General features: G+C 53.8%; 117 protein-coding genes, 1 tRNA gene and 2 pseudogenes (2 of these 120 cut by a window edge). 49 read left to right on the top strand and 71 right to left on the bottom strand.

What is annotated here, in order from left to right; translation table 11 throughout:
• Positions 1–618, bottom strand: partial view of an MFS transporter gene (locus tag QOX26_RS04470; RefSeq protein ID WP_283673691.1) — the 5' portion only. It extends 555 nt beyond the left edge of the window; 618 of the gene's 1173 nt are visible here — the first part of the coding sequence; it begins with the start codon at positions 616–618; its stop codon lies beyond the left edge, outside the window.
• 94 nt (positions 619–712) lie between these two features.
• Positions 713–1780, bottom strand: a complete 1068-nt coding sequence (locus QOX26_RS04465) for a Gfo/Idh/MocA family protein (protein WP_283673690.1) — start codon at positions 1778–1780, stop codon at positions 713–715.
• Between the two features lie 257 nt (positions 1781–2037).
• Between QOX26_RS04465 and QOX26_RS04460 the strand changes: the two genes are divergently transcribed.
• Positions 2038–2763, top strand: a complete 726-nt coding sequence (locus tag QOX26_RS04460) for a glucosamine-6-phosphate deaminase (RefSeq protein WP_283673689.1) — start codon at positions 2038–2040, stop codon at positions 2761–2763.
• A 13-nt stretch (positions 2764–2776) separates the two neighbouring features.
• Positions 2777–3835: a carbohydrate kinase family protein gene (locus tag QOX26_RS04455; RefSeq protein WP_283673688.1), complete on the top strand. Its 1059-nt coding sequence runs from the start codon at positions 2777–2779 to the stop codon at positions 3833–3835.
• 51 nt (positions 3836–3886) lie between these two features.
• Here the strand turns inward: QOX26_RS04455 and QOX26_RS04450 are convergent, their stop codons facing one another.
• The 6 genes from QOX26_RS04450 to QOX26_RS04425 all read right to left on the bottom strand — a co-directional run bounded on the left by QOX26_RS04450 (position 3887) and on the right by QOX26_RS04425 (position 9409).
• Positions 3887–5443, bottom strand: a complete 1557-nt coding sequence (locus QOX26_RS04450) for a sensor histidine kinase (RefSeq protein WP_283673687.1) — start codon at positions 5441–5443, stop codon at positions 3887–3889.
• 5 nt (positions 5444–5448) lie between these two features.
• On the bottom strand, positions 5449–6129 hold the full coding sequence (locus QOX26_RS04445) for a response regulator transcription factor (RefSeq protein WP_283673686.1): 681 nt from the start codon (positions 6127–6129) through the stop codon (positions 5449–5451).
• A gap of 83 nt (positions 6130–6212) precedes the next feature.
• Positions 6213–7070, bottom strand: a complete 858-nt coding sequence (rsmI, locus tag QOX26_RS04440; RefSeq protein ID WP_283673685.1) for a 16S rRNA (cytidine(1402)-2'-O)-methyltransferase — start codon at positions 7068–7070, stop codon at positions 6213–6215.
• A 20-nt stretch (positions 7071–7090) separates the two neighbouring features.
• A complete protein-coding gene (locus QOX26_RS04435) occupies positions 7091–7777 on the bottom strand; it encodes a tRNA1(Val) (adenine(37)-N6)-methyltransferase (RefSeq protein ID WP_283673684.1) in 687 nt (228 codons plus the stop codon).
• Between the two features lie 10 nt (positions 7778–7787).
• Entirely contained in the window at positions 7788–9029 is a 1242-nt protein-coding gene (locus QOX26_RS04430; RefSeq protein ID WP_283673683.1) for an MFS transporter, read from the bottom strand.
• Entirely contained in the window at positions 9026–9409 is a 384-nt protein-coding gene (locus tag QOX26_RS04425) for a metal-dependent transcriptional regulator (RefSeq protein ID WP_283673682.1), read from the bottom strand. Before QOX26_RS04425 ends, QOX26_RS04430 begins: the two co-directional genes overlap by 4 nt.
• A gap of 134 nt (positions 9410–9543) precedes the next feature.
• Here QOX26_RS04425 and QOX26_RS04420 point away from each other — a divergent pair, with 134 nt between their 5' ends.
• Positions 9544–10278 carry a YaaA family protein gene (locus QOX26_RS04420; protein ID WP_283673680.1) on the top strand — a complete coding sequence of 245 codons (735 nt, stop codon included), beginning with the start codon at positions 9544–9546 and terminating at the stop codon, positions 10276–10278.
• A 50-nt stretch (positions 10279–10328) separates the two neighbouring features.
• On the opposite strand, the gene QOX26_RS04415 is transcribed toward QOX26_RS04420, so the two are convergent.
• Entirely contained in the window at positions 10329–10841 is a 513-nt protein-coding gene (locus QOX26_RS04415; protein ID WP_283673679.1) for a hypothetical protein, read from the bottom strand.
• Between the two features lie 120 nt (positions 10842–10961).
• Here QOX26_RS04415 and aguA point away from each other — a divergent pair, with 120 nt between their 5' ends.
• From aguA to QOX26_RS04390, 5 genes are all read left to right on the top strand, one after another.
• Complete coding sequence (gene aguA, locus QOX26_RS04410) at positions 10962–12056, top strand: agmatine deiminase (protein ID WP_283673678.1); 1095 nt, start codon at positions 10962–10964, stop codon at positions 12054–12056.
• Between the two features lie 18 nt (positions 12057–12074).
• Positions 12075–12938, top strand: coding sequence for an N-carbamoylputrescine amidase (gene aguB / locus QOX26_RS04405; protein ID WP_283673677.1), 864 nt, complete (start codon positions 12075–12077; stop codon positions 12936–12938).
• Positions 12939–13355: 417 nt separating this feature from the next.
• Complete coding sequence (locus QOX26_RS04400; RefSeq protein WP_283673676.1) at positions 13356–14726, top strand: TrpB-like pyridoxal phosphate-dependent enzyme; 1371 nt, start codon at positions 13356–13358, stop codon at positions 14724–14726.
• A gap of 33 nt (positions 14727–14759) precedes the next feature.
• Positions 14760–15098, top strand: a complete 339-nt coding sequence (locus QOX26_RS04395; RefSeq protein WP_283673675.1) for a DUF1622 domain-containing protein — start codon at positions 14760–14762, stop codon at positions 15096–15098.
• A 57-nt stretch (positions 15099–15155) separates the two neighbouring features.
• Positions 15156–16049, top strand: a complete 894-nt coding sequence (locus QOX26_RS04390; protein WP_283673673.1) for a D-2-hydroxyacid dehydrogenase — start codon at positions 15156–15158, stop codon at positions 16047–16049.
• A 38-nt stretch (positions 16050–16087) separates the two neighbouring features.
• On the opposite strand, the gene QOX26_RS04385 is transcribed toward QOX26_RS04390, so the two are convergent.
• From QOX26_RS04385 to iolG, 3 genes are all read right to left on the bottom strand, one after another.
• Entirely contained in the window at positions 16088–17038 is a 951-nt protein-coding gene (locus tag QOX26_RS04385; RefSeq protein ID WP_283673672.1) for a TIGR03943 family putative permease subunit, read from the bottom strand.
• Between the two features lie 11 nt (positions 17039–17049).
• Positions 17050–18240 (bottom strand): CobW family GTP-binding protein, encoded by a 1191-nt coding sequence (locus tag QOX26_RS04380; protein ID WP_283673671.1) that lies wholly within the window; start codon positions 18238–18240, stop codon positions 17050–17052.
• Positions 18241–18505: 265 nt separating this feature from the next.
• Positions 18506–19525 carry an inositol 2-dehydrogenase gene (gene iolG, locus QOX26_RS04375; protein ID WP_442870207.1) on the bottom strand — a complete coding sequence of 340 codons (1020 nt, stop codon included), beginning with the start codon at positions 19523–19525 and terminating at the stop codon, positions 18506–18508.
• Positions 19526–19841: 316 nt separating this feature from the next.
• Between iolG and QOX26_RS04370 the strand changes: the two genes are divergently transcribed.
• The 5 genes from QOX26_RS04370 (at position 19842) to QOX26_RS04350 (ending at position 27390) form a co-directional block, all read left to right on the top strand.
• Positions 19842–20867 (top strand): LacI family DNA-binding transcriptional regulator, encoded by a 1026-nt coding sequence (locus QOX26_RS04370; protein ID WP_283673667.1) that lies wholly within the window; start codon positions 19842–19844, stop codon positions 20865–20867.
• A 35-nt stretch (positions 20868–20902) separates the two neighbouring features.
• A complete protein-coding gene (locus tag QOX26_RS04365) occupies positions 20903–22348 on the top strand; it encodes a TolC family protein (RefSeq protein WP_283673666.1) in 1446 nt (481 codons plus the stop codon).
• A gap of 20 nt (positions 22349–22368) precedes the next feature.
• On the top strand, positions 22369–23493 hold the full coding sequence (locus tag QOX26_RS04360) for an efflux RND transporter periplasmic adaptor subunit (protein ID WP_283673665.1): 1125 nt from the start codon (positions 22369–22371) through the stop codon (positions 23491–23493).
• Positions 23494–23496: 3 nt separating this feature from the next.
• A complete protein-coding gene (locus QOX26_RS04355; protein WP_283673664.1) occupies positions 23497–26607 on the top strand; it encodes an efflux RND transporter permease subunit in 3111 nt (1036 codons plus the stop codon).
• Positions 26608–26703: 96 nt separating this feature from the next.
• Positions 26704–27390 (top strand): hypothetical protein, encoded by a 687-nt coding sequence (locus tag QOX26_RS04350; protein WP_283673663.1) that lies wholly within the window; start codon positions 26704–26706, stop codon positions 27388–27390.
• A gap of 39 nt (positions 27391–27429) precedes the next feature.
• Here the strand turns inward: QOX26_RS04350 and QOX26_RS04345 are convergent, their stop codons facing one another.
• Both QOX26_RS04345 and spoIID read right to left on the bottom strand, forming a co-directional pair.
• A complete protein-coding gene (locus tag QOX26_RS04345) occupies positions 27430–28152 on the bottom strand; it encodes a M23 family metallopeptidase (protein ID WP_283673661.1) in 723 nt (240 codons plus the stop codon).
• 45 nt (positions 28153–28197) lie between these two features.
• The gene (gene spoIID / locus QOX26_RS04340) at positions 28198–29220 is read right to left on the bottom strand and encodes a stage II sporulation protein D (protein ID WP_283673660.1); all 1023 of its coding nucleotides are present in this window, start codon (positions 29218–29220) and stop codon (positions 28198–28200) included.
• A gap of 731 nt (positions 29221–29951) precedes the next feature.
• Between spoIID and rpsO the strand changes: the two genes are divergently transcribed.
• Both rpsO and QOX26_RS04330 read left to right on the top strand, forming a co-directional pair.
• Positions 29952–30218, top strand: coding sequence for a 30S ribosomal protein S15 (rpsO, locus tag QOX26_RS04335; RefSeq protein ID WP_283673659.1), 267 nt, complete (start codon positions 29952–29954; stop codon positions 30216–30218).
• A 170-nt stretch (positions 30219–30388) separates the two neighbouring features.
• A complete protein-coding gene (locus tag QOX26_RS04330) occupies positions 30389–32512 on the top strand; it encodes a polyribonucleotide nucleotidyltransferase (protein ID WP_283673658.1) in 2124 nt (707 codons plus the stop codon).
• 40 nt (positions 32513–32552) lie between these two features.
• On the opposite strand, the gene QOX26_RS04325 is transcribed toward QOX26_RS04330, so the two are convergent.
• Entirely contained in the window at positions 32553–33914 is a 1362-nt protein-coding gene (locus QOX26_RS04325) for an MATE family efflux transporter (RefSeq protein ID WP_283673657.1), read from the bottom strand.
• Complete coding sequence (locus QOX26_RS04320) at positions 33907–34491, bottom strand: TetR/AcrR family transcriptional regulator (protein ID WP_283673656.1); 585 nt, start codon at positions 34489–34491, stop codon at positions 33907–33909. Before QOX26_RS04320 ends, QOX26_RS04325 begins: the two co-directional genes overlap by 8 nt.
• Before the next feature lie 171 nt (positions 34492–34662).
• Between QOX26_RS04320 and QOX26_RS04315 the strand changes: the two genes are divergently transcribed.
• Complete coding sequence (locus tag QOX26_RS04315; protein WP_283673654.1) at positions 34663–35157, top strand: RNA polymerase sigma factor; 495 nt, start codon at positions 34663–34665, stop codon at positions 35155–35157.
• Entirely contained in the window at positions 35141–36172 is a 1032-nt protein-coding gene (locus QOX26_RS04310) for a DUF4179 domain-containing protein (protein WP_283673653.1), read from the top strand. Before QOX26_RS04315 ends, QOX26_RS04310 begins: the two co-directional genes overlap by 17 nt.
• Positions 36173–36240: 68 nt before the next feature.
• On the opposite strand, the gene thiE is transcribed toward QOX26_RS04310, so the two are convergent.
• Genes thiE through QOX26_RS04290 form a run of 4 tightly spaced genes read right to left on the bottom strand, consistent with a single transcriptional unit; the run spans position 36241 to position 38636 of the window.
• Complete coding sequence (gene thiE, locus QOX26_RS04305; protein WP_283673652.1) at positions 36241–36879, bottom strand: thiamine phosphate synthase; 639 nt, start codon at positions 36877–36879, stop codon at positions 36241–36243.
• A gap of 20 nt (positions 36880–36899) precedes the next feature.
• Positions 36900–37622 carry a nitrilase-related carbon-nitrogen hydrolase gene (locus tag QOX26_RS04300; RefSeq protein WP_283673714.1) on the bottom strand — a complete coding sequence of 241 codons (723 nt, stop codon included), beginning with the start codon at positions 37620–37622 and terminating at the stop codon, positions 36900–36902.
• Positions 37619–38089 (bottom strand): YbaK/EbsC family protein, encoded by a 471-nt coding sequence (locus tag QOX26_RS04295; protein WP_283673651.1) that lies wholly within the window; start codon positions 38087–38089, stop codon positions 37619–37621. Before QOX26_RS04295 ends, QOX26_RS04300 begins: the two co-directional genes overlap by 4 nt.
• Before the next feature lie 25 nt (positions 38090–38114).
• Positions 38115–38636 (bottom strand): DUF1836 domain-containing protein, encoded by a 522-nt coding sequence (locus QOX26_RS04290; protein WP_283673650.1) that lies wholly within the window; start codon positions 38634–38636, stop codon positions 38115–38117.
• Between the two features lie 123 nt (positions 38637–38759).
• Between QOX26_RS04290 and QOX26_RS04285 the strand changes: the two genes are divergently transcribed.
• The 6 genes from QOX26_RS04285 to QOX26_RS04260 all read left to right on the top strand — a co-directional run bounded on the left by QOX26_RS04285 (position 38760) and on the right by QOX26_RS04260 (position 44217).
• Positions 38760–39992 carry a polysaccharide deacetylase family protein gene (locus tag QOX26_RS04285; protein ID WP_283673649.1) on the top strand — a complete coding sequence of 411 codons (1233 nt, stop codon included), beginning with the start codon at positions 38760–38762 and terminating at the stop codon, positions 39990–39992.
• A 169-nt stretch (positions 39993–40161) separates the two neighbouring features.
• Positions 40162–40815: a PAQR family membrane homeostasis protein TrhA gene (gene trhA, locus QOX26_RS04280; RefSeq protein WP_283673648.1), complete on the top strand. Its 654-nt coding sequence runs from the start codon at positions 40162–40164 to the stop codon at positions 40813–40815.
• 346 nt (positions 40816–41161) lie between these two features.
• Positions 41162–41755 carry a hypothetical protein gene (locus tag QOX26_RS04275; RefSeq protein WP_283673647.1) on the top strand — a complete coding sequence of 198 codons (594 nt, stop codon included), beginning with the start codon at positions 41162–41164 and terminating at the stop codon, positions 41753–41755.
• 143 nt (positions 41756–41898) lie between these two features.
• Entirely contained in the window at positions 41899–42294 is a 396-nt protein-coding gene (locus QOX26_RS04270) for a Fur family transcriptional regulator (protein WP_283673646.1), read from the top strand.
• Positions 42295–42352: 58 nt separating this feature from the next.
• A complete protein-coding gene (gene rbr / locus QOX26_RS04265; RefSeq protein ID WP_283673645.1) occupies positions 42353–42892 on the top strand; it encodes a rubrerythrin in 540 nt (179 codons plus the stop codon).
• Between the two features lie 131 nt (positions 42893–43023).
• Complete coding sequence (locus tag QOX26_RS04260; protein ID WP_283673644.1) at positions 43024–44217, top strand: pyridoxal phosphate-dependent aminotransferase; 1194 nt, start codon at positions 43024–43026, stop codon at positions 44215–44217.
• Between the two features lie 439 nt (positions 44218–44656).
• Here the strand turns inward: QOX26_RS04260 and QOX26_RS04255 are convergent, their stop codons facing one another.
• A complete protein-coding gene (locus tag QOX26_RS04255) occupies positions 44657–44830 on the bottom strand; it encodes a hypothetical protein (RefSeq protein ID WP_283673643.1) in 174 nt (57 codons plus the stop codon).
• 272 nt (positions 44831–45102) lie between these two features.
• Between QOX26_RS04255 and QOX26_RS04250 the strand changes: the two genes are divergently transcribed.
• From QOX26_RS04250 to QOX26_RS04235, 4 genes are all read left to right on the top strand, one after another.
• Positions 45103–46404 carry an MBOAT family O-acyltransferase gene (locus QOX26_RS04250; protein ID WP_331488467.1) on the top strand — a complete coding sequence of 434 codons (1302 nt, stop codon included), beginning with the start codon at positions 45103–45105 and terminating at the stop codon, positions 46402–46404.
• Positions 46405–46414: 10 nt separating this feature from the next.
• The gene (locus QOX26_RS04245; protein ID WP_283673641.1) at positions 46415–47470 is read left to right on the top strand and encodes an alginate O-acetyltransferase AlgX-related protein; all 1056 of its coding nucleotides are present in this window, start codon (positions 46415–46417) and stop codon (positions 47468–47470) included.
• Between the two features lie 45 nt (positions 47471–47515).
• The gene (locus QOX26_RS04240) at positions 47516–48088 is read left to right on the top strand and encodes a hypothetical protein (RefSeq protein ID WP_283673640.1); all 573 of its coding nucleotides are present in this window, start codon (positions 47516–47518) and stop codon (positions 48086–48088) included.
• Between the two features lie 114 nt (positions 48089–48202).
• Entirely contained in the window at positions 48203–48700 is a 498-nt protein-coding gene (locus QOX26_RS04235) for a DUF6530 family protein (RefSeq protein WP_283673639.1), read from the top strand.
• 426 nt (positions 48701–49126) lie between these two features.
• On the opposite strand, the gene QOX26_RS04230 is transcribed toward QOX26_RS04235, so the two are convergent.
• Together QOX26_RS04230 and QOX26_RS04225 are read right to left on the bottom strand one after the other, a co-directional pair.
• Complete coding sequence (locus tag QOX26_RS04230; RefSeq protein ID WP_283673638.1) at positions 49127–49705, bottom strand: sugar O-acetyltransferase; 579 nt, start codon at positions 49703–49705, stop codon at positions 49127–49129.
• 21 nt (positions 49706–49726) lie between these two features.
• Positions 49727–49903, bottom strand: a complete 177-nt coding sequence (locus tag QOX26_RS04225) for a DUF6472 family protein (RefSeq protein WP_283673637.1) — start codon at positions 49901–49903, stop codon at positions 49727–49729.
• An 80-nt stretch (positions 49904–49983) separates the two neighbouring features.
• On the opposite strand from QOX26_RS04225, the gene QOX26_RS04220 reads away from it, so the two are divergent.
• A complete protein-coding gene (locus QOX26_RS04220) occupies positions 49984–50199 on the top strand; it encodes a hypothetical protein (RefSeq protein ID WP_283673636.1) in 216 nt (71 codons plus the stop codon).
• Here QOX26_RS04220 and QOX26_RS04215 read toward each other — a convergent pair.
• Both QOX26_RS04215 and QOX26_RS04210 read right to left on the bottom strand, forming a co-directional pair.
• Positions 50162–50839 carry a DNA-3-methyladenine glycosylase family protein gene (locus tag QOX26_RS04215; protein WP_283673634.1) on the bottom strand — a complete coding sequence of 226 codons (678 nt, stop codon included), beginning with the start codon at positions 50837–50839 and terminating at the stop codon, positions 50162–50164. The two genes, QOX26_RS04220 and QOX26_RS04215, sit on opposite strands and share 38 nt — an antisense overlap.
• A gap of 89 nt (positions 50840–50928) precedes the next feature.
• A complete protein-coding gene (locus QOX26_RS04210) occupies positions 50929–51447 on the bottom strand; it encodes a CarD family transcriptional regulator (RefSeq protein WP_283673633.1) in 519 nt (172 codons plus the stop codon).
• Between the two features lie 274 nt (positions 51448–51721).
• Between QOX26_RS04210 and QOX26_RS04205 the strand changes: the two genes are divergently transcribed.
• Both QOX26_RS04205 and QOX26_RS04200 read left to right on the top strand, forming a co-directional pair.
• Complete coding sequence (locus QOX26_RS04205) at positions 51722–52135, top strand: peptide deformylase (RefSeq protein WP_283673632.1); 414 nt, start codon at positions 51722–51724, stop codon at positions 52133–52135.
• Positions 52132–52824 (top strand): DUF6933 domain-containing protein, encoded by a 693-nt coding sequence (locus QOX26_RS04200; protein WP_283673631.1) that lies wholly within the window; start codon positions 52132–52134, stop codon positions 52822–52824. The genes QOX26_RS04205 and QOX26_RS04200 overlap by 4 nt, the downstream gene beginning before the upstream one ends.
• Here the strand turns inward: QOX26_RS04200 and QOX26_RS04195 are convergent.
• On the bottom strand, positions 52770–53156 hold the full coding sequence (locus QOX26_RS04195; RefSeq protein WP_283673630.1) for a MerR family transcriptional regulator: 387 nt from the start codon (positions 53154–53156) through the stop codon (positions 52770–52772). The two genes, QOX26_RS04200 and QOX26_RS04195, sit on opposite strands and share 55 nt — an antisense overlap.
• A gap of 357 nt (positions 53157–53513) precedes the next feature.
• Here QOX26_RS04195 and QOX26_RS04190 point away from each other — a divergent pair.
• The 7 genes and pseudogenes from QOX26_RS04190 to QOX26_RS04165 form a co-directional block, all read left to right on the top strand.
• Positions 53514–54449, top strand: a pseudogene (locus QOX26_RS04190) (dihydrolipoyl dehydrogenase family protein); the annotation flags it as partial.
• On the top strand, positions 54426–54884 hold the full coding sequence (locus QOX26_RS14370; protein WP_442870206.1) for a hypothetical protein: 459 nt from the start codon (positions 54426–54428) through the stop codon (positions 54882–54884). The pseudogene QOX26_RS04190 and the gene QOX26_RS14370, both read left to right, overlap by 24 nt.
• Before the next feature lie 94 nt (positions 54885–54978).
• Entirely contained in the window at positions 54979–56496 is a 1518-nt protein-coding gene (locus tag QOX26_RS04185; protein WP_283673629.1) for a catalase, read from the top strand.
• 17 nt (positions 56497–56513) lie between these two features.
• Positions 56514–56894, top strand: coding sequence for a desulfoferrodoxin family protein (locus QOX26_RS04180; protein ID WP_283673628.1), 381 nt, complete (start codon positions 56514–56516; stop codon positions 56892–56894).
• A gap of 87 nt (positions 56895–56981) precedes the next feature.
• Positions 56982–57302: a thioredoxin family protein gene (locus QOX26_RS04175; RefSeq protein WP_283673627.1), complete on the top strand. Its 321-nt coding sequence runs from the start codon at positions 56982–56984 to the stop codon at positions 57300–57302.
• A 92-nt stretch (positions 57303–57394) separates the two neighbouring features.
• Positions 57395–58318: a thioredoxin-disulfide reductase gene (gene trxB / locus QOX26_RS04170; RefSeq protein WP_283673626.1), complete on the top strand. Its 924-nt coding sequence runs from the start codon at positions 57395–57397 to the stop codon at positions 58316–58318.
• Positions 58319–58526: 208 nt separating this feature from the next.
• Positions 58527–58602, top strand: a tRNA-Pro gene (locus QOX26_RS04165).
• A gap of 282 nt (positions 58603–58884) precedes the next feature.
• On the opposite strand, the gene QOX26_RS04160 is transcribed toward QOX26_RS04165, so the two are convergent.
• From QOX26_RS04160 to QOX26_RS03950, 44 genes and pseudogenes are all read right to left on the bottom strand, one after another.
• Complete coding sequence (locus QOX26_RS04160; RefSeq protein ID WP_283673625.1) at positions 58885–60468, bottom strand: recombinase family protein; 1584 nt, start codon at positions 60466–60468, stop codon at positions 58885–58887.
• Positions 60453–61757 (bottom strand): recombinase family protein, encoded by a 1305-nt coding sequence (locus QOX26_RS04155; protein ID WP_283673624.1) that lies wholly within the window; start codon positions 61755–61757, stop codon positions 60453–60455. Before QOX26_RS04155 ends, QOX26_RS04160 begins: the two co-directional genes overlap by 16 nt.
• Positions 61742–61966 (bottom strand): SHOCT domain-containing protein, encoded by a 225-nt coding sequence (locus QOX26_RS14325; RefSeq protein WP_331488466.1) that lies wholly within the window; start codon positions 61964–61966, stop codon positions 61742–61744. Before QOX26_RS14325 ends, QOX26_RS04155 begins: the two co-directional genes overlap by 16 nt.
• A gap of 558 nt (positions 61967–62524) precedes the next feature.
• Positions 62525–63250 carry an N-acetylmuramoyl-L-alanine amidase gene (locus tag QOX26_RS04150; RefSeq protein ID WP_283673623.1) on the bottom strand — a complete coding sequence of 242 codons (726 nt, stop codon included), beginning with the start codon at positions 63248–63250 and terminating at the stop codon, positions 62525–62527.
• 1 nt (position 63251) lies between these two features.
• Complete coding sequence (locus QOX26_RS04145; RefSeq protein WP_283673622.1) at positions 63252–63665, bottom strand: phage holin family protein; 414 nt, start codon at positions 63663–63665, stop codon at positions 63252–63254.
• A gap of 77 nt (positions 63666–63742) precedes the next feature.
• Entirely contained in the window at positions 63743–65446 is a 1704-nt protein-coding gene (locus tag QOX26_RS04140; RefSeq protein ID WP_283673621.1) for a hypothetical protein, read from the bottom strand.
• 16 nt (positions 65447–65462) lie between these two features.
• Positions 65463–65966 carry a hypothetical protein gene (locus QOX26_RS04135; protein WP_283673620.1) on the bottom strand — a complete coding sequence of 168 codons (504 nt, stop codon included), beginning with the start codon at positions 65964–65966 and terminating at the stop codon, positions 65463–65465.
• A 4-nt stretch (positions 65967–65970) separates the two neighbouring features.
• Positions 65971–67011 (bottom strand): siphovirus ReqiPepy6 Gp37-like family protein, encoded by a 1041-nt coding sequence (locus QOX26_RS04130; protein ID WP_283673619.1) that lies wholly within the window; start codon positions 67009–67011, stop codon positions 65971–65973.
• 117 nt (positions 67012–67128) lie between these two features.
• Complete coding sequence (locus QOX26_RS04125; protein ID WP_283673618.1) at positions 67129–67980, bottom strand: phage tail family protein; 852 nt, start codon at positions 67978–67980, stop codon at positions 67129–67131.
• Between the two features lie 12 nt (positions 67981–67992).
• Positions 67993–70419, bottom strand: coding sequence for a phage tail protein (locus tag QOX26_RS04120; protein WP_283673616.1), 2427 nt, complete (start codon positions 70417–70419; stop codon positions 67993–67995).
• Positions 70420–70595: 176 nt separating this feature from the next.
• Positions 70596–71297, bottom strand: coding sequence for an SAM-dependent methyltransferase (locus QOX26_RS04115; protein ID WP_283673615.1), 702 nt, complete (start codon positions 71295–71297; stop codon positions 70596–70598).
• A 378-nt stretch (positions 71298–71675) separates the two neighbouring features.
• On the bottom strand, positions 71676–71885 hold the full coding sequence (locus QOX26_RS04110) for a hypothetical protein (protein WP_283673715.1): 210 nt from the start codon (positions 71883–71885) through the stop codon (positions 71676–71678).
• Positions 71882–72271: a hypothetical protein gene (locus QOX26_RS04105; protein WP_283673614.1), complete on the bottom strand. Its 390-nt coding sequence runs from the start codon at positions 72269–72271 to the stop codon at positions 71882–71884. The genes QOX26_RS04110 and QOX26_RS04105 overlap by 4 nt, the downstream gene beginning before the upstream one ends.
• Positions 72272–72284: 13 nt before the next feature.
• A complete protein-coding gene (locus tag QOX26_RS04100) occupies positions 72285–72884 on the bottom strand; it encodes a major tail protein (protein WP_283673613.1) in 600 nt (199 codons plus the stop codon).
• 3 nt (positions 72885–72887) lie between these two features.
• A complete protein-coding gene (locus QOX26_RS04095) occupies positions 72888–73226 on the bottom strand; it encodes a hypothetical protein (protein WP_283673612.1) in 339 nt (112 codons plus the stop codon).
• On the bottom strand, positions 73223–73657 hold the full coding sequence (locus QOX26_RS04090) for an HK97 gp10 family phage protein (protein ID WP_283673611.1): 435 nt from the start codon (positions 73655–73657) through the stop codon (positions 73223–73225). The genes QOX26_RS04095 and QOX26_RS04090 overlap by 4 nt, the downstream gene beginning before the upstream one ends.
• 107 nt (positions 73658–73764) lie before the next feature.
• Positions 73765–74097, bottom strand: coding sequence for a head-tail adaptor protein (locus tag QOX26_RS04085; RefSeq protein ID WP_283673610.1), 333 nt, complete (start codon positions 74095–74097; stop codon positions 73765–73767).
• A gap of 26 nt (positions 74098–74123) precedes the next feature.
• On the bottom strand, positions 74124–74435 hold the full coding sequence (locus tag QOX26_RS04080; protein WP_283673609.1) for a head-tail connector protein: 312 nt from the start codon (positions 74433–74435) through the stop codon (positions 74124–74126).
• Positions 74436–74462: 27 nt separating this feature from the next.
• The gene (locus tag QOX26_RS04075) at positions 74463–75644 is read right to left on the bottom strand and encodes a phage major capsid protein (RefSeq protein ID WP_283673608.1); all 1182 of its coding nucleotides are present in this window, start codon (positions 75642–75644) and stop codon (positions 74463–74465) included.
• A 15-nt stretch (positions 75645–75659) separates the two neighbouring features.
• Positions 75660–76421 carry a head maturation protease, ClpP-related gene (locus QOX26_RS04070; protein ID WP_283673607.1) on the bottom strand — a complete coding sequence of 254 codons (762 nt, stop codon included), beginning with the start codon at positions 76419–76421 and terminating at the stop codon, positions 75660–75662.
• Positions 76381–77706, bottom strand: coding sequence for a phage portal protein (locus QOX26_RS04065; RefSeq protein ID WP_283673606.1), 1326 nt, complete (start codon positions 77704–77706; stop codon positions 76381–76383). The genes QOX26_RS04070 and QOX26_RS04065 overlap by 41 nt, the downstream gene beginning before the upstream one ends.
• Positions 77707–77721: 15 nt before the next feature.
• Positions 77722–79323, bottom strand: coding sequence for a terminase large subunit (locus tag QOX26_RS04060; RefSeq protein WP_283673605.1), 1602 nt, complete (start codon positions 79321–79323; stop codon positions 77722–77724).
• A 116-nt stretch (positions 79324–79439) separates the two neighbouring features.
• Positions 79440–79619, bottom strand: a complete 180-nt coding sequence (locus QOX26_RS04055; RefSeq protein ID WP_283673604.1) for a hypothetical protein — start codon at positions 79617–79619, stop codon at positions 79440–79442.
• Between the two features lie 144 nt (positions 79620–79763).
• On the bottom strand, positions 79764–79940 hold the full coding sequence (locus QOX26_RS04050) for a DUF5049 domain-containing protein (protein WP_283673603.1): 177 nt from the start codon (positions 79938–79940) through the stop codon (positions 79764–79766).
• Entirely contained in the window at positions 79933–80169 is a 237-nt protein-coding gene (locus QOX26_RS04045; protein WP_283673602.1) for a DUF4314 domain-containing protein, read from the bottom strand. Before QOX26_RS04045 ends, QOX26_RS04050 begins: the two co-directional genes overlap by 8 nt.
• Positions 80159–80920: a virulence protein gene (locus QOX26_RS04040; RefSeq protein ID WP_283673601.1), complete on the bottom strand. Its 762-nt coding sequence runs from the start codon at positions 80918–80920 to the stop codon at positions 80159–80161. The genes QOX26_RS04045 and QOX26_RS04040 overlap by 11 nt, the downstream gene beginning before the upstream one ends.
• Entirely contained in the window at positions 80911–81195 is a 285-nt protein-coding gene (locus QOX26_RS04035; protein ID WP_283673600.1) for a hypothetical protein, read from the bottom strand. The genes QOX26_RS04040 and QOX26_RS04035 overlap by 10 nt, the downstream gene beginning before the upstream one ends.
• A gap of 253 nt (positions 81196–81448) precedes the next feature.
• Positions 81449–82692, bottom strand: a pseudogene (locus tag QOX26_RS04030) (site-specific DNA-methyltransferase).
• Between the two features lie 2 nt (positions 82693–82694).
• Entirely contained in the window at positions 82695–84020 is a 1326-nt protein-coding gene (locus QOX26_RS04025; RefSeq protein WP_283673599.1) for a site-specific DNA-methyltransferase, read from the bottom strand.
• 1 nt (position 84021) lies between these two features.
• The gene (locus tag QOX26_RS04020) at positions 84022–84573 is read right to left on the bottom strand and encodes a P27 family phage terminase small subunit (protein WP_283673598.1); all 552 of its coding nucleotides are present in this window, start codon (positions 84571–84573) and stop codon (positions 84022–84024) included.
• 120 nt (positions 84574–84693) lie between these two features.
• A complete protein-coding gene (locus QOX26_RS04015; RefSeq protein ID WP_283673597.1) occupies positions 84694–85056 on the bottom strand; it encodes an HNH endonuclease in 363 nt (120 codons plus the stop codon).
• 109 nt (positions 85057–85165) lie between these two features.
• Entirely contained in the window at positions 85166–85600 is a 435-nt protein-coding gene (locus tag QOX26_RS04010; RefSeq protein ID WP_283673596.1) for a hypothetical protein, read from the bottom strand.
• On the bottom strand, positions 85590–85787 hold the full coding sequence (locus QOX26_RS04005) for a hypothetical protein (protein ID WP_283673595.1): 198 nt from the start codon (positions 85785–85787) through the stop codon (positions 85590–85592). Before QOX26_RS04005 ends, QOX26_RS04010 begins: the two co-directional genes overlap by 11 nt.
• A 58-nt stretch (positions 85788–85845) precedes the next feature.
• Complete coding sequence (locus QOX26_RS04000) at positions 85846–87210, bottom strand: DEAD/DEAH box helicase (RefSeq protein ID WP_283673594.1); 1365 nt, start codon at positions 87208–87210, stop codon at positions 85846–85848.
• The gene (locus tag QOX26_RS03995; protein ID WP_283673593.1) at positions 87191–87472 is read right to left on the bottom strand and encodes a VRR-NUC domain-containing protein; all 282 of its coding nucleotides are present in this window, start codon (positions 87470–87472) and stop codon (positions 87191–87193) included. The genes QOX26_RS04000 and QOX26_RS03995 overlap by 20 nt, the downstream gene beginning before the upstream one ends.
• Before the next feature lie 219 nt (positions 87473–87691).
• The gene (locus QOX26_RS03990; protein ID WP_283673592.1) at positions 87692–90025 is read right to left on the bottom strand and encodes a virulence-associated E family protein; all 2334 of its coding nucleotides are present in this window, start codon (positions 90023–90025) and stop codon (positions 87692–87694) included.
• On the bottom strand, positions 90018–90449 hold the full coding sequence (locus QOX26_RS03985) for a DUF7768 domain-containing protein (protein ID WP_283673591.1): 432 nt from the start codon (positions 90447–90449) through the stop codon (positions 90018–90020). Before QOX26_RS03985 ends, QOX26_RS03990 begins: the two co-directional genes overlap by 8 nt.
• 4 nt (positions 90450–90453) lie before the next feature.
• Complete coding sequence (locus QOX26_RS03980; RefSeq protein WP_283673590.1) at positions 90454–91110, bottom strand: Rha family transcriptional regulator; 657 nt, start codon at positions 91108–91110, stop codon at positions 90454–90456.
• Positions 91107–91319, bottom strand: coding sequence for a hypothetical protein (locus QOX26_RS03975; RefSeq protein ID WP_283673589.1), 213 nt, complete (start codon positions 91317–91319; stop codon positions 91107–91109). The genes QOX26_RS03980 and QOX26_RS03975 overlap by 4 nt, the downstream gene beginning before the upstream one ends.
• 142 nt (positions 91320–91461) lie before the next feature.
• Positions 91462–93402, bottom strand: a complete 1941-nt coding sequence (locus QOX26_RS03970) for a DNA polymerase (RefSeq protein ID WP_283673588.1) — start codon at positions 93400–93402, stop codon at positions 91462–91464.
• A 62-nt stretch (positions 93403–93464) separates the two neighbouring features.
• Positions 93465–93647, bottom strand: coding sequence for a hypothetical protein (locus QOX26_RS03965; protein WP_283673587.1), 183 nt, complete (start codon positions 93645–93647; stop codon positions 93465–93467).
• Between the two features lie 20 nt (positions 93648–93667).
• A complete protein-coding gene (locus QOX26_RS03960) occupies positions 93668–94243 on the bottom strand; it encodes a DUF2815 family protein (RefSeq protein WP_283673586.1) in 576 nt (191 codons plus the stop codon).
• Positions 94236–95375 carry a DUF2800 domain-containing protein gene (locus QOX26_RS03955; RefSeq protein ID WP_283673585.1) on the bottom strand — a complete coding sequence of 380 codons (1140 nt, stop codon included), beginning with the start codon at positions 95373–95375 and terminating at the stop codon, positions 94236–94238. Before QOX26_RS03955 ends, QOX26_RS03960 begins: the two co-directional genes overlap by 8 nt.
• The gene (locus tag QOX26_RS03950; RefSeq protein ID WP_283673584.1) at positions 95365–95676 is read right to left on the bottom strand and encodes a DNA ligase; all 312 of its coding nucleotides are present in this window, start codon (positions 95674–95676) and stop codon (positions 95365–95367) included. Before QOX26_RS03950 ends, QOX26_RS03955 begins: the two co-directional genes overlap by 11 nt.
• A gap of 433 nt (positions 95677–96109) precedes the next feature.
• Between QOX26_RS03950 and QOX26_RS03945 the strand changes: the two genes are divergently transcribed.
• The 4 genes from QOX26_RS03945 to QOX26_RS03930 all read left to right on the top strand — a co-directional run bounded on the left by QOX26_RS03945 (position 96110) and on the right by QOX26_RS03930 (position 106487).
• The gene (locus tag QOX26_RS03945; RefSeq protein ID WP_331488465.1) at positions 96110–96322 is read left to right on the top strand and encodes a helix-turn-helix domain-containing protein; all 213 of its coding nucleotides are present in this window, start codon (positions 96110–96112) and stop codon (positions 96320–96322) included.
• An 84-nt stretch (positions 96323–96406) separates the two neighbouring features.
• Positions 96407–98503, top strand: a complete 2097-nt coding sequence (locus QOX26_RS03940; protein ID WP_283673583.1) for a site-specific DNA-methyltransferase — start codon at positions 96407–96409, stop codon at positions 98501–98503.
• A 5-nt stretch (positions 98504–98508) separates the two neighbouring features.
• Entirely contained in the window at positions 98509–101298 is a 2790-nt protein-coding gene (locus tag QOX26_RS03935) for a DEAD/DEAH box helicase (protein WP_283673582.1), read from the top strand.
• A gap of 53 nt (positions 101299–101351) precedes the next feature.
• Positions 101352–106487, top strand: coding sequence for a DEAD/DEAH box helicase (locus QOX26_RS03930; RefSeq protein WP_283673581.1), 5136 nt, complete (start codon positions 101352–101354; stop codon positions 106485–106487).
• A gap of 55 nt (positions 106488–106542) precedes the next feature.
• Here QOX26_RS03930 and QOX26_RS03925 read toward each other — a convergent pair whose 3' ends face one another.
• A complete protein-coding gene (locus tag QOX26_RS03925; protein WP_283673580.1) occupies positions 106543–107046 on the bottom strand; it encodes an RNA polymerase sigma factor in 504 nt (167 codons plus the stop codon).
• A gap of 155 nt (positions 107047–107201) precedes the next feature.
• Between QOX26_RS03925 and QOX26_RS03920 the strand changes: the two genes are divergently transcribed.
• The 8 genes from QOX26_RS03920 to QOX26_RS03885 all read left to right on the top strand — a co-directional run.
• Positions 107202–108062 carry a hypothetical protein gene (locus tag QOX26_RS03920; protein ID WP_283673579.1) on the top strand — a complete coding sequence of 287 codons (861 nt, stop codon included), beginning with the start codon at positions 107202–107204 and terminating at the stop codon, positions 108060–108062.
• Between the two features lie 10 nt (positions 108063–108072).
• The gene (locus QOX26_RS03915) at positions 108073–108663 is read left to right on the top strand and encodes a hypothetical protein (protein WP_283673578.1); all 591 of its coding nucleotides are present in this window, start codon (positions 108073–108075) and stop codon (positions 108661–108663) included.
• Positions 108664–108667: 4 nt separating this feature from the next.
• The gene (locus tag QOX26_RS03910) at positions 108668–109345 is read left to right on the top strand and encodes a hypothetical protein (RefSeq protein WP_283673577.1); all 678 of its coding nucleotides are present in this window, start codon (positions 108668–108670) and stop codon (positions 109343–109345) included.
• Positions 109346–109370: 25 nt separating this feature from the next.
• Positions 109371–111644, top strand: a complete 2274-nt coding sequence (locus QOX26_RS03905; RefSeq protein ID WP_283673576.1) for an AAA family ATPase — start codon at positions 109371–109373, stop codon at positions 111642–111644.
• Between the two features lie 38 nt (positions 111645–111682).
• Entirely contained in the window at positions 111683–112798 is a 1116-nt protein-coding gene (locus tag QOX26_RS03900) for a phospholipase D-like domain-containing protein (protein WP_283673575.1), read from the top strand.
• A gap of 84 nt (positions 112799–112882) precedes the next feature.
• On the top strand, positions 112883–113413 hold the full coding sequence (locus QOX26_RS03895; protein WP_283673574.1) for an ATP-binding protein: 531 nt from the start codon (positions 112883–112885) through the stop codon (positions 113411–113413).
• Between the two features lie 12 nt (positions 113414–113425).
• A complete protein-coding gene (locus QOX26_RS03890; protein ID WP_283673573.1) occupies positions 113426–114940 on the top strand; it encodes a hypothetical protein in 1515 nt (504 codons plus the stop codon).
• A 4-nt stretch (positions 114941–114944) separates the two neighbouring features.
• A protein-coding gene (locus tag QOX26_RS03885) for a hypothetical protein (protein ID WP_283673572.1) crosses the window boundary here: on the top strand, positions 114945–115343 show its 5' portion. It continues 12 nt past the right edge of the window; only the first 399 of its 411 coding nucleotides appear in the window; it begins with the start codon at positions 114945–114947; its stop codon lies beyond the right edge, outside the window.

Raw genomic sequence — 115343 nt, 5'->3', positions numbered from 1 at the left:
GGGGCGATTGGTCAGCAGCGTGCGTGCACCTGCGCCAAGCGACACCTGCGCCGCGCCGCAGACGTGTGGATTCGGGATGCCCATGACGGTCAGCACCAAAAGCAGCAGCATTCCGATGAGCAGAGGAATGCCCGCGCGGCTGCCGAAGCGTTCTATCAGCACACCGAATACGGCGGCCGTCACCGCATAGGAAAACGAGCCACCCGCGCGCGTCAGACCGTAATTGAGCGGGTACACCTCGCTCATCAGGCGCAGCGCCCAGGAGTCAACAAAGTTCATCATGCACAGGATGGTCAAATCCAGCCCCATCACCGCAACGGCGACAGGCAGCATACTGCCGCCTGACCGAATTAGCAGCAGGTAGCAAAGGCAGCCGGCCGCCGCACCGCACAGCACGACCTGACGCGCGTAGGGAAAGCGGTCGCCCACAAACCCCCAGATAGGTTTGGCAACGAAGGCGGCGCAAGCGGCAAGCGTCATGGTCATACCGATGCGGAGGGAATCATAGCCGAAGCCTTGTAAAATGGGCACGATGAACGCCACACCTACGCAGCTCATCGCAGTGATCAGCGCTTGCAGGGCGAGAAAACGGCGGTTGATGCCTTGAAACTGCGTCACGTGATGGCCTCCTTTATAAAAAGCCGCCCTCCGGTTGGGAGGGCAGCTTATCAATCGATTGGTGTATTTGCCTTGCGAAGCGTTGTCTTTCGCCTTATTCCTCGATTTTGTCGCAGATTTGCTTAAACAGGGTAAAATCGTCCATCGCGTCCGCGAAGTCGGTCTTGGGCTGCACGCCGCTGACAATGCAGTCGTGGTAATACTTGACTTCGTTTTCAAAGGAATCGCGGTAGTCGGGACCGTAAAGGGTGGTTTTGGTGTCTGTCTTGGTCGACTCAACCACCTCGAAGGTGTGCGGCTGATAACGCAGGTACGGTGTTTCGTGCTTGATGTGCATGCGGCGGTCGTGCTGATAAATCTCAATAGAAGCGTCAAACTGCACGACATCCTGATCGTTCACAATTTCATAGAGGGCAAGGAAGTCGTCATAACGCAGCACAGCGATGACATGCTCGCCGTCCACCGCGACCGATTCCACCTTCTTGGGCATGCCGACCAGCTCGCGTACAGCCGCAAGTGTGTGGCAGCCGAGACCGGTCAGCATCTGATAGGTGGTGCGCTGCTGCTCGGTGCAGTCCTCGCCCAGTGCACGGCCGATCTGCTCGCGGCGGCGCTTGCCGCTCTCTTCAATCAGGTCGCGGCTGACGTCGCTCGGCAGGAAGGGCAGCTTGGTCTGGCCGATATAGAAGTCACCCTCAAGGATGATATCGCGGAAACGCATGTATTCAATCTTGCGGTCGTCCGCCTCAAGCAGCTCCTTGCACTTGAGGAAGCCCTGTGCGTAACGGCGCATGTAGCCGACCATGCAAATCTGCTCCGGATGTACCTTTTCCAGCGCAATCAGCTCTTCCAGCTCCTGCGGGCACAGCGTGACCGGCTTTTCGACGAACACGTGCTTGCCGGCTTCGAGCGCCGCCTTCGCGTACTCGAAATGATACTGGTCAGGCGAGAGGACGAACACGGCCTCCACCTCGGGGTCGCGCACCAAATCAAAGGGGGAAGGATAGGGGGTGGCGTTGTACTTGTCCGCAATATAGGCAAGCTGAGACGGCGATACGTCGGATACCGCGGCGATGCGATAATGCTCCTTCAGATCGCTCAGAATGGGCAGGTGCATGAGCTGCGCAACCGTGCCGACACCGATCAGACCAACCTTAACCATGTTAAATTCTCCTTTCACTGTGCCCGGCCTGCCGGGCAGCCGCTTGAAGGCGCGGAAACCTGTTGTTCATGCTTTTATTCAACCATAGGCCGGGGCGCAGGTCAATGCAGATTTTCGCGCACTTTATGGGAAGATTTTGACTGCCTTAGAAAGTAGGCAAAATAGTACAAAGTTATTCAACGCTCTCCCATTGCGGTGATTTGATGCGGTATGCTATAGTGAAAGCATAAAATGACATAGAAATGAGGAAATAGACGATGCAAACCATTATCTGCAAGGATTATGAGGAAATGAGCCTCCGAACCGCCGCAATGGTGGCGGATATTATTCGCCGCACGCTGGATGCGCTGATTTCCTTTCCGGGCGGCGACACACCGCTGGGTATGGTGCGGGAATTCGTTCGCATGGTAAATGAGGGCGAACTGGATATCTCCCGCGCAAAATTTGTAATGCTCGACGAGTGGGTCGGCCTGAATGTGGCGGACGAGGGCAGCTGCGCCTATTTCCTCAAGACCAATCTGTTCGGTGCGCTGCAGCATCCGTTTGCCGATGTATTCCAGTTTGACGGCAAGACTGGTGATGTGGGTGCAATGCTGCGTGCACATGATGCATTCATCACCCGTAACGGCGGCCTGACCGTCAGTGTGCTCGGCATCGGCATGAATGGCCATCTCGGCTTTAATGAGGACGGGGTTGACTTCTCGATGCGCTCCCACATGACGCTGCTGTCGGACACCACCAAGCGCGTGATGGGCAAGTATTTCGGCGGACGTGATTTGCCGCTGACCCACGGCGTGACGCAGGGTGTGGCGCAGATTATGGAAGCGAAGCATGTGTTCGTCATTGCAAACGGCGAAAAGAAGGCAGATATTGTTGCGCGTGCAATCAATGGGCCGGTGGATAACGCTGTGCCGGCATCGGTTATTCAGAATCATCCGAACGGCTGCTTTGTGCTCGATGAGGGCGCGGCTGCCAAGCTCTGAGGGAGGAAGGATTATGCATCAGCTGGCCGCGCTGCTGCGCGATGCACCCGCTCATCTTGCAGACAAGCGTGTGACCGCAGGGTTTGACGGATTCGTTGACCGCATTCTGCGTCCGGTATACAAAATCACGGGAGAATCGCGCGAATATTTTGAAACGATAGCGGATTTCGGCGCCTTTTTACAGCGCAAGACGGGGAAAAGCTGCTCGGTCGAGCTGGATGTGCAGACGCATAAGGTCGGCGGAAATTGCCCGATTTTCTCTTCGGCGCTGGGCGCGTGTGGTGTTGCAGTCGACTGTATCGGCATGTTCGGCGGGGCATCGTTTGACGCAATGCCGCCGTCCTGCCGTCGGCACAGCTACGCCGAGGCGGGCACGGCCGACTGTTTGGAATTTGGGGACGGAAAGGTGCTGCTGGCCGCACGATGCGCAATGGAGGGCGATCCGTTTTCCGAAGTTTCTGCCGCCGTACCGGCGCTCGCTGAGTTGTACGCGTCTGCCGACCTGGCCGCGCTGCTCAACTGGAGTGAGCTCGAGTACGCGACCGCACTTTGGACCGGCGTGTATGAGCGGATTTTTGCAAACACAGCGCCCGACCATGATAAAACCCTGTTCTTTGACCTGTGCGACATCGCCCGCAAGAGCGCGGAGGAAATCGAACGCGTGCTCTGCCTAATTGGGCGCTTCGGCGGTGTGCGGCACACCGTGCTCAGTCTGAACGAGAATGAATGCCAGCTGCTTGGTGGCCATATCGGAGTGTCCGGCGGACTGGAGACGGTGGCGCGTGCGCTTGCCGCGCGGTATGGCGTGCATGAAGTCGTTGTGCATACGCTGCATCGCAGCTGTGTGCTTGCGTCAGACGAATGGCACGAGCGGCCGACCATCTTCTGTGAGAAGCCGGTACTCTCTACCGGCGCGGGAGATAACTTTAACGCAGGCTACTGCCTTGGCATCCTGCTGGAGCAGCCGGCGCAGGAGAGGCTGGCAGTTGCCAATCTCACCGCCAGCCGGTACATTACGCTCGGGCACAATGTGAGTCTCGCCGCGCTTGCGGACTACGCAGACTCTTTATAACGAAAAAGACCGGAAGGCAATCCAGCATAGGATTGCCTTCCGGCTTTTGTGTTACTCTTCTGCGTTCGGGATTTCAAACCAGAATATGATACCGCCCTCGGTGTTTTCTGCGCCGCAAGCGCCGTGCAGCGTTTCCGCAATGGCGCGCACGAGTGACAGGCCAATGCCGGTGCCGCCGTTTTCGCGCGAACGTGCGCGGTCGGTGCGGTAGAACTTCTCCCAGACCTTGGGCAGTTCCTCCTCGGGCAGGCCGTCGCCTTCGTTGAACACGCAGAGACGGATGCCGGTTGCGGTGTTTACGGCAGAAAGCTCGATGTGTCCGCCGTCCGCCGTGTAGCGGATTGCGTTAGAAAGATAATTCATCAGCACCTGCTCGAGCATATCACCGTCCGTGTGCACGGTAGCGTCGGTATGCGCATACCCCACAGTGAGACCGCGGCTGTTGCACAGAACTGCGGTTTTACGCACCGCGTCAGCGCACAGCGAATGCAAATCGACATCGTCAACATAGGTCTGCTCCGCGCCAAGCTCCAGTTTGGACAGGTTCAGCAGCTGCATGACCAGCTTGTTCATGTGGTCGGCTTCGTCGGTGATGGTGTCGCAGTAGAATTTGCGATCCTCGGGATCGTCGGCCACACCGAGCTGAAGCCCCTCGGCATATCCCTGAATGACGGCAATCGGCGTTTTCAGCTCGTGCGATACATTGACGATGAACTCGCGCCGCATGTCGTCAATGCGCTGCTTCTCCTCAATCTCCTGCGCAAGCTGCTCGTTCGACTGCTGCAGCTCGCCGATGGACTGCTCCAGATAGGCGGAAAGGCGGTTGAGTGATTGCCCCAGCTGGCCGATTTCATCGGTTTCGTTGCCCTCATACTTTTCGGTAAAATCGAGCCGCGACATATTGTTCGCAATCGCGCCCATGGTGATGAGCGGGCGCGTGAACTGCCGCGAGATGAAATATCCGCAAATGATGCAGATGACCAACGCGCAGCCGCCTGCGATGAGCAGAAACAGCAGAGTAAAGGTTGAGTTTTGCTCAATGAAGGCATAGGGCATGTAGGCAACCAACAAATCCGCATCCTTTTCGCCAATCACGCCGGTCAGACAGAGATACTGTTCGTTGTCGGTCAGCGCGATGGTGGAAAACTGGTATCGGCTCTCATCGAGCTGCGAGAAATCGACCGTGCGAATGGCGGAGAACAGCACGTCGAATATGCGGTATGGCTGCTCTTTTCCTGAAAAACGGTCAAGATACGGCGCTTGTGGAGTTGGATATGCTGCATCCGAACCGGAGGCGTTGCTGTGTGGGGAAATTGGTGCGGAATCCAAAGAGCCGGACGGCGTGTAGATGATGCCGCTTTTTGTAACAATCGCCAGACGCACCGCGTTGCGATTTTCAAGTGCGTCGAGCGTTTCGGTGATGTCGGTGATGTCCCCGGTGTAAACGCGCTGGATGCTTTCATAGGTCTTGCGCAGCTCGGCACGGCGGGTCATCAGATAGTAATCATCGTAGAGGAACAGGTTGAGCAGCAGCAGAACGCCGATAAACACGACCGCGACCGCGCTGATCGCGGCGAAGAATTTGAAGCGGATCGAATGGCGTTTCATTGGCATTATCCCTCAAAGCGGTAGCCGTAGCCGCGGACGGTCTCAATCATCGAGCCGGCCTCTCCCAGCTTGGCACGCAGCTTTTTCACATGGGTGTCTACCGTGCGCAGGTCGCCGAAGTAGTCATAACCCCATACAGCGTTAAGAATGCTCTCACGTGACAGAGCGATTGCACGGTTGTTTTTAAAATAGATAAGCAGCTCGTATTCCTTGGGGGTCAGGTCGGTTGATTTACCGCTGACAAGCACCTCGCGGCGCAGCTCGTTGATGGAAAGCATGCCCATCTGCGCAATCGGTGCGCTGACACGGCCTTCTCGCTTGAGCAGCGTGCGTACGCGAGCGGCAAGCACAACAGGGGAGAAGGGCTTGGTCACATAATCATCTGCGCCGTCCTCCAGACCGCGAACCTGATCGGTTTCCTCCGCGCGGGCGGTCAGCATCATAACAGGCAGATGTGCGCCGTCGCCCTCCTGTGCGCGCAGTTCACGCAGCACTTCAAAGCCGTCCAGCTTGGGCATCATCACGTCGAGAATGGCAAGATCGAGCCCTTCGCGACGGTTTTCGAGCGCTTGCAGCGCCTGTGCGCCATCGGCGGCTTCGATAATGTTGTGACCGTCTCTTTTCAGAAAGTCGCTGACAAGTCGTCGGATGCGCGCCTCATCATCGGCAATTAAAATCGTAGACATTGTAATCCCACCTTTATTTGGATATCTCAAGTATACGACATAAATTTGTCCTTTGTGTGAACAAATGACGGGAATTCGATGATTTACTCTTCGATTTGCTCCAAAACAAAGGCATAAAGCGCGTTCTTTTTGACGCCTGTCGCGGCGGAAACGGCCTTGACAGCGTCCTTTTGTGTTTGGCCGTCTGCCATGCGCTCGCGCACGGCGGCCGCAGCCGCTTCAAGGCGCTGCTGTTCGTCCTGCTCGGTCGGCACTTCAACGGCGGTGCCCTCGACGGTCAGCACGAATTCACCGCGCGGCGCGGTTTCGGCAAAGTAGGTGATGGCTTCGTCAAGCGTCATGCGCAGCGTTTGCTCGTGCAGCTTGGTCAGCTCGCGCGAGAGCGAGATGCGTCGGTCTCCGCCGAAGGCAGCGGCCAGATCGTCCAGCGTTTGGCGCAGCTTGTGGGGCGCTTCATAGAAAATCATCGTGCGGGTTTCGCCCGAAAGCGCGTCCAGATGCTCGCGCCGCGCCTTTTTGTTGACCGAGAGAAAGCCCTCGAAGCACCAGCGTCCGGTCGGCAGCCCGGAGGCCGCAAGCGCACACACGGCGGCGCAGCATCCCGGCACGGGGATGACCTCGACGTTGTGCTCGGCACACAGGGCGACCAGATCCTCGCCCGGATCGGATACGGCGGGCGTGCCCGCGTCGGTCACGAGCGCACAGCTTTCGCCCGCGAGCAGCTTTTCCAGCACCTGCTCGCCGCGCGCACGGCGGTTGTGCTCATAGTAGGAAATCATCGGCTTTTTGGGCAGACCGCACGCGGTCAGCAGCTTTTGCGTCACGCGCGTGTCCTCAGCGGCGAGAAAATCGACCTCGGTCAGGATGTCCCGCGCACGCGGCGACAAATCGCCCAGATTGCCAATCGGTGTGGCCACCAAATATAAAATTCCATTACTCATTGTAATAATCCCTCGAAAAATTATTTTCCGTATATCATTCGGTATTCATCTGACTCGACGAGCAGCGGCGGCTCAACGGTCAGACCCTCCGCGCTGCCGCCCTTGCGGCACTCGACCAGTACAGCGGAGGGAACGGCCGACGCGTTTTGATGCACAAAGCGCAGCCGTTTGGGCATCAGCCGCACGCGGGAAAGCGCTTCTAGCAGTGCCCACAGCCGCTCCGGACGGAACACCATTGCGCATTTGCCGCCCGTGTGCAGCACATAGGAGGCTGCGACCGCGAGGTCTTCGACGGTACAGTTATCGTCCTGCCGCGCGGTGGAACGCGCCGCGCCAGCGGCGGCCTTGCCCGAACCCGCCGCAAAATAGGGTGGGTTGCAGATGACATAATCCATGCTCCCATGCGGCAGAATTGCGCGCATCTGGCGTAAATCACCCTGTAAGGCGTTGATTTCAACGTCGTTTTCAGCAATGGAGCGTCGGAATAGCTCGAGCGGGCCATCCTGCAATTCCAGTCCTGTGATTTTCAGGTCGGGGCGGTAAAGCAGCAGCGAGAGCGCACCCGTGCCGCAGCCGAGGTCGAGCACTTTGGCATACCGGCGCGGTTTGGAAAAGGCTGAGAGCAGTACACTGTCCTGTCCCAGTTTAAAAAACGCATCGTCCTGCCAAAGCACCAGACCGTTGGGCAGGGTTTCTTTTGTCTGCATGAAAAACTCCTCAAATATCCTGCCGATAGCGTCCCCAGCGGCGTGCACCCATAGTCGTACCGGCGAGCGCAATCACGCAGAAGCCGAGCCAGACCAGAATTGCAGCATTCCATCCCAGATGCTCGGCCACCGCGCCGATTCCGTAGCTTGACACGGCCGAGCCGACATAGGCCAGGCAATTGAGCACACCCGTCACACTGGACGCGCGGCCGATTGTGCCGAAATGAATGGGCAGCAGGTTGATAATCATAATATTTGCGCCGACCATAGCAGTAGAGGCCGCAGTTAGCAGTAACAGCGAGAGCAGTGCACTTTTATCGGACACAAAGAACAAAATGCCGAGCGCGGCGATTGCGAAGATAAAAAAGCCGCCCGCGCCGGTCAGCTCGTTTCGGAGATAGCGTTTGCGCAGCCAGCGGGTGAAAAACACGCCCAGAATGTTCAGGCACGGCAGGATGATTGCCATTGCGACCGAGGCGGATGCACCGAAGTGGAAGCACTCGGTCATGAAGGTGGGCACCCAGGACTGGATGCCGTCCCGCAGCAGACCCTGCGCGACCGCGGCGGCAAGCGCGAAAATCGCGCCCGAAACGAGGAACAGCTTGAAGAGCGAGCCGCCTTGCGCCTCGGTCGGCGGGAGCAGCTCTTCGGTTTCGCCGTGCATGGCGGTCTCGTGCTCATAAAAGCTCATCCGCATCCAGAAAAAGGCGGCGGCAATCAGCATCAGCACTGCGGAGAGAACAAACAACGCCCGCGCATTGGTGCGGTGCAGCAGCAGTGAGGCGGTCAGGTAGACGAGCACCGTTGCAATCGGGTAAGTGGCGGCAGCGTTTGCGCAGGCGCGCACCCGATTGCTCGGCGGCAGCATTTCGGCAAATACGCGTGCGCAGGGCGACCAGATCAGCGCCTGAAACACGCCGTTTACCGCCCAGCAGGCAAGCATCATCGGATAGCTGCCGGCGGCGGCCATGCCGAGGTTCAGAATCGCCGAACCCACCACGCCGACGGTTATCATCTTTTTGGGCGCGATGTGGTCGCCGAGCAGGCCGCTGAGCAACTGGCACACGCCGTAAACAATGAACAGCGCGGTGCCGATGAGACCGGCCTGACTTTTGGTCAGCCCCTCGGTCAAAATAAGCTCGGCCATGACCGAGGTATAGCTCAGCCGGCCGAACAGCGCGACGATGTAGATACCCGCGCACAAAAAGAAAAGCCGGTCGGCAAGCCAGACCGGACAGACTTTTCTTGTCATTTGCCGGCCTTTTCGGCGTAGGCTTGTGCGTGAAGTTTGAGCTTGTCAAAGCTTTCCTCACTGATGACGTGTTCGATGCGGCAGGCGTCCTCCGCGGCGGTTTCGGGGTTGACTCCGAGCGCAATCAGAAACTGCGTGACGACCATATGACGCTCCAGCACCGAGGCCGCGATTTTGTGGCCTTCCTCGGTCAGCGACAGCAGACCGTTCTGGTCGATTGCAACATAGCCGTTATCGCGCAGCAGACCGACCGCGCGGCTGATGCTGGGCTTGGAGAAACCGGTGTAATGCGCCACGTCGATTGAGCGCACCGAGCCTTTTTCTTTTTGAAGCACCAAAATGGCTTCAAGATAGTTTTCAGCGCTCTCCTGAATTTTCATAAAAGGTGCGCCTCCTTTGGGATAATAATACCTTATTCTATCATGCCTTGCCGGATTTGGCAATATACGTGCGCTTGCAACGCGGAGCGCAAAGGGATACAATAGGAAAAGAGCAAAGAACGGAGGAAACACCCATGCTTGCGATTTTATCCCCCGCGAAAAATATGGAAACCGCACCGCGTGCCGATTTGCCGCTCAGTCGGCCGCGCTATCTGGAGCAAACGCGATTGCTCCATGAGAGACTGCGCGTGCTGGCGCCGTATGAATTGGAATCGCTCATGAAAACCAGCGCCGCGCTTGCCCTGCGTGCGGCGGGCGATTTTGCAGAGTGGACAGATGAGGGCGGGGACGCGGCGATTCTCGCGTTCGACGGACTGGCATACAAGCACTTGGATGCGAACTCGTTTTCCGCATCGGAGTTTTTGCGTGCCCAGCAGACACTGCGCACGCTGTCGGCGTTTTACGGCGTGCTGCGCCCGTTGGATGCGATTCGTCCCTATCGCCTTGAATTGGCGCACAAACCGGATGGAGAATCGCTCTACCGATTTTGGGGTGACCGATGGTATCGTGATTTGTATGCGGAAACGGATACCGTGATTAACCTTGCGTCGAGCGAGTACAGCCGCGCGGTGCGGCCCTTTCTGCAGGAGGGCGACCGCTTTGTGACCTGCGAATTTCTGGTGTACAGCAAAGGAAAGCTGCGCTGTCTGCCGGCAATTGCAAAAATGGCACGCGGACGTATGGCACGGTACATCGTGCAGGAGCAGGTGCAGTCACCCGAGCAGCTTGCAGCGTTCGATTGGAATGATTTCTCCTATGAGCAGAGCTTGTCGGACAACCATACGATGACCTTTATCAGCAGGGCGTAAAAAAACGCTGCGGCCAAGCCGCAGCGTTTGCTTTGTTCGGTTTGTGCAGCTTACTGCTGCGGAGGAATCGTGTTTTGCGTCGGCTGAGCAGGCGTCTGCGGCGCGGCGGGCTGCTGGGGCGCGGCGTAGTACGGCTGCGCAGCGGGCGGCTCGGGCGGTGTGGGCAGCGGCCCCATTTTTTCGTTGATTTCACGCATATGTCGGCACAGGCGGAACAGCAAAAGCGTCAGCTCAAAGCAGATGCGTGCGGCGATGTTGCCGCCGACAAAAATCAGAAGCGCCACAAAGAAGTTGGTAAACAGCATGACCACGCTCGTTACGGTCAGCGCGCATATCGTGATGCAGTACAGTAGCTTGATCAGCGGCTCCCCATAGAGCGTGCGGAAAGAGAGCACATCGTGCAGCTTGGCGGCTGTACCCTGATAGTGGTTGGGACGGCGCACAAACAGGCAGTACAACGCGATGCCGCCTGCGATGATGACAAGTGCAGCCAGAACAGGCAGCACCCATGAAAACGGAGAATAATAGACAAAGCCATTGTTGTAATAATAAGAATTAGACATGGGAGCCTCCTGACGCGGTCAAATTATTTGTAATTTTAGTGTAACATATGTGGCCAACCGTTGCAAGTGGAACGAAAATATAGTAACCTTATGACAGAAGCAAGAAACGGAGAACACAATATGAAAATCTTACACACAACACCCGCGCAGGACGGGTTTTATATGCCCGCGGAATTTGCACCGCACGAGGGTTGTCTGATGATTTGGCCGGAGCGTTCGGATTCGTGGCAGTATGGCGCATATGCCGCGCGAAAGGCCTTTCTGACGGTAATCCGTGCGATTGCGAAGAGCGAAAAAATGACCGTGCTGTGCTCGGAAACGCAGTACGACAATGCCCGCGCCCAGCTGCCGGACGAGGTGCGCCTGGTTGTCATGGAAACGGACGACGCATGGGCGCGCGACGTCGGGCCGACGTTCGTTGTCAGCAGAACAGGCGAGCGCCGCGGCATCGACTGGGGCTTTAACGCCTGGGGCGGAGAGGTGGACGGTCTGTATCCGAGCTGGGAGCGTGACAACTGCGTCGCCCGCAAATTCTGCGATCTGCTCGAAAACGACTGCTATGACAAGCGGGATTTCATCTGCGAGGGCGGTTCGATTCACGTGGACGGAGAGGGGACGGCGCTCGTGACCGAGGCCTGTCTGCTGTCCGCAGGACGCAATCCCGACCTGAGCCGCGCGGAAATTGAACAGGTGCTGTGCGATTATCTGGGCGTTTCCAAGGTGATTTGGATTCCCTCCGGCATTTATAACGACGAGACTAACGAGCATGTGGATAACATCTGCTGCTTTACCGCACCGGGCGAGGTCGTATTGGCATGGACGGACGATGAATCTGACCCGCAGTATGCACTTTCGCGCGCAAGCCTTGCCGCACTGGAGGCAGCGGTGGACGCGAAGGGCAGAGCTCTTACCGTGCACAGGCTGCCGCTACCCGCGCCTGTCACCATCACCGCCGAGGAGTGCGAGGGGCTTGATCTGTGTGACGGCGAGCCGACCCGTACGCCGGGCGAGCGTTTGGCTGCGAGCTATGTCAATTTCTACATTGCAAACGGCGCGATTGTCATGCCCGCATTCGGCGACCCGAATGACAAGCCGGCGCAGGATATGCTGCAAATGCTGTTCCCGACGCGCGAAATCATTGCCGTTCCCGCGCGTGATATTTTGATTGGCGGCGGCAACATTCACTGCATCACCCAGCAGATTCCCAAAAGATAAAAAGGAGAGTTTACAGATATGAGCAAGGTTACCGTTGCGGCCGTTCAGATGACCTACGGCCTGAAGCAGGCCATCGAGAAGGTGGAGGAGGCCGCCGCGCAGGGCGCACAGATCATCCTGCTGCCCGAGCTGTTTGAGAACTGGTATTTCTGCCAGGAGCGCAATTACGACAGCTATCATCTGGCCACTACGATGGAGGAAAATCCGGCGATTGCGCGTCTGCGTGAGCTGGCACGGGATTTTCGGGTCGTGCTGCCGGTCAGCTATTATGAGCGCGTCGGCAATACCACATTCAACACGGTTGCCGTAATTGACGCGGACGGCACGGTGCTCGGCCAGTACCGCAAGACCCATATTCCGGACGATCATTTTTATCAGGAAAAGTTCTATTTCACGCCCGGCGACACCGGTTTCCGCGTGTGGGACACGGCGTATGCGAAAATCGGCGTGGGCATCTGCTGGGATCAGTGGTTCCCGGAGGCCGCACGCTGCATGGCGCTGGAGGGGGCGGAGCTGCTGTTCTATCCGACAGCCATCGGCTCTGAGCCGATTCTCGACTGCGACTCTATGCCGCACTGGCGGCGCTGCATGCAGGGGCACGCGGCGGCAAATCTCATGCCGGTCATCGCGGCCAACCGCATCGGCACGGAAACCGTCGTGCCGTCGGAGGCAAACCAAAATCAGTCGTCGTCACTGACATTCTACGGCTCGTCCTTCATCGCGGACGAGACCGGCGCATTGGTCGAGCAGGCCGATCGGGAGAGCGCGGGTGTGCTGACGCATACGTTCGATTTGGACGCGGTACGCGAACTCCGTCAGAGCTGGGGCGTGTTCCGAGATCGCCGTCCCTCTATGTACGGCGCAATTACGCGGCACGGCTAAAATTCTCACGATGAGAAAATGAGAATAAATTATCACCCGAAATTTATCAGATTGAGGTTGACAAAGCGATATTTTGCGCATATACTAGCACCATACTGATAAACCGATGACGAAGACGAGTAGCTGGGGAGCCGAGCCTCCAAGAGAGCCGCGGGTGGTGAGATCGCGGCAGGCAAGACCCGAGTGAATGGACTTTATGCAGGGCAACGCGAAAGGATTTTTCCGAGTAGCCGCGACGGGGACTCCGCCCGTTACAAGGGGAGCGCGCATTGTTTGGATGCGTGACCAAAGCGGGCGCATTTGCGTCAACTTGGGTGGTACCGCAAGAGTGAACACACTCCTGTCCCATGGTTTGGGACAGGAGTTTTTTTATTTGTTTTCAAAAGAGTAATTGACATAAAAAGGAGAGATACTACCATGGCGAAGATTCCGCACAGATTGTATTTGACTGAAGAGCAGATGCCGACGCAGTGGTATAACCTGCGTGCCGATATGAAGGAGCAGCACGATCCGCTGCTCAATCCCGGCACAGGCAAGCCGATGACGGAAGAGGAGCTTTATCCGATTTTCTGCAAGAAGCTGGCACATCAGGAGCTTGATTCGATTGACCGCTATGTCGACATTCCCGAGCCGGTGCAGGATATGTATAAATTATACCGTCCGTCGCCGCTCTGCCGCGCATACAATCTGGAAAAGGCGCTCGGCACGCCCGCGAAGATTTACTATAAGTTCGAGGGCAACAACACTTCGGGCAGCCACAAGCTCAATTCGGCCATCGCTCAGGCGTATTATGCCAAGGAGCAGGGGCTCCGCGGTCTGACGACCGAAACCGGTGCAGGCCAGTGGGGCACGGCTTTGTCCGAAGCCTGCTCGTACTACGGCCTTGATCTGCGGGTGTTCATGGTAAAGGTCTCTTATGAACAGAAGCCCTATCGCAAGGCTGTGATGCAGACCTTCGGCGCGAACGTCACTCCATCACCCTCGCTGACGACCGAAGCCGGCCGCCGCATTCTGGAAGCAAACCCCGGAACCTCCGGCTCGCTCGGCTGCGCGATTTCTGAGGCGGTCGAAATGGCGACTAAGACGGAAGGCTATCGCTATGTGCTCGGCTCGGTGCTCAATCAGGTGCTGCTGCATCAGTCCATCATTGGCTTGGAAAGCAAAAAGGCGATGGAAATGCTCGACGAGTATCCGGATATCGTCATCGGCTGCGCGGGCGGCGGCTCTAATCTGGGCGGCCTGATTTCGCCCTTCATGCAGGATAAGATTCTCGGCAAGGCAGATCCGCGCATCATCGCGGTTGAGCCTGCGTCCTGCCCGTCCTTCACGCGCGGCAAGTATGCTTATGACTTCTGTGATACCGGCCATGTGACGCCGCTTGCGCGCATGTACACGCTTGGCAACGGCTTTATTCCGGCCTCCAACCATGCCGGCGGTCTGCGCTACCACGGCATGAGCCCGATTCTCTCCAAACTGTACCATGATGGCTACATGGAAGCGACATCGGTCAAGCAGACCGATGTGTTCGACGCAGCAGTACAGTTTGCCAAGGTAGAGACCATCCTGCCTGCGCCTGAATCGTCCCATGCCATCCGCTGTGCGATTGACGAAGCACTGAAGTGCAAGGAGTCGGGCGAAGCCAAGACCATCCTGTTCGGCCTGACCGGCACGGGTTACTTTGATATGGCGGCGTACGAAGCATATCTGAACCACAGCATGCAGAATCATGTGCCGACCGACGAAGAGCTGCAGCGTGGATTTGACACACTGCCTGTGCAGCCTGTATAATAGAAGTTACAAAGTGGAAAGGGGAGTGTCCCCATGAGTATGGCAGGAAGTTTTCTGGACACGATTGTTGCGCTCGCAATTCTGCTGTTTGAGTATATGGGCGTTGGTGTCATCATCTTCGCCGGCGTGCAGGGCATTATCAATTATGTCCGCCGCGACCCGCTGACCCGCCTCAAGCTGGCTAAGGGCATGGCGATGGGACTGGAGTTTAAGCTCGGCAGCGAGATTTTGCGCACAGTTGTCGTGCGGGAGTTTTCCGAAATACTCATCGTCGGTGCAATTATTCTGCTGCGCGCAGCGTTGACCTTCCTTATCCACTGGGAAATCAAAACAGAAGAAGCGGCCACTGGTGAACAAATCAGAGAGCCGTAACTGGAAAAAGTCCGAACCGAAAGGCTCGGACTTTTTTGAGGGCAGAGAGGGAATTATATGCCAAAACTTGTGGTATTCGCGCCGTTTGCGGCACGGCATCGGCAACTTATCGAGCAGTCGGCAGCGGGCTTGGAAACGGTGTTTCTGTCCGCCGGATTGTCGGCTGAAACGCAGAAGGCAGCACTTTCGGACGCGGAAATCGTTATCGGGGAGCCGGAATGGGAGGCGGTCGCGGCATCGGATACACTGCGCCTGCTGCAAATGACATGGGCGGGCACGGATAAATATACGCGAACGGGAAAAACCTTTCCCGACGGCATTGCGCTGTGCAACGCATCGGGTGCTTTTGGGCCGATGATGGCAGAGTATGCAGTGCGTCAACTGCGCGCGTTCTATCCGAATTCGTTCAATGGGCAAACCGCGCTGATTCTGGGTGCGGGCGATGTCGGCACGAGGACGGCGGAGCAACTGCATGAGCAGGGCGCAACCTGCATCGGCGTACGGCGTAATACCACGGAAAAAGAACCGTGCTTTGACCGCCTGTGCACGCTGCACGAGGCAGAGGATTGGCTGTGCCGCGTGGATTCCATCGTCTGCTGTCTGCCCAATACACCGGAGACGGTGGGGTGGCTGAACGCGTATCGCATCGGACTGATGCGGCAGGACGCGGTGCTGCTTAACATGGGACGGGGCAACTTCATCGACACAAACGCGCTGACCGAGGCGCTGCAAACCGGTCGGCTGCGCGGCGCGGTGCTTGATGTGACCGAGCCTGAACCGCTGCCGGAAGACCATCCGCTGCGGCAGCTGAGCAACGTGCGGCTTACCCCGCATATCGCGGGCGCAAGCTTCGGCGTATCGGACGATACCGAGGATCGCATCGCCGCGATTTGCTGTGAAAATGTGCGGCGCTATCTGCAAAAAGAACCGCTTCGCAACCGAGTTTTATAAAAACAAAACGTCTCCCATCGTTGGGAGACGTTTTGTTTTTAGCTGAAATAGACCAGCTCTTCGGCAGGCGCTTCGCCGGGCAGCACTTCGATCGCGTGCAGCACCGGACCTTCGCCGCGGTACTCGGGCAGCGCTTCGACGGTAATGGATGCGGTCACGCGCACCCAATCACGGGTCTGTAAATCGTTTGCGCTGTCAAATCGGCATAGAAAACCAAGAAAGCTCACGTCGTCCGCGCAGCAGACCATACCAAAGCGCCCGGGTACGAACGAGCCCTTCGGCACGTTTTCGCCGCGGAACACCATGCCGGTGAAACGCACGGTTTTGCCGGCATACTTGCCGGGGTTGCCCATCGCGTCCACATACCAAAGACCGTAGTCCTTGTCGGCAATGTCAATCACATCCGCTTCAATATCGAAGGGGAGAGGGAGGTTTTTGTTGTAATCCTCCGTATTGCCGTCCACATCATCCAGAAAGATGGTGGCGCGAGGGTTCATCGCATGAATGTTCTTTTCATAGAGAAAATCCTTCAGCTGTTCCGTGCAGCGGTTGAATACGACCAGATCCGCCGTTGTGATATGCTCGAACATCATCGGGCCCATGTTGGCGGAGTACAGCTGAAAGGTCGATGCGTCGACCGTTGTGACAATTTGATACAATTCCCATCGGCCGGGGAAGGCGGAAATTAGGTCGTCCAGACTCCACATGCCGTTGTATTCAACCAGTACGCGGTCGGGGTTGAAGCGCTTTTCGAGCAGCTTGAGCGTGGTGGGGGTCAGGCTCGCCGCATCCTCGACAGGCACGGCAACCGTGTTGCAGTTCAGCAGCTCGTCCTCGCTCAGCTCTTCGATGCCCTCTTCGCACAGGAGGAGCAGTGTGCGCTCGCCCTCGGTGAAGTCGGAATCAGACAGAATTTCGCGGATGAAACGGGTCTTGCCGCTTTCCAGAAACCCTGTGAAAACATATACCGGAATGTTATCCTGCGCCATTTTGATACTCCTTACAGCCCAAACAGGGTCTTGATGTGGTCTTCGTCCAGTTCGGCACCGATGACGCACAGGCGGCCTGTGTAGTCCGCCGCGCCGCGGCGAATTTCGGGTGCGCCGGGCACATAGTCAAAGTGCAGCCACTCGCCGCCGTCCGAACTCTTGACAATGCCCTTGGCGCGCAGCACCATGCCAAGCGAGGGGTCGCCCAGTGCAATCAGTGCACGGTTTAAGTCGGCCTCATCATATGCGTGCGTCGTTTCTGCGCCCCAGGAGGTAAAAACCTCGTCGGCATGATGGTCGTGACCGTGGTCATGGCCGCAGCAGCAGTGTTCGCCATGCTCGTGAGCATGCTCACTGTGGTCGTGTCCGCAGGAACAGTGTTCGCCGTGCTCGTGATGATGTTCATGAGCATGCTCGCCGTGGTCATGACCGCAGGCGCACTGCTCACCGTGTTCGTGATGATGCTCATGGTGATGTTCGTGCTCGTGTCCGCCGCAAGCGCAGTCATCATCGTGCTCGTGCTCACCATGATGATGGCCGCAAGCACACTGCTCGCCGTGCTCGTGGTGATGCGCGTGCGCAATCTCATGCAGCACTTCTTCCACCAGCGACTGGCTGCCTTCCATGACTTCAAGCAACTGCTGACCGCTCAAATCCTTCCACGGCGTGGTCACGATGCGGGCCGATGCATTCAGCGTGCGCAGCAGCTCCAGTGTTTCGTTCAGACGCTTTTCCGGACACTCAGCCGTTCGGCTGAGCAGAATCGCGCCGGCATGCGCAACCTGGTTTTCAAAGAACTCGCCAAAGTTTTTCAGGTACATCTTAGCCTTGAGCGCATCGACGACCGTTACAAAAGAATTGAGCTCCACGTCCAGCTTCGCATTCTGCACCGCAGAAATCACGTCGGACAATTTGCCCACGCCCGAAGGCTCAATCAGGATGCGGTCGGGGTGATAGGTATCGACTACGTCGTGCAGTGCCTGACCGAAATCACCGACCAGTGAGCAGCAGATGCAGCCTGCGTTCATTTCGTTGACAACGATGCCGGCATCCTTCAAAAAGCCGCCGTCGATGCCGATTTCGCCGAACTCGTTTTCAATCAGCACAACCTTTTCGTCCTTCAGTGCGCCGTCCAGCAGGCGCTTAATCAGCGTCGTCTTGCCCGCGCCCAGAAAGCCGGAGATAATATCAATTTTCGTCATATTTTTTCGCCTCGTTTTTATATTTGGTTCTATTATGCCACAACGGCAGGCATCCTTTCGGGTGAAACACAAAATTCGTGCCGCTGCCGGTATAATCCTCTTGCAAAGCGGCAGAAAAACCGCTCTGCAGTTAGTATACCACGATTTGGAGAAAATGAAAAGAAAATTAGTTAGCAAATGCTAATTCGATTTTGTAAAGCGACAGACGAAAGAAAAAGAGCCGCCCGATGGGCGGCTCTTTTTATAAGCGTGGATGTGCGGAGACTTACTCGGCAACCTTGACGTAAACGCCACCGTTGCGGCAGGACTCGGTCGCAGCAGCAGCCATCAGAACCGGACGCAGGCCGTCGATTGCACCAACGGCAACCGGCTTGTCGTTCTGGATTGCGTCAACGAAGGAGATAACCTGCTCGATGAACGCCTGATTGTAGCGCTCGAGGAAGAACCAAACCGGCTTCTCGCTCTTAGCACCGTCAACGGTAACAACGGTGGTGGTGTTCTTCAGGTCGTTGCCGTCAGAAGCCATGCCCTTGGAGCCGAAGGCTTCAACGCGCTGGTCGTAGCCGTAAACAGCCTGACGGGAGTTGTTGATAACCGCGATGCAGCCGTTCGCCATCTTCATGGTAACAACAGCGGTGTCAACGTCCGGAATACCGGACTCAGCCTGCAGGTTGGGGTTAACCAGGCAGGAACCGACAGCGGAAATCTCAACAGCCTCGGAACCGGTTACATAGCGAACCATGTCGAAGTCGTGGATCATCATGTCGTAGAAGATACCGCCGGAAACAGCAACATAGGATGCCGGGGGCGGCTCGGGGTCACGGGAAGAAACGATAACGATGTGGGGATCGCCGATCGTGCCGTCCTTAACGGAGTCAGCCACAGCCTTGTGGTTGTGGTCAAAGCGGCGGTTGAAGCCAACCTGGAACTTAACGCCCTTCTCTTCAACCATTGCCAGCAGTGCCTTGATCTTGTCGATATCATAATCGATCGGCTTCTCGCAGAAGACGTGCTTGCCTGCCTTAACAGCAGCCATAGAAACGTCGCAGTGCGTGTCGGTCGAGGAGCAGACAAATACAACGTCTACTTCCGGATTGTTGACAACGTCCATAAAGTCGGTGGAAACGTTGGTGATCTTGCGCTCAGCCAGCCACTCGCGTGCGCCGGACTTGTCCAGCATCGGATCAGCAGCGGCAACTACCTGCACGCCCGGAACCGAGTTGATCAGATTGTTGATGTGCAGCTTGCCGATACGGCCACAGCCCACAACGCCAATTTTCAAAATACCCATTTTCATTCTCTCCTTTTGAATAAGGTATGTTTATTATAATCCCCGCGCAAAACCGTTGCAAGAGTGGAATCGGGTTTTCGTCGTACCGCCCAATTAATTGCAAAACGATTGGTTAATATGCAAAGAATATGCGGGCGCGAGCACGCGAAAATAGCCGTGCATTGTGCAAATGCAGAAAATGCACAGAGTGTATTGCGAGACACATTCCGTGCATGTGTCTAAAAAGCACGCGAACGCTTGTTTTGGTGGATGGCCTGTGATAGGATTAAAATATGAAAGAATGCTTAAAACGAGAGGATGGGACAGGAAAATGAAGGTAACTGCGCAGTGGATCGCCGATCAATGCGGCGTTTCCCGCGGCACGGTCGACCGCGTGGTCAACGGGCGGGGCAATGTTGCGCCCGAGGTGCGCGAACGCATCCAAAAGGTCATCAGTGAGTGCAGCTACCGCACGCCGGCGCAGAAACAGGCCGAGCGCGCCGGTCGCGGCGCTTACCGCATCGGCTTTATTATGCCGAGCTGGGATGCGTTTTTTATTCGGCGTATGCGTGAGGGTATCCGCACCGCCGTGCAGCATCGTGGTGTAAACGACGCGGTTGTATTGATTGAAGAACTGAAAAACCGATCTAGCCGCGCGTATTTTGAAGCGATTTCCCGGCTGGAAGCGCGGGAGATTGACGGACTGGCAATTGCAGGACCGGACACGATGCAGATGGCGGAGGAGCTCGATCGCCTGATTGCTTCGGGAATCGCAGTCGTCACCTGCAACTCGGATGTGCCGAACAGCCAGCGTCTGTATCATGTGGGACAGGATTTGATTCGTTCGGGTCGGATTGCGGCCGGTCTGCTTGCACCCTATGTCGGAGACGGCGGCGAGGTATTGGTCGTTACGGGCAACCGCGAATTTACCGCACACAGCATGCGCGTGCGCGGCTTTCTCGACCGGCTGCACGAGATGTTCGGCGTGCGCGTGCCGTCAAACGTCATTGAGTGCATTGAGCAGTACGATCTGACCTACGACGGCGTGCTCGAGCAGCTGCGCCGCAACAGCCACATCCGTGGAATTTACATGGCGACGGAGAGCGTCCGCGGCTGCATGGACGCACTGGAACGTGCAAAGCCGGCGAAACACATCCATGTGGTCTGCCATGATGCAACGCCTCATGCGCGGCAGTATCTGGCGGCGGGCCGATTGGATTTTGTAATCGATCAGGACTTTGCCGCACAGGCAACGCGCGCGGTGGAAGTGCTTGCGCACGCCTTGCGGACGGGGGAAACACCCAAGCAGACGATTGAATATATTCATACGAGCATTATCACACGTGAGCTGCTTTAAGCGGCTTTGCGGAGGGAACAGGAAGGACGCATGTTATGAAGAAACGAATGCTGGCGCTGCTTCTGATGGCGGCGATGACCACCGGACTGTGCGCGATGGCAATCGACCCTGCCTATACAGCGGGCGACCCGGAGAAGCAGGACGCGGTGCATGCAGCTGTTTCGGAAGAGGCGCAGGCCGATTCCGGGCAGAGCGGCGGGCTGGAAAGTGCCGCGGCGAAGGCAGAAGAACAGACCGCTGCGGTGCCGCAGACGGCAGCGGGACAGACCGGCGGCATCGTGCGCGTGCAGACGGACAGCGCCGCCCCAGACACGGCTCCGGTCACAACGCCGCAGGGCATTACCTTTTATGGGATTGACAAAACGGTGCGCGCGGGCAGCCTGACCATTCAGGCTAACCAAAAAACGCTTGCCGGACTCAAGGCGACCGACCCGGAGGAGGCCCTGATGTTCCTGCCTAACGTCAGCGATTTGGAGGCTGCGCTGGCGAGCACGCAAAAGCTGCTTGCCGCGGTCGGACAGACCGAGTTCATCGGCGGGGACGATGCGGATGCGGCGGCAAAAAATGAGCTGTTGGTCAGCAGCTTGAAGGTCGGTTTGAATAATACCATCAGTCAGCTGCAAAGCTCGATTGCTTCGGTTAAGAGCAGCAAGGAGAGCATTGAAAAGGCGGTGGATCAGCTTGAGGATCAGATTGCCAGCGCGGAGCGCTCGTTCGGTTATCAGGCTGACATGCTGGTCTACTCGGCGGAGACTACCTACATAACGGTCGCGTCGTTGCGGCAAACGCTGAATGACGTCCAGCGCGGTTTGCAGTCCTTTGACCGCACGATTGAGGAAATGGAAACACGCTATCAGCTGGGGCAGATTTCTCAGCTCAAGCTCGAGCAGGTCAAAAGTCAGCGCGATGCGACACAGAGTCAGCTGCAAACGCTGCTGTTCAACATCCAGAATGCCGAGCAGGGGCTTGCCATGCAGCTCGGCTGGGAGGTCGGCACGCGCGCGACCGTATCCGGACTGGTGCCGGTTTCGGATGCGCAGCTGCGCGGCATGAACTATGAAAACGACCTCAAGCAGGCACGCACAAACAGCTTTACTATCCGGCAGGCAAATGACACACTGCGGCAGGCCAACAACGATTATGAGGACGATGTGACCTCGACACAGCACATGGTCGAGGCGGCTAAGCTGTCCAAACAGCAGGCGGAGCGCACGGTAACACAGAACTTTTTAGGACTGTTTAACACGGTCAATGAAAAGAAACGTCTGGTAGATGTGGCGAATCGTGCGTATGAAACACAGACCAAGACATACAATGCGGCGGTCAAGCAGCATGAGCTCGGCAAACTATCGAAAAATGCCCTGCTTTCGGCGGAAGATGAGCTGAACACTGCAAAATCGGCGATTACATCGGCGGAATATGATCTGTTTCTGGCATATAACCAGTATGATTGGGCCAAGCGCGGCGTTATGGCGTCGTAAACCACAGTTTGGAGGAACACATGAAGACAAAACGCATTTTATCCGTTTTGCTCGCGGCAGCGCTGCTGCTCAGCGCGGGCTGCGGCAAGCAGGACGAGAGCGCGGAAGAGGAGCATGTCTCAGGCACCGCGGTCGAGGTTCAGCAGGTCATTTCGGGCGATATTTCCAGTCAGTCCCGTCTGTCGGGCAAGGTCATCGCCGCGCGAGAAATTTCTATTTTTCCGCCCGTTCCCGCCAAGGTGCTCTCTGTGGGCGTTCAGGTGGGCGACACGGTAACCAACGGACAGACGCTGTTCACCCTCGATAAAAAGGATATTCAAAAGAACTATCAGCCGCTGCTGGATAGCTACAACCGCTCCAAAACGCTCTTTGATGAGCAGATTCGGCAGGCTGAGAAAAACGTTGCCGATACCGAAGCCCTGCTTGCCATCGGCGCTGCATCGCAGGCCGAGCTCGATCAGGCCAAGTTGACGCTGCTGTCGACCAAGACAAACGCCGACTCCACGCTCAGCCAGATTGATGAAAGCATGAAGGATGTTCGCACAACACTGGAGGATACCAACGTCAAATCGACCATGACCGGCGTGGTGACCGCGGTGAGCGTGGTCGCGGGCGGAACGGCATCGCAGTCCGCGCCTGCCGTTGTCATTTCGGAGAGCGCAAAGCCGCAGGTGCTGGTTTCGGTTTCCGAGAGTGTGCAGCCGTACTTAAAGGCCGGAGCCACCGCAATTTGTTCCATTGAGGCCATCGGCAGGAGCGATATTGCCGCGACAATCAGCACGGTTGCGCCCGCGTCCAACCAGCAGACGCAGCTGTACGAGGTACGGCTCGACCTGCCGGAGGGACTGGATGTGCAGATCGGCATGTTTGTAGACGTGACGTTCTTCACCAACAACAAAACCGGTGTAGTGCTCGTGCCGACGGAAGCGGTGCTGACCGACGGCGAGATTGAATACTGCTTCGTTGTGGAAAATGATACGACCGCCAAGCGTGTCGTTGTCACGACCGGCCTGACCTCGGGCGAACAGACCGAGATTACCGGCGGTCTGACAGCGGGAGAAAGCCTGGTGGTTGTCGGACAGAACTATCTGTCGGACGGCGCGGCGGTGCGCATCGTTCAAAACGAGAGCGCGGGGAAGGAGTAAGCGATGAAACTCGCCGAATTCTGCCTGAAACACCGCGTAACGACCATTATGGCCTATGTCATGGTTGTTATCTTCGGTGTGATGGGCTTTTCTTCGCTGCCGCTGGCGCTGATGCCCAACATTGAGATGCCGATGGCGGTCGTTTACGCGACCTATTCGGGCGCAGGCCCGGAGGAAGTCGAAAACATGGTTACGCGCACGCTGGAATCCGCCTGCGCCCGCGTGGCCGGCATGGAAGAACTGCAGTCAACCTCGTCCGAGGGCATGAGCATGGTCATGGTATCCTTTGCCGACGGCACGGATATGGACGAAGCGCTCGTTTCCCTGCGCGAGAAAATCGATCAGGTGAAGAGCTATTTGCCAGATGACGCGTCCGCCCCCACCGTTATGTCCATTGACGTGGACGCGATGCCTGTGCTACAGGTCGGCCTGCGCGGCGCGGATCTGGCGCAGCTTCAGACCATCGCTGAGGACACTATTTCACCCGCGCTCGAGCGAATCGACGGCGTGGCCTCGGTTGATATCATGGGTGGCTATGAGACGGAGGTCGCCATTGACACCTACGCCGACCGTCTGGCCGGCTATAACCTTTCGGTTTCTTATGTTGCACAGATTCTGGGCGCGGAGAATATCGCGCTGCCGGCCGGCAATGTGTCGAACGGCACCAAGACGCTGACCGCACGCACCGACGGTGAATTTTCTTCGCTTGACGACATCAAGAACACGCTCATTCCGCTGCCCGCGGGCGGCTCGGTGCGTCTGGGCGAAATTGCGAATGTGCGCCTGCAGCCTGCGGAACAGACGGAAATCGCTAAAATCGGCACGCAGGAATGCATTGTGCTGTCGGTCAATAAGCAGTCGGATGTCAACACGGTGCAGGTGGCGAATAAGGTTAACGCGGCACTCGACACGCTCAAGCAGGATAACCCGACACTCGATACCCTTGTGGTTTTCGACCAGTCGGAGCAGATTAATATGACCGTTCAGTCGGTCATTCAGAACATCCTGCTCGGCGTGCTGCTTGCGGCGGTCGTGCTGTTTGCGTTCCTGCGCGATCCGGGCGCTACCGGTGTTATTTCGGTGGCAATGCCGGTCTGTATCATCGCGGTGTTCCTTGTCATGAAGGCGCTCAATATTACGATGAACATCATGTCGCTCGGCGGCCTTGCGATGGGCGTCGGCATGATCGTCGACAACTCAATCGTCGTGCTTGAAAATATCTTCCGATACCGGTCGGACGGCTGTGAACGTTGGCAGTCCTGTGTGGAGGGCACGGCCGAGGTTGCACTGTCCATTTCCGCCTCGACGCTGACGACCATCGCCGTATTTTTGCCGATCGGCCTGTCGGGCGGCATTGTCGGCATGATGTTCAAGGAGTTTTCGCTGACGATTTCGGCGCTGCTGCTCGCGTCTCTGCTGATTGCGCTGACGCTCGTTCCGCTGCTGAGTTATATGCTGCTCGACCGCAACGAAAAGAAACACCGGCTTTCCGCCAATCCGCACGGCGATATTGCGGATCGCCCCATCATGCGCAAGTATAAGAAGGGGTTGGAGTATTTCATTACACACCGCAAGGTTGCGATGCTGACAACACTGGGACTGATTGTCCTGTTTACCGCATCGATTGCAACCGCGGGCGTGGAGATGATTCCGTCGATGGACCAAGGGATGGTACAGGTCACGATTGGTACGCCGGTCGGTGCAGAGATGGAGGAAAAGGCGGCTTTTGCCGACCGTGTAACCGATATTGCGGTTGAAACCATTCCGGAGATTGAGAGTCTGTATTACACCACCGGGTCGTCGTCAAGCATGATGAGCTCGGCGGGCACGACCAGTGTCAGCATCAATCTTGTGCCCGGCAAGGAGCGCGACCGCTCATCCGAGGAGATTGCAGATCAGCTGCGCAAGAATTTAAATAATGTTGCGGGCTGCGAGATTTCGGTATCGTCGACTGGTTCGATGGATATGTCGTCCATGACGGGCAGTGCGATTTCGGTCACGCTGACCGGTAACGACTATGAGGAGCTGACCGATACGGGCAACCGTCTGGTTCGCAGCCTGAGCGAAATCCCCGATGCAATCGAAGTGAAAAGCTCGGCTTCGGAGGAAGTGCCGCAGGTCAACATCACGCTCAACCGCGAAAACGCCTCCCGCTTCGGACTGACGGCGGCGACCATCGGTCAGGCCGTGCGCGGTCAGCTGGCCGGCACGACTGCGACCACGCTGAAAATGAAGGGCGAGGAAATTACGGTATCCGTAAAGGGCGACGCGCGGATTGCGCAGAGTCTGGACGCGCTGCGCACTGTGTCCATTCCGATCCAGGCGGGCGGCTCGGTGCCGCTCGAATTGGTGGCAAACGTGGGCACCGAGCTTGCGCCGCAGACCATCGCGCGCAAGAATCAGACGCGCACCATCACCATCACGGGCGACAGCATTTCGGGTGATGCGACCGCGATGGCTGCATCTGTGCAGCAGGTGCTGGCCGACTTTGAACTGCCGGACGGTGTCAGCTTCGATCAGGGCGGCGAAATGGAGGAGATGATTGAATCCTTCAAGACGCTCGGTTATGCGCTGATTGTGTCCATCGGCCTGATTTACTTCGTACTGGCCAGCCAGTTTGAGAGCTTTGTCATGCCGATCATCATCATGATGATTCTGCCGGTCGGACTGATTGGTTCGTTGTTCGGCCTGCCGATTACGGGCAACAAGATTTCCATTATCGCCTTCATCGGCGTCATCATGCTTGCGGGTACCATCGTTAACTCGGCCATTGTGCTGATTGACTATATCAACACCCGCCGCGGACGCGGAGAGGATAAGAACACCGCGATTTTGAACGCCTGTCCGCGCCGTGTGCGTCCGGTGCTGATGACCACGCTGACCACCGTGCTCGGTCTGCTGCCAATGGCGCTGTCCAACGGTGAGGGTGCGGAGATGATGCGCCCGATGGCCATTGTTATGATTACCGGCATGATTATTGCGACCATTGTCACACTGGTGTTCACCCCGGTTTACTACTCGCTGGTGGACAGTATGATTGAGCGCTTTAAAAACCGAAAAAATAAACCGAAGAAGGAAAGAAAACAAAAGCGTAAGGAAAAAATCAAAGAATAGTGTCAGTTTCCTCCGAAAACCTGCCGTTGATTTTTTGTTCAAAATACGGTATGATATGGTGTACGCAGACCTATGCGCCAAAGGAGGCAAGGAAAAATGAGAAAAATTCTGGCTTTGATGGCGGCGTTCGCATTGGTTTTGGGTGGCTGCGGCAAGGAAGTAACCAGCGTTGCGGAACCGGAAACCGTGAAAGAACCTCCCGTCAACCCACAGAGTGAAGTGCTCGCGCAGGCCGAAGAGGCCGGACTCCTGGATTCGGACAAGGAAAAAGCGCTGACTGCGCAGGACGCCGCCGCGCGTGTGACCGAGTCTCTTGACCAGAATCAGTACACAGCGGAACTGACAGACATACAGCTGCAGGTCGGCGGCGATGAAAAGTCCATGCATGATTTTTACGTATTTGAAGTGAAGGATACGGCAGGCGGTTCGATTGGCCAAGTGGCGGTCGACAAGGAAACCGGCGAGAAATATAACTATCAGGGCGAGGGCATTCTCGATGATTATTCGAGCTTCCCGCTCTATGATCCTGCGGTAGATGCAGTATGTGATTGGGCCGGCAGCTACAAAGGTCCGGCAGGGATCACGCTCGATGTGCTGCAAGGGGACGAGAGCTCGTTTGAATTCACCTTTTCCGACGAAACGACAGGCAATGCCCGCATTTCGGGCAATACCGCGAAGTCGGAGGACGGTACACTGAACTTTTTGTTTTCTGACGGTGTGATTACCGTCGCAGGAGGTACGGTGACCGGCAATTACACGCTGGCAGCCGCGGAAAAAGAATAACAAAAAAACGCGAGGCATTTGCCTCGCGTTTTTTATGCTTTATTCGCCTGCGTTTTCACCGAGCAGCTCGGTCACATCGACTGCTGCGCCTGCGCGCTGTGCAGTTACGTGTACATGTGCGCCTTGTGCGGATTCTGCCGGGATGGTCTCGGCACAGGTGCCCAGTGTTTCGCCTGCATCCACGGACTGACCGGCTTCCACACGAATGACATCCAGACCGCTGTACGAAGTGGTCAGATCGGCATCGTGAGAAATGGTGACGGTCTTGCCGTATAGCGCGTCATCTGTCACATCGGTTACCGTGCCGTTAGTCAGCGCCAGTACGGGTTCGCCGGCTTCTGCAGCAAAGTCGGTGCCGGTGTGCACGCGCCAGTCCCCAAAGGTCGGCTGGAACAGCAGTTCGTCACCCGAGAAGGGCGTGATGATTGCTCCGCTGGTCGGACGCACGTAAACCGGGGCGGCTACCGTCTGAGCCGGCGCGGCTGCGGGTGTCTCAACAGGCGTCTCGACCGGTGCGCTTGTGGGCGCCGACGGCTCCGTATCCTCGGCCGAGACCGGGGTGTCGGACGTCAGATCGGGCAGAGCCTCGGTCGGCGCAATGATAGGGGTGGATACGCCGATATCCGTCTTGGTTTCGTTACCGGACATGGTTGAGAAAATCACCCATGCCGATGCGGCAATAATCAGGCCGCACAGTGCCAAAATTGTATAAAAGCCACGTGTGGATAGGGTTGCCGCATGCTTCGATTCATAATTTTTCATGTACTTCTACCTCCGTGTCGATAGTATCACCACGGAGGATTTGGTTTATACAACAGATAACGTTGCACCTTTATAATAATGGGTTAAAATTTCGTCATATTTCGACCCTTGCTCGGCCATGTATTTTGCGCCGTACTGGGAGAGACCGACGCCGTGTCCATAACCGATTGTGTGGAAGGTCAGACTGTCATCGGTTGTGGTAATGGTAAAATTGGTCGAGTTGAGTCCGAACAGCTCGCGCACAGCGGTTCCTTCCACGGTCACGCCGCCAAGCTTTACGGTTTCAATGCCGCCTGCATCCGAACGGGTCGACGCTTTAAACCACGTGTCCGGTGTGCCGGAAACATCTGCGGTCGGGAAGGTTTTGCTAACCTTTTCGCGGAATTCATCCACAGTGAGTTTGACCGCACGCTCGTACTGTTCGCAGGCCGAGCCGCCGGGACTTACCACGCTCTGCAGATAGGGAATGTCACCGCCCCAGACATCGGCTGCCGATTCGGTGCGCGGTCCGCTGGCGCAATGGAACACTGCCGCTATTGCGTCTCCATCATAGGTCATAATTTGACCGGCTGTGTCTTGTACAGCCTGCTCCACGCGCGATAAATCGCCGCCGGCCGCTGTCTCAACCGCCACATCGCGGTAAGCTGCGCAGTGATGAAAATCATCGCACACATCGGCATCAGGATGTTGATCGGGTCGGCCGCGGTCAATTTTATATACCGCATAAGTACGTGCCGCAACTGCCTGCGCGCGAATTGCCTCCGGCGGAAAATCATTTGAGATTTCGGCCGCTACAACCCCTTCTACGTAGGTTTCGAGCGGCATCTCGGTCGGCTTGCCGTCAATGTCAACGGTGATGACTGAGTGATCCGGCTTTTGGGTTTCGGCAGATGCCTCATCGGTGCTGTTGCCGTCGGAGGTGGAATGATCGACAGGCACGGCATCGGGCATGGTCAGATCTTCAAAATCAATCGCAAGTGAACTTCCGTCGCCAAGCAGATAGTAGGCGGCAGGCAGAAGATACAGCGCGGCCACCAGAACCAGACCAATGATAAAAAATTTGCGCATGGGCGCCGCCTCCTTTCCTGTTTAGTGTATGTGGACAGGACTCCTTTCAGACCACCTTATCTAGAAAATGCTTGACATGTCGCACTAGATATTGTATTATGAAAAACATAAGAAGTCGAACAAATGTTCGATAAAATGCTTGGGAGGAATTCGGATGACCATGTGTGATATGGCACGAAAAATTTGAAGAATAGCGGGAAAAGGGCCTCGCAGACGCTTTGCAGGGTGCGGTCTGCATAGTTTTACCTCTTTTTCACAAACTGATGCAGAAGCAGCCATAGCGCAAAAAAACCTGCCAAAACGGCAGGTTTTTCCATTTAAACAAAAAAGAACGCGACATTAGGCCGCGCTATTGCACAGCCCCATCGCGTGCTTTCTCTCGATAGTTAACCCAGTAACATGGGTGGTTCTGGGGAATGAAAAGATTATAGCACTATATCTTGTGGAGAGACAAGGTTAAAATGATATAAAAATCGGCTTAACAAATTATTCACAATTGTGCAGTTCGACAGGAAACGGCACAGTTCTGCGTGATGCCCGCCAAGATGTTTGAAAAAGGCATAAAATCAAGGAAAAATCCTTTACAAACAAGCTTTGCTGTGGTAATATATATGTGCTTCGCCCCGCGCTTAGTTAAAGGAGTAACAGGGCATGTTCCTATCGTGCCGCTTCACCGCGCCTTGACCCGGCGTGCGGGTAAGAAATTTATTTTTGAAAGGTGAAACATCACTATGATCCGTAAGGAAGACAAGACTGCCGTTATCGAGGCAAACCGCACCCACGCGACCGACACCGGTTCTCCGGAAGTTCAGATCGCCATCCTGACTGCTCGCATCCAGGAGCTCACCGAGCACCTGAAGATTCACAAGAAGGACAACCACTCTCGCCGCGGCCTGCTCAAGATGGTCGGTCAGCGCCGTTCGATGCTGGCTTACCTTCAGAAGAAGGACATCGAGCGCTACCGTGCTCTGATTGCCAAGCTCGGCATTCGTAAGTAAGTTTTCAAAGTTATAGGGGAGCAATCTGCTCCCCTGTTTCTGTATTGTCATGGAAGGCGGCGGCCGCGCTTTTTAGCAGTTGAAGGAGAAACGAAGCCTATTTTCGCTTCCGCTTCAAGTGCTAAAAGAGCCATGCACCGCCCTCCGCAAGAAGTATAAGGAGGACAAACATGAGCAACATCAACCATTTTGCATTCAAAGACCAACGCGTGTTTGAAACCGAGTACGCCGGCCGCACGCTGACCGTCGAAACCGGCAAGCTGGCACAGCTGGCCAACGGCTCCTGCCTGGTGCGTTACGGCGAGACCGCTGTGCTCGTCACCGCGACCGCGTCGGCAAAGCCCCGCGACGGCATTGACTTTTTCCCGCTTTCCGTCGATCTGGAGGAGCGCCTCTACTCGGTAGGCCGCATCCCCGGCTCGTTCATGCGCCGCGAAGGCCGCCCGTCGGAAAAGGCGATTCTGGCTTCCCGTCAGATTGACCGTCCCATGCGTCCGCTGTTCCCGAAGGATCTGCGCAACGATGTTTCCATCGTCTGCACCGTGCTCGAGAACGACTATGACAACTCTCCCGAAATCGTTTCGCTGATTGGCGCGTCCATCGCGGTTTCGATTTCCGATATTCCGTTTGACTACGTGGTCGGCGGCTGTCAGGTTGGCATTGTTGATGGCAAGGTCGTCATCAACCCCAACATGGAGCAGCGTCAGGCTTCCGAAATGGACGTTACCCTGTGCGCCACCAAGGACAAGATCGTCATGATCGAAGCCGGCGCCAAGGAAGTACCTGAGGACGTGATGTTTAACGCGCTGATGGAAGCACACGAGGAGATCAAGAAGCTCTGCGCCTTCATTCAGGACATCAAGAGCGAAATCGGCAAGCCGAAGTTCGACTATGAGCACCACGACATCGACCACGACCTGTTCGACAAGCTCGAGGCAGCTGTGAACGATCAGTTCGAGGTTGCTATGGATACCGACGACAAGACCGTCCGCGACGCGGGCGTGCGTAAGATTGTCGATGCGTTTGAAGCGACCCTTGACGACGAGTACAAGACGGAGCACGGCGCAAACCTCAGTGAGTGCGTAGATAAGCTGCAGAAGAAGATTGTTCGCCGCTGGCTGGCCTCCGGCAAGCGCGTAGACGGCCGCGGTATGGAAGAAGTCCGCCCGCTGGCTGCTGAAGTCGGCCTGCTGCCCCGCGTACACGGTTCCGGTCTGTTCACCCGCGGTCAGACGCAGGTGCTGACGCTCTGCACACTCGGCACGCTGGGCGATGCGCAGGAGCTGGATACCATCTTCGAAGAGAAGGAAAAGCGTTATATCCATCACTACAACTTCCCGTCCTTCTCGGTCGGCGAGACCCGTCCGTCGCGCGGCCCCGGCCGCCGCGAAATTGGCCACGGTGCGCTGGCTGAGCGTGCGCTGCTGCCGGTCATCCCGTCGGTTGAGGAGTTCCCGTATGCGCTGCGTCTGGTGTCCGAGGTTGTTTCCTCGAACGGCTCGACCTCGCAGGGTTCGGTCTGCGGTTCGACCCTCGCACTGATGGACGCAGGCGTTCCGCTGAAGGCGCCGGTTGCGGGTATTTCCTGCGGCCTGATCACCGACGGCGGTCAGGAGACCACCTTCACCGATATTCAGGGTGTTGAGGACTTCTATGGCGACATGGACTTCAAGGTTGCCGGCACAAAGAAGGGCATCACCGCCATTCAGGTAGACATCAAGGTCGACGGCCTGACCCCGACCATCATTGAGGATGCGTTTGAGAAGTGCCGCGTTGCACGTTACGGCATTCTCGACGAGGTCATGCTCAAGGCCATTCCGGAGCCCCGTTCGGATGTATCCGACTGGGCACCCAAGATGACCACGATGAAGATCAATCCGGACAAGATCCGTGAGGTTATCGGCAAGGGCGGCTCTGTGATCCAGGGCATCGTTGCCGAGTCCGGCGCAAAGGTCGACATCAATGATGACGGCGTAATCACCATCGCTGCCATCAAGGCAACCGATGCGGACAAGGCTCGCAAGATGATTGAAGCAATCGTCAAGGAACCGGAAGCCGGCGAGATTTACTACGGCAAGGTAGTTCGCCTGATGGCCTTCGGCGCATTTGTCAACCTGCTGCCCGGCAAGGACGGTATGGTGCACATTTCCAAGATGGCTGACCACCGCATTGAAAAGGTGGAGGACGCTGTCAAGGAAGGCGATATGGTTTGGGTCAAGGTCATGGAGATCGACGACAAGGGCCGTGTCAACCTGTCCATGAAGGACGTTAAGGACGAAGAGAAGGTTCTGTAAGTTTATTAAAAAGCGCCGTGTCTCAGACACGGCGCTTTTTTTAGCTTTCGGAGGGTAATCGGGAAAGCTTGGTGAGAACCGGCAGGGTCAGTACGAGCGAGAGTGCAAAGGCAAGCATATCGGAGATGGGCTGACAGAGCTGCACGCCGAACAAACCGCATATTTGGGGCAGGATAAGTGCAAGCGGAATAAAAAACAACCCCTGCCGCGCCGCCGCAACCACGCTGGCGCGAACGGTCATTGCAATGTTCTGCAGCAGCATGTTGCACAGAATGACCCACCCGAGCAGCGGGAAGGATAGGCATTGCAGGCGCAGCGTCCGCGTGCCGATTTCGATTACCGCCGCATCCTCCGCGCGGAACAGAGTGATAAGATGGGGTGCAAAAATCCACCCGAGCACGCTGAGCAGGAGCAGCACGCCGGTCGACACTTTGACGCAGAACCAAAAGCCGCGTACAACACGCTCATACCGCTTTGCACCGTAGTTGAAGCCGCACACGGGCTGAAAGCCCTGTCCGAAGCCGATGAGCGCAGAGGACGCAAACTGCGTCACGCGGGTGACGATGCTCATCGCGGCGATGGCCGCGTCGCCGAAGGGGCGTGCCGCCGTGTTCAGGCAGGTGACGGCAATTGAGGCCAGGCCCTGCCGGCAGAGGCTCGGTACGCCGCCGCTCGAAAGCGCCAAATACCGCTTGACGCTGGGTGAGAACAGGCGCGCCCGAATTTGGATGCCGCCCGAGCGTCTGACGCCGAGCAGCAGCAGAAAAAAGCTGACAAGCTGGCTGAGGATGGTTGCGATTGCCGCACCCGAAATGCCCAGCTTGAACCCGAAGATAAACAGCGGGTCGAGCACAATGTTCAGCAGGCCGCCCGAGACAAGGCCGACCATCGCATAGGTCGCGTTGCCTTGCAGTCGAAGCTGGTTGTTGAGCACAAGTGCGGCCGTCATATATGGTGCGCCGATTAGAATAATGCGCATGTAGTCAAGGGCGAAGGGAAAAATGGTCTCCGTCGCACCAAGCAGGCGGCACAACGGGTTTTGAAAAAGCAGCCCAACCAGAAGAATGAGCAGTCCCGCGCCGAGCGCTGAGAAAAACCCGGTCGCCGCCATGCGTTCGGCTTCTTCACGGTGCTGTGCGCCGAGCTGACGGGAAATATAGTTGCCCGACCCCTGACCGAAAAAGAACCCGATTGCCTGAATGAAGGCCATCAGCGGGAAAATCACGCCGACCGCACCGGTTGCGCTTGTACCAAGCTTGCCGACGAAGAAGGTGTCCGCCATGTTGTAAATTGAGGTAATCAGCATGCTGATGATGGTAGGCACCGCCATTTTGCAAATCAGTGGCTCGACCGGTGCTTCGGTCATTTGAATGAATTTTTGGCGCTGCGCATCGCTATCCATAGGGGGTCACCTCGAATCGTTGAATTTCCTCGCACAGACGGTCGATCATGCAGGCGAAGCTGTCATCGGACGCAGCAGACATCGGTTTTCGGAAAAAGCCTGCCGCTTCGAGTGAGACATAACCGTGCAGCGCACTGCGAATCATGCGTGACAAGTGCGTCTGCTCGTCGTACGATAAGTTGTAGGGCGTCAAAACCTCGCGAAACAGCATCATAAACTGATTTTTCAGCGCAATCAGCCGGGTTTCCTCAAACTGCGGCAGCCACAGCATCGCTTTGTACAGTTCGGGGTGCTCGTGGGCAAAGGCACGGTAGGCGAAAGCAAGCGCTCGGAGGGCATCTGCCCCCTCTTTGCCGCGCATGGTCTCCATCAGTGCCGCAATCAGCCGGTCGAGTGCGCGCTCCGCGAGTCGAGCGTTCAGCTCGGGAAGTCCCTGCAGATGATTGTAAAGCGAAGCGGTCTTAACGCCGAGCGCATCTGCCAGTTCGCGCAGCGTGACGCTTTCCAAACCGTGCAGCTCGGCCAGCCGCGCCGCTGTATCGACAATAGACTCTCTGCTGAGTCCCTTCTTGGCCATATCTATCCCTCCAAACTAACGACATTAGTTTATGGATTCAGCATACCCCTCCCAAAGCGCCTTGTCAAGCGTGAGGACAGGGGGCGAAACTTTTTTAAATTCCGGTGCAAGGATTTTGCGTGCGTAATCGTATTGTAGGTGAAGCGACGTTGCTCCAAAGGAGATGAACCAATGAAACAATTTGACAGGGCAGAGGCCGAGCGGTTGGTAAGCACCTATTCCGACCTTATTTTGCGCCTGAGCTATACCTATCTGAAAAACACGCATGACGCGCAGGACATCTGCCAGACCGTGTTCCTCAAGCTGCTGACTGGCGAAACATCGTTTGACAGCGCGGCGCACGAGAAGGCGTGGGTGATTCGCACAACGGCGAACGCCTGCAAGGATTTGCTGCGCAACGTGTTCCGTTCGCGCACGGTTGGGTTGGAGGCGGTTGCCGAGGTGTCTGCGCCGGAGCGGGGCGACAGCGCGGTGCTGGACGCAGTCATGGTGCTGCCGCAGAAATACCGGGAAGCGGTTTATCTGCATTATTATGAAGGCTATGCCATCCGCGAGATTGCCGGTATGCTCGGACGGTCGGAGGCGGCGGTTACCACACATTTGGCGCGCGGCAGAGACAAGCTGCGCAAAGCGCTGGGAGGCGAACTGTATGAACAGGGAATATAACGATAAAATGAGCGAGCTGCGTTTTACCGACGAGCAGAAACGTGAAATGACAGACTGCCTGATGGCTGCGCAGCACAAAGGCCGCGTGCGCCGGCCGCTACCGCGGTTGGCGGCGGTTGGCGTGGCCGCAGCGTTGGTGCTGTCAATCGGGGCGGGCGCGGCGGTCGTTTATAACAAGCTGGCAAGCGAGTCGTTCGCAGGGGTATTCGGTACGGCACACACCGAGATTGTCGATAAAATCGGCCGTCCGGTCGGCGCAAGTGCAACCGATAACGGTGTGACCGTCACAGCGGACGCGATTATCGGGGATAAATACAGCTACGCGATCACGTATACGATCACGAAAGATGATGGCACAACGTTTGACCTTCAGGGCAATGAATACGGCTATCTCCCGGTACGGTTTGAAAAGCAGGATACAGACATCCGCTATCAGGGCGGTATGCACGGCTCCTCCTTCTTCATTGACGAGAATCCAAGCGACAATGAAATCCAGTTTGTTGAGATGCGTACCGCTGATAAGGCGCTGAAGGCGGGAACGGCAAAAGCCAGTTTTGAAAATTTGTATTTTGACAGCGGAGAGCAAAGCTACTTGCTGGCCGAGGGCAAATGGAACTTCCGATTTGACTTCGATTTTGAGGATACGTCGGTCGGCCTGCCTGCCGGTCAGATACTTGATCTGAATGATATGCGCGCGACGGTGGATGAAGTTACGCTTTCCCCGATCGGCATACAGGTGAATTACACAGTTGACAGCGCGGTGGAGTGGGAGGACGCGCCCTCCGGACGAGAAAGTGCCTACAACAGTGCGCAGAGCAAGCGGTATTTTGAGGATGTGAAGATTGTTTTGACCAAAACGGATGGTTCAATGCTTGATCTTTCCAATTTGGGCGGTGGCATGGAGCCCAAAAACGGAAAAACTTACTGCCAGAAGGGCGGGCTATTCGATGAGATTATTCCGCTGAACGAGGTCGCGAGCCTGACGATAGGTGGGATCGAGATTCCGCTTTCATAAACCATAACAAAAAGGGCGTATCGCTGACGATACGCCCTTTTGCTATGTAACGGATTGGACCGATTCGGTTACGCGCGGCCTTCGAACATATGCAGCACACGATTTCGCAGTGCGGCAGCGGCGGCGCGCGGGTCGTCTGCCTTCATAATCGCGGACACGACGGCGATGCCTGCAATGGGGCTGTCGGCCAGCACATCCATGTTTTCGGCGTTCAGTCCGCCAATTGCAACGACCGGGATAGGCACGGAATTGCAGATTTCGTCAAGCGTCGATACTGAGGTGATTTTGGTGGTCACATGCGTGGTTGTCGGGTAAATCGCGCCTGTTCCAAGATAATCGGCGCCTTGTGTATAGGCTTGCTGTGCGGCTTCGAGCGTTTTGGTGGTTGCGCCGACAATTTTATTCGGGCCGAGCAGCGCACGGGCGACCGAAACCGGTAAATCGGTTGCGCCGACATGCACGCCGGCGGCGTCGCACGCGAGTGCAACGTCGATGCGGTCGTCAATGATGAGCGGAATGCCGTGGCGGTCGGTGACCTCCTTGACGCGCAGCGCCAGGTCGAGATACGCGCGCCCGCCGCCGTCCTTTTCGCGCAGCTGAACCAAGGTTGCACCGCCGGCACAAGCTTCGTCTACCGCGTGCAGCAGCGTGTCGATGGTGTGGTAGCTGCTGTCGGTAATGAGGTATAGCGTAGGATCAAAATGCATCGTGTGATACTCCTTCAATGTCAAAGCGTGATGGTGAGCAGTTCGGTTTGGGTTTCGAGTGCGCCGAGCGTTGTGCCGTCAGGCGCGAAGGCGGCAGAGTGGCCGATAAAAACACCTTCCGCCGATTGGGAAACGCCGAGCACGGTCATTTGATTTTCGATTGCGCGGGCGGCAAGCAGCGTGCGCCAGTGCAGCACCTTGTTTGCACCGCACATCCAACCGGCAGGCACGAAGAGGGTCTCTGCGCCCAACGCGCGTTGCTCGGCGGCAAGGGCAGGGAAGCGCAGTTCAAAGCAGGTAATCAGACCCAACCGTCCCACGGGGGTATCAATCGGCTGAAACGGCCGGTTGCCCGGACGGCATTCCTCGGACTCGCGGCAGCCGAATGCGTCAAACAGCTTGACCTTGCGGTGAAATCCGGCAAGCTCGCCCTCATCGTTCAGCACAACGACGGTGTTGAACGGCCGCGTGTCGCTGCTGCGCTCAAACATGCCTGCACAAATCCAAAGTCCGTGTGCGCGGGCAATGGCAGATAGCGCGGTGCAGAACGACCCATCAAGGGACTCGGCCGCCGCGGAAAATGCGGCAGGCTTGTCCGAAACGGTATAAAACATGCTGTATTCCGGCAGTAGCAGTATCGATGCACCTGCTTGAACGGCTGATTCTGAAAACTTTTGAATGATATCCAGATTTTGCGCCTTATCGGCAGTTGCGCCGAACTGCGCAAGTGACAGCCGCATCATTGCCAACCCTTACAGGCATCCACCCAGCAGGTGAAGCCGGAAAAACGTTCCAGCTCTGATATGGTCAGCTCAATCGCAGAATGTGCGGAGCCGGCGGCGGGAAAAACGGTCTCAAATCTGCGAAGTGATTCATCGAGAAAGACTGCAACGTCCTCATTTACGCCGAATGGGCAGACACCGCCTACCGCGTGCCCGATTGCCTCTTCCACTTGACCGAGCGGCAGCATTTTGGCCTTGCAGCCGAATTGCGCTTTGAATTTGGCGTTATCAACCTTTGCGTCGCCCGCGGCGACAATCAGAATTACACCGTCATCGGTCTGAAAAGACAGGGTTTTGGCGATACGCGCAGGCTCGCAGCCGACCGCTTTCGCGGCTAGTTCAACGGTTGCTGACGATGCAGAAAATTCCAGCACGCGTTCAGCCGCACCAAACTGGGACAGGTGCTTTTTGGCTTTTTCTATGGACATATTGTTTGCCTCCGGTGGTTAACATTTAGTTAGCGTCGTCGGTGCCGTCAATCAGCTGTTCACACAGACGGCGCATGTAGGTGGAAATTTCGGACAGGATGAGACAGAGCGCGAGCCGCTCATCCGAGTCGGGCGAATCGCCGGGCAGATGCTCAAGCAGCAGCGGCGGAATCAGGTCGCGCATTTGTTCCTTGGCGCGCAGCAGCCGGGCATAGCAGGCTTCAAAATCCACATCGCTGCGGCCGGTCAGCGCCTTTACGTCGCTCAGCGCCAGCGTTTGCTTGAGATGGTAGACACACAGCAGCTGCATGATATGCTGCCGCGTATATTTTTTGCCCTTGACCGGCATGAGCAGACCTTCCTTGGAATAGTTGTGCACCATGGTCTTGGTCAGCAGCTTATCCTCGGGTGTGCGCTTGTTATCGGTCAGCGCTTCGTCGAACAGCGCAAGAACCTGATCCATATACAGTTCAAGCCGGGGCACATCGTTGGGATGGATGTCCGCATCGGAAAAAACCTCCTCGAGGAGGGTATGGAGCGTTGGCATGCATTCACCTCGTTTCCCAAACATTATAAACCATAAGCGGATGGCACGCAAGCGGGTGGACAGCACAAACAAAGCGTGTTATACTGATAAGCAATGAGCAACTGCAGTAAAAGAGGGAGAGTCATGAAAGCAAAGTTACGCAAATTGGTGTGCACGGCACTCTGCGGCGCGATGATGGCTGTGGGACTGTCGGCACAGGCCGCGGGTACGCAGCTGCCGATTTTAATGTATCACGATATTACGACCGATCCGTCTAAGACCAACAGCATGACGGTCACGGATGAACGCTTTCGACTGGATATGGAATTTTTACAGCAGTTTGGCTATACGGCCGTGCTGCCTGCCGATCTGATCGCCATCCAGCAGGGGCAGGCGGCAATGCCAGAAAAACCGGTAATGATTACGTTTGACGATGGATATCGTTCCAACTACACCATGGCGTATCCGGTGCTGCAGCAAAATAATCTGAAGGCCGCGATTGCGGTCGTTGCGATTAATATCCAGAACGAAAATTATACCACCGCTGACCGTCATATCCTGACATGGACAGAACTGCGCGAAATGTCCGAGAGCGGCGTGGTGGAGGTCGGTCTGCATACCTACAACCTGCACAATCCGCAGTACACCGGCAATACCTCACCCAACGGGATTGACGGCGTGCAGCGCCTGAACGGCGAGAGCCGGAGCGCGTACAATGCCCGTGTGGGCAGCGATTTGACCATTGGCCTTTCGCTGATTCGGCAGTATATCGGAGTGGATACGGTCAATTATTTTTCCTATCCGTTTGGCGCATATGACAGTTGGATGCCGCCGCTGCTGTCGCAGAACGGTGTGCGCGTGAGCACGCTGACTAACCCGGGCGTAGCCAATATTGCAAATGGGCTGAACCGTCTGCCGCGATATCGAATTGAAATGAAGCAGCCACTTTCGTCGCTGCTGCGGCAGCGCGAAAATGCGGTTCCTTCGCTTGCGGCAGTCAGTGTCAACGGCGCGGTAGAAAAGCTGCCGGCTTATAACATCGGCGGCAGTAACTACGTTCGTGTGCGTGATGTGGCAAAGCTGCTGACCGGTGCGGCCGGAGGGTTTGATGTGCAGTGGAATCAGGAACAAAACCGCGTGGAGCTGACTTCGTTTAAGGCCTACACGCCGCTCGGAACCGAGTACGCGGCCATTCCGGGAGATACCAAGAATGTGCAGTCAATCGTCGAGCCAACCGTGGCAGATGGGGAAACGCATATGGTTGCCGCGTTCAATATCGGCGGCAATACCTTCTATAAGCTGCGAAGTCTGGGCGATTTGTGCGGCTTTCGTGTGGACTGGAATGAAAGCACGCAGACGGTAGAAATTACAGCATAATTGAGAGAAAAATCATTTTGATGCACCTGCTTTTTGGCAGGTGTATTTTTTTATCGGCAAGGCAACAATAAATTTACATTTGAGGTATTGCATTTTTAGAGGAATGTAGTATTATAGTAGATACAAAGTAGTTTTGAAAACCATATTGAAAGTCCGAGGAGGAGTCGCTATGCCGCATGCGTTTTTAAAAGCCAGAGAACCCTTTTCCAGTTATTCGCATTTTGTCGGCGCGGTGTTGTCGGGTTTCGGCCTGTTGCTGATGCTGACCCGTCTGCTGTTTGACAGCGATGTATCCGGGCAGATGGCTGCGGCCGCAGTGGTATTTTGCCTGTCGCTGATTGCACTGTATTCAGCGAGCAGCGTGTACCATTTTTCAGGCAAAGGCGGCGTCATCCTAAAACGGCTGAAAAAATTGGACCACAGCATGATTTATGTGCTGATTGCGGGAAGTTATACACCGATTGTACTGGGATTTATGCCCGCGCCGAGATCCTATGCCTTTATCGGCGTGATTTGGCTGATTGCACTGGCCGGTATTGCCATCAAGCTGCTGTGGATTGATGCGCCCCGCTTTTTGGGAACGAGCCTGTATCTGCTGCTCGGATGGGCGATTGCGTTTGACTTCAGCGTGGTGCTGTCCATGCCGGCGCCTGCGATTGCGCTGCTGACGGCGGGGGGAATCTTTTATACCATCGGAGGCATTATTTACATTTTGAAAAAGCCGAACCTCGGCCCGCTGGTTGGTTTCCACGAGCTGTTTCATCTGTTCGTCATTGCGGGCAGTGTTTGTCACTACCTGATGGTGTTTCTTTACGTGTTATAAAACGAAAAACCCGCTTCGGCGGGTTTTTCGTCGTCTTGCTGAGAAAGAAAAGTGTGAAACCGATTACAATACAGCGATGTGCACAAGGGAAATGGGAAGCTATTTCATATATCAACAATGAAAGAGAAATCCAAACGAACAAACTGAGCATATCGACCAATAGATATTCCATTTTCAAGAAAATTTAAAAAAATCAATCGACATTGTTCACAAAAATTCGATTTTGCGCTTGCGTGCCGGGGTTGGCCGTGATAGAATAACGCAAAAGATTGGGATAATGGTACCGTAAATCGGTATCACATAGGAATGGGTTTACTAAGAATATTTAAAGGAAGTGTACCAGATTATGAGTTCCGCGCTCAAGACAAAACCGGATCTTACGATTCATGCCGACAGTGACGAGGGTTGGAGCCTTTGGCGTACTGTGGATGCAGAGAATACAGCAGAGTATGTCATCGCATCCAATGAAAAAACGGAACAGGCTATCCGTATCATCAAGCAATCCATGATCGCCCTGCTGGAAGGAATGTCAGTCGGTGTGATTCTGGGCGACGGAGAAGGCGAAGGCCGTCTGGCGCAAACCGTTATGAAACGAATGAGCCATCTGTGGTCGGACTGCCGCATGATTAACCGCGCATCCGGCTCGTTGCTCGTCGCTCTTTTTGACGATGAGAGCCATGATGAAATTATCGATCAGCTCATTGAGATTGCAATACACCAGAACAAAGCAGGGATTCGCTTTGTCGGCTATTGCGACAAGGTGCTGCCCGAAGTGCGTTTTGCCAACCTGATGGCAGACGAGGGCGGCGCTGATTTGGAACTGCATTATGTGAATGCAGGACGGATGATGCTGCGCATGCACATGAACACAGACGCTATGACCGACGGCGATGTGTGGGAACGTGTGAGCGGCGTGTGGAGCGGCATGTCGGCCAGCTAAACCGAGCAGAAAAAACGTTTTTGCCCCAGGATAAGGGCAAAAGCGTTTTTTTACTTTTTTTCGGGGAATACTTGACAAGAGCCTTTTGTGTGACTATAATCTTAATTAAGAAATATTCCTATTTAAGAAGGGAGGGTACGACCATGCAAACCCGAAATACTGTACAGCGCCAAATTGTGCTGGACACGGTACTGAGCATGCACGATCACCCGACTGCGGACGCCGTATACGAATCTGTATCCAGCGCCCATCCTTCCATCAGCAAGGCCACGGTGTACCGCAATTTGAACCAACTTGCGTCGCAGGGTGTCATCCAGCGCGTACCGGTTGCAAACAGCGCGGATCGTTTCGATTTTAATATCCAGCCGCACTATCATGTGCGCTGCACGTGCTGCGGCGCAGTGCAGGATGTGACGATGCCTTATCTGACCAATCTGATCGATCAGGTGGAGGATGCATGCGGCATCGCAGTTGAGCGGTATGAAATCCTGTTTGAGGGCGTTTGTTCCACGTGCCGCGCCAAACAGCATACCACATAAGCTTGTGAACCGGACGGCAGCGGCCGTCTAATCGATAAAAAGTGAGGAGAATGTTATTATGGCAAACTTAAAGGGCAGTAAGACGGAGGCCAATCTGCAGACCGCATTTGCGGGCGAATCGATGGCGCGCAATAAGTATACCTATTTTGCGTCCAAGGCTAGAAAAGATGGCTATGTCCAGATCGCTCAGATTTTTGAAGAGACCGCAAACAATGAGAAGGAGCATGCCAAGATTTGGTTTAAGCTGCTCAACGATGGAATTGATGATACTGCAACCAACCTGAAGGCGGCTGCTGAAGGCGAGAACTACGAGTGGACCGACATGTATGCAACCTTTGCAAAGGATGCACATGCGGAAGGCTTTAGCGATATCGCATTCCTGTTCGAGCAGGTCGCTGCAATCGAGAAGGAGCATGAGGAGCGCTATCGCAAGCTGCTTGGCAACGTAGAGAGCAAGACCGTGTTCTCGAAGGATGGGGACTGCATCTGGCAGTGCTCGAACTGCGGCCACATTGTAGTTGGCAAGCAGGCACCGGATGTTTGCCCGGTTTGTGAACATCCGCAGGCCTATTTCCAGATCAAGGCTGAAAATTACTAAGATTGCTTGGCCACATGGCTGCAAGAGGGTCTCCCGAATATTCGGGAGACCCTTTGAATTTGTGGTCAGAGCTGCTGTTGAATCTGTTTTATCGCTGTGCTATAATGAATTATCTGACTGGAGGGGTTATTATGTTAGCGGAGAATATGGTCGCGCTCGGCAAGCGCCGTTCGACGATCCGTGAAATTTTTGAATATGGCAACAGTCGTGCGGCCGAGGTCGGCCGAGAAAATGTATTTGATTTTTCAATCGGCAATCCCAATGTGCCCGCACCGGAAAGCGTGCGCCAGGCGATTTTGGATATCGCGGCGGGTGACCCGGTGGCAGCGCACGGCTATACCTCGGCGCAGGGAGATGCCGCAGTGCGTGGTGAGCTTGCAGCGTCGATTAACCGCCGCTTCGGAAGCGATTACACGGGCGATTGCCTGTACCTGACTGCGGGCGCAGCGGCCGCGTTGTCTGTCACGTTCAAGGCATTGACCTGCCCGGGAGATGAGTTCATCGTATTTGCTCCGTTTTTTCCGGAGTACCAATGCTTTATCGAGAGCGGTGCGGGGGCAAAGTGCGTGGTTGTGCCGCCGTCTGTGGCTGATTTCCAGATTAATTTTGAAGAACTGGACAAGTGCCTGAACGAAAAAACCAAGGCGCTGGTGATAAATTCGCCCTGTAATCCGTCCGGCGTCGTCTATTCCGAGCAGACGATTTGTCGCCTTGCGCAGGTACTGAACGAAAAGTCGAAGGAATATGGCCACCCGATTTATTTGATTTCGGACGAGCCGTATCGTGAGATTGTATATGATGGGGCAGAAGTGCCGTTCGTGCCGCACTATTACATGGACACCATTGTGTGCTATTCCTACTCCAAGTCGCTTTCGCTGCCGGGGGAGCGGATCGGTTATGTGCTGGTTCCGCCGCAGGCAGCCGACAGCGCCGATTTGTATGCCGCAATTTGCGGCGCGGGTCGTGTGCTGGGCTATGTGTGCGCACCAAGCATGTTTCAGCGCGTGGCGGCAAGATGTGCCGCTGAGACAGCGGATATCCGTATTTACCGTGAAAACCGCGACCTGCTGTTTGAGGGCTTGACCAAGATGGGATATTCCTGCGTCAAACCCGAAGGCGCGTTTTACCTGTTTCCACAGTCTCTTGAGGCCGATGACCGCGCATTTTGCGAACGTGCCAAGCAGTATGATCTGCTGCTCGTGCCCGGAACGGATTTCGGTGCGCCCGGACACGTGCGGATTTCCTACTGCGTACACACGGAGACGATTCGGCGCGCATTGCCGTTATTTGCAAAACTGGCGGCTGATTACGCAGAAATTCAATAAAATTCCATTTTAATATGCATATTGCACAGTTAAGATTATGTAAATTATCAGATAAAACAAAAATAACTTTTTATTTTATGCAATAAGCACAAAAATATAAGTAGTCGATTGTGAGTAATTCATAAAATCCGACTCTTGTTTTCTTACTCCCTGACGTGTATTATAATAACAGAGGTTGAGAGAAAAACCTCAAACACGAAAGGAGTGAATTAACACATGATGAAGGGTTTCTTTAACGATTTGGTTGCAGCTCGCATGCTCGATCTGGACAGCAATCGTATCAAGGCTCAGGCCAAGAAGGTTCGCCGCGCTGCTAAGTAATGATTAAAATTACGGCAGCTCGCCTGCCCGAAGGAGTAGCTGAAACCAATGACAATCGAACACTGTAAGTAAAAGACCTTCCGATGGCTCTGCCGCGGAAGGTCTTTTGCTTTATGCATCAGCCGCTGCGGCGCTCGGTGTGCATCAGCTCAGTCTGACGGCGGAAAAATTCCATGCGTTCTGCCGCCGTGGCAGCGCGAATGCTCTTTTTGCCGCAGTCCGGGCAGGTTTGGATTGATGCGTCACCAATGAAAAGAAAATGGCACTGTTTTGCCAGACAGATGTAAATCATGTTGCCCACCTCCTGTATCTAGGATAGCGGTTTTACTGTCCGATAAACCTCTCTTCTGCATTTGCAAAACGCAGGCGGCGGAAGAAGGGAACAAAAAAAGTCGATTGTGCGTCTATTACTAAGCCCGACAAAATTCTTCCATTCTGACTAATGCGGGTACAAAAGAGGAATCATAAAAACAAAAAAGGAATTTTCATATGGTTTTCAGTTCAGCGATTTTTCTATTCGTATTTTTGCCTACGGTAATTGTATTGGATCGCATGTTATCATCTGTGCGGGCAAAAAACTGGCTCTTGCTCATTGCCAGTCTGCTTTTCTATGCTTTTGGACAGCCAGTTTATCTGTTGCTGCTGCTCGCCTCGGTCGCGCTCAACTACGGCTGCGGCCTGCTTGCGGCGGGACGGTATCGAAAAGCGGGCGCGGTGATAGCGGTTTTGGGCAATATCAGTCTGCTTGGTGTTTTTAAATATACGGATTTCATCATCGGCTCGCTCAACGGCGCACTCGGCCTGTCACTGCCGATGAGCGGTATTGTGTTGCCGATCGGTATCTCCTTCTTCACATTTCAGGGGCTCTCCTATGTCATTGATGTGTACCGGGATCGGACATTGGTTGCCCGTTCGTTTTCCACGGTGCTGCTGTACATCGCCTTCTTCCCGCAGTTGATTGCGGGCCCGATTGTGAAGTATCACGATATCGCGCGCGAAATCAGTGAGCGCACCGTGACAGCAGAACAGACGGCGCTTGGCATTCGGCGGTTTATCTGCGGTTTGTCCAAGAAGCTGCTGCTGTCCAACGCGATGGGGCAGATGGCAGATGTCGTATTTGCCCTGCCCGCAGGTGAGATTGGCATGTTCGCAGCATGGATGGGTGCAATTTGTTACACACTGCAAATTTATTTTGACTTTTCGGGCTACAGCGATATGGCCATCGGTATGGGGCAGATTTTTGGGTTTCATTTTCTGGAGAACTTCGATTACCCCTATACTGCGACAACAATCAAGGAATTCTGGCGCAGATGGCATATTTCGCTGTCCTCTTGGTTTCGGGATTATCTGTATATCCCCCTCGGTGGTAACCGAAAGGGGAACGGCCGCACGTGGAGCAACCGCTTTCTCGTGTTTTTCGCAACCGGACTCTGGCACGGCGCAAGCTGGACGTTTGTACTTTGGGGATTGTGGCACGGCCTGTTTTCCGTGCTGGAGGACTGCGGTGCACTGCCAGTCAAACGGCTGAAGGGTAAGCTATTAGGGCGTATATACACGCTGCTTGTCGTGGTGCTCGGCTTTGTGCTGTTCCGCGCGGAGACTCTGCCGCAGGCGGGCGCAATGTTTGCCGCGATGTTCACCGGCTTCGGTCTGTCGTGGCAGGGGACGGCTGCAGTCTGCGCAGGGCTGACACCGCTGTTTTTGCTCACACTGGTGCTCGCTCTCGTGCTCAGCGCACCTGTTGTCAAGCGGCTGGAAGGGAAGTGCCAGACGCTGAGTATGATCGGCGCATTGGCGCTGTTGGTGCTGTGCATGCTCAATCTTTCCGCAGGCACCTTTAACCCCTTCATCTATTTTCGATTCTGAGGAGACCATCATGAAATATAAATGGTTTACAGGCGCTTTTCTGGCGCTGTGTCTGGTTCCGTCGGTCGGTATGCTCGTGCTGCCGCCGACGCAGGCTGCCGCGAACGAACGCCTTGCTTCTATCCCCAGCCTGTGGACAGAAGAGGGGAAACTAAATGACAAGGTACTCGATGAAACAACCGCATATATCGCCGACCATTTTGCGCTCCGACAGCAGATGGTGACCGCGAATGCCGCTCTGCAAACCGGGCTGCTTGTCACTTCGCCTGCGGCGGATGTCATTTACGGTAAAAAAGGCTGGCTTTACTACAACAAAACGATTGAGGATTATCAGAACACGCCGACGCTTTCCGAGGAGGAGGCGCGTCAGATAGCGCAGACGGTCGCACAGATGCAGGCGTTTTGCGAAGAGCGCGGTGCAAACTTCATCTTTACGATTGCGCCCAATAAAAACTCGATTTATCCGGAAAACATGCCCGCGCGCTATCTGCAAGGTGGTCCGGCAGGAAATTACGAGCTGGTGAGGCCGTATTTGGAGCAAATGAACGTAAACTATGCGGATTTGTTCGCGTATTTGCGCAGTCAGGATGAGGTGCTCTATTTGCGTACGGATTCTCACTGGACCAACCGCGGCGCGGCATTGGCGCATGATTTTTTGATGGAAAGCCTTGGTCTGCCGCACAAGGTCTTTGCGGACGAGCCGTATATGATTGAAAAAACACATCGCGGGGATCTGTATGAGATGCTCTACCCGACCGGTACGGCGCGTGAAGAGCAGCAGGACTATGATTTTACCTTTGAGCATGTGACGCCGCCGCGCTCACCAGAGGATATTTTGATTCAGACGATCAATCCGTTGGGCAGCGGCCGGCTGCTCCTGTGCCGCGACTCATTCGGCAACGCGCTTTATCCGTTTTTGGCCGAGGATTTTGCGGAAGCTACTATCACGCGCCAAATGCCCTATCCGCTGGAGCAGGTACGAACGGGCGATACGGTAATTATTGAGATTGTTGAGCGAAATCTCGGCAATCTACTCAAATATCCGCCGCAGCTGGGAACAAACTAAGCGCGGATTTCGTCGAAAAGACAAACACCTATGGAGGATAGAACCATGAAAAAACTAACAGCCACGCTGCTTGCGCTCACTTTGTGCGGCAGTTTACTTGCCGGATGCGGCGCGAACGACAAGCAGGATCCCGAGAAGGATCAGCCGACAACGCCGCCTACCTCGGATGAATCAATTGCACCCGATATGAATGTGGAGGATGATGCTAACACCGAGTCCATGCCGAGCGGCGAAACCACTGACAAGCCTGCCGAAATTCCGGAAACGGAAACCGGCAACACGCAGACACCGCCGTTGAGCAAGCCGACCGGTGGTTCCTCCACGTCTGGCAGTACGTCGGGTTCAAACGGCTCATCCGGCTCGACGACCGCGCCGGCGCCCAAGCCGGAATCCAAGCCTGAGCCCAAGCCGGAGCCCGCAAAGCCGACCGCATCGCAGGCACAGGCGTATGTCGGACAGGCAGCTTCGAGCCTCAAGTCCGCGCTCGGCGCACCCTCTTCTTCGTCTTACTCGCCGAGCTGCATGGGCGAGGGAGAAGACGGTATTTGGACATATGACGGGTTTACCGTCTATACTTACCGCGAAAACGGTACGGAAACCGTGGAAGCAGTCCAGTGATTTTACAAAAAGCACCGCTTTGGGGCGGTGCTTTTTTTGTTTGACAGGCATACCAGTGCGTGCTATAATAAAAACACTAAATTACTAATTTACTAATTGGAAAGGAGAAACACAATGAAGATTCCAACTACACTCAAGCATAAGCCGGTTATCACGGTAGAAAACTATGAGAATGTGGACGGCCGCCATGCTTATGACAGTGATGCAAAAGGGCTGTCGCTCGGTCTGGCGCAGTGGAATGACCGCGGGCGCGTAGATATTTCGGCCAAGGTTTGGCGGTATTCGGGCGAGCGCTGGTCGCGCCAATCGGAGGAGCTGCCGCTGCACCGCGTCATTGATCTGGCGATTTTAACCTGCCGTGCGCGGCAATATTTCATGGATGCATACCGCTATCCCAAGCTGTATGATGAAGCGAATCCGCAGATTGACCGTGTCGGCGTACAGGGCGACGCCATGACGGTTTCGGTATGCACAGAAAACCCGATGATTGATGAGGACATCAAGCTGTTTTCGGACGCACTTGCGCGGGATGATGAGATGCTGGCCGAGCGCTTGCACCTGCTGAGCAACTTGCTGCAGGACATGGGCTATGGCGTTCGGAAAAGGGACTAAACCCTTCTAATGCACACATAAAAAATACCGGCAGGGCGTACGCCCTGCCGGTATTTTTCATATTCTTACTTGGTGCGGTTCGTTTTGCGGCTGTCCTTGCGAAACAGCTGGGAGACTGCGGGATCGCAGCCGAGCTCAAACATCGCGGCGTTCATCAGGAAATTGGAAAAGCTCTTGCTCATGGTAAAGTACCTCTCTTTTTTTAATTTCTTATCTGCTATTATCCTACATCGAATCGCATAAAAAGGCAATCGTAAACGTGTACGAAATTCACAATCACACACGAAATGTATTGTGAATAAAACACAAAGAAATGTTGAATTGAGCAAAAAACGAGAGGGGGATTTGTGAATTAACAAGAAAATGAGTATCGGAAACGATTTCGGGATTGCGCAAAAAGAAACGCCCGTAAAACGGGCGCAGGGGCTACAGAATCATGCGGCGCGGTTTCTCCTGAATCTCGCGCACCACACGGCAGGGATTGCCTGCGGCGAGCACGCCGGCCGGGATATCGCGGTTCACGACACTGCCGGCCGCAATCACGGTATTATCGCCAATGGTCACGCCGGGCAGCACGCACACATTCGCGCCGATCCAGACGTTGTTGCCGATGTGAATCGGCTTTGCGTATTCCAGACCTGTGTTGCGTTCCGCCACGGTCATCGGATGGCCGGCGGTGTAAAAACCGCAGTTGGGCGCAATCAGGACATGGTCGCCGAATATCACCGGCGCTTCGTCCAGAATGACACAGTTGCAGTTTGCGTAAAAATGTGTGCCGATGTGGATGTTGTAGCCATAGTCGCAGTGAAAGGGCTGCTCCACGAGAAACTCGCCCTTATGTGAGCCGAGCAGTGCATCCAAAAGTGCTGTGCGCTCCTCAAGCTGCGAGGGGCGGAGCAGGTTATAGTCGTAGCACAGATCCTGTGCCTGAACGCGCTCTGCAGTCAGACCCTCGTCAAAGGCTTGGTAGAGCAGTCCTGCAGCGGCTTTTTCTTTTTCAGTCATAGTGGTATCACCTCATGAAACTCAGTTCTGGCGGCGGACAATCGCATAATCATCGTCCGACCGATAATAAGGGCAGGAACGGTTCGGGTTCATCTGCATGCGGCAGATCTCATCCTCATCCAGATAGGCTTCGCAGAAATACTCACCCATCTCATCATCATACACATTGTAGGCACAGGTATCGCAGTTTGCGCTCATACAAATCACCTCTTCTATCATATTGTAACACAGCGCGTGCTGCGCTGACAACCGCATAGACTGAAACAGGAGATGATGGAATGGACTTGAAGAACAACCGCATCACAGTGGGTGAAATGATGAGCAATCCGCGTGTGCGGGATCTGCTGCTGCGTGAATTTCCAATGCTGCAGGATGTACGCATGCGCCGTCGCGTATGGAACATGCCGCTGTGGAAGATTTTGCAGCTTGGGCCGCGATACATGCCGCAGTACCGAATTAACGATCTGCTGCGGCAGGTGCGCGAGCTCGACTAGGCCCTGCGGGTGCAGGGTCAAGTAAACCATCAATTGCGCCGCCGGAAACCGCCCAGAGATACAGACTGGCCACAGTGCCGCAGGGCGAAAAACGGCGGCGGTATTTTTCAAACAACGCGGGTGTGAGTTCTCGGTGATGATACACCATGCGCAGGCCGCGGCGAATGCCGAAATCGCCGAAGCTGAGCACATCGGGGCGCTGCAGCGAGAAGATGAGCAGCATTTCGGCAGTCCACTGGCCCACGCCGGGCAGGCTGCACAGGCGATGACAGACTTCGTCATCCGGTAAGACATGCAGCGCATCCAGATCGAGCGCACCGCTGACGGCTTGCGCCGCAATGGCCTTTAGATATCCCGCTTTGCGCATTGACAGGCCGCAGGAGGCGATTTTCTCTGCCGTAAGCGCGTCAAAATGAGCGGGATTGATGGGGGAGAGACGCTGCTGCATGCGTGCCCAGACGGTTTCAAGTGCGCGGGACGAAATCTGCTGTCCGGCGATTGCGTTGACGAGTGCTTCAAACAAATCGGGAATGACCGGACGGTCGATATGGCCGATTTGGTCAATGACTGCGGCCAGCTTTGCGTCACATTTTTTTAAATGCTGTATTTCATTTTCCCCATAAAGGAAGAAATCTGTCATGCAAATCAGCTCCTGTACAAGTATTTTGTGCAGTTATTATACCATGAATCAATGACACAAAAAAGCCGCCCCTCGGGGCGGCTTTGCATTTATGCGGGCTCCATGGGACCGATTGCGCTGGAGATATACTGCTGAACACCGTCCACCGGAATATCGAGCGCGGCGGCAAACTCCCCGTACAGCAGGTCTTCCGCACGTGTCATATACCGTTGATCAATCTGGCTGCAATTGCGCTTCTGACGAAAGGCTGTCTGATTCTTGGTGTAAATCGTCTTTATCAGCTGCACCAAATCGCGGCAGTCATGGCTCTGCAACGCACGCTGATAGGTTTCGGCAGAGCTCTTAAAGCTGCGGTTCTCCAGAATCAGCTCGGGGATGGAAGGAATCTGCGCGATCAGGTCGAGCACCTGCTTTCTGCCGAGCGCAGGGCGCATGTACACACCGCCGCCCACCGGCGTGTAAATCATTTCGCTTCGATAGAGAGGTGTGAGGGTGTAATACAGCTGCTCCGGATTGTCGCCCAAATCCGGACGAAGACCGATTTCGGTTACACGGCAAATACCGCTGTTGCTGTAAACAACCAAATCTCCCACTTGATATTTGTTCATATCTCTTGTTCAACCCTTCTTTTCGCGCGTCTGTTGATGTAAAAAAGAAAACGTGCAGCGTTGACAACAGGACTTGCGTTTGTCAAAACTACTCGTTGCATATTAATTATAGCATATTTATCCCCAAAAAGTAAGAGAAATTTATTATTTTTGTTTTGTGCATAATTGGGGGCGTGCGAGGGGTTTGAAAATTCGACATTTTTCTGCTATGCTAGAAGCAAGAACAATTCGGTTTACCGCCGGATAAAATTGATAGAATCAGGTGCAAAGAGCTATGGTTAAAAACATCGTTACCGATATTTTTCGTCTCAATCAAAAGGCGGCTCCGGCCACACGGGATGATCTGCCCGTGGTGCGGGATTTGATGGATACACTGACAGCCAACACGGCAAGCTGCGTCGGCATGGCAGCTAACATGATTGGCGTAAATAAGCGTATTATCGCAGTCGATATGGGCGGCATGCCCGTGCCGATGCTCAATCCGGTGATTGTCGGCAGGTCGGGGGAGACTTACGTAGCGGAGGAAGGCTGTCTGTCTCACGCCGGCACACGAAAGACAACGCGTCATCGGTCGGTAGAGGTGGAGTATCTGGATCTCGGCTTTCAAAAGCGCAGGCAGACCTACTCCGGCTTTGTGGCGCAGGTGATTCAGCATGAAATCGACCACTGCGACGGCATTTTGATTTGAACGCGCTGCTGCAGTTCGGTTTGACGATTCCGTTACAGCGAAAACTTGGCCAAAAAGGAGTGCCTTACGGCGAAGCGGCAGATCGCCGCAGCTGTTGGGATTTGCACTGCATCGCGCTGCATGGGAGGGAAAGTCTGCTTGCGGTGCATTGTTCCTCGCGGTTTACAGCGGTGGCATATGATCTTACCGCCTTTGACTGGGCGAATCTGCATGCCTTCGCGGTGGAACTCATCCGTGCGGCGCTCTTGGAAGCGGGGCTGACGGCAGACGCGGTGTCCCACTATCTCGAGCGGGCAGACTCGGCAGCGTTTACCCGCACGCACGGGCGGCGCGAGGTTGCGTTCCTCAACCGCGCTTGGGACGATGTGATGGCGCTGGACTTCGCGGTTGACGCGTCGCAGTCCTTTCAGCCGCTTCTGAATCAGGCGGTTAACAGTCAGTCTGCACGTGGTTTGATCCATGGTTGTTCCTCCTTTGCTATGCGCCTGCAAAGAACGGACAACCAAGGAGGCAGGTTACTGACGGCAAACGCCGCGTCCGGACTACCGACCGGAACAGTGTTTTTATCTTTGCAATTTTATTGTATCGCGGATTGCGGCGCCGTCAAGCCAAAACGGCGCAAAATAGAGCGAGGTTACTCCGGTTTTCGCTTGAGCATCGTTTCCATTTTCATCAGTCCCTGCTCATAGCGGTCAATCTTATGGTTGAGCCGGTCAAGCGATTTTTGCATATCCGCCATGCGGGCTGTGAGCTGGTCGCGCTGCTCGATCAGCAGCACCTTGCGGGCATCAAGGCTGACATTTCCCTGCTGAAACAGCGCCACATATTCAATCAGCGCTTCAATCTGCACACCGGATGCGCGCATGCATTTCATCAGTTCAACCCAGAGACAGGAATCCTCATCATAATTCCGAATGCCGCCGCTCGTGCGCGGCACCTTGGGAATCAGACCGATGCGCTCGTAATACCGCAGGGTATCTGCGGTGATATCATATTTCTGGCTGACTTCGGCAATTGTCATGGCACACCTCACATGTTCTTTTTCTTGACTGGGTTCAGCTTATCACAAAAGTCGTGTGTCCTGCAAGCTGCATTACAGGCACATGCGAAAAATGTTTTCCGCATCCTGCGCGCTCAGCGGCTGGAAGCCGTAGGCCAGGCCGCCGAGACGAACCGCTTTTCCGCCATCCCGGCAAAGTTGGTGTCGTCCGTGCTGATTATACTTGCGGCGGTGTGTAGAATGAATCTGAGTGGAAAAAAACGTCGTCCGCTGTCATGAAATATTTCTTAGTGTTGAAAATTCAATAGACCGAAGACTTCCAAACGATTACAATAAAGGAAATCAACGATAACGGCTCCATCATGGGAGGAGAACACAATGAAAAAGTTTGACAGTATCATCATTGGTTTTGGCAAGGGCGGTAAGCCCTTGGCAGGCACGCTCGCACAGTCCGGACAGACGGTAGCGCTGATTGAGCGCGATCCCAAGATGTACGGCGGCACCTGCATCAACGTGGCGTGCATTCCAACCAAATCCTTGGAGCACAGCGCACGCCTATCCGCCGCGCAGGGCGGTGCATTCGAGGAAAAGGCTGTGCGCTATTAAAACGCAATTGCGGAAAAGCGGCGATTGACCGCGATGCTGCGTCAGAAGAACTATGATAAGGCAGTGTCGGCGGGTGTGACAGTGCTGACAGGCTTGGCGTCCTTTCTCGATCCGCATCGTATCTCAGTCGCTTATGCGGACGGCACCTCGGAGGAGGTATACGGCGAGCAGTTTTTCCTCAATACCGGCTCTCGCCCGTTTGTTCCGCCGATTGAAGGACTGGAAAACAACCACTTTGTCTATACAAGCGAAACGCTGATGGAGCGGGAAGAGCTGCCCCGCCGTCTGGCCATCATCGGCGGCGGCTATATCGGTCTGGAGTTTGCCTCCTATTTTGCAAATTTCGGGTCGGAAGTCACGGTGATTCAGGACGGAGAAGCCTTTATTCCCCGCGAGGACGCTGAGGTAGCGCAGTCGGTGCTGGACAGCCTGACCGCACGCGGTGTGCGCGTACTGCGCAGCACTACCATTCGTTCGGTGCGGGAGGAAAGCGATCACACGGTTCTGTCCTTGGAAAGCGGAGACAGCGCATACGCTTTGGAGGCCGACGCGATTCTCGTCGCGACCGGACGTCGGCCCAATGTGGCGGAGCTGAATCTCGCGGCCGCTGGGGTTGCACTGACCGAGCGCGGCGCAGTCAAGACTGACGAGCACCTGCGCACAACCGCCTCTCATATATGGGCGATGGGCGACATCGTGGGCGGACTGCAGTTCACTTATATTTCGCTCGATGATTTCCGCATTGTCAAATCAAATCTGCTGGGTGACGGCAGCCGCACCACCGAAAATCGCGGCGCAGTACCGTATACGGTATTCCTTGACCCGCCGCTGTCCCGGGTGGGACTGTCCGAAACAGAAGCGGCGCAAAAGGGATATACCGTGAAAAGCGCGCGTCTGCCCGCAGCGGCCATTCCGAAGGCGCATGTGCTGCGGCAGCCGACCGGCATGCTCAAGGTTTTGATAGATGCCGACACGGATTTGATTCTCGGTGCACATTTCTTCTGCGCCGAGTCACAGGAGATGATTAACCTCATTAAGCTGTGCATGGATGCGAAACTGCCGTATACCGTGCTGCGCGATGGAATCTTCAACCACCCGACCATGAGCGAAGCGCTCAATGATTTATTTGGGGCGGTAAAATGAGTGATTTGTGACGGCGTTTTAAGCCGCACTGCTCAATACAAGCATATCCCGGGAGAGTCCCGAGTAAAAAATATAGAAATGGAGGTTTGAACGTATGGATGAGTACAGAAAGCTAACAAATGAGGTCGGCGCTCCGGTGGCTGACAATGAAAACGCCATCACCGCAGGCCCTCGTGGCCCGGTGGTAATGCAGGATGTATGGCTGATGGAGAAAATGGCGCACTTCAACCGCGAGGTCATTCCGGAACGGCGTATGCACGCGAAGGGGTGGGGTGCTTACGGTAAGTTCACCGTCACGCAGGATATCTCCCGCTACACCAAGGCCAAGGTGCTGCAGCCCGGCGCGGAAACCGAAACGTTTGTCCGTTTCTCTACTGTGGCAGGCGAGCGCGGCGCGGCTGATTGTGAGCGCGATATTCGCGGTTTTGCCTGCAAATTTTACACCGAAGAGGGCAACTGGGATCTCGTAGGCAACAATACGCCGACCTTTTTTATCCGTGACGTACATAATTTCTCTGATCTGAACCGTGCAGTCAAGCGTGACCCGCGCACCGGCCGCCGTTCCGCGCAAAACAACTGGGATTTTTGGACGCTGCTGCCCGAAACCTTCCACCAGACCACCATTGTGATGTCTGACCGCGGCATTCCGGCCTCGTTCCGTCACATGCACGTGTTTGGCGAGCATACTTTTTCCTTCTATAATGAGAAGAACGAGCGGGTTTGGTGCAAGTTCCACCTGCTCACGCAGCAAGGCATCAAGTGCCTGAGCGATGAGGAGGCCGAACGCATCAACGGCATGGATCGTGAGTATCACGGCAAGGATTTGTATGATGCGATTGAACGCGGAGAGTATCCGAAGTGGACGATGTATGTGCAGATTATGACCGAGGAGCAGGCCAGAGCGCATTATGAGAACCCCTTCGATATCACAAAAATCTGGCGGCACAAGGAGTTCCCGCTGATTGAGGTCGGCGTGCTTGAGCTCAACCGCAATCCGGAAAACTATTTTGCCGAAGTCGAGCAGGCCGCGTTTACCCCTGCACATGTCGTGCCGGGCATCGGGTTTTCGCCGGATAAGTTCCTGCAGGGTCGCCTGTTCGCCTATGGCGACGCGCAGCGCTACCGTTTAGGTGTTAACCACAACCAAATTCCGGTCAACCGTGCCAAGTGCGAGGTGAACGAATACCACCGTGACGGCGCGATGCGTACAGACGGTAATTACGGCGGCGCTCCTGCGTATACGCCCAACAGCATGGGCGCATGGACGGCACAGCCTGAGGTCATGGAGCCGCCGCTCGAGATCAGCGGCGCAATGTGGCGCTACGATCCCAAGGATGATCCGACGGACGACTGTTTCCGCGCAGGCGGCGAGCTGTATCGCCTGATGAGCGAGGAAAAAAGACAAATTCTCATTGAAAACACCGCGCGGAATATTCAGCCGGTGACTGCAAATATTAAGTACAGGCATGCGGTGCACTGCTATCTTGCTGATGAAGAGTATGGCAGACGAATCACCGAGGCGATGGGACTGTGCATGGACAAGGTGAAAGAACTTGCAGCGCTAGACAACAACGGACTGATTGCGGCAACATTAAAGCCCGATCAGGTATGACAAAAAGGAGAATTGTGATGAATAATCAAAAGTTTTATTTTTGCAAGCATTGCGGCAATCTCGTAGGCCTGATTCAGCAAGGCGGCGGCACGCTCGTCTGCTGCGGCGAGGCGATGATTGAATTGACCGCGAACACCACTGACGCAAGTCAGGAAAAGCATGTGCCGGTCATTACCGTTCAGGGTGATTCCGTGCATGTGGCAGTCGGCTCGGCAGAGCATCCCATGGCGGAGGAACACTTTATCCAGTGGATTTATTTGCAGACAGAGCACGGCGGCCAGCGCAGATGCCTCAAGCCGGGCGATCAGCCAGCAGCAGACTTCATCCTCAAGGGTGACAAGGCGGTTGCCGCATATGCTTACTGCAACCTGCATGGGTTGTGGAAAAAGGAAGTTTAACAGTACACAGCGTCGCGGTAGGGGGAAGCGTCGGTTGTTTCCGACGCTGCTTCCCTCATAGGACGCACGATTTAGGAGGTTTCATTCATGATTCAGACCATTACCAAGGAAAATTTCGCCGCTGAAGTAGAAAATGCCGGCCGACCAGTGCTGGTGGAGCTGTGGGCGCCGTGGTGCGTTTATTGCCGCCGCCTGACCCCGGTGTTGGAGCGCCTTTCGGATAAATTGGGCGATGGGCTTCCCATCGGCAAGATTAATATTGATGATGAGCCGGAACTGGGACAAAAGCTTGATGCATCCACCATTCCCACCCTGTATCTGTATCAGAACGGTCAGCACGGTGAGAAGTTGGTCGCACCTTCTTCGCAGGCACAGCTCGAGGAGTGGATTAACGGACAAATGGCATAAGTTCACTCGAGAAGGAGCAAGACAATGCGATTAAAAATAAGGTTGCCGGTGTTACGGGCGGCTCTCGCGGCATCATGATGTGAGGTGTTTATATGGAGAAACGTTATGACGTAGTCATTATCGGCGGCGGTCCGGCAGGTTATTCCGCAGCGCTGTATTGTGTCCGTGCCGGTTTTTCAACATTGGTTCTGGAAATGCTCAGTGCGGGCGGTCAGATGTCCACAACAACGCAGGTCGACAATTATCCGGGCTTTGAGGACGGGATTGACGGCTTTGAATTGGCGGAGAAGATGCAGGCAGGCGCGGAGCGTTTTGGTGCGGTCAGCGAATTTGCCGAGGTGACAGGGCTGCAACTTGCATCGAGTCCCAAGATTATTTCGACGAGCAGCGGGGACGTGGAAGCGCGTACGGTTGTGCTCGCCACAGGAGCCGCACCCCGCAAACTGGAGCTTGCGGACGAAGAAGAGCTGATAGGGCGCGGTGTGGCTTATTGTGCTACCTGCGATGGCATGTATTATAAGGACAAAGTGGTGGCAGTTGCAGGCGGTGGTAATTCTGCCGCAGCCGATGCGCTGACGCTTTCAAAGATTTGCAAAAAAGTATATCTGGTGCATCGCAGGGACTCGCTGCGAGCGGGCAAGGGGTATCTGGATGCGCTGACGCAGGCAAAGAATATAGAATTTGTCTGGAATGCGCAGATTGACCGACTGCTTCATGAAGAAAAGCTGACAGGACTTGCGTTGACGGATCGGGTAACGGGGAAGCAGACCACGCTTGCCTGCGACGGTGTTTTTGTGGCGATTGGGCGGGTGCCCAATACAGCGCTGCTAGATGGTCAGCTGGCGCTCGACGCACAGGGTTATATCGAAGCGGATGAGTCAACGCGCACCAGTCTGCCCGGTGTATTTGCAGCAGGGGACGTACGCACCAAGCCGCTGCGGCAGATTGTGACAGCGGCAGCAGACGGAGCGGTCGCATCCAAATATATTGAAGAATACCTGCAAAGACAGCAATAATGCAGCTGGAAGAGCAATCAAAAAGGGCATATCGCCTGCCGCACAGCAGAGACGATATGCTCTTTCTGATGATTGCACTGCATTACGGGTGAGGAGATTGATTTTATAGCTTGACACCGCTATTCAAAGTTTGCTATACTTATCGATAGAAGTCTTCTGCGGGAAGCCATGGCTTTCGGACAGAGAAAAAGATAAGAATTGCAAATAACCGGGTGTAGCGCAGTTGGTAGCGCGCCTGCTTTGGGAGCAGGATGCCGCAGGTTCGAATCCTGTCACTCGGACCATATAAGAACGCTAATATTGATACGGTAAGTGTCAACATTAGCGTTCTTATTTTAAGTCTGAAAAGCCTGTGTTTACGGTTTTTTTTGCGTTTTGTGGGGTTCTAAACGCAGACAGTCTACCTTTGAAAAGCTGCGTTTTCGACCGAATCAAAGCCATCCCCGCACCTATGCTTTCGATTGCTCGAAATAGTTTCACTTTTTTCGTGGGGTTTCATTTCTACTCAAAAATAGTTTCATACCCGCGCTTACGCTTAGTTATCCCGATAAAAAGAGGCGGAGAACTTAACGCTCCACCTCAATCTCGCTGCCACTTTTGAATGTGAACACGATTTTGCCATCGCAGTACACCGTCGCTCGGTCAACTATCGCAATCCACAGCCTTTCGTCCCATTCATCGAGGACGAGTGGCTGTTTCTTTAGTGCCTCGATGAACAACCGGAGCTCACGGTCTTGGTCATGCTTTCGCTTTTTCTCGGCAGTCACCTCCGCAAGCCGTGCCGTCGCTTTCTCGTAGCGGTTAAGCAGCCCGTTGTACTTCTTGGCGTATTCCTCCTGCGATTGTACCGTAGAAGCATTTTCCCTGACACAGGCTTTGACCAGCTCCGCCACAACCGTAATTTCCTCGTTTAGGCTTTCCAGCTCTGCGTCCAGCGCCGAGGTGTCAGAAAGCACTCGCCGCATCGAAGCGCAGTCGGAGATAACACTCTCGCGGTCTGCCATCAGCCGGTTATAAGCTATCAGGAACTTCCGCTGGATGGTTTCCGTGTCCAGATGCGGCGTTGTGCATTTCATCTCGCCCTTGAACTTGCTGTTGCACCGCCATATCACCTTGCGGTATGGGTCGTTGGAGTGCCACACTTTTTGACCGAAGAACCCTCCGCAATCACCGCATACCAGCTTCGATGAGAACACGCTGTTGCCACTGTAGGCTCTGCCAAGCGACCTGCGCCGCGCAATCTCCGCCTGCACCATGTCCCATTCCAGTGGCTCAATAATAGCGTCATGGCTGTGTTCCACGTAATACTGCGGCACCTCGCCCTCGTTGACCTTCATCTTTTTCGTCAGAAAATCAGTCGTGAACTTCTTCTGCAGGAGCGCGTCGCCCTTGTATTTTTCGTTTGAGAGCATACTGTCAACCGTTGTCTGGCTCCATTTCTGCTTGCCGGACGGCGTCGGAATACCTTGTTGCTCCAAATACCGGCAGATACCGGCGGGCGTCTTGCCCTCAAGGAAAAGTTTGTAGATGAGCCGGACGATTGCGGCTTCTTCTTCGTTTATCACGGGTGTACCGTCCTCTCCTTTTTCATAGCCGAGGAACTGTTTGTACGGCATACTGACCTTACCATCAGCAAACCGCTTCCGTTGTCCCCATGTGACGTTCTCCGATATGCTCCGGCTTTCCTCTTGCGCAAGTGAACTCATTATCGTAATGAGCAGCTCACCCTTGCTGTCGAAGGTGAAAATGTTCTCCTTCTCAAAATAGATCTCCGTGCCGTGTTCCTTGAGCTTGCGAACCGTCGTGAGACTGTCCACTGTGTTACGTGCGAAACGGCTGACCGATTTCGTGACGATGAGGTCAATCTTACCGGCAAGCGCGTCCTTAACCATCTGCTTGAAGCCGTCGCGGTGCTTGGTATTAGTCGCCGAAATCCCCTCGTCGGTATAGACCCCGACAAACTGCCAGTCCTCGCGGGATTGGATATAGTGGGTGTAATAGTCAACCTGTGCCTCGTAGCTGGTCTGCTGTTCTTCGCTGTCGGTGGATACGCGGGCGTAGCCAGCCACCGTGCGTCTTGCCACTGAGGCCGTCGGCAGAGCCGTAAATCGGTTCTTGGTGGCAGGTATCACCGTTATTGCTTTTGACATTTCTTTTCACTCCTTTTCCTCGTTTTCTCTGCTGCCGCTTGCCGCATTTCCGCTGTCCAGCTCTCAGATCGTGAGCGGTCTTGCCATGTGGCTTTCTCGCTATGTCCATCAGTGAAAGTGAACTCCAGAACGTTGTCCGGCAATGCGGTTACAAAGGCAATGCGCTCAGTAAATATGTTCTCGTTAAAGGAGTTGCAGCCGAGCACTTCGGTAGTAACGGCTTTGAGCGTGTTCTCTGGTATCTGCTTAGAAGCACAGTGTTTTTTGCCTTTAGTGTTATAAGTGGAACAGACCCAAGTAATACAGGTGGGTGTGGTCTTGCGGCGGTAGTTTTTCCCGCAGAGACCGCAACGTATCTTGCCAGTGAAGGCTGTGGTCGTGCCAGGTTTAATCTTAATGCTGTCCGCCCGTCTGATAAGCTCCTGCTGTACCGCATCAAAGGTCACACGGTCGATGATAGGCTCATGAGCATCCTGAACGTGGTACATGGGAAGCTCTCCGTGGTTAATCCGTGTTTGCTTTGTCAGATGGTCGGTGCGGAAGGTCTTCTGTAAAAGCAGGTCGCCAGCGTATTTTTCGTTTCGCAGCATCTTGCTGATGGTATCTTGGTGCCATGTTCTTTCAAAACGCGTGGGAACGCCCAACTCATTGAGCCTGTTGGCGATTGCCTGTCTGCCGAGCCCTTGGAGATACCATTTGAACACCAACCGTACCGTTTCGGCTTCTTCGGGCACAATCTCAAAAACACCGTCCTTTGCCCGGTATCCGAGTATCGTGCAATCCCACGGTTTTCCAGCTTCGAAGTTACGCTTGATGCGCCATTTTTGATTTTCGCTTGCTGATAGACTTTCTTCTTGCGCGTAGGATGCCAGAATGGTCATCATCAATTCCCCCTCGGCGCCCATCGTGTGGATGTTCTGTTCTTCAAAAAAAACGTCCACTTCCAGCAGTTTCAGCTCTCGCACAGTTTCCAGCAGAGTGACTGTGTTTCGAGCGAAGCGGGAGATGGACTTGGTAAGTATCAGATCAATACGTTCGGCGCGGCAGTCGGCAAGCAGCCTTTGAAACTCATCGCGGTATTCCTTGGTGCCGGTCATCGCCTCGTCAGCGTATACACCGGCATATTCCCAATCGCCGTGCTTCTGTATCAGTGAGCTGTAATACGCGACCTGCGATGAGAGCGAGTGCAGCATCGCGTCCTTACCGCTGGACACGCGGGCGTAGGCAGCAACTCGCTTTTTCCGTTCCAGCTTCAGCGGATGGGCTACCTTTTTTATTGTTTTTGGCATATTGTCACCCCCTCGTAGTGTGACATATTACCTCTGATACTACTATATAGCAAGTCATTATCCCGGAATAAACTACACGAGGATAAGCCATATTTCTCAGCCATCATTGTATCAATTATGGCGTATTCAGCCTCGGTGATAATACCCTCCGACAGCATCCGACGCGCCTGCACCATAGCGGATTTGTAGCCAAGAATACAATCATTCACGGCTGCCACCTCCGAACCGTGCGGCGATATAGCACTGGTGGGAGCAATATTTTCGCGCCTTGCTCCCGATGCTCACAAAGGACTGACCACAGTTCGCACAGATCAGGTGGTATTGTGTTCGGGACTTACTGCCACGGTTGGCATACCACCATGCCGCGCGGCACTGGTCAGAACAGAATTGCCGTGCTCTGTGTTTATCCTTCACCTTGATGGGCTTACCGCACTGTTTGCAAACAAGCACTGCTTTTGCAGAATCTTCGGTAAGCCGAGTCCGGCGACAGTAAGTCTTTATCGTGTTTTCCGAAATTGACAGCATCTCCGCAATGCTCGCGTAGGTACAGCCTCGCTGCCGCATTTCGTAAATCTGGTTTTTCTGATCGGTCGTCATAGCCTTGTCCTCCGTTCTGAGGAGCCCTTCCTCAAAACTCGCTGGACATGAAGAGGCCGCTTTGACGAAAAAAAGAAGCCCGCCGAAGAAAAAATCCTCGACGGGCTGTGACTGTATGTCAACTTCTTGACCTGTGGTTTATGAATTTGTGTCGGGAAACGGACTATCCTTTATTCGCTGTACTTGATGAATGCATCGGTGAATCCAGCAGCCTTGACTTTTTTGAGCATGGCATCAGCATTCGACTTGACGGAATACGCGCCGACCTGCACACGGTAATATTTCTTCTGCGTGTCAGATTCGGCAGTCGTTTCCGCTGCCGCCAACCCAGCTTTGACCTCCGCGCGGAAGGTATCCATGCTTTTGCCGTGCTTGGGGAACCAGTGCATCACGTCGCCGTGGTTGCTGGCGATGCCCAGTTCATGCCCCTCGCTGTGGCAGATGAGATACGGCCGCTCCGGGCGGATGCCGTACTGCTTACAAAGGTAAGCGCACAGTTCCACGGCTTCCTTGTAGACCGCGTTGAAATATGCCGCGTCGGTCAGATTATCTTCGCAGATTTCAAAGGAAATATGCGTGTCGTTGCCGGAGCCTTGGGCGCCGCTCCCGCAGTGCCAGCCGCGCATGTTCCACGGCAGCGTCTGGTAAGCGGCGATCGTGCCGTCCGCCAGTTTCCCGATGAAGGCGTGCGGGCAGACCTGTCTCCCGCCCGGCTTGTCGGTGTTCCAATGGTTGTTGTATTGGTTTTTGCCGAGCAGGCCGTCGTCCGGTCCCACATAGCGCTTGAGATTGGGGTTGTTCGCCCCGGTGGAATGCACCATAATGCCACGGGGCGTGATGGTTTTGCCCGTCTTGTAACAGGCGTTGTTGGTCAGAAGCAGTTTGTGCAGATTCATGTCATTTGTCCTCCTCGTCGCCGCGGTCGTGGAGCTGTTCCAGAACCGCCTTCAGTTTTTCGGGGATGGGAAGTCCCAGATGCCCCGCGTTTTCGAGTATGCTCACACCCTCGTTGGACAGATAGAAAAAGATGACCGCCGTGCGCACCGCGCCGCCGTCGCCCAGCACCTGGCTGTCGATGATATTTCCAACGCCCACCAGCGCAAAGATCAGCACCTTACGGGAGATGCCCTTGAAGCCGATTTCGCTGGAGAGCTGTTTGTCGGCAACCGCGCACAGCACGCCCGTCAGATAGTCGAGGACGACAAACGCCAGCAGCGCGTAGAGAAAGCCGTCCCACCCGCCGAGGAACCAGCCGAGCGCACCGCCGAAAGCGGCCAGCGCGGCCTGAATCCAAACCCAGATTTCCTTCATATCGATACCTCCTGTTTTGATTTTGTGTATGAAAAAAGCGCTCCCGCGCAAAGCGGAAACGCTTGCATTTGTGGTCGTTACAGTGACAGAATCAGTTCGGCAAGCTGGTTCATCACCGCCGCCCGCGGCCTGCCCGTGCCGAGCTCCTCCCAGTCCGGTTCCGGAACGGCAAAGCCAGAGTCGGTGCTGTACTGATTGATGGCCGCAATCACCGGCTCCACAGCGGCGCGGATTTCCAGAATGTGAAGCGGCCAGTTTTTCACTTCCGTTCTGCCCGCCGTGATCTCCTCACTCCACGAACCCGGCGCAAGACCGTAGTAGTTTCGCACGGTGTTGACGGCGGTGCGGAGCGCCGTGATGTGGCTTGCTTTCACCTTGGTTTCATTGGCCGCAATCTCCTCAAACGGAGACGCCAGCACCGTGAACGAATGGGAAATCTCCGCGCTGGGCGCTTCAAAGTCGGGATTGACGCACCGCACCGCAAGCGTTTTTGCCCCCGCCGACTGCGTTTCGGCCTTGAACATCACCGCCGCACCGCCGCCGACCGTACCGCTGGGAGAAAACAGGGACGGATTGTTCACGCCGTCCTGCCAGTCTCCCGCGCCGATTCTCACCTGCGCCACCTGTTCGGAGGGCTGCGCGCCGGTGGTCAGCAGCACGCGGGGATTCGGGTTGTAGGTGGAGGCGCCGTTTTTCGGCGCTGCGATTGCCGGCTCGTCGCAGGCGGCCGCCACGCAGAGAATGGCGTTGGACACCTGCTCGCTGGAATACACGTCCAGCGCGTCGATGGTCCACAGGCCGTATTTGGTGTAGGTGCCCGGAACATCTGAAGCCGGGACGGTTCGGCTTCCGCCGGAGGCGGACAGGTCGAAGGTCTCCAGCACGTTCCACGCCGTCCAGGTGGAGCCGTCCGTCGAGGTGCGGATTGCCAGCATGTAGCCCTTTATGGGGCTGGTTCCACCCGACGCGCCGCTCCATGTCAGCGTGATGGGGCCTGCGCTGTAAACTGACGGAGTCGCCGTCAGGGTTGTCGCGGGCTGGGGCGGCGTGTTCTTCCTTACGGAATTCGTGGACACCTTCCAGCCCGAATAGTAGCCGGAGCCGGCGGAGCCCTGCGTGCGCACCCGGAACCGGCGGTAAGTTCCCCGCGCGGCGGGCGGCGCGACCGACAAACTTCCCGAGGCGGAGGAGGAAGAAACGGTGCTCAGCGCCGTCCAGCCGCCCCAGTCGACATTGTTGGCGGAATCGCTGTACTGGATTTCAAAGCCGGTGACGGCGTTGTTCGTCCCGCCGGACGCGCCGCTCCACGAAAGCGCGGCACTGCCTTCCGCCACCGTCGGGGAAACCGAACAGGCGGACGGCGCGCCGCAGGCGGTGGTCAGAAGCGCGGAGCTGGTCACGGTGTAGGAGGAGTTGTCAATCACGCCGGAATTCAAGGTAAGCCGTCCGTCCGACACCACCCGGAAGCGCACGCCCTGCGCCGCGTTTCCGCTTGTCGAGGTGCAGGTCACCGTCACATAACGGTAGCGGGGCGCGGTGCCGTCCCAGTTGTCGTTGTCAGGGGCCTTGATGCGCACCTGCCCGGACGAGCCGTTGACGGTGACGGTGCAGAGCAGCGCGTAGCCGCTGTGAATGTAGGAACCGGAGGAGGCCAGCGCCGCCGCAATCGTAAAATGGTAGGTCATCTGGCTGTTGTTCGGCCGGCTTTTCGTATAGGTGATGGTGTAGTGAACCGTGGGGCCGCTGCCCGCGTTCAGGGTTACGCCGTTGATATCCGCCACTGTAAATCACCCGCCTTCATTCATAGACCGCCGTAATCAGCGAATTGACCGTGCCGCAAAGGGCCGTGTCCAGCCGCCGGTCGGTGATGTCCCCGGCGGCAAGGCTGACCGCGCCCGCCGCGACGGCGATATCGGCCAGCGCCAGCTCATAGATGTTGTCGCTCCGGGTCAGTGTTGGAGCGGAGGGAGAAGCCGCCGCCGTTCCCGTCAGCACCGCCGCGGAAATCTGGCGTTCCACCGCGTCCCAGCGGATAACCGCCCGGTCGATGCGAGAATTCACGCCGTCCGCCGCCGCAAGCGTCAGGTTCCGTTCTTCGGTGTTTTCATAGGCGTAGCCGTTGATCCACGCGCTGCCGGCAAGAATATTCACCGACAGCCCGCCGCCCGGCGTCACGCGCAGATTGTCGGCGTTGGCATAAAAGATGCCGTTGGACACCAGCTTTGAAAAATACCCCGCGAAGTCGGCGGCGTCGTACATCCGGTCGCCGCTTGTGCTGTTGAAAAATCCGCTTTTCTCCATCGTATCACCCTTCCTGTTTTAATTTTTGAGCCAGCGTGAGCACACCCTTGCCGAACGTGATGTCCAGACTCTGCCCGGTGCCGTCGTAGCTTTCCTCAATCTCCGTAATGCGGGTGGTAAGCGTCACGCCCCATTTCTTTGACACCACCTTCACGGTCTGCCCAAGGTCAAAATCCGTACCGTAGGTCAGATTGCCGTGGGGATTGACGGACGCGTCGAAGGACTGTGCCATCGCAAGCTCGCTTAACTTGCTCTGCCCCTGAAAGAGCAGGGCGGCGGTGTATTCGTCCCCAAAATCCTCGGAGCGCAGCGCTTTGGCGTCCACAAACACCTCCCGGCGTTCGGCGCCTTCGCTCTCCCCGTACACGGCAAACACACGCTCCACGCCTTCGCCCTCGCCGCCGATCAGCGCCACGTTGGCATAATCCGAGGCGCTTTTCGTGAAGGTCTGGGAAGTGAGGTTCTCATATTCCCATGAGAACACCGCCTGCGATTGCTCGCCCTTGTACAGCGTGACGGTGAAGATTCCATCTGCCGGATTGAACACCGCCTTGATGCCGGCGTCCGCCGCTTCGCATAAACCGGTTACCGCGTCCATGAGGTTTTTGTAGGAAATCTGCGTGCTGACCGGGTCCGACAGCCCGCCGCCATCGTAGACGAGGAAGTCCATCTGCCGGTCGGTGTTGCCCGGGCTGATGAGGTGGTTGTTCACCAGCTGCCTCACACAGTCGGCAAGCGTGCCGTTTAGAATTTCCGTGTCCCACACAATGCGCCGGGCAAGGTAGGAAACGGCGAACCGCCCGCTGACGGTGATGAGTTCTTTTTCGTCCTGTGAGATTTCCGCATACTCAATCACGCCGGCTTCCTCTCCGCCGCTTTTCCATAAAAGACTGCCCAGCGTCAGCAGGGCAAGGTTTTCCGCCGTGGCGATGGCCTTGAGTTCAAAGCTCCCGCACTGGGAATACCGCCTTGTCCAGCGCAGATATTCAAAGGACTCCACCACGCCGGCGGGCCGGCGGTTCGCGTCAAAGACATACAGTTCCATTGATCGTTCACCTCTTTCAAAAAGGACGGTGCGCGCCAGCGCATAAAAGCCCTGATTTTTGGCTTTTAAGTCCTTTTTGTTGTGTGAAAAGGCGGCGCATCAGCGCGCATTTTCACACTAAACCCCTAAATACTGCGGGCGGTAGTACAGGCTGACCTCCAGCAGTTCCTTGCCCGCCGCCGCGTCGTAGCGGAGAGTGGTTGTTCCGGGAGACAGCTGCAGGAAAGTCGAGCCGGTGTCCAGCAGGCTGAACACGCTGATTTCTTCGCCGCTCTGCACCCGCACCACCCGCTTGCCCGCAAAATGGGTGTAAACGCGGATTTCCTCGCCGGCTGTCAGGACGGCGTTCAGGCGGACAAATTCGCCGGTGGCGGCATCCATCAGTTCGGGGTTTTCTACTTCTCCCAGCGCGCGGAACACGATCTGGCACCCGCAGGACACGTCCCCGGGATTTTCCACCGTGATGATCTGGCTGGGCTGGCGGGAACCGAATTCCACGCCGCCGTCGGGAATTTCCAGCACAAAATGAAAGAGCGGCGTCCAGCGCGCCAGCTCCGCGCGGACCTCAGACAGCGCCTCAAAAAAGGGCGAAGGGCACAGCAGGCTGACGAAAAAGCCCGGCGCGCGCTCCCTGCCCGAGGCGGTGAACCCGGCTTCCTCCACCACGCAGGCAATCTGCCGGTTCCGATAGGTCAGCGTGCCCTGCTGTTTGGGCGTGAATATCTTCAAAAACTGCCTGCGGTACTCGTAGGCTGTGTTCGGTGTTCCTGCCACAATCGTTCCTTCCAGCGTGATGTTGCGCATGTCCAGCGCGGAGGAGATGAAAAAAGCGCCGTCCTGCTGGGGCGCCTGAAAGGTGTTGACGGTCTGGCGGACGCTTCCCGCGCCGTCGAGCTTCGTCAGAAAGAACGGCTTTGTCTGCCGCAGCGTCAGTTTTTCTCCCGATTCGTTGGTATAGGTCAGTTCCATGCCGTCCCTCCTTTAGTACTCCAGCGCCAGCTTGCGCGAAAGGTTCTTAAATTCCCGGGCAAGCTCCTTTTCGGACAGCGCCTTGGGGCTGACCACCGAGATATTTTGGGTGATGCTTGTTCCTGCGGAAACCGTTCGCCCGGATGCGCCGGCGCTTACGGAAAAGCTGGCGGGGATGGCGTTCTGCATCTCACGGGAGACAGAAGCCATCGCGTCCTCGAACCCCACGCCGATGCCTTCGCCCATGTTCCGGCCAAGACCGGCGAACAGCGTCGAGGGCGAATGGATGCCGAAAAAGTCCTTGATGCGGTCCACGATGCCGCCGAAGAAGCCGCTGATTTTGTTCCACAGCCACGCGCCCGCATCCGAAATGCCCTGCCACAAGCCCTTGATGAGGTTGCCGCCCACCTGCGCCATCTGCCCGATGTAGCCGGTGAACGCCCGGACGAGGCCCGCCACGATCTGCGGCACCGCCCTGACGATTGCCGCAATGACGGAGGGAAGATTGGCGATCAGCGAAACCAGCAGCCTGACGCCCGCCGTGATGATTTTTCCGGTGTTGCCGGCAAAGGCGCTCGACAGGGCGGCGACAATCTGCGGAATGGCGGAGACCACCGTCGTGATGATGAGCGGCAGATTCTGAATCAGCGCGATGAGCAGCTTCACGCCCGCTTCCACAATGAGGGGGATGGAAAGAATCAGCGCATTCACAAGGCCGTCCACAATCTGGGGAATTGCCGCCGTCACCGCCTCGATAATCTGCGGCAGGGCGGTCACCAGAGAGGTCAGAAGCTGAATGCCGGCCTCGATAATCTGCGGAATTGAGCCAATGAGAAAATTCACCAGCGCGGTGATGATGGCGGGAAGCGCTGCTACCAGCTGCGGAATGGCGTCGAGCAGTCCCTGCGCCAGACCGAGGATGAGCTGCAGCGCCGCTTCCAGCAGCATCGGAAGGTTGTCAATCAGCCCCTGCACGATGGTGGTCACGGCGTTTACCGCCGCGGGAATCAGTTCCGGCAGGGCTGAGCCGATGCCTTCCACCAATGCCGTCACCAGCTGCACCGCCGCGTCGATGAGGAGCGGCAGGCTGTCGATGAGGGCGGAAACGATGGTCATGACCGCGTCCACCGCCGCGGGAATCAGCTGGGGCAGAAGCGTCAGAAGCGTGTCGAGCACCTGCGTGAACAGGCTGACCACGGTGGACAGCAGCGTGGGGAGCAGTTCTCCGACCGCCTGCAGAATCCCGTCCAAGGCGGCAGGCAGGGCGGCGACGATGTTCTCAATCACCGGCGTGATGTTCTTGACCACGTTCTGAAACGCCTCCACCACGTTGCCGATCAGCAGCTGGATATCCGCGTCCGCGTCGCCCAGCCCCGCCGTCAGGTTGCCGATGGCCGACTGCATCCCGGCGATGGAGCCGCCGATGGTCTCCGTCGCTTCCTTGGCGGTAGTGCCCGTAATGCCCATTTCCGTCTGAATGACGTGGATGGCCGCGTACACATCATTCAGATTGCTGATGTCGTATTTCTGACCGGACAGCCTTTCGGCGTCGGCGAGCAGGCGCTCCATCTCGGTTTTCGTGCCGCCGTAGCCGAGTTTTAAATTGTCGAGCATCGTGTAGTTCTGTTTGGCAAAGCCCTGATAGGCGTCTTGGATGGCGGAAATGTCCGAGCCCATCTTATTGGCGTTGTCGGACATATCGGTAATCGCCGTGTCCGCCGCCTTTGCCGCCTTGGCGGTGTCGCCGCCGAGGGACTGAATGAGGCTGGCTGAAAAGCTGGTGACCGTCTCCATGTACTCGTTGGCGGACATGCCGGCGGTTTGGAAGGCGTTGGCGGCATAGTTCTGGACGGCCGCGCTGGAATCCTTGAAAAGCGTGTCCACGCCGCCCACCAGCTGCTCATAGTCCGCATAAGCGGCGACGACTTCCTTGCCGAGCTTGACGGCGGCGACACCGGCGGCGACCACGACCGCGCCCATCGCCACGCCGACGCCCTTTAAAACGCCGCCCAGCTTTTCAAACTTGGAACCGGACTTTGCCGCCTCGTCGCCGCTTTCCTTCAGTTCGTTTCCTAAATTGTCCGCGCCCTCGGTGGACTGGGAAAGCTCGCGCTCCATGCCGTTGAGCTCCGCCTGCGCCTTGTTCAGCTGAATCTGCCAGTTCTGGGCGCGGCGGTCGTTCTCGCCGAAGGAGTCGGAGGCGTTTTGCAGGGCGGCGCGCAGAGTTTTGATTTTCGCCTTCTGGGCGTCGATCTGCTTATTGAGGACTTCGTTGCGGGCGGCGGCCGCCTGCACGGATTTGTCCTGCTTGTCAAACTGGCTGGTGACCAGCGTCATTTCAGAGCCGAGCACCTTGAAAGACTGATTGATGTCCGAGAGTGCCTTCTTGAATTCCTTTTCGCCCTCCACACCGATTTTCAGTCCGAAATTATTCGCCATTTGCTGATCACCTCCTCAAAAAGGGCATGAAAAAGGAGCAGCCCGAAGGTTGCTCCTGAGTTAGTCTATTATTTACTTTATGTCACAAAAACAAATTTGGAAGGTTTACCAGTATCGTGTTATGCTATTAGGCACGCCTTTGAGGGCAAAGTTGTGCGGCAAAACAGCAAGTATATTCAAATGACTTTAGCAATCAATTGAATAAGATTAAAATACTGCCCATTTTCAGCCTCCATCATTTTTTTATCTTGTATGGCATAGGGATTAGGACTGGTAAGCCATTCATCCCATGCCTGTTTGCAGCAGTCCATTTCGCGGATATCCACGATTTCTATCCCCTCTGCTGCGCTCCACAAATCTTTCCACCAAGTAAGGGAGCGTATTGTCCTTGCCACCTCAGCACTCCAGAACGGCTTCATTACATCGGGAACATTTTTCCCGAATTCGTATTTTAGGCCGGGAATAGCCACGGCGATACAGCCGCCTTTTTTCACAAAAGGAATGAGAGACGGGAGCATTTCCGCCGTATCACCGAAATAATGATAGGCGTCCACGGTGAACAACAGGTCAAAATATCCGTTTGCGAAAGGCAAGCCTTGAGTCGCGTCTACGGAAATCGGAACAGTCTTATCATCAATCCCGATAGACCGAAAACGCTCATAGTTTTCAGTGGGCGAAATCCAAAGGTCAGCAGCGAAAACGGACGAGCCGTATTTTTTCGCTAACAAAAGCGTGGAGAGGCCGCACCCGCAGCCGAGGTCAAGGATTCGCATATTCTCATTGATGTTCAGGCGTGACGCCAATTCCTCTGCTACCCGCATGGCGTTTGGCCCCATCATAGTGGCTTTCAGAAACTCAGCATTTTTATCGTTAGACATAAACTGGTTTGTAAATGAATACATGGTATTTTCCTTTCTAATTTTGCCTTATAGAAAGAAAACAAAAAAGCACAGTATATTACTGCGCTACAAATTACACCATTAAAAAATGATGCTCGCTCAATCTGTAAGGCAGTTTTTTACAACACAAATAAGAGCAGAATACTGCTCACTTCATGCGTTTAACCAAAATCCTTACAGGATGACCGACATCAACACACCACTCTTTCTTTAGTTGAACTTATTATAACACAATCGTTATGTCAATGTAAAGAATTACTTTATCGCCTAAAAGCACACAAAATTTCAACCTCATCACAAAATTCTTGTTTATCTGTCCCTAACGGTATTGAAATATATCACAATTATCAAGATATATCAAATATCGTTAGGAATGATGTCATCTATCGTGACGGCCCGCTTCGGCCTTTCCATGCCGAGAAACTGCTTGTGACAGGCCCATAAATCCAGAAACAGGCCGAGGGGCATCAGCCAGAATTCCTCCGCGCCCATGCCCATCTGCACCGTTCCGTAGTAGAGCAGGCGCGTGAACACTTCTTCCGTGTTTCTCCCGCAGGGATTGTTCACGCGCCCTGTGTGTTTTTTGCGCCGTCTTCGCTTTCGCTTTCCACGTTCCTTGCCGTTCCTTTGAACATCGCCTCGGTGATGGCGTTTTTGTACGCCGCCAGATCCAGCGGCGAGGTCAGCAGTTCCACGTCCTCCTCGGTGAGCAGTTCCTGCGGTGCGTCCTTGTTTTTGAGGTTGTAAATCAAAATGGACTGATTTGCCAGCAGGGTGAGAAGCCAGACAATCTCATCCAGCGCCATCTCGAAATTCTCGGACTTCATCAGCTTTTCGCCGAGGTTCTCCAACCCGCCGTAGCGTCTGGCGATTTCCTTGGTGGCGCGGGTGGTGAGGATCAGTTCATATTGCTTACCGCCGATTGTAATCACGGCGGTTCGTTCGTTTTCCATGCGTCAGCCCTCCTTATTCGCCGGCCGGTGCTTCGGTATAGGTGGGTTCATACACCTGCCCGAACCAGTCGGTGATGGTTTCGGACGTAACGCCCGCGGCACCCTCGGAAACCTCCGCCTTCCACGGATGCGTTCCCTTGGTGTCCGGCTTGTTGCGGCGCATGACCGTGCCCTCGATGCTCGGCGTGGAAAAGGTGATGGAGTCGCCTTTTGTCTGCAGGTTAGTCGCAGGGATGCCGAAAATAACGCGGTAGAGCCAGAAGTACCGGTACTTGCCGTTTGCCCGCAGAGCGCGGAAGCCGATGGCTACCGGCGGGGCGATGTTTTCCCCGGCGGAAATGAGCACGCCGTTGTCGTCCGCCGCCGCGCCCGTGAGATCCTGCGCGGCGGTGATGCCGATATCGTCCACGCCCAGCGTCAGCTTGCCGGACTTGAAGTCCTTGACCACCTCCGACGCGCCGTCGTCCGCGTAAAGCGTCGCTTCGGCAAGCTCCACGGACAGTTCCGCCGAGATGGCCTTCGCGAGGATGACGGGCGTATCATAGGTTTCCTCTCCATCCTCGGCTTCGGTGATTTTAGCGTAATAGAGCTTATCCAGCCCAATAGTCGCCATAAATTATTCCTCCGTTTCATAAGACTGCGCCACATCAATGGCGTAGTGGTGGTAGCCGGTATCGTCCTCATGCCCGACATAGGTGCGTCCGATGACGGTGAAGCCTGCGTTCAAAAGCACCTGCGTAATCTGCCGTTTGCGCTGCAGGTAGTTGCCCTTGGAAAAGAGCGAAATGCGCACTTCAGACACATCCATCAGCGGCGCGTTGTCGCCGAACAGGGCGAAATCGTCCGTCAGCGGCGTCAGCACCAGATATTCGTCGGGCGGAACGCCGGAAAAAACGCCCGTCTCCACCGGAAGAATGGGTGTCAGAAGCGTATTCAGTTCCGAAAGCACGCTCATATTTTCCGCACCTCCTCGTCCAGCTTTGCCTTCACCGCCTCGATGCAGGCCTTGCGGCTCTGGGTTTTCGCCGGTTTGAGAAAGGGCTTGGGCGGCTGTCCGTGTTTGCCGTATTCGAGAATATTGGCGATTTTCGCATTGGAATTCCCATCGGAACGCGGTTCGGCAAAGCCGACCTTGATGTCCCAGCCGGAGCCGTCCCTCTTGGGTTTGGCGGGCGAAAGCCCCAGCGCGCCGACAAGTTCGCCGGTGGAGCGGCTCGGTTCTTTCGTGCCTTTCCCGACGACAGCGGAGAGGTTGGATATTACCCGCTCCAGCACCACCTGCCCGCCGGATTCCAGCACACGGGGCAGAATTTCGTCCGTCTTTTCATTCAGCCGGGAAACCTTCAAAAGAAAGTCCTCCGGCATTTTCATTTCCATTCGTGCCATCTCGTCCTCACAAACTCCTTTCCGCTACATCCGCCTGTCGTCGGATATCCGCTCCAATCCGTTTTTCGTCCTCTCCCCACAAAGTCTGCGACTTTGCAGGGTCCCCCTTATTCGCTCCCTTCCACCAGCTCGCACAGGCATTCGACATACATCCCGCGTTCGCGCACATCCTCCGCGCTGGTAATCCGATAGCACTTTTCTTCACAGACGATGAAGAGAGACGGGCTGACCTCGACGCCGGGAATTTTGCGGAAGCGGAACAGCACGGACGCTTCGGAAAACACCGCCATGTTCGCCCAGCGCTCCGAGCCGTTGCGCTCCTCTTTGTAGGCGCGAACGGAAGCAAGAACCGTGTCGCCGTTGGTAACAAAGCCGTCCGCATCCTTGACCGGTGCGTTGGAGATGATGTCGATGAAGCTGTTCATTTTTCCAAAAGACAATACAAGCCCTCCTTATCCGCGATGTTTTAAATTTTCCAATCCCGGTCAAGCCGCAGCAGCAGATTGACCGTTTCCCAGACCTGCCGGCCCGCCTGCACGGAATCGGCAAAGAAACCGCCCGTGGAACCGTCCCTTGATTCATAAAAATGGCTTGCCAGCATGATGACCGCCTGCTCGGTAGTTGCCGGCATCGTATTTTCTGTGTAATAGCCCGTCGAAATGTGCTGATAGCTTTCGGCATAACGGACGGCGGCGGTGATGTACAGCTGCAGAAGCTCGTCGTCTTCCGTATGCGAAAGAATCAGATTGGCTTTGACTTTTTCAAGCAGGGTGTCCATTCCCGCCGCCTCCTTTCGTTTTAATGCTTACGAACCCATTTGCAGAAGCTGGATGCCCTCGGCAAGAATGACCTTGCCGTCCACGCGCTCGGCGGCGATGAAGCCCACCTGCCCGTTTCCGGCGTAGAGTTCGTTCAGACGCTGCACGGTGCGCCCCATGCGGTCGGCAATCCAGTAGTTCGTGAAATCACCAAACGCAATGGGCAGAGCGCCCGCCTCCGCCGCCGGCACATATGGGCTGGTGTAGAGCGGATAGCCCAGCAGTCTGTCCGGCTGACCTGCCTGCACGGAGGGCTGCCAGAGGTACGCGCCGTTGGAGTCCTTCAGCTTGCGCAGGGCGGATACGGTGATGTCCTTCATGAGAAAGACCGCGTTTCTCCGGTAGGGGCTTTTAAGCGCGTAAATCAGGTCGATGAGATTGTCCACCGTGATGGCTGTCGGGGAGCTTGCCGTCACGCCCACCGTGCCGCCGCTTGCGGTGAAAATGCCCGTGGGCTGACCGGTTCCGGTGCCGACGCAGAAGGCTTCCTCTTCGGCAATGCCGAAGGCTCTGGCAAACTCCCGCGCGATGTAGCTCTCCAAATCGAACATGCTGTCCTGAAGCAGCTCCACGGAAACCTTGACAAGGTCGGTGAGCTTGAACGCGTCGATGGTTTTCTGCGCGAATGTGGGGTCGCTTTCGGTGTAGGCGGCGTTTTCCGCCGTCCACTGCGCGGTGGAATGGGTGGCGGCAATGGGAATTTTACGCTCCGCCGACGTGTTAATGGTTTTTGCAAGGGAGCGGATGATGTTTGCCTCCTCCAGACCGGTCACAATCTGGGTTTCAAATTCTGTCGGCACGAGGTAACCGCCGTCTGTGTCGGGGGACGTGCTCAACACGTTGTTGACGGGCGCTCTGCCGCGCAGAATGTTGAGAAAATCCGCGCGGTATTCGGAGGTTGCACGGGGAGAAGCGGGTTTTGCGCCTTGTGCGCCGGGCTTTTCGGTCAGCGGTGCGCTGGTGGGGCGGCTCATTTCCGCATCCCGTGCGACACGGTCCTCCTCAATGGCAATCTGCCGCGCCATTGCGTCCACATCCGCGAGCATCTTGTCGTAGGTTGCATTGTCTTCGGGAGAGAGCACGCCATCCTTAGCGCGCGCATCGAGGAACGCCTTTGCCGCATCCCATGCCTTTGCACGCTTTTCACGCAGTTCAAGTACCTTTTTCATAATCAAAAACCTCCGTTAAATGTATTTACGAGCCTGCAGCTTCTGCATGGCCTCGGTGATGGGAACGCCCGTAGGGACGTTCTCCGGCTTCTTTTCCGCTTTCGGAGCGGATTTCGGGATGAGTTTGTTCACGAGCGAATTGGTAACCGCCCTGCGAGAAAAAGCAAAAACGACATCCTCGGTGTGGCCGCGTTTCGCGTCCTCGAGAATGCCGTCCGCAAAGCCCAGCTCCACGGCTTTGTTGGCGTTCATATAGGTCTCGCCGTCCATGAGATGGGAAATTTTTGCCCGTGACTGTCCGGTCTTGATTTCGTAGGCGTTGATGATGCTTTCCTTGACCTCGGAGAGCATATCGATGGCCTTCTGCATTTCCTCGGTGTCGCCGATGGCAACGGTCAGCGGATTGTGTATCATCATGAGCGCTGTGGGCGCCATGAGAACTTGCGTTCCCGCCATCGCGATGACACTTGCCGCCGAAGCTGCGATGCCGTCGATTTTGACCGTGACCGCGTGCGGATAATCCATGAGCATCGAGTAGATTTGTGAAGCCGCCACGCAGTCGCCGCCGGGCGAGTTAATCCACACCACGATGTCGCTGTCGCCGGCCATCAGATCATCCTTAAACATGCGCGGTGTGATTTCATCGCCCCACCAGCTTTCATCCGCAATGGTGCCATCGAGGTAAAGGGTGCGGACGCCCAATTCATCATCGTTTTCCCAGTCCCAGAAATGCGTTTTATCGCGCGCCCGCACGGGACTTCGTTTGGTTTTGTCCATCTGAGGGTTCCTCCGTTTCTGTTGTAGTAGGCGTTGCAGCCGTATTTGCAAATGCACCCGCGTCTTCAAGCTTGGTCATCGCGCCGTTGATGAGATACAAATCGCCGCCGAGTTCGGCAGGGATGCGGTCGAGGTTTTCAAGCTCCCGGATGTCGTTGGCGCTCATCCAGCCGTTTTGCCTTGCGGTCGCGTAGCCTGTCATGCGGCTGGCGTAGTCGCCGCGAAGCAGACCGTCCACATTGAATTTTGTAAACACCGTGCGCTTTTCGCTGTCGAGGAGAAGCGACTTGTTCATTGCCTGCTCCCAGCGAATGACCCACGGGTCGAGCGTGTATTTCACAAACTCCAGCGACTGCTGCTCAATATTGGAAAAGCTCGACTTTTCAAGGTCTGCCAGCATATGCGGCGGCACCCTGAAAATTCGAGCGATTTCATTGATTTGGAATTTTCGCGTTTCCAAAAACTGCGCTTGTTCGGGAGAAATGGCGATGGGCGTATACTTGAGCCCCTCTTCCAGCACGGCGATTTTGTTGCTGTTGGAACTGCCGCCGAAGGTGGACTGCCAGCTTTGCCGGATGCGCTCCGGGTCTTTGATGGTGCCGGGATGTTCCAATACACCGGAGGGTGCCGCGCCGTTGGCGAAGAATTTCGCGCCGTATTCCTCCGCCGCCATTGCCAAGCCCACGGCGTTTTTCGCCATCGCAATCGGTGAATAGCCCACCAGCCCGTCGTACCCAAGCCCCAGCACATGGAGAATATCTGTTGGCGCAAATACAATATCTGCTTGCTTTGCCTTTCCGACCTCCGGTGCGTCATCGCTGCTTTTATAGTAACGGTAGTACAGCCGCCCCTGCGAATCTCTGTCCACCGTGACTCTGTCCGGCATAAGCGGGTAGAGTGCCACGACCTCGCCGCGCGCGTTTCGGATAATCTGCGCGTAGGCGTTCCCCGTCAAAAGCAGGTGATTCATCATAGTTTCCCGAAAGACAAATGATGTCATTTCGGGATTCGGCTCGTCATGCAGGACCCGCCACAGCGGATGATCGAGATATTTCTCCTTGCTACCGTCCGTTCCGTATTTGTAAACAAACAGCGGCAGGCCCGCGATTGCTTCGGATAATATACGAACGCAGGAGTAAACCGCCGTCATCTGCATCGCGGTTCTTTCATTGACGACCTTGCCCGATGTCGTGCCGCCCCACAAAAAGCTGCTGCCGCCGAGATTTTTAGCGGAAGGGTTGTGCGGCTTGTCGCGGGCTTTAAAAATGCTTTGTAGTATGCCCATAGGCTGTGTGCCTCCTTACCAAATGAGCAAGCCGCGCTTGTCGTAAACGCTCTCGCCCGTGTCGTTGCCGCACCGAATTGCCCGATCCAGCGCCATAATGGTGGCGATCGCGCCGTCAATCTTTTCGGTTGACTTTTCCTTATCCGCCTTAATGTTTCCGGCGGGGTCGGTGCGAATGAAGATGTTGTCCATCATCCACCGCAGGATCGGATGCCCGCCGTGGGCGATTTTTACTTCCAACGTCAGCTTCATCAGCTCTTTTGTCGGCGGGGACATATCCTTGAAGCCCTGTCCGAACGGAACAACCGTAAAGCCCATGCCCTCAAGATTCTGCACCATCTGAACTGCGCCCCAGCGGTCGAAGGCAATTTCACGGATATTGTAGCGCTCGCCCAGCTGCTCGATGAATTTCTCAATGTAGCCGTAATGGACAACATTGCCCTCGGTGGTTTGCAGAAAGCCCTGCCGCTGCCAGAGGTCATAATTCACATGGTCGCGCCTCACGCGCAGGCCGATATTGTCCTCCGGTATCCAGAAATACGGAAGCACGCAGTATTTATCATCTTCATCAAGCGGTGGGAAAACTAACACGAACGCCGTAATGTCGGTGCTGGACGAAAGATCAAGCCCGCCGTAGCAGACACGGCCTTCAAGCGCTTTTTCGTTTACCGGAAACGCGCAGGCGTCCCATTTATCCATCGGCATCCAGCGTACCGACTGCTTTACCCACTGATTCAGGCGCAGCTGGCGGAACGCGTTCTCCTCGGCGGGGTTCTGCCTTGCCGACTCAAATGCCGCCTTGACTTTATCCATGCCGACGGTAATGCCGAGCGACGGATTTGCTTTTCGCCACACCTTCGGATCCGTCCAATCATCCTCCTGTGCCGCGCCGTAAATAACGGGATAGAAGGTCGGGTCGTGCTTTCTGCCGTCGATGATGTCGAGTGCTTTCTGATGCACCTCCCAGCAAATGCTGTTCTGGTTATCGCCGGCGGTGGTGATGAGAAAATACAGCGGCTGCATTCTTGCATCGCCGCTGCCCTTGGTCATCACGTCATAGAGCTTTCTGTTTGGCTGGGTGTGCAGCTCGTCGAACACCACGCCGTGAGTATTAAACCCGTGCTTGTTGCCGACATCTGCGGATAGCACCTGATAGATGCTGCCGGTGGGCTGATAGATGAGCCGCTTGGTGGCGTCCAGTATTTTCACCCGCTTGGAGAGCGCCGGACACATCCGCACCATATCCGCAGCGACGTTGAAAACAATGGAGGCCTGATTGCGGTCAGCGGCACAGCCGTACACCTCGGCGCGTTCCTCACCGTCGCCGCAGGTGAGCAACAGCGCGATTGCCGCCGCAAGCTCGGACTTGCCCATCTTTTTGGGGATTTCCACATAAGCGGTGTTGAACTGCCGGTAGCCGTTGGGCTTGAGCGTGCCGAAAATATCCCGTACAATCTGCTCCTGCCAGTCAATCAGCTCGAAGGGCTTGCCCGCCCATGTGCCTTTGGTGTGGCAGAGTGCTTCGATAAATGCCACGGCGTAATCGGCGGCCGCCTTGTCGTAGGTCGAATCCTGCGCCTTAAAACGAGTTTGCTTGTATTTTTTCAGCTTTCGCAATAGCTGCCGCCTCCTTCCGGACATAAAAATAGACCGCCATCGGCAGTCCTTCAAAATTTGTCCATACGAGATACAGCCCCATGAAGGGCTGACCTCGGCTGTGTTTTTTCGGTGGTTTAGAATTTTTCGATGCGGACGTTATCGTCGGCGTCGAAAATGACCTTGTAGCGGGTTTCCGTTCCGTCAGTTTTCTTGGATATCAAGCGGATGCCGCCTTCAAAGGCGCGGTAGGCTCTGTCAAATTTCTCGCCCTGCGGCAGTTGGCTCTTGGCCTGTTTAAGCTGCTTCTCCGTCATGGTCGTGTCCTCCTGTAAGTTTGTGCTTCCTTGCGGCAGGTACATATTCGCTCTAAAAGCACAGAATAGCAAGGTTTATTTCGGGCATATACTACACGATTTTTCGGCTTGTATATGCCCTTGCAATTGTGTATTTTACAACCGTTATTCCTCTCCGGTGAGGATGAAGTGCGCGTATTCGCGGCGGTGTTCTTCCAGATAGATCACCAGTTCATAGAACTCCAGGTCATACGCAATGCGCTGCACAGCGTGGGTATCGAACATATTCGTGCGTCCGGTGTCACGGATAGCAAGAATTTGCTTCTTGACTGTTTCACTCATCGTCGCTCACCACCCTGCAGACGTCCGCACCATAGGCGACTGAAAGACCGCTCCCGTTGTCCCATGCAACCATCACGCTGCCAATGTCATCCACGCCGCGCACGGTGCCCTTTGTGCCGGACGGCGGTGCTTGCGGGTCGTCCATTTTGACAAGCTCCACACGGCTGCCGACCGGATACTGCTTGCGGATACGCTCCACAATTTCTCTTGACGGAAAATTATTGATCATTCTCCGTTTCCTCCTTCTCCTGCAGGCTCATCACATCGTCGTAGAGGTCAGCGTCTGCATTGATGCGTTTGACCAGCTCCTGCACCTTGGAGTTGCCGCTTTTGAACGCGCCGCTGCCGGTGAGATTCTTCAGCAGGATTTTCCGAGCCGCTTTGTACTCGTCACCGATGAAGCCGAGCCGGAGCAGAAAGCAGCGGAATGCGTACTTGTCGTTCTCGGTTTTCTTTTCCTTGGCGATTACACGCTTCTGCGTTTTCGCCATGCCGATGAGCTTGCCCGTGAAGTGTGCGTAGGCGCTGATTTCCTCCGGTGTCGGAAAGCCCTCAAACCACGGGAAGCTGACCTTCTCATCGTCAACCTCAATCGGCAGGGCGTCGACCGCCAGCGCTTTTTTGATGAGCGTTTCCTTGCTTGCCACCAGCAGATGCAGGTTTTCAAGCGCCGCGTCAGTGATGTCCCTCCGCGGGTAGGAAAGAACAAGGGAATCGGCAGACTCCTCGGTTTCCGCTTTAAAGCCCAGTTCACGCAGATGCTCGATGAGCTTTTCAATTTTCTCGCTGTCGGCGCTCCCCGCGCGTTGCGGATTGCGGTCGTCGAAGCTGACGGTGCCAATTTTGTCGATGGTAAAGCAGTCCACCTCATAGGCAAAGGTCGGAGCGCCCTTGTACGTTGCCGCGCATGCCATAAATTCCGCGATTGCCGTGACCAGCCGTTTGCGGTCGCTGCCTGTGACGTTGTACCTCATTTCCATTCTCCGTCCCTCCATCCCATGAAAAACAATACCGCGTCGGAAAACCCGGCACGGTAGTAGCAGTTCATCGTCTCGCCATCCACCAGAGAGTAGGCGTTTTCCCATTCGAGGTACGCCTGACGCTGCTCCGGGGTCAGCGAGCCTTTCAGTTTTTCGGTGCAGCGTTCAAACTGCTGATAAACTTCCTGCAAGCCCTCGTTGTCGCGGGCTCCGCAGTCGTCAATGCGCTGCTGGAGGAAGTCGTCGAGCGCTTTTTTCAAGTCGTTGTCGTGCATTTTCTGTACCACCTTTCAATTTGGTAGGTACATATATCACTCTAAACGCCTGAAATAGCAAGGCTTATGTGAGAGAAAAACGACATTCTCCGATAAGCACAAACCGGCGAAATCTGTCTCGGCGGGAAGTGTGTGTGGGTATTATGCCTTGGCGAGAAATACTCGGAGTCGTATTCCTGCAGCTTCAAATAATGCGCCAGCGCATAGTTCGTGCAGACGAGCTTTGGAGAGCGGTGTCGCTTGCACCTCAACATCAAGAATTGCTATTCTCACGGGCAGACACCTCCGCATAGGCATACGCCAGCCCGTCGCGCTGTACGGAAACCTTATCCGCCGAGCCGACCTGCTCGATGTAGCGTTTCACAATCACGTCGCAGAACTTTTCATCAAGCTCTATGGTGTAACAACTGCGGTCCGTCTGCTCACAGGCGATGAGGGTACTGCCGGAGCCGCCGAAGGGGTCAAGCACCAGCGTATTGCTCATGCTGGAATTCATAATCGGGTACGCCAGCAGCGGGATTGGCTTCATGGTCGGGTGGTCACCATTCTTCTTGGGTTGTCGAACTCCCAGATGGTCGTTTCCTTGCGACCGGTGTACCACCGGTGCTTGCCTTTTTTCTTCCAGCCGAACAGCACCGGCTCGTGCTGCCACTGATAGGGCGAGCGCCCCAGCACCAGCGACTGCTTTTTCCAGATGCAGCAGCCGGACAAAAAGAAACCGGCATCCGCAAAGGCTCTCCTGAAATTCAGCCCCTCGGTGTCGGAATGAAAAATATAGATACTGGCATCGTCCGCCATGACCGCCTCGATGTTCTGAAACGCCGCCAGCAGGAAATTGTAAAATGCGTCGTTTGCCATATTGTCATTCTTGATTTTTCCGGCGCTGCTCTCGTAGTTGACGTTGTAGGGTGGGTCGGTAACGACAAGATTTGCTTTCGCACCGGCCATCAGCAGCTCGAACGTGTCCGATTGGGTGCTGTCGCCGCAGACCAGCCGGTGCTGTCCCAGTGTCCAGACATCGCCGAGCTTGGTGATAAGCGGCTCCTTGAGCGCTGCTTCCACATCGAAATCATCATCGTGGATTTTGTCCCTGACCTTATCCTTGAACAGATCGTCCAGCTCTGCGGGGTCAAAGCCGGTGAGAGAAACATCAAAATCAGCCCCCTGCAAATCCGCAATGAGCAGCGCCAGCTTGTCCTTGTCCCACTCGCCGGAAATCTTGTTGAGCGCGATGTTGAGTGCTTTTTCCTTTTCCCCCGGCAGCTCAACCACCACACAGTCTACTTCTGGAATGCCCATATCGATGAGCACTTTTAGACGCTGGTGACCGCCAACGACGCGTCCGGTGGCCTTGTTCCAGATGAGCGGCTCAACATAACCGAACTGCTCGATGGAGCGCTTCAGCTTGTCATATTCGGGATCGCCGGGTTTCAAATCCTTACGGGGATTGTAGTCGGCGGGAACGAGCTGCTCCATGGGTATTTTTCGTATATCCATAATCATTTCTCCTGCTTCACGGCAGTTTCGCCGGTGAAATTTTCCCAGCGCTTGATAATGACATCGCAGTAGTGCGCGTCGAGCTCCATAATGTAGCAGGTGCGGTCAAGCTGTTCGCAGGCGATGAGCGTCGTGCCCGCGCCTCCAAAGGGTTCGACCACAACGTCATTTTCATCGGTAAAAGCAACAATGTATTCCGATGGGAGCACCACGGGGAAGGTGGCGGGGTGCTCGGCGCGAATCTTGCCTTTTTCACTGAGCTGCTTCGTGACCGACTCAAGACTGGTCTGCTCCGGCAGCTCCAGCAAGCTTTCCATCTTCTTGAATGCGCAGGTTTCATTGCCGCGCCGCGCAATCCGAAAGGAGCCGTCCGCCTGACGGATTTTGTTGTAGCGTCCGCCGGAGTAAATGCTGGCTTCCTTCTTGCGCCATGTCGGATTCACCGCCACCGGCTCTTTGCCAAAGCAGAATATCCATTCATGCCGGATGGGTATCATCGCGCTCTGCTGCCCGACGCTGCCGCAGGTGAGCTTATCCCACACGTTCCACGCCAGCAGCTTCAGTCCGGCTTGCTTCGCCGTGTCGATGTAGGCGTTCCAATAGGGATAGACCTCGCCGCCCTTACGCTGGATTCCGAGATTGACCGCTTGCAGTGCGGCAAACGGTTCATAGCAAGGCAAGAATTGTGCGATGCGGTTCACGCTCAATTCCTTGTCCCCGTTGTAGGTTCGCATATCGCTGTAGGGCGGCGAGGTAAAGAGCAGCTTACTTTTCTGCCCGTCCATCAGTCTGGCAACATCGCTTTTATCTGTGCTGCTGCCGCAGAGCAGCCGATGCCGGCCGAGCTGCCAAATGTCGCCGGGCTGGCATACCGTTGGCTCATCTGTATTGACCTCCGGCACAATATCCTGCACGATTTCATCATCAACACCGAGCATGAGCCCGATCTCACTGGTGTCGAAACCGGTCAGCGTGACGTCGAAGTCCTCCGCTTTCAAATCCGAGAGCAGGTTTTCGAGCTTTTTCGTATCCCACTCGCCGGAAATTTTATTCATGGCGATGTTGAGCGCCTTTTCGCGGGTGGCATCCAAGCTCACCACCACGCACTCCGCGCTCTCATAGCCGAGTGCTTTCAAAACGGAGAGCCGCTGGTGACCGGAAATGACCGTGAAGCCCGTCGCCTCGTTGACGACGATCAGCTCCACATAGCCGAAGCTCTCGATGGAACGCTTGAGCTTTTCAAATTCCGCATCGCCGGGACACAGCTCCTTGCGCGGATTGTATTTTGCCGGATTCAGCTCCGACAGCTTTAGGCTTCGTATATCCACGTCATTTGCCCCTCCTTGCATTGAGCAAGCGCTCCATTACGTCATCCTGCGGGTTTGCGCCGCTGTACTCGCCGGTGCAGTTCTCCTTGACGATTTGAAAAATCTCGTACCACAGCCGGTTGGTCTGATTCATGTAATTCTGACCCATCGCCACATACGGGCTTTGAATCGCGTTGCCCGTAGTCGGGTGCTTTGCCAAAAAGCCGTAGGTGGTGACCGCTTCCTCACACTGGATCCAGCGGGCGACGCTCATGGCGTAGCGTTCCAGAAGCTGCGGAGAAACCAGCGCCGCGCAGCCGCGCTCGTTCAGCCACGTCCATGTGTTTTTGTAAATCTCACCGGCGACCAGCGTCTTGCCGTCCTTTTGGACAGCTTCGAGCATTTTGTTCGGCTCCGGCATTGTCTGACCCTGAAGATCTGCAGCGCCGGAAAACTCCATGACCGTCAGTGTTCTGCCGCCGGGATTGCCGGCAGCGATTTTGTCGGCTAACGGCTTCTTTTTTGCGCCCGCGCCGACACGAGCGCCGCCTCTGTTGGTTCCGTCCTTCGCCAAAAACATCACCTCGCTTTGCGGCTATGCCTATTACCCCGTTTGAAACCGCGTTTTTTAACAGAAAGCCCCGCGCCGCTGTCCGCTTGAAGCAGCTTTAGAGATTTTGATACCCCCACCGGCTCACGCCTCGCGGTTATTTTTGTTTGCTTCCAGCGTAATGCGCGAGTGACACGCCTTGCAAAGCGCCATCAGGTTATGCACATCGTTGGTGCCGCCCTGACTAAGCGGAAGAATGTGATGAACCTCCTCGGCTGGTGTCAGCCGACCGGACTTCTTGCACGCCTCGCAGAGCGGGTGCGCCTTGATGAAGCGGTCGCGGATACGCTTCCACGCGCGGCCGTAGCGTTTATTTGTCTCCGGCTCGCGCTGGAAATGATTGTAGTGATAGTCCATCTGCTTTTGATGCTCGGCACAGTATTGCTCGCTTGTGGCGAGCCGACCGCAGCCGGGATAGGCGCAGGGACGCTTTGGTTTGTAGGGCATTTGATCCGCCTCCTTGCGGGCAAAGGAAAAGCCCTGCGGGATTGCTCCCACAAGGCTCTCTTGATTCTGTTTTCCTGATTATAATACTATCATAAGCGGCAGGTGTCTTTCAGTGTCTTTTTGTGTCCACTTCGGAAAGGGCAGGGATTTTGCAGTCCTCCAGCGCCCGTGTATGGAGCTTATGAATGTAACGTAGGTCGTAGCCCATGTCCACCGCAATCTTCTCCCAAGACAGAAAGCAGAGATAGCGTTTCTCCAAAAGCGTTTGGTACTCGGGATTCTCCACCGCTTTGATGACGCCCATGATTTCTTTTTTAAGGTCGACCAGCATGTCAATGTCGTGGTTGATGTCGGCTTGCAGATCAACAATCTTACAGACCGCGTCCGCCATGCGGGAGACAGAGGCGCTGGGATTGCGGGGCATGCCCGTCAGCACTGACGTACAGGTTGTTGCCAGCTCGTTCAGTGAATCGATCTGCTGGAGCTTTGACTTGATGCGCATATCCAGATAACGCGCCTGAGAAAGATAGGTTTTAGCAGTCATAGCGCACCTTCTCCTTTCTCAGCTTGGCAATCAGCATTTCCGGGTTGATGCTGGTCAGCGTGCCAAACCAGCCGGAACGGAAGAAGCGCTCGATGCTGGCAAGCTCCTGCTCGTCGTCGTGCAGCCGATAATCCTTAACGGCCTGCAGCACGATGGCGTTTGCCAGTTCTTCATATGGATTCATCATCTGTACCCTCCGATATTTTGTATTTCTCTCGGATTGGCACGGATTGTCATAGATTGTCTCAGATTTTCAAATCGGCCTTGACCGCATCGATCAGCGCCGCTTGTGTGCTGTCCTTCTTGGATAGCACCTTCAGAATCCGCTCGTCGATTGTGCCTTTGGCAACGATGTGCTGCACCACTACCGTTTCGGCGTTTTGCCCCTGCCGCCAGAGTCGGGCGTTGGTCTGCTGATACAATTCCAGCGACCATGTCATCCCAAACCACACCAAGACAGAACCGCCGCTTTGGAGATTGAGCCCGTGACCGGCGGAGGCGGGATGAATGAGTGCCACGGGCAGCTCGCCGTGATTCCATCTGCGGATGCTCTCAGAACTGTCCAGCTTGGAGAACGGGATGTGAAGCTTCTGCAACCGCTCGGTAATGCGGGCAAGATCGTGCTTGAACCAGTACGCCACCAGCAGTGGCTTGCCACCGGCGGCTTCGATGATGTCCTCCAGCGCATCCAGCTTCCGGTCGTGAAGATTCACGGTACCGCCGTCGTCGGTGTAGATAGCGCCGTTTGCCATCTGGCAGAGCTTGCCGGTGAGCGCGGCGGCATTGGCGGCGGTGATTTCTCCGTCCGGTAGCTGCAGGACGAGGTCTTGCTTCAAACCGTCGTACCGTTTACGCTCCTCGTCGGAGAGCCGGACGGTATATTCGCTGCTGACCAACTCCGGCATTTGCAAAAGGTCGGTGGAGCGCATGGAAATGGTGATATCGGAGATTTTGTCATAAATCCGCTGCTCTGCGCCGGGCAGGGGCTTATAGCTAAAGACGACCTGCCCGTTGCGCTTGTCAGGCTGGAAGTATTCAAGGCGGTAACGGCTGATAAAGCGTCCGAGACGTGCGCCCATGTCCAGCAGTCGAAACACCGCCCACAAATCCATCAGCCCGTTGCTGCTGGGAGTGCCGGTCAGCCCGATGATGCGCTTGACCGTAGGACGAACCTTCATCAGTGCCCGGAAGCGCTTTGCCTGATAATTCTTGAAGGACGACAGCTCGTCAACCACAACGGTGTCAAAGTTGAATGGCAGCTTGCTGTCCTCGATGAGCCACTGGACGTTCTCGCGGTTGATGATGTAAATATCGGCGGGCTTCAGCAGCGCCGCACGTCGCTCCGCTTCGGTGCCGACCACAATGGAGCAGATGAGGCTCTGTAGGTGATCCCACTTATCCGCTTCAGCAGGCCATGTGTCCCGTGCCACTCGCAACGGTGCGATGACCAAAATGCGGTGCGCCTCAAAGCTGTCAAATAGCAGGTCGTTCAGCGCCGTCAGCGTAATAGAAGTTTTGCCAAGACCCATGTCAAGCAGAACAGCAGCTATGGGGTGCTTCTCGATGTACTGGGTGGCATAGGTCTGATACTCATGTGGTTCGTATTTCATCGAGAATCCCTCCAATCTGCTGTTCATCATCAAGGACATACACCTTGAAGCCGATTCGCCGAAGCAGCCCATGTCTTGCAAGCTGTAACGGACGCGGTTTTTCTCCGGGAGCTTTTACCTCCACAAAGCCGATGTGACCGCCCGGTAAAAGCACGATGCGGTCGGGCATACCATCGAAACCGGGAGACACGAGCTTCGGCGCGATGCCTCCCATGTTTTTCACGGCTCTCACGAGCTTTTGCTCTATCTGTTTTTCTCTCATGCTGTACTCCCTCTGGAACAAGCGGAACAAGAAGAACAATGTTTCCTATACACGCGCGCAGGCTTGTATATACGCTCTATTACTACCTTATTTACTGTGTTTAGTGCCGATAGGTAAATTCTTGTTCTCTTGTTCCGCATTCTGTAAATCCTCCAGTTTTACAGGTCTTACCCCAGTAACGAGCTTCGGAACAAGCGCTGGAACAAGTCCTGTTGTTCCTTATTTTCTGGAATAAGTTCGCTGTTTTCCGTAGATGGGAAAGACGCTTGTTCCTTGCTTTGTTCCCGTATACTTCTCCCATGACTCCAGCTTCTGCATGATGGCACCGAGCTCATAGGAATCCGCTTTTTTCAGCGCTGCGGCGTCTTTGCCAAAGCACTCGCACCAGATTTCGAGATTACATACCAGCTTGCGCTGTACCGTGCCTTTTTTGCCGATGTCGCCGATACCGGTACCGCTCAGAAAATTACGGCGCTCGTAAAGGTCGAGCTCGTCCCAGTTCTCCGGCAGCAAGGTATCAAGGTATCCACGTACCAAGCCTTCGCGCTCATCCGTCTCCATTGCGTCTGCCTGTTCCGCGACTGCCAGAGCGGCATCTTCACCTTCAAGGTAGAGCTTCTCGCCATTGTGATAAAGCACCAGCGTCTCGGCCCATATCTGAGCAACTTCCTCTTTTGTAATCTGCCATGCCTTTTTATGGGAGCTACCGCTGACCGGAATAGGCCAAAAGCGACGGTTGCCGGTAATGTCACGCAGGAAACCGGACTCCGCATTGGTAGAGCCGACGATGATGCACTGTCTCGGATGGCTTTCAACATTCACGCCGTAGCTGGCACGATACTTGTCGTCCACACGGGAGATGAAGGACTTCACGGTCTCAACATCAGCCTTGCGCATTCCAGCGAGCTCACCGAGCTCCAGAATCCAATACCCCTGCAGTTTTTCGGGGCCCGACTTATCTCTCATATCCGTAAGCGTCAGGCTGTCGGAAAACCAGTCACCGGCTAATTTTGCGAAGAAGGTAGACTTGCCGATACCCTGAGGCCCATTCAGAATGGGTACGCTGTCGAACTTTGTGCCAGGACGATAAATCCGGGCAACCGCCGCGACCATAGACTTTCTGCTGACAGCCCGGGTGTAAGAGGTGTCCGCCGCACCGAAGTAGTCAATGAACAGGGTCTCCACGCGTTTAATGTTGTCCCATTCCGGCAATGCCTCCAGATACTCTTTGATAGGGTGATATGCCCTTTCGGCGGCTACAGCCAGCACCGCGTCTTTGGTTTTCGTCGGGGAATAAACGCCGTAATTATTTGACAGATAAACCTTGAGTGCAGCGTTGTCAGAGTCATTCCACCCGTCTTTGAGCTGATCCCAGGGTAGTCCGTCTTTCGCGTCAATACCGTCACGATGGCAGTTAAACGCAATATGCTGCAGGGCATCATCATGCCGTAGGATAAGAACGAGGTTATCCAGCGTATCCTTGACGTGCCCCTGCTTATCCAGCTCCAGACCCTTTTGCCAGTTTGCATCGGAGAAATCGGTGCTTGCTTGCTCCATGCGCTCTGCTGCAAGCTGCGCCTTTACATCGTCGTCCTTCACCGCGAAGTCCGTCATGGCTGCAAATGACTTCTTTTCATCATCACTGCCAAACTTGTGTATGCAGACAAGGTCAAACGCATTGAGCAGTTTCCCGCAAGCAGGGTCGGTCGCATGGTGGCTGTATGCGAACTTGTCATCGTAGATCACAACACCGGCGGTGCTTTCACCGGCGATATAGTCGTAGCGGCCATCCGAAACTGACGGAGCATAAACATCCGAGAGAAATTTGTCGATTGCCGCCGTGATACTGTAAGTACGGCAGAAAGCGCCGACTATGCCGGATTTGGCGAGAGGGTCCTCCTGCGGCTTCTGGCTCGGCTTGCTGACCTTGCTCTCCCGCGAGGTGGTAGGGAGCAAAGAGCAGTCCTGCCAATTCGAATGAGCCGCCAGAATTGCATCCGGATCGAGCAGCTCGCCGTCAAAGAACTCGCAGATGTATTCACCGTTGGACGGGCAGGTCGGCCAGTACATGAGCTGGTTTGGAATAAAGGAGCATTCGTCGAACATATCGATGCCGAGCTCCGCCGCCATATAGCGCGATATCGCCACAAACTCATCTGCGGAAACGTCTCTTGTGAATGGCGCGACGATGCGAAGACGGGGCGCTTCCGGCGTATGGCTGTGCGTGGAGTACACCGCGCACTTGAAGGTCAGTTTTTTCTCCAGCGCTGTGATGAACTCCGGCGTAGCGCTATCAATGTCGGGCGTCCACAGAGAGCGGCAGGCCACGTTCCCAACCTTGCGGAGGTTGTCGCGCAGATGTCCGCCAACGAAGCCGCCCTTATCTTTTATTTCGTCCCGCTTGGGCTTCGGGAGCTTGGCGTATTCCTCAGCAGTCTCCGTAGTGCGTATCGGCGTTTTCAATCGGTCGCAGATATCCACAAAGGACATCGTCTTGTTCGACCAGAACTTTGCCTGACGGGAATTGCCGAGCGCTATCTTTAATTCACGCATGTTCGATGACCTCCTCGCAGTTTTCGTCAAAAAAGCGCAAGCGGTAATCCTTCCACTTGGCGCGCTTGACTTCAGCCTCCATACCGGCTGAGATGGTGCTACCAAACACCCAAACTTCGGCGCACTTGCTCATGAGGGCGTTCCCGAAGAATAGCCCGAGCTGGCGTTCCGTGGGATTGCTGTCGTCGAGAAATTGCGGAAACAACAGGTGCGGCGCGACAGGTATGTAGCCCTTGTCCACGGCAAATCGGCTGTAGCGCTGTGCCGCCGCAACGTTGCCTTCCACATCACCTGAAAACGGTGAACAGATATACACAATAGGTCGAAAAGCCCGCAGCGCACGTTCTTCTCTTTCGATCATTGTCATAGCTTCAAAGGCAGTAGGGTCATAATAGCCCTCGCTGTTAAACTTGTTTATACTCATACAGCTATCCCTCACACTTTTCTTCCATTTTGAGTTTATACCATTCCAGATACCGCTTGCGCTGCTCATAGTCCGGCACTGAAACCAACAGGCCAACATCAACTTTCTGCAGAGCTTCAAGCATCGAGATTTGATCCTCGGAAAGATACGGGCGGATACTTTTGCTTTTCTCGATGCCATTGACGGCTCTGAACTGCTTTGCCGTCATACCGACAACGATGCGGTTGAGCATATCGCACTCGTTGGAAAAGTGATATGGCTTGGGATTGTCATGAAGCAGCTTAATATTGGCGGTAAGGAGCGGGAACTCCTGACGCGCCGAGACGAGCGTCCTAATGAAGCTCTCCATCTCGTTGAAGCGGCGGATATATAGTTCTTTGAACTCTGCAGCCTTTTTGCCGCGATACCCCATTGCGAGAAAAACGAAACCATCACGTGTCATGCAATAAGCTGGCTGCTTCTTGCCCTGCGCGTTGTGGTAACTGGACTCCTCAAAGTTTAGGAGTCGGAACTTATCTGAACAATCCAGTTCTCGTATGTCCTTCAGAACATTGTCATGACGTTTTTCAAACGCCTGTGCCACAAACAGACTGTCTACTCTCGCAGTATCATGGATGTCGGCAAAGATGCCATACTCGTCCCTTGGAATCAGTTCTTTCATACGGCACCGCCTTGGCTTCTAATTTTTCGGCTGCATTTGTCGCAGTAGACCGACGTTCCATACAGGTCGCATTCGCCATCTGAGAACAGCTCGGCAAGATCAACAATCACCTCGTCGCCGCAGCCAGGACAGTGGGTAAACACATTCTCGTCGGTAATTTCGATTGACACCTCCACGACGTCGGTAATCTTCTCTTTCACATAAAACATAATCGATAATCCCCCTTCAAAGTTCGGGCGTCACCGCCTCTCAGTACTCGCTGGACACAAGAGAGGCGTTTTGACGAAGGAAATCCAATTTTTTGTATAAGAAATCGGCACTAAGTCCAAATCTGGACTCGGTGCCGTCTTCTCAATCTTTTTTATAGAAATCCGTTTCGTAGCCGTCGGCGCGGAGCAGCAGTCCCTTCGCCCACGGCGGTGTTCTGCCCATCTGTTCGCAGACAGCGGAAAGCGACATCTGCGGATCTGCTTCAATGACCAGCTCGTCATGAATATGCATGACAATGGCGCAACGGCAAAGCGTCTGCATGGCAAACACGAGGATATCGCGGGCGGTCGCCTGAACGATGTTTTCCACGAGCTTCGGTCCATAGGAATCCAGCCGTTCCCACTTTTTTGTGCCGCCGATGCCTTCGTAGGTGATACAGCTGCCGCCGAACTTGTTTTCCCCGATGCGCGGTTTCACATAGGCAAGCCGCCGACCAGATGGCAGCGTGATAAAAAGCATCCCACTTCGATAGGAGAAGGCAATGCCATGCGTCGAATTGGTGTGCTTGTAGCGGACTGCCTCCATTGCGGCTTTATCCACGTCCCACCAGAATTTCACAATATGGGAATTGGATTGTCGCCAAGCATTCACCAGCGGCGGCAGCTCATCCTCGGTCAAGCCCATGTCAAGCGCACCCATCGCCTTGAGCGCGCCGACACTGCCGCCGTAGCCCAGCGCCAGCTCTGCGATTTTGCCCTTTTGCCGAAGATGCCCGTTGATGCCGTGTTTTTCGACGGGGACCTTGAACATCTGCGACGCCGAAGCGCAGTAGATGTCGCCGCCTTTGGCAAAAACGTCCTGCCGCCACTGCTCGCCGGCAAACCAAGCGATCACGCGGGCTTCAATGGCACTGAAGTCAGAAACGATGAACTTTGCACCCTTTTTCGGTACAAATGCCGTGCGTATCAGCTGAGACAGCGTATCCGGTACATCCTCGTAAAGCATTTTCAGCGCATCGAAATCGCCGTAGCGAACAAGAGCGCGGGCTTCAGCCAAATCCTCCAGATGGTTTTGTGGCAGGTTTTGCATTTGAATGAGCCGTCCAGCGAATCTGCCGGTTCTATTGGCGCCGTAAAACTGGAACATTCCGCGTGCGCGACCGTCGGCGCAGGCCGCATTCTCCATTGCCTGATACTTTTTCACGGAGGATTTGGAAAGCTGTTGCCGGAGAGCAAGTACCTCGGCAAGCTCCGGCGGCGCTGTTTTCAAAAGCTCCACCACAGCCTTTTTGCCAAGGGTGTCCGTTTCCAGTCCGTTTTCCGCAAGCCACTGCTTGATCTGCTGCACGGAGTTGGGATTGTCCAGCTCAGTCAGCTTTTTCATAGCCGCGGTCAATTCGGAGCGGGAGCGCCCGTCAACGGCGATAGCCTCTCGTACCAGCGTCATATCCAGCGCCACACCGCGGTCATTTATCTCCTGGTCGAGGTGGTATTCGTCCCAGATGCTATCCGGTACCGGAAACTTTGCGAGCTTTGCCTGAATGGACATTTCCGTTTCCACGTCGCGGGCGTTATACTTTTTGAACGCCGACCACTTTTCCGGCGCGTGATATGGGTAGTTGCGGGCGCGCTGCCCGTTTGCTTTTGTCGGAGCGCAGGGCTGACAGAAAAATTTGATGAGCTCTTTGCCCTCGGTGAGCTTTTGCTTTTCCAGCCCCAGCACCGCGCCGACGCCCTCCAGTGAAAGCGGCAAGCCCATCGTCGCCGCCCATACCATCGAGCACCGCCACGAAGCAGGGGCAATATATTTGCCGGTCGGCAAACCGATATACCGCGACAGACACACTCTTTCAAAGCCGGCGTTGAATGCCCATTTTGTCACGCTTTCATCCGTCAAGGCACCGAGAATGTCAGCCGGAATTTTCTCACCGCAGGCAAGGTCAACGACCTGAACAGGCCCGCCATCCACGCTATAACCGAACAGAAGAATCTCAAAGTCCGGTGACTCGACATATCGGTATACACCTGATTTGGCAAGGTTAACGCCGGAAAATGTTTCAATATCAATACTGAGTGATTTCATAGTCAACCGTCCTTAATAGAAACAAGGCGGCAAAGCAAGCTCTGCCGCCCGTTCCTGCTGTTTTACTTAAAGTCCGACATGCGCTTTTCGTGATATTCAAGGTCGCGGGCAGCCTGCGCCTTCTCGCGCTTTTCGCGTTTGCGGTCATATATTGCGCTCTGAATCACAGAGACAAGGAACCCGACACTGATGCAGAGCCAGATGGCGATAAGGGCGGTAACTAAAACGGTCTGTAAGCTTGTCATATGTTTTCACCTTTCCTTTCTCAGTTCAAAAAGTCGGCGTCATCGTCGGTGGCAAAATCGGACTCAGCGCTTGCCTTGCCGCCGAGGGGTTCACCGTCGCGGATTTTCTGCAGGTTGTTGAGCCCGCAGGCGATGCCCTTATTGCCATTGGAATTGAAAGCATAGAAGCTGATGCTTGCCCTGCCGTACACACCGGAGTAGACCTCCGAGCGGGTCAGAATCGGATTGCGGTCGGCGTCAACGATGCCGGGAGCTGTGGTCGCGTTGGCATTGATGAAGTAGGCGTTAGCGTAGGCTTCATCGTCTGAGCGTTCGGTGTCCCCGTCACGCAGAGGGGTTTTGAGAGCCGCCAGCGGAGGCACAGATTTACCGTTGCCCTTGAGCTTGGATTCTCCCTCGTGGTATGCCGCCTCAATAGCCGCTTTGATCTTGGCAAGCGTTTTGGTGTCGGACTTCGTAATAATCAGGCTGACGCTGTATTTCGGCGTACCGCCGTTGATGGATTTGGGCTCCCAGACATTGGCATAAGACCAGCGGGTATCGGGGCCGGTGATGACCTTCATCGGGTTGTTGACCTTATTTGTGTTGTTATTCATAATCGTTTTCCTCCATAAAATCATTTTTGGCTGTGTTGATTGCCGGACGTTTATCGCTCTCCGGCACGAGTGTCGGCTTGCCTTGCGGCTTTTCGATATATGGTGCAAGAAGTTCCTCAAAGCGGGATTTGCCGAGCAGTTTCTGCATGGCGGTGACGCCGAGAACTTTTTTCTCATAAGGGTCGAAGCCCGCGCCCTCCACAGCGGCGGAAACTGCTGCTTCGTTTGTGTACCTGCGGTTAGAGCGACCTTCAACCAGCTTCCAGCCATTCCACTTCTTGCCGCTGAGCGCTTGCCGGAGCGCGTATTCCTTGATGTCCGCCGCCCACGACACAAGGTCATCGGCGCGGGAAAGGATTTCCTCGACTTCTTCATCCGTCAACAGCGGCGGCAGTTTGAAGTCGTAGCGGGCAAGCTCCAGATTAGCTTCGGCTCTGGCACGGCACTCGTGCTTTGCCTTGCAAAAGCCGCACCACTCACCGCACAGGAAGTTTCCGTCGCCGGCAAAAGCAAGCTCCGCAGTTGGCTTGAGCACCTCATCCGCCCAGCGGTAAAGCTCATCCTTTGAAAGCTTGTAGGTGCTGACATTGTCGCGGCGGGGCTGGTAGATGGTCATGCGCACCGAGTCGATGTCGTAGATGCCGTCGAACAACTCAAGTGCTCCAAGGGCATAACACTGGGCTTGCGAATTTTCTACCGCGCTTACGAGCACACCCAGACCGTGCTTATAGTCGATGATCTGCAAGGTGCCGTCCGCGATGATGATGCAGTCGGCAGTGCCGAAGCCGCCCTCCACCCAGCGGGAGAAATCCACCCGCTGTTCGATGAGAACAACCGGATCGGCGCAGGTCTGCTTTGCCGCTTCCACCTGTTCGAGCACATAGGCCGCATAATCGGTGGCGCATTCCTCCATTTCAGAGTTGTACCAGCTCAGATTTTCGGTCGGGTCAGCCGCTTCCATGCCCAGCGCCTGTCGGAGCTTGTACTCACAAAGCGCGTGAGCGTCGGTGCCTTCGGCAGCGTAGTCGCTGCCCTTATCGTCGTAGCTCTCGCAGAGTCTGGCGGACGGCGGGCAGTGGAGCCAACGGTCAGCACTGGATGCGGAGAGAATGGCGTGTCCTTTAGGTGGCATCGGTCAGTCCCTCCGCATCTGCAAGCAGCGCCTTGTAGTTTGCCGGGTCAACACCCGACAGCTTATCAGCACCGTACTTCTGGAGCAGAGAGCGAATCTCGGCGGTGTGGCCCGCACGGGATTTGTCCGCGAGCACAGCTCTTATTTCCTCCAGCGTCAGTGCCGGTTCTGCCGGGGGCGCTTTTTCGGCCGGCTCTTTTGCGCCGAACACCTCGGCCAGCCAGTTCGCCGCGGCATTAATAGCGGCAGCGGCATTGTGTAGCTCTTCGATAGTTGCAGCCATATCGCCCATTTTGCTCATCTATTTTTCCTCCTTCCGTGGATTGACTCTGATTGGCAAGTATCGTGAGTTTCCTTGCCAGCCGCATGGACACAACGCTGATCGCGGTGAGAACCTCTACGAGCTCCTCGTCCGCAGCCTGTGTCCGGGTATCCTTTCGTTCCTGAATCATCTCTTTCACCTCCAGCCTGAAAGCGTTTTTTTCTTGCTTTCATAGCTCGCTGGACATGAGGGAACCGTTTTGACGAAAGAAGAGAAAAAATTCCTTGGATTTTTGCTGACATTTAAAGCGTGTTTATGACTTTTTATAAATATTTTTATCTTAATTTATTGATTTTCGCATTTTTCTGCGATATAATATTTAATAAAAGGTGTGTATGCACTCACGCAGATAGAAAAAGCCGCAGGTATAAGACCCTGCGGCACTGCGAAACAGAATATGGAGGTCAATAGCGTGAGCGAGATTAACATTGAAAAATGGTCCACCCTCAAGGAAGTACAAGATTATCTCGGTGTTGGGCGAGAAACCATTCTGCAATGGATCGCAAAAAGAAATATGCCCGCCTACAAAGTAGGCAGGCTGTGGAAATTCAAGCTGTCCGAAGTTGATAAATGGATACGATCCGGCGGCGCGGCGGATAATTCCGACCCTGCGGATGCGGAGTGAGTCCATTTTATCGGACATAGCTTGATGTAGAATTGTAGTGTGGCAGTATAACCACTGCAACATTTCATAGATAGGAGTTAGATTATGGCTGCATTAAATGACTTAATTAATCAGGTGGAGGACAAAACCCTGCGCGAACGGCTCATGCAGGAGGCTGCCCGCCTGACAAAACAAAAGAAATTCGGACTTGTTTATGAGGAGCACATTCCGGAATGTACCCCTCTTTACGGCATCGAAATAAAGCGCGGCAGCACCGTGGCGAAGAAAGCCGGAGCCATCAATGATGTGTACCGTGTTACCAAGATTAATGGTGATGAGGCTGAATGTCTGCGCCTTGTTTCCGGCGAGAGTGAAACCACCGCGCTTACCGAACTTGTGCCGGTGGCGAAATTCGGCGAGCCTATTTATCCTGCTCTGCAGCCGATAGATAAAGTGGAAAACGCGCCGGACAGTGACTTGTGGCATACGCTTATCGAAGCGGACAACTATCATGCGCTTCAGCTGTTAGAGTACCTGTACCCCAAGCAGATAGATTGTATTTACATAGACCCGCCCTACAACACAGGCGCTCGCGACTGGAAGTACAATAACGATTACGTTGATTCTTCGGATTCGTGGAGGCACAGCAAGTGGCTCTCCATGATGCAGAAACGGTTGAAGATTGCGAAGCGGATTCTGAATCCAAATAATTCGGTATTGATTGTCACTATTGATGAAAAGGAATACTTGCATCTGGGGTGCTTGCTGGAGGAGATGTTCCCAGAGGCAAATATTCAAATGATTAGCTCAGTTATTAGTCGTAAAGGCGCTGCACGAACAAATGAATTTACTCGTGTCAATGAATTTATTTTCTTTGTCATGATTGGTAATTGCTCAATAATTCCTTCCGACAATGCCGAGTATGCATTGGAGGGAGAGTCTATTCACTGGCAATCATATAGAAGAAGCAGCGCCATGAATGTTCGGACATCACGACCACGACAGTTTTACCCTATTTATGTGGATGTTAGGACGAATAAAATAGTAGAAGTCGGGAATGCAATAGCACACGATGTTGATAGATTCTCAGTAAAGCAATTACCACATTGCGAAGCGGTGTTTCCAGTACGAGACGATGGAACCGAGATGCTTTGGGGCTTAACGCCGAATGCTTGTAGGAATCTCGTAGAAAAGGGATACCTCAAAGCTGCCAGACATACCCCTAACAAGCCGCAACTTTACGTGATTCAATACCTTATGAGTGGAACCATAAGAGACATAGAAAACGGAGTAATTCAAGTTACTGGGTATGCTGATGACGGGAGTGTACTTGCATCGAATATTGAAACAAAGAAGATTATGCCGAGAACTCAGTGGAACTTCGACTCTCACGATGCAAGAGACTTTGGTACTAAAATACTGAAGAATGTTATAGGAGAATTGCGATTCGATTTTCCAAAGTCGCTATATGCAGTTCATGACTGTCTACTGTACTTTCTTGCAGACAAGAAGGACGCACTCATTGTAGATTTCTTTGCTGGTTCTGGCACTACGCTTCATGCGGTCAATCTCTTAAATACAGAGGATAATGGTCATCGTCGTTGTATAATGGTGACTAATAACGAAGTATCGTATGATGAGGCGAGAAGGTTGACCACGCAAGGATTCCAGCCCGGCGACCCGGAATGGGAGAAGCTCGGCATTGCCAGATATGTCACCTGGCCGCGCACTGTTTGCAGCATCGAAGGTCACGATATAAATGGCGTTCCGCTCAAGGGAGATTACCTTGCCAACGACTCAGATGGAAACCCCATTCCGATGTCGCAGGGATTTAAGGCAAACTGCGAATACTTCAAGCTGGGCTTTCTCGACAAAGACGATGTCGCATTGGGTAGGCAGTTTAAAGAGATTCTCCCACTGCTGTGGCTGAAAGCAGGTGCCATCGGCAAACGCCCGGAGCTCCACGGTGAAACGCCGGACATGCTGATACTTACGGAAAACAAGCTCGCAGTTCTGGTAAGCGAAAGCAGCTTCATGGCGTTTGACGAGCAACTTGATGCGCATCCGGAAATCGATACGGTGTTCATTGTGACAGACTCGGAGAAGGCATACCGCGAGATGATATACGGCATCAGCGCCAAACATACATATCAGCTCTACCGCAGCTATCTCGATAATTTCCGCATCAACGCAAGGAGGTAAGAAAGATGAAGGTTGAATTATTTCCGTTTCAAAAGCAGGCGCTTGCAAACCTGCGTCTGAATACCGCCGAAGCGCTCGGCAGCTATCGCCGCACTCATACCCCGCAGATTGTGTCCTATACAGCCCCCACAGGTGCTGGCAAGACCATCGTCATGTCCTCGTTGATTGAGAGCATTTTATTTGGTGATGATACATATCCGGATCAGCTCGACGCTATCTTTGTATGGCTCTCAGACTCACCGGAGCTGAATCAGCAGTCTAAGGATAAAATTGACCTGAAAGCCGATAAAATCACACTCGACCAATGCAGGATTATCACCGATGACTCCTTCGATCAGGAAATGCTCGACGACGGAAACATCTATTTTTTGAATACACAGAAGCTCGGCAAGAGCAGTAATCTGACAAAGCATGGTGATGGAAGGACTGATACCATTTGGGAAACGCTGAGCAATACTGTTCGCGAAAAGTCCGACCGTCTCTACTTCATCATCGATGAGGCGCATCGTGGTATGCAGGGTCGCGACGCTGCCAAAGCTACCACCATTATGCAGAAGTTTCTCAAAGGCAGCCCAGATGATGGTCTTCCGGCAATGCCGGTCGTCATCGGTATGACGGCGACACCGGAGCGGTTCAACAATCTCGCCTCCGGCATCATGTCTACTACGCATTTTGTTGTGACGACAGCGGATGAAGTCCGCGCTTCCGGCCTTCTCAAAGACAGAATCATCATCACATATCCGGATACCATTAATAATGATATGGCGGTTCTTCAAGCCGCTGCGGACGATTGGAAACAGAAATGGGAGCATTGGACGCAGTATTGCTATGAGCAGCATTATGCGTATGTGAACCCGGTTTTTGTCATTCAGGTTCAAAACGGCAGCGGAAGTCAGCTCTCTGCTACAGATTTAGACGATTGCCTGCAAAAAATAGAAGATCGAACCGGCGAGCGTTTTCAACTTGGTGAGGTCGTCCATACCTTCGGTCAGACCAGTGGCACCATAGTTTTAAATGGCTTGGAAGTAAACTATTGTGAGCCATCCCGCATTGCCGATGACCGTAGGATAAAAGTCGTTTTCTTCAAGGAAAACCTATCCACAGGTTGGGACTGCCCACGCGCCGAGACGATGATGTCCTTCCGTCATGCCAATGACGCCACTTATATAGCGCAGCTCCTCGGACGCATGGTGCGTACTCCGATGCAGATGCACATTATGGTAGATGATGTTTTAAACGACGTTCATCTGTTTTTACCATACTTCAATGCAGAAACCGTTAAGGACGTAGCCGAAGCCCTGCAAAGCACCGAGGGCGGCAACATCCCAACCGATGTATATGGTGAAGCGTTCGGCGAGAAAACCTTTGATACTCTCACTGTACGACCGAAGCAGACTACGCCAAGGGCCGCTGCGCCGCGCCATGAAGTCATAACACCGGGGCAGCTTAGCTTAGATAATATTGCTCAGCCAGAATCCGGCAATACGGGTGAAACTGCTCCCAGTGATGCAATCGGTGCAACTGCCTCACCGGTCCATGCCCAGACACCCAGCGGTCAGAATGTCCAAACAGCGCAAGAGTATCCTGCGCGTATTGAGGAAACGCCAAAGAACTCCGATGCATCAAGTACGGAAGAAGAGATTACCTCAGACTTTGACCGCGAAGAAGTAATGAAAGCAATCAACGATGCGGGTCTGCTCACTTACGAAGTGAGAAGTGTGCGCGTTAGTAATTATCTGCACTCATTGTTTGCCCTCTCGCACCTTTTCAGTCAGTCGCTAATTTACCAAAACGCCTACGATGAAGTCTGTGATGATATCGTGCGAATGGTTCACGATTATATAGAATCGCTCAAATCCAGCGGTAAGTATTCTGAGCTTGCAACAAAGGTGCTGCAGTTCAAGCTGAATACGCAGGTTTTTGACGTGTTCGGCGAAAGCGTAGACAACAACGCCGTTCACGATTTTCTCTCCGCCACGGATACCGACCTGGACAGGCAGTTTAGACTCGCCGATACCAAGCTCGGTAACGAAGGCATAGGTGTGAAATACGGTCGTGAGTATCAGACTGAGGACAATCCGAACGGCTTCAAAATCGATATTATTATTTACGCTGCAGACAGCAACTGCATCGCTGCGCTAAATACTTTTGCAAAAGACCGTTTCCATGAGATGAACGACAGGTATCGGCGCCAGACAATCAACCTGCCAGTAAAGTACAAAAAGAAATACAACGATATCGTTTCCGACGGTGATCTCGTCAGTGCGCACATTTTTATGCTTCCCGAAGCCATAAACTGCGAGCACTGTGCGAATGGCAGGGTTTATTCCAACCATCTGTTCGTAGATAATTCCGGAGTGGCCAGAATCGCTCTCAACAACTGGGAGCAAGGTGTGCTTGATGAAGAAGCAGCGCGGTCTGACTTCGTATGCTGGCTTCGTAATCCACCGAGAAAGCCCTGGTCGCTGAGTATTCCGTATGAGAAAGACGGAGTATATAAACCCGCATACCCGGATTTCCTTGTCATTCGTAAGGATGCACACGGCGGATATATCATTGATATCCTTGAGCCGCACGACCAAACACGGACAGACAATCTTGGAAAGGCTAAGGGTTTTGCCGAGTATGCCCGGAATAATCCGGTCGTTGGGCGGATTCAACTTATCCGTATGGCTTCAGATGGAAAATTCAAGCGGCTTGATATGTCAAAGACCGCAATACGGGATAAGGTAAAGCAGGCAATAAACGACGATGAGCTTACGCATATTTTCGATACGGACGGTTTCTGTATGTAGCATTCGGCTTGCCGTAGAAGGGATATGTTTTTGAAAGATTGGGGGATGACAAGATGACTGAGCAAGAGAAGCGATTCTTTGCTGCACTCACAGCAGACCGTGCCGAAAGCGCCGACACCCTTGAAAAGCCCTCAATGAGAGGTATAAAGAATAGCGTTGTTGAAAAGTACTCGGACCAAGCTCATTTTATATATGAGCTTCTCCAAAACGCCGACGACGCTGGCGCTACAAGTGCGCGTTTCATTCTTGAACCGGACAGACTAATCTTTATACACAACGGCACCCGGCATTTTTCCGTAACAGACCCTTCACATGAAGATGAAGACTCTGCAGCTGGTAGGCTTGGGGATATTAACTCAATTACTTCAATCGCCAACTCCAACAAAACGGCGGCATCTATCGGCAAATTTGGTGTTGGATTTAAGGCCGTTTTTCAGTACACATCGACGCCTTATATCTATGATCCAAATGTCCATTTTCGCATTGACCGCTTCATTGTTCCCACTTTTATTGAAGAGGATTTTGAGGGGCGCAGAGCAAATGAAACACTGTTCGTTTTTCCTTTTGACCATGCCGAACGCGGTCAAAAAGAGGCATACAGCGATATAGCAGAGAAACTGAGATCACTCTCTTACCCACTTCTCTTTTTGAGCAGTCTGCGGGATATTGATTTTGAATTTGAAGATGTTATCGGTCTATATGGAAAAAGTATACCTGAAACAAGGCGTATTGGTGATTCAACAGCAGAATTTATTACGCTTACGCAAAACAGCGGTGAAGACATAGTTGATCAGCATTTGTGGCTATTCACGCGCGAGGATGAAGCCGGAAGAAAGTATTCCGTCGGCTTTTTTCTTGACAAAGATAAAAAACTGCTTCCCAAGAAAGAACCTGCATTTTGTTTCTTCCCGACCAAAGAAAACACCGGCCTTAATTTCCTGATACACGCACCGTTTCTGCTGACAGACAGCCGTGAAGGAATACGGGCAGGCGTTGCTCACAACAATCATATGGTTGCGCTGTTGGCAAAGCTGGCATCCGACAGCTTGCTGTATCTTCGCGACATAGGCATAGAAAAGTCAGCAAGGCTTATTGACGACTCTATTCTGTCCATAATACCCACCGACGGAGACAGCTTTACTGATGTCAATGATAAGCGGCATATTTCCTTTATGCCGTTCTTTACCGAGATAAAGAATGTTCTCTTAACAGAAGCAATACTGCCAGCACGAGATGGGTACTGCGCAAAAGATACTGCTTGTTGGGCCGCAGTCCCGCAATTGGCGGAATTGTTTGCTGATGAGCAGCTTGCTGATATCTGCGAGATTCCTGAAGCGCATTGGGTGTTTGTTTCCATGGGGCGTGATGAGATTCAACGTGGAAATAAAGCGCTGGCTTCATATGTCGATGAAATAGTCAATACGTGGTTAGATGAGAACGCAATCATCAGCGGCCGTACCGTCTGGGATTCGTATTATCGCAAACGGACAAAGTCAATCAAGGGGATTAGCGCGGAATTTATTGAAAAACAACCCATAGCATGGCTTCATGTGTTCTACAAATGGCTTTCTGAGACTACCAAGAGAACTGACAGCATCAAGGAAATGCCGATATTTCTTGACAAAGACCGTAAGGCTGTAGCTGCATTTGATTCATCAGAGCATCTGATTTTGTTTCTCCCCGACAAAGACTTAAGTGGATACACTACAGTCTATTCGGAGCTTCTTACCAATAAAGGTACGTTTGCCTTTTTGGAGAAAATCGGCATTAAGAAGCCTTCGATAAGGGACCAGATTTATAACATCATTCTGCCCAAATACCAAAGTGGCGACAGGATAAATCCAGACCCGGATTTTCGGATTTTCTTCAGGTATTATAAACAGTGCCCGCAGGAAGAAGTCGACGATTTTATTGAACAGATAAAGAGCTTAAAATTTATTATATATTATATTGGAAATAACCGTTATAGAGAAAAAGCCTCCGCTCTATATTTCCCAACGCCAGAACTCGCAGAGTATTTTGAAACAAAGAAGGACGCACTCTTTGTGGCGTATGATGAGTATCTCGACTTGGTCGGTGCATCGAATGAGAAACAACTCGTATCATTTTTGACCGAGCTCGGCATAAGGAAAAGCATCTCCATTGTGAAGAGAACGATCGATTATTCCGAAGCAAGCAGGCGGAATCTTCCTATGCCGCATTCAACGCGCGAGCGCTCGTGGAGTGAAAACATCATTGATGGCTGCAAGGAATTAGTAGAGGCTATTAAGGAGACCAAGAGTGTCGAAAAATCAAAACTGCTGTGGGACACCCTTGTTGGTCTCTGTGAGACATATCACAGTTTATCCTATCTTTTAACAGGCTCCTGTAGTTACTACTATTATTCCAGTTATTCGCAATCGTTTGAGGCCGCTGATGTTGTTCTACTAAGAACAGAGAAATGGCTCGTAAACGCTACTGGTGACTTCGTTTCAGCGGGCGATATAACAAGCGATGAAATCGCAAGCACATATGATACTGCGTCAGAAAACGTTTCAAGCCTATTCGCCTTTTTGCAAATTGCTGATGCTTCATGTTCTGACGAAGATGATGATGGCAATGATAATCTGACAGATAAGCAAAGAGAACGTATTGAATTGGCTAAGAAAGCCGAAGCGCTCGGATTAACCGAGGACGACTTGGAAGAGATTGCGTTTATTAAAAAGCAGAGAGAAGCTGCAAATGCCGCACGTCCACAAAAAGGACCGCAAGCGCCTACTGGGACCGTGTCAAACGACGACTCCGATTCCGAAGATGACATAGGTGACGAGGAGAATTTCGGTGAAGACGTAGGTAGTGGGAATGAGGGTTACAATCGCAAGCCTTCATCAAAAGTGATAAGGGATATTGCGCGGCAGACGAAGCAGCAGCCGACGCGTAATGATATTGTTCAGTCCGAACCGGATGACAGCACAGACGAAGAGATTGATGAAGATGAGTTTACGCCTCGTCAGGTGGATTACAGCAAGAGGATTGAACAGGCAAAGCAGAAGAGTGCAATCGAAATAGACAAGATTGCTTATTTTGAAGGCCTTCAGCAGCGTGCTGTAAATGCTGAAAAATACTCTTTCTGCTGGTTTAATACTCTGCTCGAAATGGAAACACTGACCAGCAACGCGAACAATCTGAACAGTAAGGAAGTATCTATCAGTTTTGCCCGCGTAGAAAGAGAAGCCGGAACGCAGCGAACGCTTGTGTTGAAATACCCGAGTCGCTATATTCCTCAGTTTATGGAGGATTTGGCTGACATCCCTCTCGTGTTACACTTTGGAGATCAGACGAAAACTGTTGCTATAGAGGTCGCAAACGTAAAATCATATACGCTCAGAGTCAAGCTGAAGACAAATGCAGACATTGACGGCATTGATCTTTCTGCTGTTACTGAAGCACGCATTGACGCAAAAAGCCCGGTCTTCTTATTGGAGGAACTCCGTAAGCAGTTTGCAGCTTTGGGGTATGATGATGACTATAACATGCAGCAAAACCTTTGTGAAAACATTGAGTTTGTATTTGGCCCTCCCGGTACAGGCAAAACAACGCACCTTGTAAGAAATATACTGATTCCGATGATGCAGCAGCAAGAAGATTTAAAAGTCCTCGTCTTGACGCCAACAAATAAGTCCGCCGATGTTCTTGTGAGCAGACTAATGGATACCATGGGGAGCGATACTTCCTATATTGACTGGCTTGTGCGATTTGGCATCACTAACGATGAAGCTATTGAAGCGAGTGAGGTGTTCCGCGATAAAACATTCGATATTCGTAAGCTGAAGCGGACAATCACAGTCACAACGATCGCCAGATTCCCATATGATTTTTTCATGCCGGATGGCGTGCGCATTTTCATAAATAGAATAAACTGGGATTACATCGTGGTAGACGAGGCTTCAATGATTCCGATAGCAAATATCGTTTATCCCTTGTACAAGAAGACTCCGAGAAAATTCTATATTGCCGGAGACCCATTTCAAATAGAACCCATTACAGCAATTGATCTGTGGAAAAACGAAAACATATACACAATGGTTCAGCTTGACTCATTTGTTGATCCTGTTACTGTCCCGTATAAATACCCGGTCACACTACTTACGACACAATATCGAAGCATCCCGGCAATTGGCAGCGTATTCAGCAAGTTTGCTTATGGCGGGATTTTGAAGCATAATCGAACGGCAGACAGCGCAAAACTACTCAATGTTGACTGCGGGTTAAATATATCCGCTTTGAATATCGTGAAATTTCCGGTAACGAAATATGAGAGCATTACCCGCTCAAAAAGGCTACAGCATAGCAGTTCGTACCATATTTACTCTGCCTTGTTCTCCTTTGAGTTTACGAGCTTCCTTGCCGAAAATATTGCGAGGGCAAATGAAGGAACACAGCGTAATTTCACGATAGGTATTATAGCGCCGTATCGAGCTCAGGCAGATTTGATAGACAAGCTGATGGCGTCGGTGAGTCTTCCTGTGTCTGTCAGTGTTCAGGTAGGCACAATACACGGGTTTCAGGGAGATGAATGCGATATTATAATCGCCGTCTTCAATGCTCCGCCTTCGATATCTTCTTCTAAGGAGATGTTCCTCAATAAGAAGAACATTATCAATGTTTCTATAAGTCGGGCGCAAGATTACCTGTTTATTGTAATGCCCGATGATGATACCGAAAATGTTGATAATCTGAGATTGGTCAAGCGAGTGGAACGTCTCGCCAAAGAGGAACATGCCACAGAGTGGCACTCGCACGACTTGGAAAAATTGATGTTTGGAACCAGCGATTACCTTGAGGAAAACACTTTTTCAACCGGTCATCAAAGCGTTAATGTATACGGCCTGCCCGAAAAAACATATGAAATACGAAGTGAGGATACAGCCGTTGACGTTCAGGTTCATAGGAATGTAACTGTGCGGATTCCGCAACCTAACCTGCCGGTTGCTGATAAAAATAAGTTGCTGCCTGTCTCTGTTGAGACTCAGCCTGCCCATAACACTAAAAAGCGCGGAGACGTAGTAAGTAAAAAATACGGAGATGGGTATGTCGTGAAGAGAGCGATTAATTCTGGGAAGACGTATGTCACTATCCAGTTTGGAAACATTCAAAAAACCTACGATGAGGATGTTGCTCGAAAAAACAAAGAGCTTACATTCTTCTGATCCAAACGGAAAAGCTCCCCGGCCGCCACAATGGTAGCCGGAGAGCCTGCCCGGGTTAGATCAGGTCACTATACTCGGCGTGAAGCTTGGCCTTGGCTTTTTTGAGCCTTGATAGGAATGTCGTGCGTGGTATGCCGGTAATATCTGCGATGTCGCTGTCCGAAAGACCATCGAGGCGAAGCTCCCCAATGCGGCGAGCTTCCGGCATCAGCTCGTCCAGCCTCTTAAGGAGCTGAGCGAAGATGATACGGTCAATCACGATAGAGTCGATGTCGGTGGACTCGTCCTCACGGATGTCGCCGACCACCTCCCGCTCGTAGTCGAGCGAAAGGCTGTCCCCGGCAGTGTGGTACTTGCAGACGGCGCAGTCGCCGCCGCAGAGCCACCACTTGCTTCCGGGGCAGGAACAGCAGCCGTGGCGGTGCGCCTTACGGAATGTGTTCCAGATTGGACGGTAGAACTCGTTGTAGACCTCGTCGCTGACGGGAATGCGCTGCTTGGTGGCGGGATCATAGATGTAGTGTTTCTTGATTTGCGGGCGGTCTTCATTGTTTGGCATAAGTTTTCCTCCTGTGATTTTTGTTGAGGATCACAGGAAGGAAAAAGCCCCCGTGATCTCTCACAGGAGCTATCCAATAGTTAGTAAGGTTGTCGCGCTATGGTTGGCAGCGATAGTAACAATAGCAACGATATTAGTTTTTAGGAGGAGAGCCGATGTCGAATCAAGGCATTCCGTATTTGTGCGGCGGGGTTTTTTTGACACATTTGATGAAAGCGCATCCGTCAAGGAACGGTGTGCGAGAGCACTTCATGAGCAAACGCGACGGTCTTTCCGACCCTGAAACCATGCTGGCGTTTATTCAGGTGATGAGTCCTGATTTTACCGCGCCCGCCGGTGGTACATTCAAAGAGAACACTTCTGCATATAAAAACTGCCGGAAGGAGTGCGGTACATACCTGCCTTTTAGCGAGGATTCTGCCGAGATTCGTGCGTTTAATGAGTGTGTCCGCAATGACTATCAGACGGCGCTGTCGCGCATGACTGCGTTTGCCAAAGATTATCTTGATGTTGATACAACAGCAAAAAAAGACGAGCGCCTCGTAAAGACGCTCGTGGAAATAATCCGGGATGACATCATTCCGGATACAGATATGTTCTATATAAATGAGGATGGCTCTCCCTCGACAAGAGAACAGATCCTTGCGGCTACGGAGATTTGCTTTCAGCCATTTCTCGTCGGAGTTTGGCACTATATCTTGCTTCATCGACCGACGAACATCCTCGGTCGCAGCACGATTACGGACTGGAAGCCGACACTTTTGGGAACGCATATCGAGCGGGTCTACCCCTGCAAAGGGCATAAAGATGCCGCTGAAGCGAAACGGACGGAAGATGATGACATACCACCGGTCGAAGCCGAAATAGTGGATGACGCCCCCAAAAGTGATGAAAGCCCGCGTTCTGAGCAGACGGAGGCCGCTTCACAGGCCAAAAAACAGGTTATCATGAACAATTACGGCAAGGGTGTGCAGATTGAAGAGCTCAACGGGACTCTGACAATCAACATAAATTGAGGGGCTGCATATGGAGGACAAGCTGAAGAGCATATCGGACGGCCTACAGCAAACCGTTCCGGAGGTGAGTACATACAACAATTACGGGAAAGGCGTTCAGGTTGGCCACGCCGACACTTTTTCCCCAACGGTTAACCTGATAATAACCGGCTCGAATGGTCAGCAGAGGCCAGCCAATACCGATTACTACAATCTGTTCATTGGCTTTGACCCATTTATCTCCGACCATCTGCTTGTGCCGAAAGACCGTGCATTAACCGAGTATATGACGCCGGAATTAAAGAGCCGCTTTACTCCTTTGGATGATAACGCAATCGCGGAAATAAAGAGATTTCCGTCTATTATTGTTGATGAATATTGTAAAACCACTCCAAGCGAGAAAAACGCCGTATTTGCGTTTGTGACAGATGTCCGCAAACAGCAAAACGGTGTGATGGTTTACTTCCGACAGCTCTATCCAATCCCGGTCAAGGTGCTACTTGAGAACGAATATGCACTTGATACCGTGAATGGGTATGAATCGTACCGAACGCACTGGGCGATAAAGAATATCAACTTAATACAAGTGTTACAGGACGCAGGTGTTGCTATGTGGGGGTGATTGAATGGCAGATAAAAATAGAATAGTACCGGCTGCCGCACAGTCCATAGCAGTTGCATTTCCACAGGCCACGCACGGAATGGTCAACACCGGCGCCGGTATTCAGGTAGGTACAAACGCCGGAACAATAAACCTGAATATCAACTGCCCTACGCCGGAGCTTATGCAGGGACTCATGTCAATGTTTGCCGCTCAGCCAGCGCCGCAAAAAGTGAGCCATAAGCTGGAATGGGCTTCATTGAATCAGGAGCGCTACTGTTTGTTCGTTCTGGAGAACGAGGATTATAACTACGGCGTTTTCTCCATCGCCAAGAGCTGCGCTCTGCGGAAATACACCGACTCAGAGCATAAGGAGCGATATTTCGACCTTACACCAGCCGTAGTTTCCGAGCTCACAAGTATGCCGTGTATTTTCGCAAAGAGGAATATGCACTTCGGCTATACCGAAGCAAGCCATCCGGCACTGCTTGGACGAATCACAGATATGAGGGCGCAAGGCGAAACCATTAAGGTATGCTTCTCTGGCTTCCAAGGCATATCACAACAGCTCTTGAACCAGAATATCGGACTGCTTGGCATGGTACACGCATCCCTTCGGAACGAGCTCGATGAAGAACACTGGTCGATCAAGGACTGCAATCTGATCGACGCAATGGCGCGGCTGCACGTCGATATCGAATAAAGCCGCGGCACGGAAAGGAGCGCATATGGAAAACAGAATCAAGACGGCGATACAAAAAATCACGCTGAACGACCACACTTTCTCCGGGGTGATGTTTGAGCCGACGCTTATCAACTTTTTCTTTGGCAACAATGGAACCGGAAAATCTACCCTCGCCAAGAACATAGGCGTTCCTGCCGCAACAGAGTGGATTCCCGGTTCAACACCTGGTGATTATACACTAATGGTCTATAATGAGGAATTCATCGCCGACAATATCCAGAGCTACGGCAATATTCCCGGCGTTTTCACCATCACACAACAGAATGCGGAAATCAAAGCCGAAGTCGATAAAAAGACTGCGGAAAAGCGAGCGCTTGACGCAAAAATCAAGGCCATCGACGGTAAGATCGCTGACGAGCGAGAAAAACAGAAAAAGGTCGATGCCGTATACGAGAAAACCATATGGGACATGACCGAGTCTGTCAGAACACAGTACAAAGAGACACAGGCCGGATATACGCGCGACAAGAAGAAATTCGTCGCCCATCTGGAAACCTGCTCCCCAGTAGATATAGATGAAGCGGCTCTCTTCCAACTACATGCAGTCGCTTATGGAGCATCAGACACGCGGTTCATTGAGTACAAACCTATTGATGTTGCCACCATTCCCACATCGACTCTCCTTGGAGAGGCTATCGTTGGGAGCAGCGATTCTGCCTTCGCCAGCTTCGTCCGCACATTGAATGCTTCCGGCTGGCTCAGTCAAGGGCATAAGGCATACCAGCATGAGGCAGGAAGGAAATGCCCATACTGTCAGCAGGACTTGCCGGACACGTTTGAGGCTGACCTTGCGTCCTGCTTTGACGAGCAGTATAAAAAGAGCGTTACCGAGCTGGAACAGTTTGTGTCGGCATACCGAGCTGCATTAAACGCCATACACGCACTTCTCACCGAGAACAGCAAGAATCCGTTCACCTGTGAGCTGCTTTCGGAGTACAAGACCAAATTCGACCTGTTCATGGAGCGGGCACAAAACAATGTGGCTCTCTTGAAACAGAAAACTGACGACCCCGCGAAGACAGTCATCCTTGCGGATTTATCGGACATCCTTCTTGACATCAATGGTGTAATTGAGCAGATTAATGCGAAAATCAAAGAGTATAATGCCGTTATCGACGCAAAAGGGAAAAAGCAGCAGGATTGCGTCGCGCAGGTGTGGCAGCTCATGGCGTTTATGTGCCGGTCTGAGATTGCTGTACATAAGGGCGGAAAAGAACGGCACACCGCCGATATCGAGCGGCTTAGCGGCGAAATGGGTACGGCGAAGGAAGCCTCCGACGCTCTACAAGCTGATATCGGGCGTTTGAACCAGCAGACCGTGAACACGACCGTCGCCAAGGACAGCATAAATGCGCTTCTGAAAGCCGCTGGTTTTCAAGGCTTTTATCTACGGGAAAAACCAGGCGCACAGTATGTCTATGAGCTGATACGGGAAACCGATGAGAAGGTCGCAAAAGGGCTCAGCGAGGGTGAGCGTCACTTCATTGCTTTCCTTTATTTCTATCACATGGTCGTTGGCAGCCAGTCCGATGACGGAAAAACTGTCAATAAGATCGTGGTCATCGATGACCCCGTTTCCAGCATGGACAGCAGCAGTATGTTTACTGTGGCGTCTCTCGTTCGGGACTTGATTGCCATTTGCTATAACAACTATCGGATGACAGATCATGGCAGTCAAAACGACCACATTAAACAATTCTTCTGCCTGACGCACAACCCGTTCTTCTTCAAAGAAGTTTCTTATAACAGGGTTGCAGAAAACGAATGTGTAGGCATATACGAGCTGAAGAAGCGCGAGAGCAATCAGTCGTACATCATTGAATGTACGCACCCTGATGGCCGTATTGGAGGCGGCAAGGTTAATTATTCACCAGTGAAAAACACCTATGACTCTCTTTGGGAAGAGTACAGAACAGCGACTGATTCGATTGCACTCATCAACGTGACGCGGCGCATTTTGGAATACTACTACCTTCAGATATGTGGTTATTCCAGCGGCGACCTGCGATCTGACCTGTTGGAAAAGAACCGACATCGCTTTGAAACTACGCTTTCGGATGGTTCTATCGATAAAACCGACTACAATGTGGCAGCAGCTATGCTTGCGGTTCTAAATATCGGAGCGCGCGGTTTCAATGATGGTCTGTTCTTCGATGCTTCCGCTATTGAGCCACAGCAGATAAGAACTGTGTTTGAGAAGATATTCAAGGTGACCGAGCAGGCACAACACTACAGCATGATGATGAATGTAAAATAAAAGGCGCTGGTTACACATTATTAGGAGATAAAGCTATTATGGAGTTGCGATTTAGTGGTGGACGATTCGTATCGCTCGATGGGGATTTGAACTATCGAGAAGTACTTAATAATTTCCCGGCAGCAAAAACCATAAGAATTATTACGTACAACATATCAAAGAGTGTTCAATACGACGAGCTTTTGGATGCCTTAAGAGTAACTGATGCGGACGTGCAAATTATTACGAATGTGCCGTCTCGCATGGACACATACTATCGCTCTCCAAAAGGAGAGCATATGCGTTCTACCGCAAGGGATAACATTCATATTTATTTGTCCAAGCTAAATCCAGATAAATTTCCAAAACAGTTCATGCCATATTTTAATGTAAATAACCATGCAAAATTGATAGGCACAGAAAATATTGTTTATATTGGCTCTGCAAATTACTCGAACGAAAGCGCTAATAATATCGAGTCGGGGGTTTTAATTGAGGATAAAGCATTTATTCAACAAATATATGCGGAGTTCTTTGACTCGGTGCGAGAGAACTCGCTATCCTATTTTGATGAGAACTTTAGCGCTTTCAGACTTTTTGTTATTTCACTATATGCTAAGTTTAAACAACACCACAGCAAGATGCTCCAAGACCTTTACACGGACTATGAGAGAACAAAAATGGTGGTTGCGGATTCAATATTTATCGATGTGAGCGACCTCCATGACCTTTACAGAGATCTCGATGAACTTGAGTCAATCTGCGGGGCGGCAGATGATACTTATGACGAAGAAAATGAGGAATATAACGATGCGCTTGAGAAACTAAAGGCGCAGTTTGATGCCATAAGTATCGACTGGTTAAAGGAAGTAATCTCTGAAGACGGCACACTGTACCAGCTTGTGACCTTTGACGCAGATCATGAAGCTAATGAAATCTTGGAAAGAGATTATACCTCTGAGGCATATGATGAAAACTTAGACTTATATGCTGGAAAAGCAGTAAATCGTGCGGCTGAGATGTTTTCTTCCTTACATGACGCTTTCAGCGAAGAAGCTGACGACTTCCTTGCTGAAATAGTGAAAATACTCTCTGCGTTAAGCACCGCAATCTATTTTACAGACCAATGGAAAGTTGCCAAAGTAAATCCAGACATCGATAACACGAATACATAGCCTTGTAACTACGTGAATGCCTATGCGTTCAGCGAATGCCCAAGTTAAAATGGTCATATAAACTGGGAAGAGGAAGGTGCAATAATGAACGGTTCAACGATATTTATCGCAGGAGTGTACGGGATCGGCAAGAGTACGATGTGTTCGACTTTGTCAGCACGGCTCCATATACCAGCATTCTCGGCTGGCGATTTAATCAGCGCGGTAAATGGTGAACAGTACGGCGTTAACAAAGCTGTTACTGACAAGGACAACAACCAGATCCTGTTAGCAAAACGTGTAAGGGAGCTCAACCGTGAGAATGAGCGGATTATCCTCGCCGGACATTTTTGCATTTTCGATGCTGATAATCGCGTCGAAGTTTTGCCAGAATCGGTCTACTCTGCACTGAATATCACACGAATCATTTTGTTAGAGTCTGATGTCCAGACTATTATCGTAAATTTGCACCGCCGTGATGGAAAGAATTATTCAGAAAAAAGCGTTTCTGCGTTGATTGAAAAAGAACGGGAGCAAAGCGAGCGTATTTCCAGACATCTAAAATGTCCTCTTGATATTTACAGAATGACATTTACGGATAGAGACCCAAACCATGTCGCTTCGCTGCTTTGCTAAGGAGGGTAAGCCATGAGAGTCCTGCTGGATACCAACATTATTATCTACCGTGAAAATAAGAAAATGACCAATTACAGCATTGGCCATTTATTTCGCTGGCTTGATAAACTGAAGTATGACAAGCTCATACATCCGTTGACAAAAAAAGAGATTGCTGAGTATCAGTATTCAGATCCAGCAGAAGCAATGACGCTCAAGCTCGATGCGTATCAGGAGCTAAAGACGCAGGCACCGATGGCAGAGCAGGTGGCAGCTATCGCTGCGACAACAGACAAAAATGAAAACGATAGGGTTGACACTGCCTTACTCAACGAAGTTTATCAGGGACGCGTTGACATTCTTATTACGGAAGATAAACGGCTTCGGCGAAAAGCAGAATTACTAGGTCTTGGACACAAAGTCCTCTCTATAAATGCCTTTCTTACAATCGCCACAAGCGAAAATCCCGACCTTATCGAATATAAGGCTCTCGCGGTGCAGAAGGTTACAATTGGGACGCTTGATGTGCACAATGAGTTTTTTGATAGCTTGAGGAACGCATATGTCGGCTTTGATGCCTGGTTCAGCAGGAAATGTGATGAAGATGCATACATCTGCCGGGACGACACGGGCCAACTGCTTGGATTTCTATACTTGAAGACGGAAAACGCGGAGGAAAACTATTCTGATATCTCGCCGCGCTTTCAAACGAAGAAGCGGTTGAAGGTCGGAACATTCAAAGTTGTCGCAACTGGCTTTCGACTGGGAGAGCGGTTTATAAAGATAATTCTAGACAACGCAATTGAACGGAATGTCGACGAAGTATATGTGACGCTGTTTGAAGATCGTACGGAACTTGAGACACTCGCAATGTTGCTTTCTCGCTGGGGATTTGAAAATTATGGTACGAAAATAAGCACAGGCGAAACGGTTTTGACCAAGCAGATGAGGCAGTACCTTCCCGAGCTTTCTCCGCGACAAAACTTCCCGAATCTTATTTATGGAGCGCAGAAGTTCATACTGCCGATTCTTCCGCAATACCACACATCCCTGCTGCCGGATTCGATTTTGCGGAATGAGAACGAGAGCGATTTCTTAGCAAAGACTCCTTATCGCTATGCCTTGCAAAAGGTATACATATCGTTTGCGCCGGAAAGAAATATTCACCCCGGGGACATCGTTATATTTTACAGAAACGGAGTGCAGGGCAACGCCGGGCACACGGCGGTATTGACCTCCGTTGCTATCGTTGAAGAAGCTATAAGCGGCTTTGTATCAAAGGAAGAATACATGGGTCATGTTCAGAATCGGAGCGTGTTTACGAATGATGAATTAGAACGATTCTGGCGGCAGCATCGAGGCAATCAAATTGTTTTGAAATTCGTTTTCGTGAAGAGTTTTGCAAAGCGCCCTATTTTGAAGTTTTTATGGGATAACGATATAATTGCGTTCCCGGGCGGTCCGAGACCGTTCACACGAATATCAGACGAACAATTTAATATGATACTAAGCGAGGCTCAAACTGATTTGAGTCGTTACTGGAGGTAAATTCTTGGAGTCAATATTACTATCAATAAATCCGGAATATGTCGAGAGGATCTTTGCCGGTTCAAAAAAATACGAATTCCGAAAGCGGTTAGCCAACAAGACAGTCGACAAAATTCTGATGTACTCGACGGCACCGATAATGAAAGTCGTCGGAGAGGTACAAATTATAGAAACAATATCAGCTTCACCTACTGCACTGTGGGAGCGTACTAAGAAATTTGCGGGTATATCCCGTGATAAGTACCGGGAGTATTTCAAAGATTGCAAAGTTGCTTACGCCTACCAACTGGGACAAGTAATACGGTATGATCCGCCGAAAGAGCTACGAGACTTCAATATTAGCTTACCACCGCAATCGTTTATATATCTATCAGTAGAACAAACGGATAATGAAGAGCCCAAC

The organism is Butyricicoccus sp. Marseille-Q5471 (genome assembly GCF_951230135.1).
Lineage (GTDB): Bacteria > Bacillota > Clostridia > Oscillospirales > Butyricicoccaceae > Agathobaculum.
This window is presented reverse-complemented; position numbering and strand designations above follow the sequence as displayed.

Bases quoted from the DNA above. Each gene is read 5' to 3' on its own strand.
- QOX26_RS04415 (WP_283673679.1), bottom strand. From the start codon at position 10,841: ATGTCTAATTCTTATTATTACAACAATGGCTTTGTCTATTATTCTCCG.
- QOX26_RS04460 (WP_283673689.1), top strand. From the start codon at position 2,038: ATGCAAACCATTATCTGCAAGGATTATGAGGAAATGAGCCTCCGAACC.
- QOX26_RS04355 (WP_283673664.1), top strand. From the start codon at position 23,497: ATGAAACTCGCCGAATTCTGCCTGAAACACCGCGTAACGACCATTATG.
- QOX26_RS03905 (WP_283673576.1), top strand. From the start codon at position 109,371: ATGGAAAACAGAATCAAGACGGCGATACAAAAAATCACGCTGAACGAC.
- trhA (WP_283673648.1), top strand. From the start codon at position 40,162: ATGCCGCATGCGTTTTTAAAAGCCAGAGAACCCTTTTCCAGTTATTCG.
- aguB (WP_283673677.1), top strand. From the start codon at position 12,075: ATGAGCAAGGTTACCGTTGCGGCCGTTCAGATGACCTACGGCCTGAAG.
- QOX26_RS04290 (WP_283673650.1), bottom strand. From the start codon at position 38,636: ATGCCAACGCTCCATACCCTCCTCGAGGAGGTTTTTTCCGATGCGGAC.
- QOX26_RS04185 (WP_283673629.1), top strand. From the start codon at position 54,979: ATGGATGAGTACAGAAAGCTAACAAATGAGGTCGGCGCTCCGGTGGCT.
- QOX26_RS04135 (WP_283673620.1), bottom strand. From the start codon at position 65,966: ATGGAGAAAAGCGGATTTTTCAACAGCACAAGCGGCGACCGGATGTAC.
- QOX26_RS04130 (WP_283673619.1), bottom strand. From the start codon at position 67,011: ATGGAACTGTATGTCTTTGACGCGAACCGCCGGCCCGCCGGCGTGGTG.
- QOX26_RS04395 (WP_283673675.1), top strand. From the start codon at position 14,760: ATGAGTATGGCAGGAAGTTTTCTGGACACGATTGTTGCGCTCGCAATT.
- QOX26_RS04360 (WP_283673665.1), top strand. From the start codon at position 22,369: ATGAAGACAAAACGCATTTTATCCGTTTTGCTCGCGGCAGCGCTGCTG.
- QOX26_RS04425 (WP_283673682.1), bottom strand. From the start codon at position 9,409: ATGAAAATTCAGGAGAGCGCTGAAAACTATCTTGAAGCCATTTTGGTG.
- QOX26_RS04210 (WP_283673633.1), bottom strand. From the start codon at position 51,447: ATGAACAAATATCAAGTGGGAGATTTGGTTGTTTACAGCAACAGCGGT.
- QOX26_RS04430 (WP_283673683.1), bottom strand. From the start codon at position 9,029: ATGACAAGAAAAGTCTGTCCGGTCTGGCTTGCCGACCGGCTTTTCTTT.
- QOX26_RS03920 (WP_283673579.1), top strand. From the start codon at position 107,202: ATGTCGAATCAAGGCATTCCGTATTTGTGCGGCGGGGTTTTTTTGACA.
- QOX26_RS04230 (WP_283673638.1), bottom strand. From the start codon at position 49,705: ATGACTGAAAAAGAAAAAGCCGCTGCAGGACTGCTCTACCAAGCCTTT.
- QOX26_RS04195 (WP_283673630.1), bottom strand. From the start codon at position 53,156: ATGACAATTGCCGAAGTCAGCCAGAAATATGATATCACCGCAGATACC.
- QOX26_RS04370 (WP_283673667.1), top strand. From the start codon at position 19,842: ATGAAGGTAACTGCGCAGTGGATCGCCGATCAATGCGGCGTTTCCCGC.
- QOX26_RS03970 (WP_283673588.1), bottom strand. From the start codon at position 93,402: ATGAAATCACTCAGTATTGATATTGAAACATTTTCCGGCGTTAACCTT.
- rpsO (WP_283673659.1), top strand. From the start codon at position 29,952: ATGATCCGTAAGGAAGACAAGACTGCCGTTATCGAGGCAAACCGCACC.
- QOX26_RS04420 (WP_283673680.1), top strand. From the start codon at position 9,544: ATGCTTGCGATTTTATCCCCCGCGAAAAATATGGAAACCGCACCGCGT.
- QOX26_RS04275 (WP_283673647.1), top strand. From the start codon at position 41,162: ATGAGTTCCGCGCTCAAGACAAAACCGGATCTTACGATTCATGCCGAC.
- QOX26_RS04380 (WP_283673671.1), bottom strand. From the start codon at position 18,240: ATGACGAAAATTGATATTATCTCCGGCTTTCTGGGCGCGGGCAAGACG.
- QOX26_RS04105 (WP_283673614.1), bottom strand. From the start codon at position 72,271: ATGGAAAACGAACGAACCGCCGTGATTACAATCGGCGGTAAGCAATAT.
- QOX26_RS03910 (WP_283673577.1), top strand. From the start codon at position 108,668: ATGGCAGATAAAAATAGAATAGTACCGGCTGCCGCACAGTCCATAGCA.
- QOX26_RS04065 (WP_283673606.1), bottom strand. From the start codon at position 77,706: ATGGGCATACTACAAAGCATTTTTAAAGCCCGCGACAAGCCGCACAAC.
- QOX26_RS04240 (WP_283673640.1), top strand. From the start codon at position 47,516: ATGAAAAAACTAACAGCCACGCTGCTTGCGCTCACTTTGTGCGGCAGT.
- QOX26_RS03960 (WP_283673586.1), bottom strand. From the start codon at position 94,243: ATGAATAACAACACAAATAAGGTCAACAACCCGATGAAGGTCATCACC.
- QOX26_RS03940 (WP_283673583.1), top strand. From the start codon at position 96,407: ATGGCTGCATTAAATGACTTAATTAATCAGGTGGAGGACAAAACCCTG.
- rsmI (WP_283673685.1), bottom strand. From the start codon at position 7,070: ATGAGTAATGGAATTTTATATTTGGTGGCCACACCGATTGGCAATCTG.
- QOX26_RS04345 (WP_283673661.1), bottom strand. From the start codon at position 28,152: ATGAAAAATTATGAATCGAAGCATGCGGCAACCCTATCCACACGTGGC.
- QOX26_RS04095 (WP_283673612.1), bottom strand. From the start codon at position 73,226: ATGAGCGTGCTTTCGGAACTGAATACGCTTCTGACACCCATTCTTCCG.
- QOX26_RS04225 (WP_283673637.1), bottom strand. From the start codon at position 49,903: ATGAGCGCAAACTGCGATACCTGTGCCTACAATGTGTATGATGATGAG.
- QOX26_RS04080 (WP_283673609.1), bottom strand. From the start codon at position 74,435: ATGGACACCCTGCTTGAAAAAGTCAAAGCCAATCTGATTCTTTCGCAT.
- spoIID (WP_283673660.1), bottom strand. From the start codon at position 29,220: ATGCGCAAATTTTTTATCATTGGTCTGGTTCTGGTGGCCGCGCTGTAT.
- QOX26_RS04260 (WP_283673644.1), top strand. From the start codon at position 43,024: ATGTTAGCGGAGAATATGGTCGCGCTCGGCAAGCGCCGTTCGACGATC.
- QOX26_RS04100 (WP_283673613.1), bottom strand. From the start codon at position 72,884: ATGGCGACTATTGGGCTGGATAAGCTCTATTACGCTAAAATCACCGAA.
- QOX26_RS04115 (WP_283673615.1), bottom strand. From the start codon at position 71,297: ATGTCTAACGATAAAAATGCTGAGTTTCTGAAAGCCACTATGATGGGG.
- QOX26_RS04075 (WP_283673608.1), bottom strand. From the start codon at position 75,644: ATGAAAAAGGTACTTGAACTGCGTGAAAAGCGTGCAAAGGCATGGGAT.
- QOX26_RS03980 (WP_283673590.1), bottom strand. From the start codon at position 91,110: ATGAAAGAACTGATTCCAAGGGACGAGTATGGCATCTTTGCCGACATC.
- QOX26_RS04220 (WP_283673636.1), top strand. From the start codon at position 49,984: ATGGACTTGAAGAACAACCGCATCACAGTGGGTGAAATGATGAGCAAT.
- QOX26_RS04465 (WP_283673690.1), bottom strand. From the start codon at position 1,780: ATGGTTAAGGTTGGTCTGATCGGTGTCGGCACGGTTGCGCAGCTCATG.
- QOX26_RS04180 (WP_283673628.1), top strand. From the start codon at position 56,514: ATGAATAATCAAAAGTTTTATTTTTGCAAGCATTGCGGCAATCTCGTA.
- QOX26_RS04320 (WP_283673656.1), bottom strand. From the start codon at position 34,491: ATGGCCAAGAAGGGACTCAGCAGAGAGTCTATTGTCGATACAGCGGCG.
- QOX26_RS04385 (WP_283673672.1), bottom strand. From the start codon at position 17,038: ATGGCGCAGGATAACATTCCGGTATATGTTTTCACAGGGTTTCTGGAA.
- QOX26_RS03900 (WP_283673575.1), top strand. From the start codon at position 111,683: ATGGAGTTGCGATTTAGTGGTGGACGATTCGTATCGCTCGATGGGGAT.
- QOX26_RS04040 (WP_283673601.1), bottom strand. From the start codon at position 80,920: ATGGAAATGAGGTACAACGTCACAGGCAGCGACCGCAAACGGCTGGTC.
- QOX26_RS04295 (WP_283673651.1), bottom strand. From the start codon at position 38,089: ATGTCCATAGAAAAAGCCAAAAAGCACCTGTCCCAGTTTGGTGCGGCT.
- QOX26_RS04145 (WP_283673622.1), bottom strand. From the start codon at position 63,665: ATGAAGGAAATCTGGGTTTGGATTCAGGCCGCGCTGGCCGCTTTCGGC.
- QOX26_RS04270 (WP_283673646.1), top strand. From the start codon at position 41,899: ATGCAAACCCGAAATACTGTACAGCGCCAAATTGTGCTGGACACGGTA.
- QOX26_RS04015 (WP_283673597.1), bottom strand. From the start codon at position 85,056: ATGCCCTACAAACCAAAGCGTCCCTGCGCCTATCCCGGCTGCGGTCGG.
- QOX26_RS04350 (WP_283673663.1), top strand. From the start codon at position 26,704: ATGAGAAAAATTCTGGCTTTGATGGCGGCGTTCGCATTGGTTTTGGGT.
- QOX26_RS03895 (WP_283673574.1), top strand. From the start codon at position 112,883: ATGAACGGTTCAACGATATTTATCGCAGGAGTGTACGGGATCGGCAAG.
- QOX26_RS04175 (WP_283673627.1), top strand. From the start codon at position 56,982: ATGATTCAGACCATTACCAAGGAAAATTTCGCCGCTGAAGTAGAAAAT.
- trxB (WP_283673626.1), top strand. From the start codon at position 57,395: ATGGAGAAACGTTATGACGTAGTCATTATCGGCGGCGGTCCGGCAGGT.
- thiE (WP_283673652.1), bottom strand. From the start codon at position 36,879: ATGCATTTTGATCCTACGCTATACCTCATTACCGACAGCAGCTACCAC.
- QOX26_RS04000 (WP_283673594.1), bottom strand. From the start codon at position 87,210: ATGAAATACGAACCACATGAGTATCAGACCTATGCCACCCAGTACATC.
- QOX26_RS04205 (WP_283673632.1), top strand. From the start codon at position 51,722: ATGGTTAAAAACATCGTTACCGATATTTTTCGTCTCAATCAAAAGGCG.
- QOX26_RS04045 (WP_283673602.1), bottom strand. From the start codon at position 80,169: ATGATCAATAATTTTCCGTCAAGAGAAATTGTGGAGCGTATCCGCAAG.
- QOX26_RS04435 (WP_283673684.1), bottom strand. From the start codon at position 7,777: ATGCAGACAAAAGAAACCCTGCCCAACGGTCTGGTGCTTTGGCAGGAC.
- QOX26_RS04445 (WP_283673686.1), bottom strand. From the start codon at position 6,129: ATGTCTACGATTTTAATTGCCGATGATGAGGCGCGCATCCGACGACTT.
- aguA (WP_283673678.1), top strand. From the start codon at position 10,962: ATGAAAATCTTACACACAACACCCGCGCAGGACGGGTTTTATATGCCC.
- QOX26_RS04300 (WP_283673714.1), bottom strand. From the start codon at position 37,622: ATGATGCGGCTGTCACTTGCGCAGTTCGGCGCAACTGCCGATAAGGCG.
- QOX26_RS03975 (WP_283673589.1), bottom strand. From the start codon at position 91,319: ATGTTTTATGTGAAAGAGAAGATTACCGACGTCGTGGAGGTGTCAATC.
- QOX26_RS03985 (WP_283673591.1), bottom strand. From the start codon at position 90,449: ATGAGTATAAACAAGTTTAACAGCGAGGGCTATTATGACCCTACTGCC.
- QOX26_RS04090 (WP_283673611.1), bottom strand. From the start codon at position 73,657: ATGGCACGAATGGAAATGAAAATGCCGGAGGACTTTCTTTTGAAGGTT.
- QOX26_RS04325 (WP_283673657.1), bottom strand. From the start codon at position 33,914: ATGGATAGCGATGCGCAGCGCCAAAAATTCATTCAAATGACCGAAGCA.
- QOX26_RS04010 (WP_283673596.1), bottom strand. From the start codon at position 85,600: ATGACTGCTAAAACCTATCTTTCTCAGGCGCGTTATCTGGATATGCGC.
- QOX26_RS04450 (WP_283673687.1), bottom strand. From the start codon at position 5,443: ATGAAACGCCATTCGATCCGCTTCAAATTCTTCGCCGCGATCAGCGCG.
- QOX26_RS04285 (WP_283673649.1), top strand. From the start codon at position 38,760: ATGAAAGCAAAGTTACGCAAATTGGTGTGCACGGCACTCTGCGGCGCG.
- QOX26_RS04245 (WP_283673641.1), top strand. From the start codon at position 46,415: ATGAAATATAAATGGTTTACAGGCGCTTTTCTGGCGCTGTGTCTGGTT.
- QOX26_RS03955 (WP_283673585.1), bottom strand. From the start codon at position 95,375: ATGCCACCTAAAGGACACGCCATTCTCTCCGCATCCAGTGCTGACCGT.
- QOX26_RS03965 (WP_283673587.1), bottom strand. From the start codon at position 93,647: ATGACAAGCTTACAGACCGTTTTAGTTACCGCCCTTATCGCCATCTGG.
- QOX26_RS03995 (WP_283673593.1), bottom strand. From the start codon at position 87,472: ATGAGAGAAAAACAGATAGAGCAAAAGCTCGTGAGAGCCGTGAAAAAC.
- QOX26_RS04235 (WP_283673639.1), top strand. From the start codon at position 48,203: ATGAAGATTCCAACTACACTCAAGCATAAGCCGGTTATCACGGTAGAA.
- QOX26_RS04155 (WP_283673624.1), bottom strand. From the start codon at position 61,757: ATGCCAAAAACAATAAAAAAGGTAGCCCATCCGCTGAAGCTGGAACGG.
- QOX26_RS04070 (WP_283673607.1), bottom strand. From the start codon at position 76,421: ATGGACAAAACCAAACGAAGTCCCGTGCGGGCGCGCGATAAAACGCAT.
- QOX26_RS04310 (WP_283673653.1), top strand. From the start codon at position 35,141: ATGAACAGGGAATATAACGATAAAATGAGCGAGCTGCGTTTTACCGAC.
- QOX26_RS04255 (WP_283673643.1), bottom strand. From the start codon at position 44,830: ATGATTTACATCTGTCTGGCAAAACAGTGCCATTTTCTTTTCATTGGT.
- QOX26_RS04315 (WP_283673654.1), top strand. From the start codon at position 34,663: ATGAAACAATTTGACAGGGCAGAGGCCGAGCGGTTGGTAAGCACCTAT.
- QOX26_RS04150 (WP_283673623.1), bottom strand. From the start codon at position 63,250: ATGAATCTGCACAAACTGCTTCTGACCAACAACGCCTGTTACAAGACG.
- QOX26_RS04215 (WP_283673634.1), bottom strand. From the start codon at position 50,839: ATGACAGATTTCTTCCTTTATGGGGAAAATGAAATACAGCATTTAAAA.
- QOX26_RS04365 (WP_283673666.1), top strand. From the start codon at position 20,903: ATGAAGAAACGAATGCTGGCGCTGCTTCTGATGGCGGCGATGACCACC.
- QOX26_RS04035 (WP_283673600.1), bottom strand. From the start codon at position 81,195: ATGCACGACAACGACTTGAAAAAAGCGCTCGACGACTTCCTCCAGCAG.
- rbr (WP_283673645.1), top strand. From the start codon at position 42,353: ATGGCAAACTTAAAGGGCAGTAAGACGGAGGCCAATCTGCAGACCGCA.
- QOX26_RS04125 (WP_283673618.1), bottom strand. From the start codon at position 67,980: ATGGAACTGACCTATACCAACGAATCGGGAGAAAAACTGACGCTGCGG.
- QOX26_RS03930 (WP_283673581.1), top strand. From the start codon at position 101,352: ATGACTGAGCAAGAGAAGCGATTCTTTGCTGCACTCACAGCAGACCGT.
- QOX26_RS04400 (WP_283673676.1), top strand. From the start codon at position 13,356: ATGGCGAAGATTCCGCACAGATTGTATTTGACTGAAGAGCAGATGCCG.
- QOX26_RS04120 (WP_283673616.1), bottom strand. From the start codon at position 70,419: ATGGCGAATAATTTCGGACTGAAAATCGGTGTGGAGGGCGAAAAGGAA.
- QOX26_RS03890 (WP_283673573.1), top strand. From the start codon at position 113,426: ATGAGAGTCCTGCTGGATACCAACATTATTATCTACCGTGAAAATAAG.
- QOX26_RS04055 (WP_283673604.1), bottom strand. From the start codon at position 79,619: ATGACGGAGAAGCAGCTTAAACAGGCCAAGAGCCAACTGCCGCAGGGC.
- QOX26_RS04050 (WP_283673603.1), bottom strand. From the start codon at position 79,940: ATGAGTGAAACAGTCAAGAAGCAAATTCTTGCTATCCGTGACACCGGA.
- QOX26_RS03925 (WP_283673580.1), bottom strand. From the start codon at position 107,046: ATGCCAAACAATGAAGACCGCCCGCAAATCAAGAAACACTACATCTAT.
- QOX26_RS03950 (WP_283673584.1), bottom strand. From the start codon at position 95,676: ATGAGCAAAATGGGCGATATGGCTGCAACTATCGAAGAGCTACACAAT.
- QOX26_RS03935 (WP_283673582.1), top strand. From the start codon at position 98,509: ATGAAGGTTGAATTATTTCCGTTTCAAAAGCAGGCGCTTGCAAACCTG.
- QOX26_RS04005 (WP_283673595.1), bottom strand. From the start codon at position 85,787: ATGATGAATCCATATGAAGAACTGGCAAACGCCATCGTGCTGCAGGCC.
- QOX26_RS03915 (WP_283673578.1), top strand. From the start codon at position 108,073: ATGGAGGACAAGCTGAAGAGCATATCGGACGGCCTACAGCAAACCGTT.
- QOX26_RS04160 (WP_283673625.1), bottom strand. From the start codon at position 60,468: ATGTCAAAAGCAATAACGGTGATACCTGCCACCAAGAACCGATTTACG.
- QOX26_RS14370 (WP_442870206.1), top strand. From the start codon at position 54,426: ATGGGCGACATCGTGGGCGGACTGCAGTTCACTTATATTTCGCTCGAT.
- QOX26_RS03990 (WP_283673592.1), bottom strand. From the start codon at position 90,025: ATGCGTGAATTAAAGATAGCGCTCGGCAATTCCCGTCAGGCAAAGTTC.
- QOX26_RS04455 (WP_283673688.1), top strand. From the start codon at position 2,777: ATGCATCAGCTGGCCGCGCTGCTGCGCGATGCACCCGCTCATCTTGCA.
- QOX26_RS04390 (WP_283673673.1), top strand. From the start codon at position 15,156: ATGCCAAAACTTGTGGTATTCGCGCCGTTTGCGGCACGGCATCGGCAA.
- QOX26_RS04330 (WP_283673658.1), top strand. From the start codon at position 30,389: ATGAGCAACATCAACCATTTTGCATTCAAAGACCAACGCGTGTTTGAA.